Source organism: Mycobacterium sp. NGS16 (assembly GCF_059813225.1).
In genome coordinates, this window is record NZ_JCALEE010000011.1 from 57,672 (window position 1) to 140,358 (window position 82,687).

At 67.3% G+C, this 82,687-nt stretch carries 81 protein-coding genes, 1 tRNA gene and 1 pseudogene (1 of these 83 running past the window's edge); 34 read left to right on the forward strand and 49 right to left on the reverse strand.

The window, feature by feature from the left end; all coding sequences use genetic code 11:
• On the reverse strand, positions 1-2,725 hold the 5' portion of the coding sequence (gene polA, locus AC5Y4Q_RS19420) for a DNA polymerase I (RefSeq protein ID WP_499960030.1). It extends 2 nt beyond the left edge of the window; 2,725 of the gene's 2,727 nt are visible here — the first part of the coding sequence; it begins with the start codon at positions 2,723-2,725; the stop codon is cut by the window's left edge — 1 of its three bases falls inside, at position 1.
• A gap of 96 nt (positions 2,726-2,821) precedes the next feature.
• Here polA and AC5Y4Q_RS19425 point away from each other — a divergent pair, with 96 nt between their 5' ends.
• From AC5Y4Q_RS19425 to AC5Y4Q_RS19435, 3 genes are read left to right on the forward strand one after another with little or no spacing between them, the layout of a single operon-like run.
• The gene (locus AC5Y4Q_RS19425; RefSeq protein ID WP_064920276.1) at positions 2,822-3,265 is read left to right on the forward strand and encodes a Zn-ribbon domain-containing OB-fold protein; all 444 of its coding nucleotides are present in this window, start codon (positions 2,822-2,824) and stop codon (positions 3,263-3,265) included.
• Positions 3,262-4,461, forward strand: a complete 1,200-nt coding sequence (locus AC5Y4Q_RS19430; RefSeq protein WP_499960032.1) for a lipid-transfer protein — start codon at positions 3,262-3,264, stop codon at positions 4,459-4,461. Before AC5Y4Q_RS19425 ends, AC5Y4Q_RS19430 begins: the two co-directional genes overlap by 4 nt.
• A 12-nt stretch (positions 4,462-4,473) precedes the next feature.
• Positions 4,474-4,704, forward strand: coding sequence for a DUF167 domain-containing protein (locus tag AC5Y4Q_RS19435; protein WP_064920274.1), 231 nt, complete (start codon positions 4,474-4,476; stop codon positions 4,702-4,704).
• Here AC5Y4Q_RS19435 and AC5Y4Q_RS19440 read toward each other — a convergent pair.
• The gene (locus AC5Y4Q_RS19440; RefSeq protein WP_125224975.1) at positions 4,688-7,096 is read right to left on the reverse strand and encodes a PEP/pyruvate-binding domain-containing protein; all 2,409 of its coding nucleotides are present in this window, start codon (positions 7,094-7,096) and stop codon (positions 4,688-4,690) included. The two genes, AC5Y4Q_RS19435 and AC5Y4Q_RS19440, sit on opposite strands and share 17 nt — an antisense overlap.
• A gap of 477 nt (positions 7,097-7,573) precedes the next feature.
• On the opposite strand from AC5Y4Q_RS19440, the gene gjpA reads away from it, so the two are divergent.
• Both gjpA and AC5Y4Q_RS19450 read left to right on the forward strand, forming a co-directional pair.
• On the forward strand, positions 7,574-8,656 hold the full coding sequence (gene gjpA / locus AC5Y4Q_RS19445) for an outer membrane porin GjpA (RefSeq protein ID WP_064920272.1): 1,083 nt from the start codon (positions 7,574-7,576) through the stop codon (positions 8,654-8,656).
• Positions 8,657-8,705: 49 nt separating this feature from the next.
• A complete protein-coding gene (locus AC5Y4Q_RS19450; RefSeq protein WP_499960034.1) occupies positions 8,706-10,940 on the forward strand; it encodes a PGRS repeat-containing protein in 2,235 nt (744 codons plus the stop codon).
• A gap of 90 nt (positions 10,941-11,030) precedes the next feature.
• Here AC5Y4Q_RS19450 and AC5Y4Q_RS19455 read toward each other — a convergent pair whose 3' ends face one another.
• From AC5Y4Q_RS19455 to AC5Y4Q_RS19500, 10 genes are all read right to left on the reverse strand, one after another.
• Positions 11,031-11,684, reverse strand: a complete 654-nt coding sequence (locus AC5Y4Q_RS19455; RefSeq protein WP_064920270.1) for a GntR family transcriptional regulator — start codon at positions 11,682-11,684, stop codon at positions 11,031-11,033.
• Positions 11,685-11,934: 250 nt separating this feature from the next.
• Positions 11,935-12,600, reverse strand: coding sequence for a GntR family transcriptional regulator (locus AC5Y4Q_RS19460; RefSeq protein WP_125224977.1), 666 nt, complete (start codon positions 12,598-12,600; stop codon positions 11,935-11,937).
• Between the two features lie 278 nt (positions 12,601-12,878).
• Positions 12,879-13,550: a GntR family transcriptional regulator gene (locus tag AC5Y4Q_RS19465; protein WP_064920269.1), complete on the reverse strand. Its 672-nt coding sequence runs from the start codon at positions 13,548-13,550 to the stop codon at positions 12,879-12,881.
• A gap of 8 nt (positions 13,551-13,558) precedes the next feature.
• Positions 13,559-14,305, reverse strand: coding sequence for a proteasome subunit alpha (gene prcA, locus AC5Y4Q_RS19470; protein ID WP_064920268.1), 747 nt, complete (start codon positions 14,303-14,305; stop codon positions 13,559-13,561).
• Complete coding sequence (gene prcB, locus AC5Y4Q_RS19475; protein WP_125224979.1) at positions 14,302-15,186, reverse strand: proteasome subunit beta; 885 nt, start codon at positions 15,184-15,186, stop codon at positions 14,302-14,304. Before prcB ends, prcA begins: the two co-directional genes overlap by 4 nt.
• Positions 15,183-15,377: a ubiquitin-like protein Pup gene (locus AC5Y4Q_RS19480; protein WP_013828730.1), complete on the reverse strand. Its 195-nt coding sequence runs from the start codon at positions 15,375-15,377 to the stop codon at positions 15,183-15,185. The genes prcB and AC5Y4Q_RS19480 overlap by 4 nt, the downstream gene beginning before the upstream one ends.
• An 88-nt stretch (positions 15,378-15,465) precedes the next feature.
• On the reverse strand, positions 15,466-16,974 hold the full coding sequence (gene dop, locus AC5Y4Q_RS19485; protein ID WP_064920266.1) for a depupylase/deamidase Dop: 1,509 nt from the start codon (positions 16,972-16,974) through the stop codon (positions 15,466-15,468).
• A 62-nt stretch (positions 16,975-17,036) separates the two neighbouring features.
• Positions 17,037-17,465 carry a PIN domain-containing protein gene (locus AC5Y4Q_RS19490; RefSeq protein ID WP_064920265.1) on the reverse strand — a complete coding sequence of 143 codons (429 nt, stop codon included), beginning with the start codon at positions 17,463-17,465 and terminating at the stop codon, positions 17,037-17,039.
• Positions 17,462-17,716 (reverse strand): AbrB/MazE/SpoVT family DNA-binding domain-containing protein, encoded by a 255-nt coding sequence (locus AC5Y4Q_RS19495; RefSeq protein WP_064920264.1) that lies wholly within the window; start codon positions 17,714-17,716, stop codon positions 17,462-17,464. Before AC5Y4Q_RS19495 ends, AC5Y4Q_RS19490 begins: the two co-directional genes overlap by 4 nt.
• 56 nt (positions 17,717-17,772) lie before the next feature.
• Positions 17,773-18,393: a TetR/AcrR family transcriptional regulator gene (locus AC5Y4Q_RS19500; protein WP_499960039.1), complete on the reverse strand. Its 621-nt coding sequence runs from the start codon at positions 18,391-18,393 to the stop codon at positions 17,773-17,775.
• 113 nt (positions 18,394-18,506) lie between these two features.
• Here AC5Y4Q_RS19500 and AC5Y4Q_RS19505 point away from each other — a divergent pair, with 113 nt between their 5' ends.
• Entirely contained in the window at positions 18,507-18,914 is a 408-nt protein-coding gene (locus tag AC5Y4Q_RS19505; RefSeq protein ID WP_499960041.1) for a hypothetical protein, read from the forward strand.
• Between the two features lie 9 nt (positions 18,915-18,923).
• Here the strand turns inward: AC5Y4Q_RS19505 and arc are convergent, their stop codons facing one another.
• Positions 18,924-20,747 carry a proteasome ATPase gene (gene arc / locus AC5Y4Q_RS19510; RefSeq protein ID WP_064920297.1) on the reverse strand — a complete coding sequence of 608 codons (1,824 nt, stop codon included), beginning with the start codon at positions 20,745-20,747 and terminating at the stop codon, positions 18,924-18,926.
• 156 nt (positions 20,748-20,903) lie between these two features.
• Between arc and AC5Y4Q_RS19515 the strand changes: the two genes are divergently transcribed.
• Genes AC5Y4Q_RS19515 through AC5Y4Q_RS19525 form a run of 3 tightly spaced genes read left to right on the forward strand, consistent with a single transcriptional unit; the run spans position 20,904 to position 22,244 of the window.
• Positions 20,904-21,401 (forward strand): MTB12 family secreted protein, encoded by a 498-nt coding sequence (locus AC5Y4Q_RS19515; RefSeq protein ID WP_064920262.1) that lies wholly within the window; start codon positions 20,904-20,906, stop codon positions 21,399-21,401.
• A gap of 10 nt (positions 21,402-21,411) precedes the next feature.
• Positions 21,412-21,948, forward strand: a complete 537-nt coding sequence (lppK, locus tag AC5Y4Q_RS19520; protein WP_125224980.1) for a lipoprotein LppK — start codon at positions 21,412-21,414, stop codon at positions 21,946-21,948.
• Positions 21,949-21,950: 2 nt separating this feature from the next.
• Complete coding sequence (locus AC5Y4Q_RS19525) at positions 21,951-22,244, forward strand: DUF503 domain-containing protein (protein ID WP_065018890.1); 294 nt, start codon at positions 21,951-21,953, stop codon at positions 22,242-22,244.
• A 19-nt stretch (positions 22,245-22,263) separates the two neighbouring features.
• On the opposite strand, the gene AC5Y4Q_RS19530 is transcribed toward AC5Y4Q_RS19525, so the two are convergent.
• From AC5Y4Q_RS19530 to AC5Y4Q_RS19550, 5 genes are read right to left on the reverse strand one after another with little or no spacing between them, the layout of a single operon-like run.
• Positions 22,264-23,433 (reverse strand): hypothetical protein, encoded by a 1,170-nt coding sequence (locus AC5Y4Q_RS19530; RefSeq protein ID WP_125224981.1) that lies wholly within the window; start codon positions 23,431-23,433, stop codon positions 22,264-22,266.
• A 26-nt stretch (positions 23,434-23,459) separates the two neighbouring features.
• Complete coding sequence (locus AC5Y4Q_RS19535; RefSeq protein ID WP_064920258.1) at positions 23,460-24,095, reverse strand: HEAT repeat domain-containing protein; 636 nt, start codon at positions 24,093-24,095, stop codon at positions 23,460-23,462.
• Positions 24,092-25,402, reverse strand: a complete 1,311-nt coding sequence (locus AC5Y4Q_RS19540; protein WP_125224983.1) for a putative toxin — start codon at positions 25,400-25,402, stop codon at positions 24,092-24,094. The genes AC5Y4Q_RS19535 and AC5Y4Q_RS19540 overlap by 4 nt, the downstream gene beginning before the upstream one ends.
• A 16-nt stretch (positions 25,403-25,418) precedes the next feature.
• Complete coding sequence (locus AC5Y4Q_RS19545) at positions 25,419-25,709, reverse strand: WXG100 family type VII secretion target (protein WP_064920256.1); 291 nt, start codon at positions 25,707-25,709, stop codon at positions 25,419-25,421.
• A gap of 2 nt (positions 25,710-25,711) precedes the next feature.
• The gene (locus AC5Y4Q_RS19550; protein WP_125224984.1) at positions 25,712-26,041 is read right to left on the reverse strand and encodes a WXG100 family type VII secretion target; all 330 of its coding nucleotides are present in this window, start codon (positions 26,039-26,041) and stop codon (positions 25,712-25,714) included.
• Between the two features lie 77 nt (positions 26,042-26,118).
• Between AC5Y4Q_RS19550 and AC5Y4Q_RS19555 the strand changes: the two genes are divergently transcribed.
• Entirely contained in the window at positions 26,119-26,556 is a 438-nt protein-coding gene (locus AC5Y4Q_RS19555; RefSeq protein WP_064920254.1) for a hypothetical protein, read from the forward strand.
• A gap of 3 nt (positions 26,557-26,559) precedes the next feature.
• Here AC5Y4Q_RS19555 and AC5Y4Q_RS19560 read toward each other — a convergent pair whose 3' ends face one another.
• A complete protein-coding gene (locus tag AC5Y4Q_RS19560) occupies positions 26,560-26,892 on the reverse strand; it encodes a YbaB/EbfC family nucleoid-associated protein (RefSeq protein WP_125224985.1) in 333 nt (110 codons plus the stop codon).
• A 21-nt stretch (positions 26,893-26,913) separates the two neighbouring features.
• Positions 26,914-27,747 carry a tRNA (adenine-N1)-methyltransferase gene (locus tag AC5Y4Q_RS19565; protein WP_125224986.1) on the reverse strand — a complete coding sequence of 278 codons (834 nt, stop codon included), beginning with the start codon at positions 27,745-27,747 and terminating at the stop codon, positions 26,914-26,916.
• Between the two features lie 45 nt (positions 27,748-27,792).
• Here AC5Y4Q_RS19565 and AC5Y4Q_RS19570 point away from each other — a divergent pair, with 45 nt between their 5' ends.
• Together AC5Y4Q_RS19570 and AC5Y4Q_RS19575 are read left to right on the forward strand one after the other, a co-directional pair.
• Entirely contained in the window at positions 27,793-28,617 is an 825-nt protein-coding gene (locus tag AC5Y4Q_RS19570; protein WP_064920251.1) for a RecB family exonuclease, read from the forward strand.
• The gene (locus AC5Y4Q_RS19575) at positions 28,614-29,396 is read left to right on the forward strand and encodes a thioesterase family protein (RefSeq protein ID WP_065018889.1); all 783 of its coding nucleotides are present in this window, start codon (positions 28,614-28,616) and stop codon (positions 29,394-29,396) included. Before AC5Y4Q_RS19570 ends, AC5Y4Q_RS19575 begins: the two co-directional genes overlap by 4 nt.
• 10 nt (positions 29,397-29,406) lie before the next feature.
• Here AC5Y4Q_RS19575 and AC5Y4Q_RS19580 read toward each other — a convergent pair whose 3' ends face one another.
• From AC5Y4Q_RS19580 to metH, 5 genes are read right to left on the reverse strand one after another with little or no spacing between them, the layout of a single operon-like run.
• The gene (locus AC5Y4Q_RS19580) at positions 29,407-29,886 is read right to left on the reverse strand and encodes a DUF4126 family protein (protein ID WP_064922408.1); all 480 of its coding nucleotides are present in this window, start codon (positions 29,884-29,886) and stop codon (positions 29,407-29,409) included.
• 59 nt (positions 29,887-29,945) lie between these two features.
• A complete protein-coding gene (hisG, locus tag AC5Y4Q_RS19585) occupies positions 29,946-30,806 on the reverse strand; it encodes an ATP phosphoribosyltransferase (protein ID WP_064922407.1) in 861 nt (286 codons plus the stop codon).
• A gap of 2 nt (positions 30,807-30,808) precedes the next feature.
• Positions 30,809-31,090 carry a phosphoribosyl-ATP diphosphatase gene (locus AC5Y4Q_RS19590; RefSeq protein ID WP_064922406.1) on the reverse strand — a complete coding sequence of 94 codons (282 nt, stop codon included), beginning with the start codon at positions 31,088-31,090 and terminating at the stop codon, positions 30,809-30,811.
• A gap of 6 nt (positions 31,091-31,096) precedes the next feature.
• Entirely contained in the window at positions 31,097-31,798 is a 702-nt protein-coding gene (locus AC5Y4Q_RS19595) for an HAD family hydrolase (protein ID WP_064922405.1), read from the reverse strand.
• 3 nt (positions 31,799-31,801) lie between these two features.
• On the reverse strand, positions 31,802-35,533 hold the full coding sequence (gene metH, locus AC5Y4Q_RS19600) for a methionine synthase (protein ID WP_064922404.1): 3,732 nt from the start codon (positions 35,531-35,533) through the stop codon (positions 31,802-31,804).
• 203 nt (positions 35,534-35,736) lie between these two features.
• Here metH and AC5Y4Q_RS19605 point away from each other — a divergent pair, with 203 nt between their 5' ends.
• A complete protein-coding gene (locus AC5Y4Q_RS19605) occupies positions 35,737-36,603 on the forward strand; it encodes a PAC2 family protein (RefSeq protein ID WP_064922403.1) in 867 nt (288 codons plus the stop codon).
• A gap of 1 nt (position 36,604) precedes the next feature.
• Here AC5Y4Q_RS19605 and AC5Y4Q_RS19610 read toward each other — a convergent pair whose 3' ends face one another.
• From AC5Y4Q_RS19610 to AC5Y4Q_RS19640, 7 genes are read right to left on the reverse strand one after another with little or no spacing between them, the layout of a single operon-like run.
• Entirely contained in the window at positions 36,605-37,480 is an 876-nt protein-coding gene (locus AC5Y4Q_RS19610) for an SDR family oxidoreductase (protein WP_499960048.1), read from the reverse strand.
• Between the two features lie 31 nt (positions 37,481-37,511).
• Positions 37,512-38,756: a cysteine--1-D-myo-inosityl 2-amino-2-deoxy-alpha-D-glucopyranoside ligase gene (gene mshC / locus AC5Y4Q_RS19615; protein WP_064922401.1), complete on the reverse strand. Its 1,245-nt coding sequence runs from the start codon at positions 38,754-38,756 to the stop codon at positions 37,512-37,514.
• Between the two features lie 24 nt (positions 38,757-38,780).
• On the reverse strand, positions 38,781-39,581 hold the full coding sequence (locus tag AC5Y4Q_RS19620) for a 3'(2'),5'-bisphosphate nucleotidase CysQ (RefSeq protein WP_125225003.1): 801 nt from the start codon (positions 39,579-39,581) through the stop codon (positions 38,781-38,783).
• Positions 39,578-40,387: an SCO1664 family protein gene (locus AC5Y4Q_RS19625; RefSeq protein ID WP_125224994.1), complete on the reverse strand. Its 810-nt coding sequence runs from the start codon at positions 40,385-40,387 to the stop codon at positions 39,578-39,580. Before AC5Y4Q_RS19625 ends, AC5Y4Q_RS19620 begins: the two co-directional genes overlap by 4 nt.
• Complete coding sequence (locus tag AC5Y4Q_RS19630; protein ID WP_064922399.1) at positions 40,371-40,964, reverse strand: DUF3090 domain-containing protein; 594 nt, start codon at positions 40,962-40,964, stop codon at positions 40,371-40,373. Before AC5Y4Q_RS19630 ends, AC5Y4Q_RS19625 begins: the two co-directional genes overlap by 17 nt.
• Before the next feature lie 50 nt (positions 40,965-41,014).
• Positions 41,015-41,701, reverse strand: a complete 687-nt coding sequence (locus tag AC5Y4Q_RS19635; protein ID WP_499960051.1) for a histidine phosphatase family protein — start codon at positions 41,699-41,701, stop codon at positions 41,015-41,017.
• The gene (locus tag AC5Y4Q_RS19640; protein WP_064922414.1) at positions 41,698-42,552 is read right to left on the reverse strand and encodes an undecaprenyl-diphosphate phosphatase; all 855 of its coding nucleotides are present in this window, start codon (positions 42,550-42,552) and stop codon (positions 41,698-41,700) included. Before AC5Y4Q_RS19640 ends, AC5Y4Q_RS19635 begins: the two co-directional genes overlap by 4 nt.
• A 176-nt stretch (positions 42,553-42,728) precedes the next feature.
• Between AC5Y4Q_RS19640 and AC5Y4Q_RS19645 the strand changes: the two genes are divergently transcribed.
• The 8 genes from AC5Y4Q_RS19645 to AC5Y4Q_RS19680 all read left to right on the forward strand — a co-directional run bounded on the left by AC5Y4Q_RS19645 (position 42,729) and on the right by AC5Y4Q_RS19680 (position 52,414).
• Complete coding sequence (locus tag AC5Y4Q_RS19645) at positions 42,729-43,904, forward strand: flavin-containing monooxygenase (RefSeq protein WP_064922397.1); 1,176 nt, start codon at positions 42,729-42,731, stop codon at positions 43,902-43,904.
• On the forward strand, positions 43,885-45,225 hold the full coding sequence (locus tag AC5Y4Q_RS19650; RefSeq protein WP_499960053.1) for an FAD-binding oxidoreductase: 1,341 nt from the start codon (positions 43,885-43,887) through the stop codon (positions 45,223-45,225). The genes AC5Y4Q_RS19645 and AC5Y4Q_RS19650 overlap by 20 nt, the downstream gene beginning before the upstream one ends.
• A gap of 142 nt (positions 45,226-45,367) precedes the next feature.
• The gene (locus AC5Y4Q_RS19655; protein ID WP_499960055.1) at positions 45,368-47,122 is read left to right on the forward strand and encodes a thiamine pyrophosphate-binding protein; all 1,755 of its coding nucleotides are present in this window, start codon (positions 45,368-45,370) and stop codon (positions 47,120-47,122) included.
• The gene (locus AC5Y4Q_RS19660) at positions 47,103-47,768 is read left to right on the forward strand and encodes a DUF8713 domain-containing protein (RefSeq protein ID WP_499960056.1); all 666 of its coding nucleotides are present in this window, start codon (positions 47,103-47,105) and stop codon (positions 47,766-47,768) included. The genes AC5Y4Q_RS19655 and AC5Y4Q_RS19660 overlap by 20 nt, the downstream gene beginning before the upstream one ends.
• A 7-nt stretch (positions 47,769-47,775) precedes the next feature.
• Positions 47,776-48,795, forward strand: coding sequence for a 3-oxoacyl-ACP synthase III family protein (locus tag AC5Y4Q_RS19665; RefSeq protein ID WP_499960058.1), 1,020 nt, complete (start codon positions 47,776-47,778; stop codon positions 48,793-48,795).
• Positions 48,795-49,862: a pyridoxal phosphate-dependent aminotransferase gene (locus AC5Y4Q_RS19670; RefSeq protein WP_499960060.1), complete on the forward strand. Its 1,068-nt coding sequence runs from the start codon at positions 48,795-48,797 to the stop codon at positions 49,860-49,862. The genes AC5Y4Q_RS19665 and AC5Y4Q_RS19670 overlap by 1 nt, the downstream gene beginning before the upstream one ends.
• Before the next feature lie 90 nt (positions 49,863-49,952).
• Positions 49,953-51,224, forward strand: coding sequence for an FAD-dependent oxidoreductase (locus tag AC5Y4Q_RS19675; protein WP_499960061.1), 1,272 nt, complete (start codon positions 49,953-49,955; stop codon positions 51,222-51,224).
• Entirely contained in the window at positions 51,221-52,414 is a 1,194-nt protein-coding gene (locus AC5Y4Q_RS19680; protein WP_499960062.1) for a methyltransferase, read from the forward strand. Before AC5Y4Q_RS19675 ends, AC5Y4Q_RS19680 begins: the two co-directional genes overlap by 4 nt.
• Here the strand turns inward: AC5Y4Q_RS19680 and AC5Y4Q_RS19685 are convergent.
• Complete coding sequence (locus AC5Y4Q_RS19685) at positions 52,404-52,697, reverse strand: hypothetical protein (RefSeq protein ID WP_064922391.1); 294 nt, start codon at positions 52,695-52,697, stop codon at positions 52,404-52,406. The two genes, AC5Y4Q_RS19680 and AC5Y4Q_RS19685, sit on opposite strands and share 11 nt — an antisense overlap.
• Positions 52,698-52,821: 124 nt before the next feature.
• Between AC5Y4Q_RS19685 and AC5Y4Q_RS19690 the strand changes: the two genes are divergently transcribed.
• Genes AC5Y4Q_RS19690 through AC5Y4Q_RS19700 form a run of 3 tightly spaced genes read left to right on the forward strand, consistent with a single transcriptional unit; the run spans position 52,822 to position 55,161 of the window.
• Positions 52,822-53,835: a YncE family protein gene (locus tag AC5Y4Q_RS19690; RefSeq protein WP_499960063.1), complete on the forward strand. Its 1,014-nt coding sequence runs from the start codon at positions 52,822-52,824 to the stop codon at positions 53,833-53,835.
• Positions 53,832-54,089: a DUF5703 family protein gene (locus AC5Y4Q_RS19695; RefSeq protein WP_064922390.1), complete on the forward strand. Its 258-nt coding sequence runs from the start codon at positions 53,832-53,834 to the stop codon at positions 54,087-54,089. The genes AC5Y4Q_RS19690 and AC5Y4Q_RS19695 overlap by 4 nt, the downstream gene beginning before the upstream one ends.
• Before the next feature lie 4 nt (positions 54,090-54,093).
• Positions 54,094-55,161, forward strand: coding sequence for a quinone-dependent dihydroorotate dehydrogenase (locus tag AC5Y4Q_RS19700; protein ID WP_499960064.1), 1,068 nt, complete (start codon positions 54,094-54,096; stop codon positions 55,159-55,161).
• A 70-nt stretch (positions 55,162-55,231) separates the two neighbouring features.
• On the opposite strand, the gene AC5Y4Q_RS19705 is transcribed toward AC5Y4Q_RS19700, so the two are convergent.
• Positions 55,232-55,762, reverse strand: a complete 531-nt coding sequence (locus AC5Y4Q_RS19705) for a YbhB/YbcL family Raf kinase inhibitor-like protein (protein WP_499960065.1) — start codon at positions 55,760-55,762, stop codon at positions 55,232-55,234.
• Between the two features lie 24 nt (positions 55,763-55,786).
• A complete protein-coding gene (locus AC5Y4Q_RS19710; RefSeq protein WP_064922387.1) occupies positions 55,787-57,121 on the reverse strand; it encodes a M20/M25/M40 family metallo-hydrolase in 1,335 nt (444 codons plus the stop codon).
• A gap of 114 nt (positions 57,122-57,235) precedes the next feature.
• Between AC5Y4Q_RS19710 and AC5Y4Q_RS19715 the strand changes: the two genes are divergently transcribed.
• A tRNA-Leu gene (locus AC5Y4Q_RS19715) sits at positions 57,236-57,321 on the forward strand.
• On the opposite strand, the gene AC5Y4Q_RS19720 is transcribed toward AC5Y4Q_RS19715, so the two are convergent.
• From AC5Y4Q_RS19720 to AC5Y4Q_RS19735, 4 genes are all read right to left on the reverse strand, one after another.
• Positions 57,303-58,943 (reverse strand): recombinase family protein, encoded by a 1,641-nt coding sequence (locus tag AC5Y4Q_RS19720; protein WP_499960066.1) that lies wholly within the window; start codon positions 58,941-58,943, stop codon positions 57,303-57,305. The genes AC5Y4Q_RS19715 and AC5Y4Q_RS19720 overlap by 19 nt on opposite strands.
• A 186-nt stretch (positions 58,944-59,129) precedes the next feature.
• The gene (locus tag AC5Y4Q_RS19725; protein WP_499960086.1) at positions 59,130-60,614 is read right to left on the reverse strand and encodes a replication initiator; all 1,485 of its coding nucleotides are present in this window, start codon (positions 60,612-60,614) and stop codon (positions 59,130-59,132) included.
• 86 nt (positions 60,615-60,700) lie between these two features.
• A complete protein-coding gene (locus tag AC5Y4Q_RS19730; protein ID WP_499960067.1) occupies positions 60,701-62,101 on the reverse strand; it encodes an FtsK/SpoIIIE domain-containing protein in 1,401 nt (466 codons plus the stop codon).
• Between the two features lie 96 nt (positions 62,102-62,197).
• A complete protein-coding gene (locus tag AC5Y4Q_RS19735; protein WP_499960068.1) occupies positions 62,198-62,539 on the reverse strand; it encodes an SCO3933 family regulatory protein in 342 nt (113 codons plus the stop codon).
• Between the two features lie 173 nt (positions 62,540-62,712).
• Between AC5Y4Q_RS19735 and AC5Y4Q_RS19740 the strand changes: the two genes are divergently transcribed.
• The 4 genes and pseudogenes from AC5Y4Q_RS19740 to AC5Y4Q_RS19755 all read left to right on the forward strand — a co-directional run bounded on the left by AC5Y4Q_RS19740 (position 62,713) and on the right by AC5Y4Q_RS19755 (position 67,078).
• Entirely contained in the window at positions 62,713-63,915 is a 1,203-nt protein-coding gene (locus AC5Y4Q_RS19740) for a hypothetical protein (protein ID WP_499960069.1), read from the forward strand.
• Entirely contained in the window at positions 63,912-64,631 is a 720-nt protein-coding gene (locus AC5Y4Q_RS19745; protein WP_499960070.1) for a creatininase family protein, read from the forward strand. The genes AC5Y4Q_RS19740 and AC5Y4Q_RS19745 overlap by 4 nt, the downstream gene beginning before the upstream one ends.
• 305 nt (positions 64,632-64,936) lie before the next feature.
• A pseudogene (locus AC5Y4Q_RS19750) lies at positions 64,937-65,188 on the forward strand (ATP-binding protein); the annotation flags it as partial.
• A gap of 444 nt (positions 65,189-65,632) precedes the next feature.
• A complete protein-coding gene (locus AC5Y4Q_RS19755; protein ID WP_499960071.1) occupies positions 65,633-67,078 on the forward strand; it encodes an IS110 family RNA-guided transposase in 1,446 nt (481 codons plus the stop codon).
• A gap of 195 nt (positions 67,079-67,273) precedes the next feature.
• Here AC5Y4Q_RS19755 and ltrA read toward each other — a convergent pair whose 3' ends face one another.
• Both ltrA and AC5Y4Q_RS19765 read right to left on the reverse strand, forming a co-directional pair.
• Entirely contained in the window at positions 67,274-68,647 is a 1,374-nt protein-coding gene (gene ltrA / locus AC5Y4Q_RS19760; protein ID WP_499960087.1) for a group II intron reverse transcriptase/maturase, read from the reverse strand.
• Between the two features lie 312 nt (positions 68,648-68,959).
• Complete coding sequence (locus AC5Y4Q_RS19765; protein ID WP_499960072.1) at positions 68,960-70,129, reverse strand: IS30 family transposase; 1,170 nt, start codon at positions 70,127-70,129, stop codon at positions 68,960-68,962.
• Between the two features lie 412 nt (positions 70,130-70,541).
• Here AC5Y4Q_RS19765 and AC5Y4Q_RS19770 point away from each other — a divergent pair, with 412 nt between their 5' ends.
• Positions 70,542-71,381 (forward strand): alpha/beta hydrolase fold domain-containing protein, encoded by an 840-nt coding sequence (locus AC5Y4Q_RS19770; protein ID WP_499960073.1) that lies wholly within the window; start codon positions 70,542-70,544, stop codon positions 71,379-71,381.
• A 73-nt stretch (positions 71,382-71,454) separates the two neighbouring features.
• Here the strand turns inward: AC5Y4Q_RS19770 and AC5Y4Q_RS19775 are convergent, their stop codons facing one another.
• Together AC5Y4Q_RS19775 and AC5Y4Q_RS19780 are read right to left on the reverse strand one after the other, a co-directional pair.
• A complete protein-coding gene (locus AC5Y4Q_RS19775; RefSeq protein WP_499960074.1) occupies positions 71,455-72,324 on the reverse strand; it encodes an SGNH/GDSL hydrolase family protein in 870 nt (289 codons plus the stop codon).
• Positions 72,321-73,064, reverse strand: coding sequence for an SDR family oxidoreductase (locus tag AC5Y4Q_RS19780; protein WP_499960075.1), 744 nt, complete (start codon positions 73,062-73,064; stop codon positions 72,321-72,323). Before AC5Y4Q_RS19780 ends, AC5Y4Q_RS19775 begins: the two co-directional genes overlap by 4 nt.
• 518 nt (positions 73,065-73,582) lie before the next feature.
• Between AC5Y4Q_RS19780 and AC5Y4Q_RS19785 the strand changes: the two genes are divergently transcribed.
• The 4 genes from AC5Y4Q_RS19785 (at position 73,583) to AC5Y4Q_RS19800 (ending at position 77,937) form a co-directional block, all read left to right on the forward strand.
• Positions 73,583-74,170 carry a TetR family transcriptional regulator gene (locus AC5Y4Q_RS19785; RefSeq protein ID WP_499960076.1) on the forward strand — a complete coding sequence of 196 codons (588 nt, stop codon included), beginning with the start codon at positions 73,583-73,585 and terminating at the stop codon, positions 74,168-74,170.
• A 167-nt stretch (positions 74,171-74,337) separates the two neighbouring features.
• Entirely contained in the window at positions 74,338-75,387 is a 1,050-nt protein-coding gene (locus tag AC5Y4Q_RS19790; RefSeq protein WP_499960077.1) for a zinc-binding alcohol dehydrogenase family protein, read from the forward strand.
• Between the two features lie 69 nt (positions 75,388-75,456).
• Positions 75,457-77,094, forward strand: coding sequence for a CocE/NonD family hydrolase (locus AC5Y4Q_RS19795; protein WP_499960078.1), 1,638 nt, complete (start codon positions 75,457-75,459; stop codon positions 77,092-77,094).
• A 117-nt stretch (positions 77,095-77,211) separates the two neighbouring features.
• On the forward strand, positions 77,212-77,937 hold the full coding sequence (locus AC5Y4Q_RS19800) for an AMP-binding protein (protein WP_499960079.1): 726 nt from the start codon (positions 77,212-77,214) through the stop codon (positions 77,935-77,937).
• Here AC5Y4Q_RS19800 and AC5Y4Q_RS19805 read toward each other — a convergent pair.
• The 6 genes from AC5Y4Q_RS19805 to AC5Y4Q_RS19830 form a co-directional block, all read right to left on the reverse strand.
• Complete coding sequence (locus tag AC5Y4Q_RS19805; protein WP_499960080.1) at positions 77,841-78,314, reverse strand: patatin-like phospholipase family protein; 474 nt, start codon at positions 78,312-78,314, stop codon at positions 77,841-77,843. The two genes, AC5Y4Q_RS19800 and AC5Y4Q_RS19805, sit on opposite strands and share 97 nt — an antisense overlap.
• 196 nt (positions 78,315-78,510) lie before the next feature.
• Entirely contained in the window at positions 78,511-79,254 is a 744-nt protein-coding gene (locus tag AC5Y4Q_RS19810; protein WP_499960081.1) for a hypothetical protein, read from the reverse strand.
• Complete coding sequence (locus AC5Y4Q_RS19815; protein ID WP_499960088.1) at positions 79,251-80,162, reverse strand: hypothetical protein; 912 nt, start codon at positions 80,160-80,162, stop codon at positions 79,251-79,253. The genes AC5Y4Q_RS19810 and AC5Y4Q_RS19815 overlap by 4 nt, the downstream gene beginning before the upstream one ends.
• 294 nt (positions 80,163-80,456) lie before the next feature.
• On the reverse strand, positions 80,457-81,026 hold the full coding sequence (locus AC5Y4Q_RS19820) for a hypothetical protein (RefSeq protein ID WP_499960082.1): 570 nt from the start codon (positions 81,024-81,026) through the stop codon (positions 80,457-80,459).
• Entirely contained in the window at positions 81,023-81,901 is an 879-nt protein-coding gene (locus AC5Y4Q_RS19825) for a hypothetical protein (RefSeq protein WP_499960083.1), read from the reverse strand. The genes AC5Y4Q_RS19820 and AC5Y4Q_RS19825 overlap by 4 nt, the downstream gene beginning before the upstream one ends.
• Before the next feature lie 39 nt (positions 81,902-81,940).
• Entirely contained in the window at positions 81,941-82,462 is a 522-nt protein-coding gene (locus tag AC5Y4Q_RS19830; RefSeq protein WP_499960084.1) for a hypothetical protein, read from the reverse strand.
• Positions 82,463-82,687: the final 225 nt, after the last annotated feature.

The following is an 82,687-nucleotide window of genomic DNA, read 5'->3' on the forward strand; positions in this document are numbered from 1 at the left end:
AGTGCGCGGCGGCGTCCCAACTGCGCCCATAGCCGACCGCCACCTCCAGCGGCACGCTGAGCTCATAGGCGCCGCCCATTTGCGCGCGCACCAGCTTTTCCAGCGGCTCACGTTCGCCGTCGGCCACCTCGAACAGCAGCTCGTCGTGCACCTGCAGCAGCATCCGCGACCGCAGATCGGAGGCCTTCAACGCCTTATCGACGTTGATCATCGCCACCTTGATGATGTCGGCGGCGCTGCCCTGGATCGGGGCGTTGAGCGCGGCCCGCTCGGCGGACTCGCGGACCTGACGGTTGCTGCTGTCCAGCTCCGGCAGGTAGCGCCGCCGGCCCAGCACCGTCGAGGTGTAGCCGTCCTTGCGGGCCTGCTCGACGACCCGGTGCAGGTAGTCGCGCACCCCGCCGAACCGGTCGAAGTAGGCGTCCATCTGCTCTTTGGCCTCTTCGGTGGAGATCTTGAGCTGCTGGGCCAGCCCGTAGGCGCTCAGCCCGTAGGCCAGGCCGTAGGACATCGCCTTGACCCGCCGCCGCATATCCGGCGTCACGTCGTCGATCGGCACGCCGAACGCCCGCGACCCGACGAACGAGTGCAAGTCCTCGCCGGTGTTGAACGCCTCGATCAGGCCCGCATCGCCGGACAGGTGCGCCATGATGCGCATCTCGATCTGGCTGTAGTCGACTGTCATCAGCTCGCTGTAGCCGGCGCCGACCACGAACGCGTCGCGGATCTGCCGGCCCGCGTCGGTGCGGATCGGGATGTTCTGCAGGTTGGGTTCGGTGGACGACAGCCGGCCGGTCGCTGCGATGGTCTGATTCAGCGTGGTGTGGATACGGCCATCGGAGGCAACCGATTTCAGCAAGCCGTCGACGGTCACCTTGAGCCGGGTGACGTCGCGGTGGGTCAGCAGGTGCTCCAGGAACGGATGGCCCGTTTTGTCGAACAGCGACTGCAGCGCGTCGGCGTCGGTGGTGTAGCCGGTCTTGGTCTTCTTGGTCTTGGGCATGCCCAGCTCGTCGAAGAGCACCACCTGCAGCTGCTTGGGCGAGCCGAGGTTGATCTGCTTGCCGATCACCGCGTACGCGGCCTCGGCGGCATCGCGGATCTCGTCGCCGAACCGGCTCTGCAGCTCGCTGAGCCGGTCCAAGTCGACGGCGATGCCGGCGGTCTCGAGTTCGGCCAGCACCCGCTGTAGTGGCAACTCGATGTCGGCGAGCAGGCCGCCGGAGTCGATGCGGGCCAGCTCGGCATCCAGGGCGTCGGCCAGGTCGGTGACCGCCCGGGCCCGCAGCAGCGCGGTCGCGACCGCCTGGTCGTCGATGCCATCGGTGTCGTCGAGCAGCGAGAGTTGTTGCTGCTCATCGGATTCGGCCCGCAGCTCGCGGCGCAGGTAGCGCACCGACAGATCATCAAGGCTGAAGCTGCGCTGCCCAGGCCGCACCAGGTAGGCGGCCAGCGCGGTGTCGGAGGTGACACCGTCGAGGGTCCAGCCGCGCCCGGCCAGATCGTGCATGGCCAGCTTCGCCTCGTGCAGCGCCTTGGGCTTGGCCGGGTCGGCCAGCCAGGCGCCCAGCGCAGCTTCGTCCTCGGCGGTCAGCATCGCGGTGTCTAAGTAGCCGCCCTCGCCGTCGGCGGCGGCCAGCGCCAGCGCGGTGGCATCGCTGTCGAAACTGCGGTGGCTGCCGATGACGGCCAACCCGGCACGCCGCCCGTCGCCGGCATGTTCGGCCAGCCAGGCGCCGACGGTTCCCGGCTCCAGGGCACCGCCGCGCACGTCGAAGCCCTCGTCGACCTCGGGCTCGGCGGTGGCGAGTGTCTCGAAGAGCCGGTCGCGCAGCACCCGGAACTCCAGGTCGTCGAAGAGCTGGTGGATCTGTTCGCGATCCCACGGCAGCAACCGCAGCGTGTCCGGTGTCTGCGCCAACGGCACGTTGCGCACCAGATCGGTGAGCTCCCGGTTGAGGATCACAGCAGAAAGATTGGCGCGCAAGGCATCTCCGACCTTGCCCTTGACGGTGTCAACCTGGTCGACCAGCCCCTGCAGGGAGCCGTACTCGACGATCCACTTCGAGGCGGTCTTCTCCCCCACCCCGGGGATGCCGGGCAGGTTGTCGCTGGGGTCGCCGCGCAGCGCCGCGAAGTCCGGGTACTGCGCCGGGGTCAGGCCGTACTTCTCCACCACCGCCTCGGGGGTGAACCGGGTCAGATCGCTGACGCCCTTGCGCGGGTAGAGCACGGTCACGTTGTCGTTGACCAGCTGCAGCGCGTCGCGGTCGCCGGTGACCACCAGCACCCGGTAGCCCTCGGCGTCGGCCTGGGTGGCCAGGGTGGCGATCAGGTCGTCGGCCTCATAGCCCGGCTCGGACAGCGTGGTGATGCCCAGGGCGGTCAGGACTTCCTTGGTGATGTCGATCTGGCCGCGGAACTCATCGGGGGTGGACGAGCGGGTGGCCTTGTACTCCGGGAAGCGCTCGGTGCGGAAGGTCTGCCGTGACACGTCGAACGCGGCGGCCACATGGGTGGGGGCTTCGTCGCGCAGCAGGTTGATCAGCATGGCGGTGAACCCGTAGACGGCGTTGGTGGTCAGCCCGCTGCGGGTCTTGAAGTTCTCCGCGGGCAGGGCGTAGAACGCCCGGTACGCCAGCGAGTTTCCGTCCAGCAGCAGCAGCGTGGGTTTGGTCGGGGTGTCGTGCGCAGCGTCGGTCGGGGCGGTCTGGGCTGGGCTCACGGACCCAACTCTATGCACCCGCCACCGACACCCGTCAGCGCCGGTGGAATTGCAACACGTTTCAGTTCTGCCGCCGGCGTTGGGTACGCTGAACCGGTGCCAGACGTAGCCTCGCAGCCCGCGATCGACGGGTGGTTCACCACCGACGACGCCGGCCTCCCCCACCTGATCGGCGCCAAGTGTCCGCAGTGCGGCACCTATGTGTTCCCGCCGCGGGAGAACAACTGCCCCAACCCCGCCTGTGACAGCGATGCGCTGGAACCGGTCGCCCTGTCGCGGCGTGGCACGATCTGGAGCTACACCGAGAACCGGTACCTGCCGCCGGCGCCCTACCCGCCGTCCGACCCGTTCGAGCCGTTTGCGATCGCCGCGGTGGAGCTGGCCGCCGAGGGCCTGATCGTGCTGGGCAAGGTGGTCGAGGGCACCCTGGCCGCAGACCTCAAGGTCGGCATGGAGATGGAGCTGACGACCATGCCGCTCTACACCGACGACGACGGCGTGGCACGCACCGTCTACGCGTGGAAGAAGGTGGACGCATGAGTCCCGAACCGCTGTACATCCTGGGTGCGGGCATGCACCCGTGGGGCAAGTGGGGCCGCGACTTCACCGAGTACGGGGTGATCGCCGCCCGTGCCGCGCTGGCCGACGCCGGCCTGGACTCCCGGCAGATCCAGTTCATCGCCGGGGCGGACACCATCCGCAACGGCTACCCGGGCTTCATCGCCGGTTCGACGTTCGCCCAGAAGCTGGGCTGGAACGGGGTGCCGGTGTCGTCGTCGTATGCCGCCTGCGCGTCCGGTTCGCAAGCCCTGCAGAGCGCCCGCGCCCAGATTCTGGCCGGGTTCTGCGACGTGGCGCTGGTGATCGGCGCCGACACCACCCCGAAAGGCGCGTTCGCCCCAGTCGGCGGTGAGCGCAGAGGTGACCCCGACTGGCAGCGCTTCCACCTGATCGGGGCGATGAACCCGGTGTACTTCGCGCTGCTGGCCCGCCGACGCATGGACCTCTACGGCGCCACCTCCGAGGACTTCGCCCAAGTGAAGGTGAAGAACTCCCGGCACGGGCTGAACAACCCGAATGCCCGCTACCGCAAGGAATCCGCGGTCGAGGACGTGCTGGCCAGCCCGGTGGTCTCCGACCCGCTGCGCCAGCTCGACATCTGTGCCACCTCCGATGGTGCGGCCGCGCTGATCGTGGCCAGCGCGGAGTTCGCCCGCAAACACCTGGGTTCGCTCGAGGGCGTGCCCTCGGTGCGCGCGGTGGCCACCGTCACCCCGCAATACCCGCAGCACCTGCCCGAATTGCCGGACATCGCAACGGATTCCACCGCGGTGGTGCCGGGTTCGGATCGGGTGTTCAAGGACCAGATTCTGGACGCCGCCTACGCCGAGGCCGGCATCGGCCCGGAGGACGTGAGTCTGGCCGAGGTCTACGACCTGTCGACCGCGCTGGAGATCGACTGGTACGAGCACCTGGGCCTGTGCGCCAAGGGTGAAGGTGAGCAGCTGCTGCGCAGCGGCGCCACCACCATCGGCGGGAAGGTGCCGGTGAACCCCTCCGGCGGGCTGGCCTGCTTCGGTGAGGCGATCCCGGCGCAGGCGATCGCCCAGGTGTGTGAGCTGACCTGGCAGCTGCGCGGTCAGGCCACCGGCCGCCAGGTCGAGGGCGCTCGCGTTGGTGTCACCGCCAACCAAGGCCTGTTCGGGCACGGCTCGTCGGTGATCGTCGCGCGGTAGTTCGCCGCTGCGATGAGCGAAACCCTCGTCGTCAAGGTCAAACCGGGCAGCAGCAAAGGGCCGCTGGTGCAGACCGACGCCGACGGTCAGTTGACGGTCTACGTCCGCGAGCCGGCTGTGGACGGCAGGGCCAACGCGGCCGTGATCCGGGTGCTCGCGGAGCACTTCGGCGTGCCGCGCCGCAGTGTCGAGCTGGCGTCCGGCGCCGGCGCGCGGGTCAAGCGGTTCAAGATCGCCCGGTAGTCGGCCCGTCGAGAATCCGCACGATCCCCTGCGAGCCATCGATCTCGACCAGCGCGCCATCGGGGATGACCTGGGTTCCATTGCCTGTCCCGATGACGCAGGGGATTCCCAGCTCCCGTGCGATGATCGCGGCGTGCGACATGGTGGCGCCCACGTCGAGCGCCATGCCGGCCACCATCATGAACGTCGTCACCCAGGACGGGTCCGTGGTGCGGGCGATGAGCACATCATCGGCGCCGAGGATGGCTGCCGCGGACGGATTTGTCACCACACGTGCCCGTCCGCGCGCACGGCCCGGACTCGCCGCAACACCCGAGATGGTCGACTGCGGCGGCCCCTCGTCCGTACCGGCTACCCGCTTTCCGCCGTCCTCGACGAACGACAGTGGCGGCTCCATCGCCGCGAACTGCGAGCGGATCCGTTGGCGTGCAACCAGGCCAGCCGCAGTGAGATGCTCCTTCGCCTGAAGCTCGTTGAGCGTGTGCCAGGCTGCGTCCTCACCCAAGAAGGACATCGCATGGCGAACAACATCCAGGTCCTGCAGGAATGCCACTTTGCCGATCTCGCGCCCGACGACCGCACGGCGTGCCATGGCGATCAGCTGCGCGACGACCCTCCGACACGGACGCGGCAAGGAGGCACTCAGCCGCATTTCCGCCTCGCGTCGTTCCGCACTCCGGTTGTCCAGTGCCACACGGGGATCACGCGATTCGCCACGCTTCAGCGCATGCGCTACCTGCAACACCGGCTCGGGACTCTGCCGCCACGATGTCGCAGTGAGTTCTCCCTCATCGGGTCCGTGGAATCCGTACCGGCGAAGGAAGTGCTCCAGCGAGATCTGACTATGGGCCAGCAGCCACAGATCGGTGGCCAGGTGCGCTTCCGGAAGATCACCATCAGCTGAGACAAGGTCTATCACGCGGTCGCCGGCAATGCGCTCGACGGCCCGGTAAAGGGTCTGGCACACGTTGGTCTGCATCGAGTGCACGACCATCGTCTGGCCGAACCGCTTCGCACCCTCGACCAGCAACGCCATCGGATCAGCGACAGGCCGCCAGGCGTCGCGCTCCCACGACTGCCGCGATGCCGCACTCGCCGCGCGTAGACGCCGTTGCAGCAGAGCAAGATTGACCGGCGCCCGGCGTGCCATCCGCAGCGCGGTCGCGGCGCGCACCCGGACCGGCGCCGACTCCACGTCTTCTGCCTCCCCGAAGAACTGCTCACTGAAGGCACCCGCATCCATCCCAGGCATCTGGGCGATCTGATTCACCAGCACGTCGACCGAGAGCGCCGGCCACCCCTGAGCCAGGCTGACCACCTGCGCGTGCCGGTCGTCACGTTTGGCCACCACACCGAGTTGGATCTGGGATTGCCGGTGGCCATAGTTGAGTCCGGCGCTCCACACCGACCAGGTGAGCGGCGTCGGCACGCCAGGAACCGCCTCGGCGATGTTCGCTCGGGTCCACCGGCTTCCGGTCGGGCGCGGCGGGTCGTAGAACTCGACAGCGGTTACTCGGGCGGCAAGTGCGCCGAAGGCGGCGATCGGGCGGCTTTGCAGAATCCAGGCTCGCCCGTCGGGATCGAATGCCCACTCGATGTCCTGAGGAGCGCCGTACCGTTGCTCGATCCGCACTGCGTGGCGGGCTATCTCGCGAGACTGATGCTCGGACAACGCCGGACTGGAAATCTCATCCGAAGTCAGAGTTCGTCTCACGACTCCCGTTGCGGCCGTATCGATCTCAAGCACCGAGTCTTGACTCCCGCGTTCCATCGCGACGATGTCGAGCGAGGCCTTGTCCATGATGACGCGGTCCGGTGTCAGCAGACCGGCGACAACGGATTCGCCCAGTCCCCGTGCCGATTCAAGAACCAACCGGTCCGCGCGACCGGTCATGGGATCCGCAGTGAACACGACGCCCGCACTGACCGACGCGACCTGGCGCTGGACCACCACGGCGATCCCGGAGTCCCGCCATTCCAATCCCCACGCGCCGGTGTATCGACCGGCAACTACCGAAGTCGCCGACATCCAGCACCGCCGAACCGCGTCGAGCAGATCCGCGACACCTCTGACGTTGAGAACCGTTTCGTAGATACCGGCGTGGGACGCCGTGACACCGTCCTCGGCCGGCGCCGAGGACCGAACCGCCACGGCAACGTCGTGGCCCATCGCCCGATAGTTCGCGACGATGGCATCGCGCACCGCGTCGGGCACGGTCGCGGACGGCCCCCCGGACATGGCGGCCAGATAGGCCGGAACACCGATCACGAACGCCTCTGGCACCGGAAGCCCCGCAGCGACCAGCTCACCGAGATTGGCGCCCTTGCCCCCGCTGAACGCCGCGTCCGTCGCCCGAACATCAGCCAACGGCCGGACAAACGACGTACTCATGCACCTGGCTTGACGATGCGACCCGCCCTTGACATCGCCTTAATCTTTGCAAGCCGTTCGCGATCACGCCAGCGCTTACTTTCGTGAAACCGCCCCGAGCCGGCCGTGCGACGGGTTTATCGACACCCGTCAAGTTCCTGAGAGTCCCGCCTTGGCGGCGTGGTGCCGCAGGCTCCTGAGCCCGGGTAATTACAAATTACATTCATAACTATTCACCCGAGAGGGCACTGCGTCTCCACCCGTCCTGCCGAACGGTCCACCCCAGGTCAATCGCGGTGACCACTCACTATGCGGTACACGCGCTGCGCCGACCGCATGGCGACCGGGGCTATCTGCAAGCTCTACGAGACGCGCGTCCGACCAGCCTGAAACAGGTTCTATTTTTTTGTATGCAAACTAGCCATCTCTCAGCTACTCTCACTTTTGTCCGTCACTGTGCTGTGCATCTCATAACCCGAAGGAGTTCCCTTGCACGCCATGCTTCGCCCCTACGCCACCGCCGGTGTGGTGATCGCCGGCGCCGGCCTGATCACGGCCACGCCGGTGGCCGCGCCGCTGCCGGCCATTCCCGGGGTCCAGTCCCACGCCGTGGCTTTGACCGGGGCGTACCAAGACGTCATCAATGCCGCCTCGGCCAACCTCACCACCATGCTCAACAACTGGTACTTGGCACCCGGGGTGGGCATGCAGCAGTTCTGGGCCAACCAGATGGACTACGCCGACCAGTTGGCCAACGACCCCGCCGGCTCCACCAACGCGATCAACGAACAGATCCAGCTGCACCTGAACGCCGTGATCTCCGGCTGGGCTCTGCAGGACGCCACCGCGGAGACCCGCGCCACGATCCTCAACCACACCATGGACGGCACCCACCAGCTGATGTTCGGCCAAGTCGCCGGGTACCTGCCCGCCGATGTGGATCCCAACCAGATCCTGCCGATCATCGACATGCTCGGTTCCCCGGCCAGCGCGGTCCTGATGGGCATGATCGGCCCGGCCATCAGCCCATGGATCGCCTTGATGAACAGCATCACCGACGGCGACAACCTCGGCGACACCCTGACCAACATGTGGGGCGCGTTCTTCAACGGAGCCACGCTGAATCTCGATGCCCTGTTGCCGATGATCAACGAGGCCGGCTTCTTCCCCGCCGGCATGAACATGGACCACCTGGACTTCGCCTTCGGTGGCCTGCTGTCTACGGGAGCGGCCGCGGTGAGCTACCAGGTACTCGGCCCCGGCGGTGAGGTCGCAGCCGAGGTGCCGGCGGTCGGCGGCTCCATCTTCCAAAGTGTCGGCTTGGAATTCAGCGGCGTCCCGGTCCTGGGCACCCTGGATCTGAATAGTGCCGGCATTGGTCCGATCGCCGCGTGGCAGGCCTGGGGCCAAACCGTCGGTGCCCTGCTCGGTTCTGGCTGGGACGGCAAGGGCCCCGTTGTGGTCACGCCGCCACTGGCCGGCGCTGATCTGCCGCTGCTGCCCACCGACGTCGTCGATGACGGAGGCACCGGCGCGGCATCCGATGCGTTCGGTTGGCTGGGCGACCTGCTCGGCCTGTGATCGCCCAAAGCCCTTATCCCCCACTCTTTTCAGAAAGGTTTTCTTCACGATGAGTCGTCATCACACCAGCGCGCGCCGCCACTCCCGGGCGGTCAGCGCTGCCAGCGCTGCAGGCGCATTTCTGGCCTTCGGGATAGCCCCTGCCATTGTCGCGCCCCCGGCGCAGGCCGACGAGTTCGATTGGATCGCTGAACTTTTCGATACTTCGGCGTGGCTGGATCCCGGGCCGGCTGAGGTTGGCGCCTTCGACTGGAGCACCACGATCGATCAGTGGTTCTACGACCCGCTCCATGACAGTCTGCAGGCCTGGATCACCAGCGACTTCGGTGAGATGGTCAACGGCTGGATCAACACCGCCGCCGGGCAGTTCCTGATCGGCAACGGCGTCGACGGCACCGCCGAGAACCCCGACGGCGGCAACGGCGGCCTGTGGTTCGGCGATGGCGGCGACGGCTGGGACAGCACGGATGCCGGCGTGGCCGGCGGCGACGGCGGTAACGCGCCGGGCTGGCTCGGTGACGGCGGTGACGGCGGCAACGGCGGAGCGGGCGCCGACGGCGGCGCGGGCGGAGCCGGCGGAATCTGGATGGGCAACGGCGGCAACGGCGGCAACGGCGGCGCCTCCCTCGACCCGACCATCGCAGGCGGCAACGCCGGTGCCGGCGGCAACGCGTCTGGATGGTTCTTCGGCAACGGTGGCAACGGCGGCAACGGCGGTACCGGCGCCAACGGTGCCGCCGGCACGTGGGCCAACGGCGGCGACGGCAACGGCGGACGCCCCAGTGCCGGGGGCAACGGCGGAGCCGGCGGCCGCAGCAGCTTCATGTTCGGCAACGGCGGCAATGGTGGCGATGGTGGCCGCGGCGGCAACGGCGGGGACGGCGCCAACGGCACCGCCGAGCACGTCAACGGCGGCAACGGTGCAAATGCCCAGGTCGACCTTAGAGCCGGCACGGGTGGTGCGGCCGGGACCCGCGGCTCCACCATCTACAGCGACCCGTCCTTCGGACGCGCCGGGCAGTACGGTGCCAACGCAGTCGGCGGCAATGGCGGCAACGGCGGCAACGCCTACCAGGACGCCAACGGCATCTACCTCGGCAACGGCGGCGCCGGCGGCAACGGAGCCAACGCCGGTGGCTACTCGTTCGGGACCGGCATCGGCGCCGACGGCGGCAATGGCGGCAATGGTGGCGCCGGGATCAACGGCGGCAACGGCGGTAGCGGTGGGTCCGCTGGCCTGTCGTCGGCTGGAGCCAGGGACAGCGGCGCAGTGACCGGCGGCAAAGGCGGCGACGGCGGCGACGGCGGCTTCGCCGGCGCCGGCAAAGGCGGCAACGGCGGCAACGGTGGCTCGGGCCGCGGCGAAGGCGGGGGGCTTGGCGGCGATGGTGGCAACGCCGCCACCGATGACCCCACCGTCCAGACCATCGGTGGCAATGGCGGCACCGGGGGTTCCGGCTTTACCGGTGGCCCTGGCGGCGACGGCGGCAAGGGCGGCACCGGTACCTATGCCGGCGGCAACGGCGGCAACGGCGGTGGCGGCGGCAGTGGCGGTGGCCATGCCGGCGGTAAGGGTGGTGACGGTGGTACCAGCACCGGCTGGCAGCACGACGGCACCACTTACAGCATCGGCGGCAACGGCGGCAACGGCGGCAGTGGCGGCGGCGGCGCCGGCACTGTCGCCGCGGGGACTGGTGGGGCGGGTGGTGCCGGCGGCAACGGCGCCACCGGACCCGGTGTGGTCAGCGTCGGCGGCAACGGCGGCACCGGCGGCAACGGCGGGGCCAACGCGGGCAGCGTCCTGTCGGGTGGTGGCGCCGGCGGCGACGGTGGGGCCGGCGGGGCCGGCGGCTCCGGCACTGCGTCCGGCGGCAACGGCGGCACCGGCGGCAACGGCGGGGCCGGAGCAACAACAGCCGGCAACGGCGGCAACGGCGGCACCGGGGGTACTAGTGGCGGCGTCGAAACGCCGGCCAACGACCTGGGTATCGGGCCCAGCCACGCCGGCAACGGCGGCAACGGGGGCGCCGGCGGGGCCGGCGGTGGTTACGTCGACGGCGGTTCCCCCTCCACCGATCCGGTCGGCGGCAACGGCGGAACCGGTGGCAACGGCGGCAACGGCGCTGGCGCCGTCAACGGCGGGACCGGCGGCAGCGGCGGTACCGGCGGTGCGGTCGGCGAAACCCCTGGCGGGCCCGGGCAGCCCGGCACGGCGCCCACCGGGACGACCGGTGGCATCGGCGGCACCGGCGGCACCGGCGCTCACCCGGCACCCGCCGGGTAGCCGACGGACAAGAAGGCCCGGCACGCACCCGCGTGCCGGGCCTTCTCATCGGCCGGCGCTGGCAGCCGCCGTGTCGCCGCGGCGTGACGCTCAGCCGCTCAGCACGCCTCGCCTGGTCAACTCGGCGACCACGATCTCCGCCCGCATCTCCGCGCGCGTCATGTTCGCGGCTCGGGCGGCGTCAGGATCACGCCGGCGAATGGCTGCGGCCTCCGCTTCGTACGTGGGTAAGAACTCCTCGTGTCCCCTGGGATAGCTGCCCCAGAACCCCCGCGGAGCGAACACGCGTGCGGCGACGATCGCCGCCTGCAGCGGCGGGCCCGCGTACTCCTCAATGATGACGCTGCGGAACGCATATGCCGCCTCTTGAAACGCCGCTTGCCCGGGGCACGCTCGGATGTTCCGCAGTGCCGCGTCAAGTTCGGCCAGCACCCGCGGAGTCGGGTTGGTCGCCGCCCGCGCCGACGCGATGCAGTTCAATGCCCCATGCAACTCGTGCTGTTCACGGACGACGGCCTCATCGAACCGGCTGACAAACACCCCGCGGTGGTAACGGCTGGCCAACATCCCCTGCTGTTCAAGCTGGTCGATGCCCTGCTGAACCGGCAGCCGGCTGACGCCCAGGGCCGTTGCGATCGCGTCGCGGTTGAGCCGGTCACCGGTGCGCAGCTCGCCGGCCAAGACCAGGTCGACGATATGATTGACGACCAGGTCCTTTTCTTTGACTCCGTATTTCTTCGGCATCGGCGGGCCTAGCCAGGAGCCACTTCTGACGCCTCCTCGGACGAACCGAGCTGTGGCGGAAACGATTCCAACAACCTCGACGGTGCCCGGGTGAAGTCTTCGCCGGCGGGCTCGCTACATGAGCCCATGGCCAGCTCAGGCGAAATGAAATTCCCGAAACTCATTTCTCGCCCCTAAAGCATGCGCCGTTCGATCGTCTCACCGTAGCTGGGGCCTACGACGGCAAAGCGACCAGGCCCGATAATGCTCGTCAATCCGACAGGAGCCCGTCGAGCACGCCTCGCATGGACAGCTCGGCGAAAACGACCTGGGCCTGCAGCTTCGCTCGGTTCATGCACGCCGTCGTTGCGGCCTCCGGGTCGCGCTGCTGGATCGCAGCAGTTTCAGCTTCATAACTGGGCAGGAACTCCTCGTGGGCGTTGACGTAGCTCCCCCAGAATCCGCGCGGCACGAAGACTCGGGCCGTGCTGATCGCCGCTTGCAGCGCCGGGCCGGCATATTCCTCGACGATGATTCGGCGGAAAGCGTAGGCCGCGTCTTGGAACTCGGCCGGTTTCTTGTTGGCGCGCAGGTCCCGCAGCGCCGCGCGCAATTCGGCCAAAACACGCGGAGTCGGGTTGGTTGCCGCCCGCGCCGACGCGATGGCGTTCAACGTTCCGTGCAACTCGTGCTGTTCGCGAACGACGGCTTCGTCGAACCGGCTGACAAACACGCCACGGTGATAACGGCTGACCAGCATCCCCTGTTGCTCGAGTTGGTCAATCGCCTGCTGAACGGGCAGCCGACTGACCCCCAGAGCCCCCGCAATCGCATCGCGGTTGATGCGGTCGCCAGAGCGCAGCTGCCCCGCCAGCACCAGGTCGACGATGTGATTGACGACCAAGTCCTTCTCTTTGACTCCGTACTTCTTGGGCATGGAGTGACTCACCTGGAACTTCCGCGAAACTCATTACGACACAGGATCGGACGAAAGTATCTGTGGCACCCGAGATCCCGAGGTATTCACCCGATACCACATATTCGGACGAGACGACACTTTCTAGGTGAACAGTAGCGCAGCGAAATTCTCGAGGTGGAAGTGTTGGCCGGCGACGCGGATGTTGTGGCACGTCCATTCGGCGGTCGTTCTGCTCCGAAACCCCGGTGTCACGGCTGTGCACCGCGATTCTGGGCCGAGCAGTCCAGACACCATGGTCACGGGGTCCAGCCGGCGGCTCGGTCATTAAACACCCCCCGCGCCGCCAGCTCGGCGAGCACCACATCGACATGCCACGCCACCCGGTTCACGCAGGCTCCCCGGGCCGCCTCGGGGTCCCGGCTGCGGATCGCCGCCGTCTCGGCTTCATAGCTGGCCACGATCTCCGCCGTGTAGTCGTGGTAACCCGTCCAGAACCGAGTCGGCAGCAGGTCTCGCGCCGCGCTGATCTCCGCCCGCAGCCGAGGGCCGGCGTACTCGTCGACGATGATCGTGCGGTACTGCCCGGCCGCCTCCCCGAACGCCGGACCCTGCGCGAGGCGCATGGCCTGCATCGCCGCGGCCAGGTCGGCGAGGACCCGGGGAGTAGGGTCGGCCGCCGCCCGGGCCGACGCCATGCCGATCAACATGCCGTACAACTCATGGTGTTCGCGCACCACGGCCTCGTCGAAGCGCTCGACGAACGCGCCGCGGCCATAGTGGGTGAGCACGAACCCGTCGTGTTCGAGTTGGGCCACCGCCTCGTGAACCGGCAGCCTGCTCACCCCCAACTCCGCGGCGATCGCGTTGCGGTCGATGCGATCACCGCCGCGCAGCTTCCCGGTCAGCACCAGGTCGATGATGTGCGCGACGACCAGGTCCTTCTCTTTGACCCCGTACTTCTTCGGCATCGCAACACCTAGCCGGATGCGTCGTCTGACGTCTCCCCCGACGAATCTGATTGCGGCAAAAGCTCTTCCAGGGCCGACCGGGCGATCCGGCGAAAGGCCCGCTTGGGCCGGTTGGCGTCCAGGATGGCCACCTCGAGGGTGCCCGGACCGAGCTCGCGCTGCTCGGCACCGTTACCGGTGTCGGTCTGCTTGAGCGCGTTGACGGCGATGCGCAGGGCGTCTGCCAGGGCCGCGTTCTCGGTGTAGGACTCCTTGAGCGCGGCGATCACCGGTTCGGTGGTGCCCCCCATCACCACGAAATGCGGTTCGTCGGTGATCGACCCGTCATAGGTGATCCGGTACAGCTCAGGCGCTTTGGCCTGCCCCTGGTAGGCCACCCCGGCCACGCACAGCTCGACCTCGTAGGGCTTGGCCTGCTCGGTGAAGATCGTGCCGAGGGTCTGGGCGTAGACGTTAGCCAGCTGGCGGGCGGTCACGTCGCGACGGTCATAGGCATAGCCGCGGGTGTCGGCGAACTGGATGCCGCCGCGGCGCAGGTTCTCGAACTCGTTGATCCGGCCGGCGGCGGCGAACCCGACCCGGTCGTAGAGCTCACTGATCTTCTGCAGTGAGCGCGAAGGGTTTTCGGCGACGAACAGCACCCCGTCGGCATAGGCCAGCGCCACCACGCTGCGGCCGCGGGCGATGCCTTTGCGCGCCAGCTCGCCGCGCTCCCGCATGGCCTGCTCGGGCGAGATGAAGTACGGGAAGCTCATTTCTTACCCCGCTTGGTCTTCGTCCCCGGTTCCCCTCCGCGAGTTCGGCTCTCGATGATCTCGCGAGCCAGCTCGGCGATGCGCTCCTCGGGAACGTCGACGGCACCATCGGCGCCGATCGTCACCGCCGTCGGGTAGATGCCGCGCACCAAATCCGGCCCGCCGGTGGCGGAGTCGTCGTCGGCGGCATCATACAGCGCCTCGATGGCCACCCGCAGCGCCGAGTCCGCGTCGGTCACCTGCGCGTAGAGCTTCTTCATCGACGACTTGGCGAACAGCGATCCGGAGCCCACCGCCTGGTAGCCCTCCTCCTCGACGTTCCAGCCACCGGCGGCGTCGAACGACACGATGCGCCCGGCGTGCTCGGCGTCGGCCTCGTCGATGTCATAGGCCACCAGCAGCGGCAGCGCCAGCAACCCCTGCATCGCCGCACCCAGGTTGCCGCGCACCATGATCGCCAGCCGGTTGACCTTTCCGGCGAACGTCAGCGGCACCCCTTCGAGCTTCTCGTAGTGCTCCAGTTCGACCGCGTAGAGCCGGGCGAACTCGACGGCGATCGCCGCGGTGCCGGCGATGCCGGTGGCGGTGTAGTCGTCGGTGATGTAGACCTTCTGCACATCGCGTCCGGCGATCATGTTGCCCTGCGTGGAGCGCCGGTCCCCGGCCATCACCACACCGCCGGGATACTTCAGCGCGACGATGGTGGTGCCGTGCGGCAGCTCAGCGGCCGCGCCCGCGGGCAGGCCCGCGCTGCCCGTCGGCAACAGGTCCGGGGCCTGACGGCGCAGGAAATCGGAGAACGACGACAGGTCTACCGGGCTGGACGGCATTCCCGGAAGCGCGGAATTGGCAGGTAGGCGGTCATGGAAGGGCCAGCTCACTGGCCGCCCTTTTGGACGTATGCGCGCACGAAGTCCTCCGCGTTCTCTTCCAGCACGTCGTCGATCTCGTCGAGCAGGTCGTCGGTCTCGCCGGTCAGCTTCTCGCGACGCTCCTGGCCTGCGGCCGCGGGACCGGTGGGGTCGTCCTCGTCGCCCCCGCCACCGCCACGCTTGGTCTGCTCCTGAGCCATCGCTGCCTCCTGCATCTCCATCGGCTTGCGCATCACGCGCACGTCGGTTTCTCCACCCTACCGGTCGATGCCGGTGTTGCTGGCGGGCTTAGGTGGTGAGTTGTTCGACCAGCTCAGCGGCGCTGTCCACCGAGTCCAGCAGCGCCCCGACGTGGGCCTTGCTGCCGCGCAGCGGCTCCAGGGTAGGGATCCGCACCAGCGACTCCCCGCCCAGGTCGAAGATCACCGAGTCCCAGCTGGCCGCGGCGATATCGGCGCCGAACCGGCGCAGGCACTCGCCGCGGAAGTAGGCGCGGGTGTCGGTCGGGGGGTTGTCCACCGCGTCGAGCACCTGCTGCTCGGTGATCAGCCGCTGCATGGAGCCGCGGGCGACCAGCCGGTTGTAGAGGCCCTTGTCGAGGCGGACGTCGGAGTACTGCAGATCGATCAGGTGCAGCCGCGGCGCCGACCAGCTGAGGTTCTCCCGCTGCCGGAAGCCTTCCAGCAGGCGCAGCTTGGCCGGCCAGTCCAGCAGGTCGGCGCACTCCATCGGGTCGCGTTCGAGCTGGTCGAGCACCCGCGCCCAGGTCTCCATGATGTGGTTGGCGCGCGGATCCGGATCGCGGGCGTCGACCAGCTTGGCCACCCGGTCGAGGTAGATCCGTTGCAGCGCAAGGCCGGTCATCTCGCGGCCGTCGGCCAGCGCCACGGTGGCCCGCAGCGTCGGGTCGCGGCTGATCACGTGCACGGCGCGCACCGGGCGGGCCAGGGTCAGATCACTCAGGTCGATGCCGTGCTCGGGCCCCTCCTCGACGAGGTCGAGCACCAGCGCGGTGGTACCAAGCTTGAGATACGTCGATGTCTCGGCCAGGTTGGCGTCGCCGATGATGACGTGCAGCCGGCGGTACTTGTCGGCGTCGGCGTGCGGCTCATCGCGGGTGTTGATGATGCCGCGTTTGAGCGTGGTCTCCAGGCCGACCTCGACCTCGATGTAGTCGGCGCGCTGGGAGAGCTGAAAGCCCGGCTCGTCGCCGGCCGGTCCCAGTCCGACCCGGCCGGACCCGCAGATCACCTGGCGGGACACGAAGAACGGGGTCAGCCCGGCGATGATCGCCGAGAACGGGGTCTGCCGGCTCATCAGGTAGTTCTCGTGGGTGCCGTAGGAGGCGCCCTTGTTGTCGATGTTGTTCTTGTACAGCTGCAGTTTGGCCGCGCCCGGCACGCTGGCCACATGGCGGGCGGCGGCCTCCATCACCCGCTCGCCGGCCTTGTCCCAGATCACCGCGTCCATCGGGTCGGTGACCTCGGGCGCGGAGTACTCCGGGTGGGCATGGTCGACGTAGAGCCGCGCCCCGTTGGTCAAGATCATGTTGGCGGCACCGACCTCGTCGGCGTCGATGATCGGCGGTGGCCCGGATGAGCGGCTCAGGTCGAAGCCGCGGGCATCGCGCAGCGGGGACTCCACCTCGTAGTCCCACCGGGTGCGCTTGGCGCGCGGGATGCCGGCCGCCGCGGCATAGGCCAGCACCGCCTGCGTGGAGGTCAGGATCGGGTTGGCGGTCGGATCCGACGGTGAAGCGATGCCGTACTCGACTTCCGTCCCGATGATCCGTTGCATGAGTTAGAGCCTAGGCGAGGCGGTCAGTCGCAACGCGGGCGCTGGTCCCGGTCGACAGGGAGTCACGGCAGTTGCCCCCGGGAGTCGGGCAGTGCGCGAACCTCGCCGCCCTCGGCGCGGACGAGTTGCGCCAGCGGTGGATCGGCGGTTGCCAGCGGCCGGTTGGCCGATAACGCGGCTGCCGCAGCCACACAGTCGGCGAGACTGACCGGCATCCGCACGCGGTGGTAGTGGCGCGCCCGCAGGCGTCCCGCCAGCATTCCGATCTCTGCTGACACCGCGTCGAGCTGCATCCCGGTGTGGGCCAACAACGCCAGATCGGCGTGCACATCGTCGGCGTCGCGCCCGTAGACCCGCACCAGCTGATCGAGCACCTCGGCGGCGTTGACTGCGCTCAGCAGCGTCGGTCCCGCCAGGAGTTCGGCCACGGCGCCGGCGGCGGGCTCGTCGCGTAGGTAGGCCAGCACCGCGTAGGCGTCCAGCACGATCATCGGTCGGCGGCGCCCCGGTTTTCGTGCTCGGCCTCGCTGGCACGTTCGGCGGCCCGCGCCTGTTCGAGGCTCGGCCCGGGCCCGGCATGCGCACCGCGCAACTGCTGCAGCGGTTCGGCCGGGATCGGGCGCACGATCGCGTAGTCGCCCCGATCGATCACCAGGACTGAGCCGCTTGCCCAGCGATGCCGCAGCTCCGCGGGGAGCGACATCTGTCCGTTGCGAGTCAGTTTCGCTTGAACGGCGTCCATACAGTCATCATACGAAATGCCCCCAACATAGTATGTTCAGCGTCGCTCACCATGCATCAGGCCCGGGCGGTACGTAGGGTCCGGTGGGCCATCTCCTGGGCCGCGGCGATGATGGCGTCGGCATCCGGTTCGGTATCGCCCAGGTACGCAGCGTTCAGCAGACCGTCGACGGCGTAGTACAACAGTGCGGCCGTGGTGGGCGGGTCGGCCACGGTGACGGCCCCGGCGTCCACCGCGGCTGCGATGGCGTCGGCCAGCAGCGTGATGACGTTCGAATCGGCCAGCCGCAGCTGGCGCAATCCGTCGCCGGAGGCTTGGGAGAACACCGCGCGGTGCAGGGCCGCGTTGGCGATGTCGTAGCGAATCATCTGCTCGATCAACGCATCCAGCGCTGCCGGCCAATCAGGTGCGGCGGGCGTCGCGGTGGCGAGCTGCTCTTGCACGGTGGCCAGGAAGGCATCGAGGTAGTCGGCCCACAGCTTGGCCAGCAGGTGATCTTTGGAATCGAAATACAGGTAGAACGTGCCCTTGGCGACCTGCGCGGCGGCGGTGACTTTATCCACCGTCAACTCGGTCGGCCCGTCGGCCAACAACAGTGCCCGGGTTACGTCCAGTAGCTGGCGTTCGCGTTGCGCCGCGGGCAGCGTCGTGCGCCGCCGCCCAGATCCGCGCTGCACCAAGGCACCTCCCTCCCGAGTCGATCGCGTTGACAGCCGCGTAAGCCCACAGCTACGGTAGCATGACTGACGGTCAGTCAGTTGCGCGAAGCGGTAGGCAAAGGAGGTTCGCAGTGGCAACAACGACGGCAGCGACCGGTCAGGACGTCACCGAGAGTCGCACCAGCGCCCTGAGCCTGATGGCACTCGGCCGGGTGATCCTCGCCGGCATCTCACTGGTCGCACCGCGGGGGTTCGCCCGCATGCTCGGCGTCGCGCCCTCCCCCGAACTCACCTACATGACCCGGATCTATGCCGCGCGAGCATTCGCGATGGGCCTGGGTTACCTCACCAGCGGCACCGCGGAACGGCATCGCTGGAAGCGGCTCGCCCTGGTGGTCGACACCACCGACACCGTCAACGGCGTCGGCCACCTGGTGCGCCGCGACCTGCCGCTGCGCGCGGCACTGAGCATGGTCGCGCTGACCGGGACCTATGCGGCGATCGGCGCGACCAAAGTCGCAACCGAACAGCTCCGGTAGATCCCGCGATTACAGGTACTGGCCCAGGTTCGACTCGGTGTCAATCGCCCGGCTGGCGCTGGAGCTCTTGCCGGTGACCAGGGTGCGGATGTAGACGATCCGTTCGCCCTTCTTACCCGAGATCCGTGCCCAGTCATCGGGATTGGTGGTGTTGGGCAGATCCTCGTTCTCAGCGAACTCGTCGACGATCGAGTCCAGCAGGTGCTGGATGCGCAGCCCCGGCTGGCCGGTCTCCAGCACCGACTTGATCGCGTTCTTCTTCGCCCGGTCGACGACGTTCTGGATCATCGCCCCGGAGTTGAAGTCCTTGAAGTACATGACCTCTTTGTCACCGTTGGCGTAGGTGACCTCTAGGAACCGGTTGTCGTCGATCTCGGCGTACATCCGGTCGACGACCTTCTCGATCATCGCCTTGATGCAGGCCGCGCGGTCCCCGCCGAACTCGGCCAGATCGTCGGCGTGCACCGGCAGGCTCTCGGTGAGGTACTTGGAGAAGATGTCCTGGGCGGCTTCGGCGTCCGGGCGCTCGATCTTGATCTTGACGTCGAGACGGCCGGGCCGCAGGATCGCCGGGTCGATCATGTCCTCCCGGTTGGAGGCGCCGATCACGATGACGTTCTCCAGCCCCTCCACGCCGTCGATCTCACTGAGCAGCTGGGGAACCACCGTCGTCTCCACGTCCGAGGAGACACCGGTGCCGCGGGTGCGGAAGATCGAGTCCATCTCGTCGAAGAACACGATCACCGGCGTGCCTTCGGAGGCCTTCTCCCGGGCCCGCTGGAAGATCAGCCGGATGTGACGTTCGGTCTCGCCGACGAACTTGTTCAGCAGCTCGGGGCCCTTGATGTTGAGGAAGTACGACTTGGCCTCGTGGGCGTCGTCGCCGCGCACCTCGGCCATCTTCTTGGCCAGCGAGTTGGCGACCGCCTTGGCGATCAGCGTCTTACCGCAGCCGGGCGGCCCGTAGAGCAGCACACCTTTGGGCGGGCGCAGCGCGTACTCCCGGTACAGCTCCTTGTGCAGGAAGGGCAGTTCCACGGCGTCGCGGATCTGCTCGATCTGGCGGCCCAGGCCCCCGATGTCGCCGTAGCTGACGTCGGGCACCTCCTCGAGCACCAGGTCTTCGACCTCGGCCTTCGGGATGCGCTCGAAGGCGTAGCCGGCCTTGGTGTCGACCAGCAGGGAGTCGCCGGGGCGCAGCTTGCGGGGGCGCCGGTCATCCGACATGGCGTCCGGGTCGCGCTCGGGCAGGTCCTCGGCGACCAGGGGCTCGGCCAGCCACACGATGCGCTCCTCGTCGGCGTGGCCCACCACCAGGGCCCGGTGGCCGTCGGCGAGCACCTCGCGCAGCGTTGAAATCTCGCCGACCGCTTCGAAGGCGGTGGCCTCGACCACGGTCAGGGCCTCGTTGAGCCGCACCGTCTGGCCCTTTTTCAGCACCGAGACGTCAATGTTCGGCGAGATGTTCAGCCGCATCCGGCGCCCGGAGGTGAACACGTCGACGGTCTCGTCGTCGTGGCTGCCCAGCAGTACCCCGTAGCCACTGGGCGGCTGCCCCAGCCGGTCCACCTCTTCACGCAGGGCCAGCAGCTGCTGCCGTGCGTCTTTGAGGGTGTCCATCAGCTTGGAATTGCGCGCGGTCAGCGAGTCGATGTGCGCTTCGAGCTGCCGCACGTCGCGCCCGACCCGCGCGCTGTCCTGCGGTGTGTTGTCCAGCTGCTCGCGCAGCACTGCAGCCTCGCGGCGCAGCTCCTCCAGCTCGGCCAGGTCATCGTCGGGCATGCCCGGCCCCCTGGACGCGTCGAAGGCCTCTGAACGCCCTGGCTCTCCCATGTTGTCCATGTTGCGCTCCTTTCCCGAACTGGAAGTTGAAGCGACCGATACCTCAACGCTACCGGCCATTGTGCATTCGCGCGCACAGTGGCAATCCGACACACCGAGAAACGCTGTTAGCCTGGTTTCCGGAATCGGGTGATCGAAAGGACTTCAGTGAGCGTGAAATCCCTAGCCACAGGTGTTGCAGCGGCCGCACTGATCGGCGCCGCGGGCACGGCTGTGAGCTGCCTGGCAACCGTTGCTCCCGCTGCCGCCCAGGCTCCGGTGACGGTGTTCTTCGCGCCCCTGCCGCTGGACCCGGCAGTTGACGTGCCCGCCCCGGAACAGTTGACCGACGTGCTCAACACCCTCGCCGACCCCGGTATCCCCGCCGCCGGCAAGTCCCACCTCATCGAGGGTGGCCTCGGCCCCGTCGAGAGCAGCCTGATGGACCGCAAGATGGCCAAGGCCGCCGCGAACGGCAAGTTCCCGCTGGCGATCAGTGTGGCCAACATCGCCCCGGCCGGCCCCGGTGCCGCCACGGCCGATGTCACCGCCTCCGGGCCGAGGATGGAGCCGCGCTCGGTCAACCTGATGTTCGTGGACCAGGGCGGCTGGAAGCTGTCCAAGACGTCGCTGATGACGCTGTCGCAGATGACCTCGTCGAACTGATCACGTCTGGATGTCCCGGCAGCGCCTCGCGTTGAGCACCGCCCTGGCGGCGGTGCTGGCGTTGTCGGGATGCGCCGACCACCGGCAGGCGGCCGAGCCGGCTGCTGAGGTGCCGTCGCCGCCGTCGACGACGACGGTGCTTGCGCCGGTTTCGGCGATGCCGGCGCCGGAAGCCCTGACCGACGTGCTCTACCGGCTGGCCGACCCGGACGTTCCCGGCGCAGACAAGGTGACCCTGATCGAGGGCGCCAAACCCAGCGACAGCGCAACCATCGACAAGTTCGCCACCGCGCTGCGAGACGGCGGATACCTACCGCTGAATTTCGACGCCGCCGGACTGACCTGGTCGGATCGCCACCCGGGCAATGTGACCGCCGACGTCACCGCCAACACCGCCAATCCCGACACCGGCGCGTTCACCTTCCCGATGGAGTTCACGCCGCACGACGGGGCCTGGCAGTTGTCCCAGGAGACCGCCAAGACGCTGCTGGCGTTCGGCAAGGCGCACGCCGGCTCCCCAGCGCCCGCCGCACCTCCGGCGCCCTAGCCATGTGGATCGGCTGGTTGGAGTTCGACCTGCTGCTCGGGGACGTGCATTCGCTCAAGCAGAAGCGGTCGGTGGTGCGCCCGATCGTCGCGGAGTTGCGACGCAAGTTCAATGTCTCAGCGGCGGAGACGGATTCGGCCGATCTGCATCGGCGCGCCGGTATCGGGGTTTCCGTCGTATCCGGCGAGCGCGGTCATCTGGTGGAGGTGCTCGACGCCGCCGAGCGGCTGGTGGCCGCCCGACCGGAGATCGAGCTGCTGTCGGTGCGCCGCAGGTTGAGCCGCAGCGACGACTGAGGGTGTGCCGCTGGCCGATTCAGTCCCCGGTCTGATCGGCCGGGACCTCGCATTCATCGCCCTGCAACCGGATCGGCGCCGGGTCGTTCTTCGGCGTGTTGGCCGGGCCGTACGGCGAGGGAATGGCGGTGACCCGCAGTTGGGCGGGGATGGGGTCGGGCAGTGCGGCGAGTTGACCCCGGTCGGTGGGTTCGTCGGTTGGGGCGTACAGGGCGCCCTCGGGGTAGTAGGTGGTGTGTTCCGGCGGTAGGTGAGCGCCGACCAGTGGCAGGTAGTCGTTGCCCAGCCAGGTCAGCCAGACCGGATTGGCCGGCAGGCCCAGAATGCCGTCGGCCGCGCGCAGGGAGCCGTGCTGGTCGCGGCCGGGGTCGGGTGGACCACTCAACCTGTGGTTACGCAGCACTTCGGCGACCGCGAGGACGCTGCCGCGGCGGCGCGCATAGGTGACGAAGAAACGCCGGACGGTGTTGCGCCACCGCGGATCGTCGAGCGGCGCGGCCAGCATTTGCAGACGGTCGAGGAGGTAGCCGCCCCACGGCGGGGCGAACAGGCCACCCGAGCGGCACGGGCTGCTGGCGAGGAACGTCTGCGATTCGTACCGCTCGCCGAAGCGGCCGAACTCGGTGATGAACGGGCCTTCGCCGTCGCGATCCAGCCGGTAGGGATAGGGCTCATATCCACCGTAGCGTCGCGGCAGAGCTTCGGGGAAGAGCTTTTTGGCCAGTTCCAGCCAGAGCGCCGGGGCCGGGGGCGCCGACGCCGGCGAGTACCACTCCAGTTCGAGCAGTCGGACGAATTCCGTGGTGGGACGGGGTATTTGACGCGATTTCTTGGCGCCCAGGACATCCTCGGTTTGCTCGTCGACCGCCACCCCGCGCGCGGCTTGTGCGAGGGCCTTGGCGAAGCGGCACGCCGGCGCGATCTCGGTGGGAGTGCTGCCCTCGACGATGACCTGCCAGCTGGTCGTCGGATCGAGAACGAGCGGAACGACGTCGTCGGGCAGATCTTCGGGTTCGATGCGGTGGGGCCCGAACACGGTGAACGAGTAGTTCCGCCGTTTGCCGCGCAGCACGCTGATCTCACCGCCACCGCCATCACCGACCGACAGGCCCGGGATGGATTCGACCAGGGCGTTCAGTCCGTCGGCGCCGATGTGGTCGGCGGCATACACCGTGAAGTCGTAGGACATTGCGATCGACGCTAACCTCGCGGCAACTAGCCGTCGGGCAGCTTGGCCAGGGTTTTGGCGGCCAGTTTGCGCCATACCTCGTGCTCGTCATCGAGATATACCGCGACGGCCTCACGCACGCCCGTAGCCCGCTGACGAACCAGCGCTGCCATCGCATCAGTCCGGGTAGCCGGATCGGCCAACTGGCTGACCACAATCCGCTTGGCCTCCTCGGTTTTGAACTGACCCAGCCACCGCACCAGCACTCCTTTTGTGGAAAAAACCTTGTCGGACAGGATCAACTCGGCCACGCGCTCGAAATCGGAACGGTCGCAGGCTTCCGCCAATGCAAAGCCGGCGACCTCCAGTTCCAAATTGCTCAGCGCCGGCTCGATATCGAACTGGTGAAAAAGAATTTCCACAGCATCGCGATTCCCCTTGGCGTGCTTGGTGATCAGATTACGCATGAGTCCTAACCGCATCGCCTTGCGCGGTTCGCCCGGCGGGACACGTTCGTCGAGATGTTGCAGCCAGTCCACCATGATCGCCACCGCTTGCGGATAGTCGGTCGGCGAGTTCACCAACTCCCACACGGTGTCCTCTGGAATACCCGCCGCGTCGAGCTCGTCCTTCATCGCCCGGCGGTACTCGGGCCACGTTTCCGGGTCGGGTCCGTACTTCATGACAGGTTTATGCTCTCGTCGATCACCACATCCAATCCTGGATATTTCTCTTCCAGGGTCCGTTCTACATTGCCGACGTCGGTTCGTCCCTTGTCGACGACGATCACCATCTTGTATCCGTTCTCCTGCGCCCACTGAGCCATGTCCCGGAGCTGCTGGGTAGCGCTCAACTTCTTGACGTTCTTGACCTCGCGCATCACATGGTTTTCGTCATCGATTTCGTCGGGGATGCGAGTTCGGACTTGGCCGGTCTCTGGAACCGTGACCCGGATCGGCCGCTTTTTCTTGGGGTCGATCCCCGCCCGTTGTTCGGCCCGAGAGCCCTTGCGCCGGTTGTCGTTGACCCGCTCGGCCGGCGTCGGGTCTACCCGGCGCGGCACCAGATCCAGCAGCGTCTTCGCCGCCGGCAGCGCCGTGCTCATCGACAGAGACACCGCGCCCAGATCAAGCATCGTCGTCGCGGCGGTGGTCCGCAGCGCGGTGTTGAGGTTGTTGATGGTGGTGACCGCCATATTGGTGGCTACCTTCATGACCGAGCTGCGGAAGGGCCACAAATACGGCTCATCGAGGGTTTGCTTGAGTGCATACAGTTCTGCCACCAGCAGCTTCATACCGAACTTGGTGGTTTCCATCTTGTCGCCGTAGCCTTTGGACGCCCGCGCCAGGTCGCCGCAGGCGCCGGCCACGTCGGTGTTGAGGACTCTGGCTTCGTTCATCCGGGCCGTCACCACACCGATCTCGGCGGCGTCCACCCCGGTGATCAGCGCAAGTTCCTGCGGGCTGGCCTGATCATCGACCGCCACCAGGTCATGTCCGAAAGTGGTCCACCCCGACGAAGCCGCCCACAGCCGATCCGGATGACCGTTGGGCCAGCCGTCGGTGATCCGGTCGCGCACCAGATCCCAGTGCGGCGGCTCGGGGTCGTCGCCACCTTTGACGGTGCCCAGATCCACCGCCGCACCCAAGAACGTGCCGGCGGTCTCCCCGGCCGGAGAGATCGGATCACCGAACTCGTTCTGCCGGTTCAGCGTTGATGCTTCCTCGGTCTGGTCGTGGTTGATTCCGTTCTGGCGCAATAGGTTGCCCAGGTTGTGAAACACGTTGACCAGCCGATACGCCACTTCCCCGGCACCGTCGGCCGCGGAATCGTACGCCGTCGCCCACTGCGGCCCGACCCCGTTGCTGCCGGCCGCGTTGGAAGTATCCACCCCGCCAAGCTTTCCCAGGGCCGCGGCGGCGGTGTCACTGTCCTGTTTATAGACCACGGCAGCGTCGTAGAACAGTTCGGGATCGACATCAGTGCTCACGCCACGGCTCCGTTGGCTAACCGCCCCACATGGCGGTGTTGACCTGCGCGTTGTGGGTGTAGTTGTGATGGGCGATCTGGGCGTTGCGCTGCATGGCGGACACCAGCTCGTTCATATCGTCGGCCCAGCGCTGCCAGCCGTGCACCGTGTCGAGGAAGGCGTCGAAGGCGATGCCCGCCCAGTCGTGCTGCAAGCCGTTGAGCCCCTCCGCCACCGCGTCGAGCCGGTGCTTCATGACCCCGCAGAACTGCCGCATCGCGTCGGCCGCATCGAGCAGCTCCTCTTCGCTGACGGTGCGCCGTACCATGATCAGAGCCCGCTGTTGCCGGGGACCGAGCGGCTCACCTCGTTGAACGCCTGCACCGCGGCTTGCTCCATCTGGCCGTAAGCCGAGGCTGCGGCCGCCAGTGACTTCCCGATCCAGCCCAGATCCTCGATCATACTGCGGCACTCTTCGCTGATTTCCGCCCAGACGTCCAGATACGCCGGGGCCGCCGTGCCGCCGGTCCAGGTGCTCGCCAGGCTGTCCATCCGGGTGCGCAGCCCGGCCAGCCGCTGCCCGATCTCCTCGGCAGCGTTAGTGGCGTTCTTGGACTGGACAGCCAGTGCTTCGACCTGTACCCGGATGATGTCTGCCATACCTACCCGCCGCCCTCAACCGATGCCGTGCTGACAGGTTACCGTTGAGGTCGATCTGACAAGGAGGCAATCAGCCGATGCCGAGCTGGCGCGACACCGTGACCGAACAGGCGCAGGCGGACCTTGACGGACTCGCCGACGCCGCGGTCGATTTCGCCCTGGAAAGCATTGCGGCCAGCGGTGAGTTCCTGCCGTTCGCGCTGGCGGTATCGGTTGACGGCGACCGCGAGGTGATCGCGCCCAACTACCCGACGTCGGCCGAGTTGACGGTCGTCGAACAACTGGCGGCGCACTGGCGAGCGGTAACCGAGGTCAAGGACAGCTTGCGGGCCGCCGCGGTCGCCTTGAACGTCACGTTGACCGAGCGTCGCTGCGACGGGATCGAGATCAGCGTCGAACACCGTGAGGGCGCGGCGATCGGACTGATCTTTCCGTACACGATCGGCGCCGACGGCGCCGCGGAGCTGGAATCACCCTCGGCGCACGCGATGAGCCCACGCATTTGGGGCGCGTGAGCTTCACGTCTCGTCGGATTCGGTGAGGGCCGCAGCGATCTGCTGCTCCAGCTCGGACAGATCCTCGTCCGCCGACACCGCCGCGAAATCGCTTGCCGCCCACATCGCCTCGTTGATCCGTTCGGTGACGTCGTGGGCTCCGAGGTTCATAATCCGATCATCGAGGATGCGCAGGTCAACGAGGCGACGCTGGGCGTTGACGCTCGCCTCGACGGTGCCCGCAGAATCGGTCGCGACGAACAGGTACTTGCCCGACTGCTCGCTGGCGCGTTCCAGCAGAGACCGCACAGCGCGCAACTGCGCGACTACGCGGGCGACCTCGGGATCAGGCAGCACAGTGCCAACCTAACCCGCCGCTCACACCGGGCGTTTGCGTCCCCGCCGGGTCGGGGCCACCGTGCCGGGTGCCAGCCGGCGGGCGGTGATCAGAAAGGCGGTGTGGCCGCGCATCGCATGCTGCGGGCGCACCGCCAGGCCGACGACGTTCCAGCCGCGCTGCAGCGTCTCCCACGCCCGCGGCTCGGTCCAGCACTGCTGCTCGCGCAGCGCCTCGACCACCTGCGAGAGCTGGGTGACGGTGGCGACATAGATCACCAGCACCCCACCGGGAATCAGCACCCGCGACACGGTGTCGAGCACGTCCCACGGCGCCAGCATGTCCAGCACCACCCGGTCGATCGACCCGGCATCCATATCGCAGCCGGCGACATCGCCCATCACCAATTGCCAATTGTCCGGCAGGGACCCGAGGAAGGACTCGACGTTGCGGCGGGCATGCTCGGCGTGGTCGTCGCGCAGCTCGTAGGAGATCACCCGGCCCTCCGGCCCGACGGCCCGCAGCAACGACAGCGTCAGCGCGCCGGAGCCGGCGCCGGCCTCCAGCACCCGGGCCCCGGGGAAGATGTCGCCCTCGTGGATGATCTGCGCGGAGTCCTTGGGGTAGATCACCTGCGCTCCGCGCGGCATCGACATCACGTAGTCGACCAGCAGCGGGCGCAGGACCAGGAACGGTTCACCGTTGGCGGACTTGACCACGCTGCCGTCCGGCAGCCCGATCACCTCGTCGTGCGGGATCGCGCCGCGATGGGTGTGGAAGTCACCGCCGGGGGCCAGCACCGTGGTGTAGCGGCGGCCCTTGGCGTCGGTGAACTGAGCCCGATCGCCCGCTTGAAAGATCCCGGATTCCGACACAGCCGTTAACCCTACGCAAGGCTGTGCTGCGCGGGCTGTCGGCGCATGCCCGTAAGGTTCCCGGGTATGAGCAAGCCGGCGTTGTCCCCCTCACGCGCGGCCGACTTCAAGCAGTGCCCGCTGCTGTACCGCTTCCGGGCGATCGACCGGCTGCCCGAGCCGCCGTCGGCGGCACAGTTGCGCGGCTCGGTGGTGCACGCTGCGCTGGAGCGGCTCTTCGCGCTGCCGGCGCCGCAGCGCGGCCCCGAGGCGGCCCAGGATCTGATCGCCCCGTCCTGGGACGAGCTGATCGGCGCCGAGCCGGGCCTGGGTGAGGGTCTGGACACCGGCAAGCTGCTCGCCGAGGCCCGCAAGCTCCTGTCCGGCTACTACCGGCTGGAGGATCCGCGCCGCTTCGATCCGCAGAGCTGCGAGCAGCGCGTCGAGGTCGAGCTGGCCGACGGGACCCTGCTGCGCGGTTTCGTCGACCGCATCGACGTCGCCGGCTCCGGGACGCTGCGGGTGGTCGACTACAAGACCGGCCGAGCGCCGTCGAAGGCCCGCGTGTCGGCGGAAGCCAAGGCGCTGTTCCAGATGAAGTTCTACGCGGTGGCGCTGCTGCGATCTCGCGGGGTGGTGCCCGCGCAGCTGCGGCTGATCTATTTGGCCGACGGGCAGCTGCTGGACTACTCCCCCGGCCATGACGAGTTGCTGCGGTTCGAGAAGACCCTGATCGCGATCTGGCGCGCGATCCAGACCGCCGGCGCCACAGGAGACTTCCGCGCCAAACCGTCGCGGTTGTGCGACTGGTGCGCCCACCGTGCGCTGTGCCCGGCGTTCGGCGGCACCCCGCCCGCCTATCCCGGCTGGCCGGCGGAGAGCGCAGCATGAACGCCAGCTACTACCGGCGGGCGCAGGGCTCCGGCCCGGGGGTCTACGACTCCACCGATCTCACCCGCAGCAACTGGGGAGCGCACCTGCAGCACGGTTCACCGCCGCTGGCGTTGCTCACGCGCGAGATCGAGCGGCTGCTCGCCGGATCGGGTCAGCGGATCGCCCGGCTGAGCCTGGACATCCTGGGGGCGATACCGGTGGCCCCGGTGCGGGTAGCGGCCCGGGTGCAGCGGCCCGGACGGCGGATCTGCCTGCTGGAAGCCGAAATGCACGCCACCGACGATGACCGGCCGGTGGCGCGGCTGAGCGCCTGGGCGCTGGCGACCGCGGACACCGCCGCGGTGGCCGCCGACCGGCATCCGAGCCTGAGCGAGGGGCCGGCGCTGCCACCGCCGGACTGGTTCACCCGGGCCAGCGGCTACGCCCAGTCGGTGGATTGGCGCATGCAGCCGGACTCCCCCGACGGCGCCGCGGTGTCCTGGCTGAGTCCGCAGGTACATCTCGTCGACACCGAACCGACCACCGCGCTGCAGCGGCTGGCGATGGTGGTCGACTCGGCGAACGGCGTCGGCGCCGCCTTGGACACCGACGAGTACATGTTCATGAACACCGACACCGTCGTCCATCTGCACCGGTTGCCCACCGGGCAGGACTTCGGCCTGCGGGCTCGCGCTTCGATCGGACCGGACGGCGTCGGGGTCACCACCGCAGAGCTGTTCGACCGCAGCGGATTCATCGGGACCTCAGCGCAAGCACTGCTGGTGCAGCGGCGCTGAATGCCTCAGTTCACACCACCGCGGTGAAAGCGGCGATCGCGACACCGCCCAGCACCGCGACACTGTCCTCCAGCAGTGCAATCGGCAGGTCGTGGCCATGGGACGCCGCCAGGCGGGTGCGCGCTGCGTAGCCGCCCAGGGTGCCCAGGACCGCACCGATCAGGCCCGCGCCGAGCGCCGACCAGGTGAACGCCCACGCCGTGCCGATAACGGCGCCGGCGAAGGCGCCCAAGACAAGTCGGGCGGCGAACGACGGCGCTGCGGTGCGGGCCGGCGTCTTGGGAAGCTTGTCGGTGATGAGTTCGCCGACCGCCAGCACCGTCAAGATGGTGACGGTCACCGGGTGGCTCAGCCACTGGACCCAGGTGCCGTCCAGGTTGATCCAGTGCAGCGCGGCCGCCCACGCCACGACTGCCGGCGCGGTCAGCGCACGCAGGCCGGCGACGGTACCGATCAGCAGGGCAAGGAGCAGCACGAGGAAATGCGTCACGAGAGCCTCCTAGGGTCTCCCGGACGCTAACACGTCGACAGCGCGCCTACCTGCACTGATCAAAATCGGCAGAATCGGATGTCCGAGGCCAGGATGGCCTTGGCTCCGATGGCGGCCAGTTCGTCCATGATCGCGTTGACCTCCCGACGCGGCACCAGCGCGCGGACCGCCACCCAGTCGGGGTCGGCGAGCGGGGCGATGGTCGGCGACTCCAGGCCGGGGGTGATCGCGGCAGCCCGGTCGAGCACCGCACGCGGACAGTCGTAGTCCAGCATCAGATACTGCTGGCCGAACACCACGCCCTGCACCCGGGCGGCCAATTGGTCACGGGCGGCGGCAGTCTGCGCGCTGCGACCGTTGGACTCGGCGCCCTCGATCAGCACCGCTTCGGAATCACACAGCGACGCACCGAAAGCCACCAGGCCGTGCTGACGCAGGGTGCGCCCCGAGCCCACCACATCGGCGATCGCATCGGCCACCCCGAGCTGGATCGAGATCTCCACCGCTCCGTCGAGCCGGATGACGGTGGCTTCAATTCCCTTGCCGGCCAGGTCTTTGCGAACCAGGTTGGGGTAGGCGGTGGCAATCCGCTTGCCGGCCAGGTCCGCGGCGGTCCAGTCCCGGCCCGCTGGTGCGGCGTAACGGAACTTCGACGACCCGAAGCCCAGCGCCAGCCGCTCGGCCACCGGCGCCCCGGATTCAGCGGCCAGATCCCGGCCGGTGATGCCGAAGTCGAGCTGACCCGACCCGACATAGATGGCGATGTCCTTGGGCCGCAGGAAGAAGAACTCGACCTTGTTCACCGGGTCGATGACGGTCAGGTCCTTGGCATCGGAGCGGCTGCGGTAGCCGGCCTCCGACAGCATCGCCGCCGCGGATTCACTGAGCGCCCCCTTGTTGGGGACGGCGACACGCAACATGCTCACAGCTTCCGGTAGACGTCGGACAGTGTCAGCCCGCGCGAGATCATCAGCACCTGGGTCCAATACAGCAGCTGACTGATCTCACCGGCCAACGCGTCGTCGGACTCGTGCTCGGCGGCCATCCATACCTCGCCGGCCTCCTCCAGAATCTTCTTGCCGACGGTGTGTACCCCGGCGTCCAGCGCGGCCACGGTGGCGCTGCCGGCCGGTCGGGTGGCGGCGCGCTCACCGAGCTCGGCGAACAGCTCCTCGAAGGTCTTCACGAGCAGGGATTGTTTCATGCGCCGTCAGGTGCGGTCACGTCGGTTTCCGGCGACGGCCCGCTGCGGTCCGGCCAGATCGGCGTGAATTTCGGCCAGGTCCGCCGGCTGCAGACCGGCCAGGGTGGCCACCTGCTGGCGCCGCGGCCCGGGCGGCACCGGGATCGCATTGGGCGTCACCAGCACCGCGCAGCCGGCCGCCTCGGCCGCGGCCGCGCCGGTCGGTGAGTCCTCCACGGCCAGGCACCGCAGCGGATCCAGCTCCAGCAGCGCGGCCGCCCGCAGGTAGGGATCCGGCGCCGGCTTGCCGTGGGGAACCTCGTCGCCGCAGACCACCGCCGAGAAATAGTGGCGCCCGATGGTGTTCAGCGCCCGCTCGGCCAGCGGCCGCGGGGTGTTGGTCACCAGCGCCATGGGCACGGCGGCGGCGGCCAGCGCATCGAGCAGCTCCCGGGCCCCGTCGCACCAGGGCAGGCCGGTGTCGAACAGTCCGGCGGTGTAGTCGTGCAGCCAGTTCGCCGAGTCCGCCATCGCCGCCGGGTCGAGCGGCAGGCCCAGGTCGTCGTAGACGATGCGCATGGTGTTCTCTGCGGCGCCGCCGACGGTGGCCGCCCGCACCTCCGGAGTCAGCACCCCGCCGAGCCGGTCGTAGAGCGCCTCCATCGCGACATCCCAGAGCTTCTCGGAGTCGACCAGGGTGCCGTCCATGTCCCAGAGCACCGCGCGCAGGGCTCAGTCCTCCGGGTTGTAGGCGAGGTTGGAGGACAGCCAGCGCTCACCTTCGCGCAGGGTCCAGCCCTTGCGCTTGGAGTAGTCGGCGACCTGGTCCTGGGCCATCCGGCCGACCACGAAGTACTGCGACTGCGGGTGCGAGAAATACCAGCCGCTGACGGCGGCGCCGGGCCACATCGCCATCGACTCGGTCAGCTCGATGCCGGTCCGCTCGTGGACGTCCAGCAACTTCCACAGCGTCGCCTTCTCGGTGTGCTCCGGGCAGGCCGGGTAGCCCGGAGCGGGGCGGATGCCCTGGTACTTCTCGGCGATGAGTGCGTCGTTGTCCAAGGCCTCGTCGGGCTGGAATCCCCAGAACTCCTTGCGAACCCGCTGGTGCATCCGTTCGGCGAACGCCTCGGCCAGCCGGTCGGCAACCGACTCCAGCAGGATCGCGCTGTAGTCGTCGAGGGCCGCCTTGAACTCCGCGATCTTCTCGCCGCTGCCCAGCCCCGCGGTGACGGCGAAACCGCCGATGTAGTCGGCCAGACCGGTGTCCTTAGGCGCTATGTAGTCGCCCAGCGACCGGTTCGGGATGCCGGCGCGGTGCTCGCCCTGCTGGCGCAGGTGGTGCAACGTGGTCAGCACCTCGGTGCGGCTCTCATCGGTGTAGACCTCGATGTCCTCGCCGCCGGGGATGGCGTTGGCCGGGAAGAACCCGATCACCGCGTTGGCCCGCAGCCACTTCTCCCTGATCAGGGTGTCGAGCATCTGCTGGGCGTCGTCGTACAGCTTGCGGGCGGCCTCGCCCGACGCCGGATTGTTGAGGATGTCCGGGAAGCGGCCCTTCATCTCCCAGGCGTTGAAGAACGGCTGCCAGTCGATGAACTCGCGCAACTCGGCAAGGTCGTAGTCCTGAAAATCCCGGACGCCCAGCCCCTGGGCGGGCACCGGCGGCGTGTAGCCGTCCCACTCGATCGGCGTCCGGTTGGCGCGGGCCTTCTCCAGCGGCACCATCGGCCGCTCGTTCTTCTGAGCGTGCCGTTCCCGCAGGGCCGCATAGTCTTTCTCGGTCGCCTCCAGCAGCGCCGGCCGCTGCTTGTCGTCGAGCAGCGCGGCAGCGACGGGCACCGAACGCGAGGCATCTTTGACCCAGACCACCGGACCGCTGCGCCGCGGCGAGATCTTCACGGCCGTGTGGGCGCGCGAGGTGGTCGCGCCGCCGATCAGCAGCGGGATCTGGAGGCCTTCGCGTTCCATCTCGGCGGCGAAGTTGGACATCTCGTCCAGCGACGGGGTGATCAGGCCGGAGAGGCCGACCATGTCGGCGTCGTACTCCTTGGCCGCGGCCAGAATCTTGTCGGCGGGCACCATCACCCCGAGGTCGACGACGGTGTAGTTGTTGCACTGCAGCACGACCCCGACGATGTTCTTGCCGATGTCGTGGACGTCGCCCTTCACGGTTGCCATCACGATGGTGCCGTTGGTGTGCTCGGCGTCCCCGGGCTGCTTCTCCGCCTCGATGTAGGGCAGCAGGTAGGCCACCGCCTTCTTCATCACCCGCGCCGACTTCACCACCTGGGGCAGGAACATCTTGCCCGCGCCGAACAGGTCGCCGACGACGTTCATGCCGTCCATCAGCGGGCCCTCGATCACCTCGATCGGCCGACCGCCCGCGGCGGCGATCTCGGCCCGCAGCTCCTCGGTGTCGTCGTCGACATGGGCATCGATGCCCTTGACCAGGGCGTGGGTGATCCGTTCGCGGACCGGGAGGCTGCGCCATTCGGCCGCCGCGGGATCTTCGGACTTCTCGGAGGAGTTGAACCGTTCGGCGATCTCCAGCAGCCGCTCGGCAGCGTCCGCGCGCCGGTTCAGCACGACGTCCTCAATGCGCTCCCGCAGCTCCGGGTCGATCGAGTCATAGGGCACCAGCGCGCCGGCGTTGACGATGCCCATGTCCAGGCCGGCCTTGATGGCGTGGTACAGGAACACCGCGTGGATCGCCTCGCGCACCGGGTTGTTGCCCCGGAACGAGAACGACACGTTCGAGATACCGCCGGAGATGTGCACCCCGGGCAGGTTCTCCTTGATCCAGGCGCAGGCCTCGATGAAGTCGATCCCGTAGGTGGCGTGCTCCTCGATGCCGGTGGCCAGCGCGAAGCAGTTCGGGTCGAAGATGATGTCCTCGGCGGGGAAGCCGACCTGTTCGGTCAGGATCCGGTAGGCCCGCCCGCAGATCTCCTTGCGGCGCTCCAGGTTATCGGCCTGGCCCTGCTCGTCGAAGGCCATCACGACCACGGCGGCGCCGTACTTGCGGCACAGCCGTGCCTCGCGGATGAACTTCTCCTCGCCCTCCTTCAGGGAGATCGAGTTGACGATCGGCTTGCCCTGCACGTTCTTCAGGCCCGCCTCGATGACCTCCCACTTGGAGGAGTCGATCATCACCGGGACGCGGCTGATGTCCGGCTCGGCCGCGACCAGTTTGGTGAACCGGTCCATCGCGGCGACGCCGTCGATCATGCCTTCGTCCATGTTGATGTCGATGACCTGCGCACCGACCTCGACCTGCTGCAGCGCGACCGACAGTGCGGTGTCGTAGTCCTCGGCCTTGATCAGGTTGCGGAACCGGGCGGAGCCGGTGATGTTGGTGCGCTCACCGATGTTCACGAACAGCGAGTCGTCGGTGATGTTGAGCGGCTCCAGGCCCGAAAGCCGGGTGGCCACCTCGATGTTGGGCAGCTCGCGCGGCGGCTTGCCTTCGACGACCTTGGCGATCTCGGCGATGTGCGGCGGCGCCGTTCCGCAGCAACCCCCGACGATGTTGACCAGGCCGGCGTCGGCGAAGTCGGCGATGTAGCCGGCCTGCCGCTCCGGGGTCTCGTCGTACTCGCCGAACGCATTGGGCAGGCCGGCGTTCGGGTAGCAGGAGATGAAGGTGTCGGCGATCCGCGCCATCTCGGCGATGTAGGGGCGCATCTCCGGCGCGCCCAGGGCGCAGTTGAGGCCCACCGCGATCGGCTTGGCGTGCCGGATCGAGTTCCAGAACGCCTCGGTGACCTGACCGGACAACGTGCGCCCGGACGCATCGGTGATGGTGCCGGAGATGATGACCGGCCAGCGGCGTCCGCGGTCCTCGAACAGCGTCTCGACGGCGAACACTGCGGCCTTGGCGTTCAGCGAATCGAAGATCGTCTCGATCAGAATGATGTCGGCACCACCATCGACCAGGCCGTTGGCGGCTTCGAGGTAGGCGGCGACCAGCTGGTCGTAGGAGACGTTGCGGGCACCGGGGTCGTTGACGTCCGGGGAGATCGACGCGGTCCGCGTCGTCGGCCCGATGGTGCCCGCCACGTAGCGGGGCTTTTCCGGGGTGCTGAACTCGTCGGCTGCCTTGCGGGCCAGGGCGGCACCCGCATAGTTCAGCTCATAGCTGAAGTCCGCCATGTCGTAGTCGGAGAGCGAGATCGCGTTCGCGTTGAACGTGTTGGTCTCCAGGATGTCGGCGCCCGCCTCGAGGTATTCGTGGTGGATGCCCTCGATGATCTGCGGCTGCGTCAGGGTGAGCAGATCGTTATTGCCCTGCAGTGCGGTCGGCCACTCGGTGAACCGATCGCCGCGATAGCCCGCCTCGTCGGGACGGTCCCGCTGAATCGCGGTGCCCATCGCGCCGTCGATCACCATGATCCGCCGCCGCAGGGCAGCCGTCAGCTCGTCGGTGCAGTCGGGCCGGATGTTGGGCTCAAAGGTATTCACGCGGCTCCTTCCGTGGCGGAAGGCGTCCTTAACTCTGTCGAGCGTGGCGGCTACCGGAAGAGACCGGCGAACCGTTGCAACGCCTCTCGACGGTGGAAAGTCTACGTTGTCACCCCGCGTCGGGACGAACGCCCCTACCGGCGCGCCGACTCAGCCGGTCGGAGTAGAGCCCGTGATCTGTGCGCACGCCGTACGCTGACTTTGTGACCCGACCGGATGACGGCACCGCGCTGCCCGACCTGCACGACACCATCGTGGTGGCCGCATTCGAGGGCTGGAACGACGCCGGCGACGCCGCCAGTGATGCGGTGGCTCACCTCAACAGCATCTGGGAGGCCCGGCTGATCGTCGAGATCGACGACGAGAGCTACTACGACTACCAGGTGAACCGGCCGGTGATCCGCCAGCTCGACGGCGTCACCCGGGAACTGGTGTGGCCGTCGATGCGCATCTCGCACTGCCGGCCGCCGGGCAGCGACCGCGACATCGTGCTGATGCACGGCGTGGAACCGAACATGCGGTGGCGGTCGTTCTGCGCGCAGCTGCTGGCCGTCATCGAGCAGCTCGACGTCGACACCGTGGTGATCCTGGGGGCGTTGCTGGCCGACACCCCCCACACTCGCCCGGTGCCGGTGTCCGGGGCGGCGTACTCGGCGGAGTCGGCGGCCCGCTTCGGGTTGACCGAGACCCGCTACGAGGGCCCGACCGGGATCACCGGGGTGTTCCAGGACGCCTGCGTGGCGGCCGGGATTCCAGCGGTGACGTTCTGGGCGGCGGTGCCGCACTACGTCTCGCAGCCGCCCAATCCCAAGGCGACGGTGGCGCTGCTGCGCCGCGTGGAGGACGCCCTCGACATCGAGGTGCCGCTGGGTGACCTGCCGGCGCAGGCCGAGGACTGGGAGGCCGCGGTCACCGAGATGGCCAGCGAGGACGACGAGATCGCCGACTACGTGACTTCGCTGGAAGAACGCGGGGACGCCGAGGTCGACATGACCGAGGCGCTGAACAAGATCGACGGCGATGCGCTGGCCGCCGAGTTCGAGCGGTATCTGCGGCGCCGGCGGCGCTGACCTATTTTTCGAGCGCCTCGTTGTGGGCGCTGGTGGAGCGGCCCAGCGCGGCGACTTCGGCGTCCATCTGCGGCACGATGGTGGCGGCCCCTTTGATGAACGGGGCTTCCACCGCCCGCAACGTCAGCACCGGCTTGAGCCAGCGGAACAGCGCTACCCAGCGCGGGCAGTAGACGCGGCGGCGGCGGCCCTCGATGCCCTCGATGAAGGCGTCGACGCACTCGTCGACCGAGGTGGTCTTGTTCAGCGGCCACGGCAGCTTGGCCAGCATGGCCCCGAAGGCCCCGAGATCGGCCTTGACATCGCGAACCATGGGGGTGTCGATCCAGCCCATGTGCGCCGATCCGACCTCCACACCCTGGTAGGCGACCTCCTGGCGCAGCGCACTGGCGAAGTGCTCGACCGCGGCCTTGGCCGCATCGTAGGACGCCATCCCGGCCAGCGGGGTGAACGCCGCCAGCGAGGACACGATCAGCACGTAGCCGCGACGCTCGATGACCGCCGGCAGAGCGGCGCGCACGGTATTGAACACCCCGACCACGTCGACGTCGATAACCCGCTTGAACGTCTCAGGATCCACATTCAGCACCGAGCCGTAGCTGGCGATACCGGCGTTGGCCACCACGGTGTCGATGCGGCCGAAGCGCTCGACAGCCTGTTTGGCGGCGGCCTGCATGGCGCCCAGGTCGCGTACGTCGGCGGCAACGGCCAGCACCCGGTCACCGCCGAGTTCGTCGGCCAGGGCGGTGAGCTGCGCCTGGTCCAGGTCGGTCAGCACCAGCTTGGCGCCCTTGGCGTGCAGCTTGCGAGCCGCCGCGGCGCCGATGCCGTGCGCGCCGCCGGTGATGAAGATGACTTGGGAGTGAATCGCAACCATGCGGCCAAACTACCCTCGGCCCGGGCCGGGGCTACAGCGGCTGGAGCGATACACCCAGCAGTGCGTCGACCGCGGTGGCCACCAGAGCCGGCGCGGCGGTGTCGTGACCGCCGTACTCCAATGCGTCGGTAGCCCAACCATCCAGGGCGGCAAGCGCTTTGACGGTATCCAGGTCATCGGCGAGGTAGCGGCGCACCCGCGCGACGACGTCGCCGGCGTCGGGCCCGGCAGGCAGCGCGGTGGCGGCGCGCCAGTGGCGCAGCCGGGCTTCGGCGGCCTGCAGGGTGGCGGAGTCCCAGAACCGGTCGCTGCGGTAGTGCCCGGCCAGCAGACCCAGCCGGATCGCCGCCGGCTCGGTCCCCTGGGCGCGCAGCTTGGAGACCAGCACCAGGTTGCCGCGGCTCTTGGACATCTTGTGCCCGTCCCAGCCGATCATTCCGGTGTGCACGTAGTGCCGGGCGAATCGGCGCTCCCCGGTGAGGGATTCGGCGTGGGCGGCGGAGAATTCGTGGTGCGGGAAGATCAGGTCCGATCCGCCGCCCTGGATGTCGAGGCCGGTGCCGATGCGGCTCAGGGCGATCGCGGCGCACTCGACGTGCCAGCCGGGCCGTCCAGCGCCGAACGGCGCGGGCCAACTGGGTTCGCCCGGCCGGGCGGCGCGCCACAGCAGGGCGTCCAGCGGATCGGTCTTGCCGTCGCGGTCCGGATCTCCGCCGCGCTCGCCGAACAACTCCAGCATGCCGGCCCGGTCCAGGCCGGACTCGTAGCCGAACTGATCGGTGGCGTCGGCGCGGAAGTAGATGTCGGGGTGCTCACCGTCGACGATGTAGGCCGATCCGGCGGCCAGCATCTTTTCGACCACTTCCACAACTTCGTCTACGGCCTCGGTGGCCGCCACGTAGTGCTGCGGTGGCAGCACCCGCAGCGCGGTCATGTCCGCGCCGAACAGCTCGACCTGATCGGCTGCCAGGTGCTGCCAGTCGACCCCGTCGCGGTCGGCGCGTTCCAGCAGCGGGTCGTCGACGTCGGTGATGTTCTGCACGTAGTTCACCTGGTGGCCCGCATCCAGCCACAGCCGGTGAATCAGGTCGAACACCAGGTAGGTGGCGGCGTGGCCGAGGTGGGTGGCGTCATAGGGGGTGATGCCGCAGACGTACATGGTGGCCGTCGGGCCCGGCGACACCGGGCGGACCTGCCGGTCGGCGGTGTCATACAGGCGCAGCGCCGGGCCGCGCCCGGGCAGGGCCGGAACAGCCGGCGCGGACCACGATTGCATGCCCTCGACTGTAAGGCCCCTCCCCTACAGCACCGTCCGGCGCATCGCGTCCAGCAGTGCCGGCGCCACCTCGGGGCGGCACATCAGCAGGTCGGGCAGGTATGGGTCGGGGCGGTTGTAGCGCAGCGGGGAGCCGTCGAGCCGAGACGCGTGCAGGCCGGCTGCCAGCACCACGCCGGCCGGGGCGGCGGAGTCCCACTCCCACTGCCCGCCGGCGTGCAGGTAGGCGTCCACGTCTCCGCGCACCACGGCCATCGCCTTAGCGCCCGCCGACCCCATCAGCACCGGCTGCAGCGGCAGCACCGCCCGGATGAGGCGCACCACCGCCGGCATCCGGGAGGCGCTGACCGCGACCCGAATGGGGTTCGGGGTCTCGGCCGGCTCGGCACCGGAGGTGACCGTGTCGGTGCGGAAGACGACGTTGCCGCGCGCGGGAAGGGACACCGCGGCGTCGGTGATGGCACCGGGCCCGGCGCCGTCGCGCTGCCATAGCGCGATGTGCACCGCCCAGTCGTCGCGTCCGGGGGTGGTGAACTCGCGGGTGCCGTCCAGCGGGTCGATGATCCAGACCCGGTCGGAGTGCAGCCGGGACAGGTCGTCGGGGGATTCCTCGCTGAGCACCGCGTCGTCGGGGCGGGCCTCGCGCAACCGGTCCAGGATCAACCGATTGGCGCGCGCATCCCCGGCATCGCCCAGGCGCCACGGATGACCGAAACCCACCTCGTCGCGGACCTGCAGCAACAGCTTTCCGGCCTCGACGGCGAGTTCGGCGGCCAGCGCCGCGTCGGTCAGCGTCACCTTGGCAGTATCCCCCGAGCCGGTCAGAACGCCGGCCACGGTATCGGGCGGTGGGTGTTCGGGGCGGGCATCACCGGATGCTCGAGCAGGTCGGCTACGCGCCATCGCAGGGCGTCCAGCTCGGCGGAGGTCAGGTGCGGTTCCAGGCACGCCACCAGCGGGCCGTCCAACGCCGCTGCCAGCCCGGAGACAGCCTGCAGCGTCTCGTCGTCGACCGGTTTGCCCGCCCACCCCCACAGCACGGTGCGCAGCTTGTCCTGGGTGTGCAGGCACACCCCGTGGTCCACCCCGTAGACCGCGCCGTCGGTGCCGCACAGAATGTGCCCGCCCTTGCGGTCGGCGTTGTTGATCACCACGTCGAAGACCGCGATGCGTCGCAGCCTGGTGTCATCGGCGTGCACCAGGACGACCGGGTCGCCGGCATAGTCGTAGGCCCGCAGCACCGCCAGGTAGCCGGCCGGGATCTTGCCGACCGGCACCAGGTCCACCAGATCCGGCCCCGGGGGCACGTCGTCGCCGTCGCCGGGCTGCTCCACCCACCGCTGCACCATTCCGGGGCCCGCCGGGCCATCCCGAATAATGGTGTCGGGCACCAGGTTCCAGCCCAGCTCGACCGAGATCAGGTGCGCGGCCAGTTCACGGCCGGCCAGGGTGCCGTCGGGGAAGTCCCAGAGCGGCTGCTCACCGGCGACCGGCTTGTACACGCAGTGGATGCGGTGCTGCCCGAGGGTGGCCTCGCACAGGAAGGTAGCGTTGCTCGCCGAGCGGATGCGGCCCAGGACCTCCAGCTCCCCGGAGCGCAACGCCTCGGCATCGTCAGAGGTCGGCGTCATCGGGCTCATCGTCGGGCCCGAAGGCGCCCCGCCGATAGCCGTTGGTGCGCACACAGATGTGACCGGCCGGGTCCAGCGGCTCGTCACACAGCGGGCAGGGCGGGCGGCCCGCCGAGATGACCCGGTTGGACCGGGTGGCGAATTGCCGCGCCGACTCCGGCGTCAGGAACACCCGCACCGCGTCCGGGCCCTCCTCGGTGTCGTCGAGCACCACCGACGCATCGAACTCGGTGTCGCTGACGGCGAGCAATTCGACCACCACCGTCTGCGCCTCGGAGTCCCAGCCCAGGCCCATGGTTCCGACCCGGAACTCGGCGTCTACCGGCGTCACCAGCGGGTTGAGGTCGTCGATCTCGGTGGGTTCCGGCGGTACCGGCGTACCGAATCGGCGGTTGACCTCCAGCAACAGCGCACCGATCCGCTCGGCGAGCACCGCGACCTGTTGCTTTTCCAGCACCACCGAGACGACCCGCTCGTCGTGCACCGCCTGCAGGTAGAAGGTGCGATTTCCGGGCTGGCCGACGGTCCCGGCCACGAAGCGGTCGGGGGTGCGGAAGACGTGGATTGCTCGGGACATGGCATCTCCAAAATACCGGCAGTTGGCAACCACGCCGGTAGCTGCGTCGGCTAGGTGGTGGACCCGCCGACCACGGCATCGCTCGACGAGCTGTCTGCCGGCGGGGAAATTTTGACCGACGCCGCCAGCGAGGCCCCGGTGTGGTTGAGGTGGATGACGAACGGGCGCAACGGCGTGTAACGGATCACGCTCGCCGAGGCCGGGTCGGCGGTGATGCGCTGAAAACCGTCGAGGTGGACACCGAGGGCATCGGCGAGGACGGCCTTGATGACATCACCGTGCGTGCACGCCAGCCACAGCACGTCGCCGCCGTGCTGCTCGGCCAGCCGCCGGTCGTGGTCGCGGACCGCGGCGACCGCCCGGGCCTGCACTTGCGCCAGTCCTTCGCCGTCGGGGAACACCGCTGCGCTGGGCTGCGCCTGCACCACCCGCCACAACGGTTCACCGGTCAGCTCGGTCATCTTGCGCCCGGTCCAGGCCCCGTAGTCGACTTCGGCGAGCCGGTCGTCGACCACCGGTTCCAGCTTGAGCTCGGCGGCCAGCGGTTCGAGGGTGCTGCGGCAGCGCAGCAGCGGCGAGCGCACCAGCGCTTTGATCGGCAGACCGGCCAGCCGGTCGACAAGCTGCGCGGCCTGCTCGCGGCCGGTGTCGTCGAGCTCGACGCCGTCGGCACGCCCGGCCAGCACGCCGGCGGTGTTGGCGGTGGACCGGCCGTGCCGCAGCAGGATGACCGTCATGGCTGGGCCGCCAGCACGCCGGTGGCCAGCAGGATCAGGATCGTCGTCCCGGCCAGGACCCGGTACCCGACGAACCAGTACATGCTGTGGGCGACCAGGAACCGCAGGAACCAGGCCACCGCCGCCCAGCCCACCACGAAGGCGATGACGGTAGCCACCAACAGTTGCGGCCCGCTGGCGCTCATCCCGGCACCGGCGGGGTGGAACGCGTCGGGCAGGGAGAACAACCCGGAGGCGAACACCGCTGGGATGGCCAGCAGGAACCCGAACCGGGCGGCCAGCTCGCGGTCCAGGCCGGCGAACAGGCCGGCGCTGATGGTCGCACCGGAGCGCGACACTCCGGGGACCAGCGCCAGCGTTTGCGCTGAACCCACCAGCACGGCGTCACGCCAGGTCAACTGCTTGGCATGGCGGGTCTGGCGGCCGAGGTGTTCGGCGGCGGCGATCACCGCCGAGAACACCACCAGCGCAGTGGCCACCACCCACAGGTTGCGGACCCCGGAACGGATCTGGTCGGTGAACACCAGGCCCAGCACGCAGATCGGGATGGTGCCGATGATGACGTACCAGCCCATCCGGTAGTCCGTTTCGCGGTCGGCGGCCAGCGGGGTCTTGGCCAGGGCCGACGCCACCCCGGACAGCCAGGCGGTGGCGATCCGCGCAATGTCCTTGGCGAAATAGACCAGCACGGCCACCTCGGTACCGAGTTGGGTCACCGCGGTGAACGAGGCTCCGGCATCACCGGCGAAGAACAACCGGGAGACCAACGCCAGGTGCCCCGAGGACGAGACCGGCAGGAATTCGGTGAGCCCCTGGACGATCGCCAGGACGACGACCTGTGGCCATGACATCGCAGCACCCTGGAGTTCCGACACGACCTCAGACACGTCAAAGACCGTACCGTGCGGGTGTCGCGCCGGGAGGGTGCCGCGGGGCGAACGGATTGACCTGGGGCCCGCCCCCCGGCGGCTGAACTGCACGCGCTGCTGGTCCGTATCACCGGTGAGACGCTTGTTAGGAGTCGCCGATGAGCCCGCTGGCGCAGCATCGCCCCGACACCGTCGTCATCGGGGCCGGACCGGCCGGTCTCGCTGTCGCACGTCAGCTCGAGCACCGGCACGGCGTCAAGGCGCTCGTCGTCGAAAAAGCTGCAGCGCCGGCGATTTCGTGGCGCACACGCTATGACAACTTCCGGCTCAACACCACCGGATTCCTGTCGCATCTGCCCGGACAACGGATTCCGATGACGGCCGGTCGGTGGCCGACCCGGGAGGACATGGTCCGCTACTTCGACTGTTATGTGCGACAACAGCACATCACGCTGCAGCTCGGATGCGAGGTCACCCGCATCGACCGCACCGAAGGTGGCTGGCGAGTCGCCACGTCGTCGGGACACATCCGGGCACCGGCAATCGTCCTCGCCACCGGCAACTACCGCACACCGGCCATCCCGGCCTGGCCCGGCCTCAGCCGATTCAACGGCGAACTGGTTCACTCCGGCGCCTTCTGCAACGCGTGGCCGTTTCGTGGCCGCGATGTCCTGGTCGTCGGCGCCGGCAATTCGGCCGCCGACATCGCCGTCCAGCTCGCGAACGACGGTGCGCGCCAGGTCTGGCTGGCGGTGCGCACCCCGCCGCACCTGGTGCGCCGGTCTTTGGGGCCGTTTCCCGCGGACCTCTTCCTCGAGCTGTTCGCCCGGGTACCCGCGAGCAAGGTCGATCCTGTGATCGAGCGCGTCAACCGGCTGTTGTGGGGTGACCTGTCGGTCTATGGCTTCGGCCGGCCGCCGTTGGGCCTCAAGGCGACGGTCGAACAACGCGGTCGCATTCCTACCCTGGCCGATGAGCTCGTCGCCGCGGTGCGGGCCGGACGGATCGACGTCGTCGCCGCTGTCGAGGCGGTCGAATCCGACCGGGTGCTCCTGGCCGACGGCACCGCGGTGGCGGCGGAGGTGATCGTGGCCGCCACCGGGTTCAGCGTCGATCTAGACGGCGTGGTGGGGCATCTGGGAGTCCTCGACGAACACGGCAATCCGCGTGGCGGCTTCGCCTCCCACGTCGGCGACGGATTGTTCGCGATCGGCTACGGCATTCCGCCCAGCGGCCCGCTTCGCGCGATCCGCCGCAGCGCCACGCCTCTGGCCGGTCAGATCGCGGCCTATCTGAACGACCACGAGGATGTCGATGAGCTTGTTCACCGCTGAAAAGACCTTCTCCCGCGGCGCAGCCGGATACGAAGCGGCCCGTCGGGAAACAGTATGGAACGGCCTGGTGCCACAACGGTTTCCCGATGTGATTGTGCAGGCGCACAACGCCGACGACGTGGTCGCGGCGATCCACTACGCGCGCGCCAACGGCCATCGGGTCGGCATCTGTTCGGGCGGGCGCAGCTGGTCGGCCAGCCACCTGCGCGACGGCGGCATGCTGCTCGACGTCAGCCGCCTCGATCACTGCACCGTCGACACCGATCGGATGACCGCACGCGTCGGCCCGGGCAAGGCCGCCAGCGCCTTCGCGATCGACCTGGATTCCCGCGGGCTGTTCTTCCCCGCGGGCCATTGCGACGGCATCCGCCTCGGCGGCTATCTCCTCCAAGGCGGATACGGCTGGAACGGCCCGGCGGTCGGACCGGCGTGCGAGAGCGTGCTTGGACTGGAGGTGGTCACCGCCGACGGCGAACACCGCTACTGCGACGCCGAGAACGACCCGGATCTGTATTGGGCCGCCCGGGGTTCGGGACCGGGATTCTTCGGGGTGGTCACCTCGTTCACATTGCTGTTGCGCCCGCGACCGCCGGTCTGGGGCACCTGCTTGTACGTGTACCCGATCGACGTCGCCGACGAGGTTTTCACCTGGGGACGCGCGATCAGTCCCGACGTCGACGACCGCGTCGAACTGCAGATAGCCACCTGCCGCAGCTTTCCGGGGGCGGGACTCGACCACCCCGCCATCGCCGTCGCCGCGCCGGTCTTCGCCGATTCCGACGAGGAGGCGACGAAAGCCCTTGCCGTCCTAGGCACCTGCCCGGTTGCCGACCGGGCGATCATCAGCCTTCCCTATGCGCCGACAACCTTGGCCAACTGGTATGCCGCGGTGATGACCAACTACCCGCCGGGCCACCGCTACATCGCGGACGGCATGTTCACATCGGCGTCCGCCGAGGAACTCCTACCCGGCATCCGCAAGATCATCGAGACGATGCCACCGCACCCCTCCCAGTTCCTGTTCACAGGCTGGAAGACGTCGGAGGACCGCGCCGACATGGTGTACGGCCTCGAGGACGAGATCTACCTGGCGCTCTACACCGCCTGGAAGGATCCGGCCGACGACGAGCGGTACGGCGACTGGGCTCAGTCCAACATGGCCGCGATGTCGCACCTGGCCACCGGTATCGCCCTGGCCGACGAGAACCTCGGCCGGCGGCCGGCGAGATTCATCACCGACCCGAATCTGGCGCGGCTGGAAAAGGTGCGCGCGGCCTACGACCCGGAGGCGCGATTCCACAGCTGGATGGGCCACGGCTGAACCGGACGGGCGCCGCACTGCACGTGGTTTCCGCCCACGACGACGGAGTGTTGCTGCAGCGTTCACCATGAATTCCGCGCGAACGTGAACTGACGCCACGTGGGAGTCGTGTTACTGGCATCTTCACGAGTTAGGTAAGCAGATGGCCAGGCAGCACCGGGTGGTCGACCGCATTGTCGAACAACTCGCCGGCACCGGAGTCGACTACATCTTCGGTGTCGACGGTGCCAACATCGAAGACCTTTACGATGCAGCACATTTCCAGTCGGGTATCACCGCGATTCTGGCCAAGCACGAGTTCTCCGCGGCCACCATGGCCGACGGATACAGCCGCAGCGGTGCCGGACTGGGCGTGGTGGCGGCTACGTCGGGCGGCGGCGCACTGAACCTCGTTGCAGGTTTGGGGGAATCACTGGCCAGCCGGGTGCCGGTGTTGGCGTTGGTGGGACAAGCGGCGACCAGCATGGACGGCCGGGGCAGCTTTCAAGACACCAGTGGCCGCAACGGTGCGTTGAATGCCGAAGCGCTGTTCGCTGCGGTGTCGGTCTTCTGCCGGCGGGTATTGACGCCGGCCGACATCGTTTCGGCATTACCGGACGCCATCGCGGCGGCACGTGCCGGTGGCCCAGCAGTACTGTTGTTGCCCAAGGACGTTCAGCAAGGACTCGTTCGGGTCGACGGTTACATCCGGCATCTCGGCCGCGAGATCGATCCGGCCGGTCCCCTGCTCGGCGACCCGCATCCGATCCTGCAGGCATTGCGCCGGGCCACCGGCCCGGTCACGATCATCGCCGGCGAACAGGTCGCACGCGATGACGCCCGCGAGGAACTCGAAGCGCTGCGTTTCCTGCTGCGCGCTCGCATAGCATGCGTCCCCGATGCCAAAGATGTAGCCGGAACACCAGGTTTCGGCTCATCGTCAGCGCTCGGTGTGACCGGTGTCATCGGCCATCCGGGTGTGGGCGAGGCGGTGGCGGCCAGCTCCCTGTGCCTCGTGGTCGGCACCCGACTCGGCGTGATGGCCCGTGCCGGGCTCGAGGATGCGCTCGCGATGGCGCCCACGATCTCGATCGGCTCTGCGCCGCCCTACCTACCATGCACACACGTGCACACCGACAACCTGCGGGTGTCACTTTCCACTCTGACGCGCGCGCTGTCCGGAAAGGGGCGCCCCAGGGGTCTGCGTGTGCCCGACATGGTGTCGAGCACCGAGCTGCGGCCGCCGGCCTTCACCGGCCCGGGCGTACGCTATCGCGACGCCATGATCGCGCTCGACCGGGCGTTGCCCGCCGGCGTGGATATCGTCGTCGACGCCGGCAATACCGGCGCGGCCGCGGTTCATCACCTCCGGGTCAGGCGTGGCGGCCGGTTCGCCGTCGCACTCGGCATGGGCGGCATGGGTTACAGCTTCGGCGCGGGCATCGGCATGGCGTTCGGCCGGGTCCGGAGCGCCCGCGCGAAGCGCACCGTGGTGATCGCCGGCGACGGCGCGTTCTTCATGCACGGCATGGAGATCCACACCGCGGTGCACTATCGGCTGCCGATCACGTTCGTCTTGTTCAACAACAACGCCCACGCCATGTGCGTGACCCGCGAACAGCTCTTCTACGACGACCTGTACAGCTACAACCGGTTCGCCCCGAGTTTTCTCGGGGCCGGGTGCGCGGCCATGTTCCCCGGGCTGTCGTCGGTCGACGTCACCGACCCCGAGGAACTGCCCGCGGCGCTGGCACGGGCGATGGCGGTCGAGGGCCCGTCGGTGGTCAGCGTCGTGTGCGCAGCCGACGAAATACCTCCGTTCGCACCGTTTCTCACACAACGGCCCACCAAACACGGGCTCGATGACGAGATTTCAACACCGAAGGAGAACCCCACCGATGTCCCTGCCCGCGCTTGACGATATCCACATTCACAGCGGCACCGCCGAACCCATCGAGGGTTTGGTGCGCATCGAGACCGCACCTCTGGAAGAGACCGCTGCGTTCTTCCTGACGAAGCTGCGGTCGGTGTACCCGCACGACGACGTTTTCGGCCAGTACTGCGCGGTCAACGACTACATCGACTGCCCGCCCGACGAGCTGTTCGACTACCTGTCCGACACCCGCAGCCTCGAGGAGTGGACCTACACCCTGCGCGACTTCACGCCGACAGATGAGCCCGAACTGTGGCTCGCCTATGACCGGTTGCTTCCGCAGACCAAGATTTACACCCGCACTCATGCCAACGCCGAGGCGCGCACCGTCGACTACCATTGCGCCTGGGATCAGGGCAAGCATCTGTGGATGATCTACCTGATGCGGGTCCTCGACGCGCAGCTGGTGCTGGACCGGCCCGGTTCTGTTGTGCTGTGGACCAATTGCCGCCATCCGTTTTATGACCACAACCCCTACCCGGAGGCGGCGCCGCCGGAGCGCACGGGCTGGGTCGGCGACTTCTGGGACATGTTCGGCGCCGGTCACGGGGTGGAGCTGAACAACCTCAAGACGATCGCCGAATACCGGCACCGCAACGGTCTGCCGATCACACCGAGCTGGATGAGATGAGACGGCCATGAACCAACCCGTGGTCAGCCTGACCGATGTTGCCTGCTACCTGCCGGGAAAACCTATCGGCGCTGACTATTACGCGCAGTTCGCCGAATCGGATGACTTGGCTGACAACCTGATGTTCCGCGCGCCCAAGTTCCGTCATCACGTCGCACCCGCCGAGACCGCCATCGACATGGTCGAGCAAGCTGCTGCCGGGCTGGTGCAGCGGCACGGCCACGACGTCATCTCCAACGTCGATGTGCTGATCACCCACACCCAACTGCCGGACATGCCGTTCTACGGTTCGGGCGGCGGCATTGCCCACCGCCTTGGCATGCGACCGAGCTGGGTGCTCGACTTGCACAACGGCGGGTGCGCGGCATTCGTGTTGGCGCTCAAAGTGGCCCGTCAGCTGCTGGCCGCGGGCGAAGGGCGTACCGCGTTGATCGCCATCGCGCAGAACGCGGCGGGGCAGGTCTTCGACCAGCCCGGGGTGCGGCGCAAGGCGCAGGCATCGGTGCCAGGCGACGGCGCCGCGGTGGGATTGGTGACACTGTCCGACGAATCGCCGATCCTGGCCGTGGAATGCCGCACCTACGGCGAATACGCCAATGACATGACCTACACCACGGAACCGCCCCGCAAATGGTGGCAGCCCGGGCCCGGCGAGGGGTGTATCGGTTTCACAGAAACCAAGATCACCAAGGTGCTGGCCCGCGGCAACCGTGAGGTTCCCGAGGTGGCGCTGGCGGTGTGTGATCGAATCGGCATGTCGCCCAGGGACGTCGGGCTGCTTGTGACGAACCAGCCGAACCGGGTGTTCCTGCGCAACTGGCGCGAAGCGCTCGAAGTCCCCGATTCAGCGCATCGCGATACCTTCGATGAGTGCGGCAACCTGTTCGGTGCCGGAATCCCGATCAACCTGGATCGTGCGATATCCGACGGCCAGACCAAGGCCGGCGACATCGTGCTGATGGCGGCCTTCGCGCACGCCGGTGACTTCGCCGGCGCGGCGGCCCTCCGCTGGGGCGGACGCGGCTGATGCCGTCGCTGGCGCAGGCGAGCCGCGCCGCCGTGGACGCTCTCGGGGCGCTGCCGAACGCGATTGACCCGTTCGCGTTGTCGCTCAACGAGAACCCGTTTCCGCCGTTGCCGGCGGTGCGCGCCGCCTTGATCCACGCGGTGGACGCGGCCAACCGCTATCCGGAGTTCCTGCCCGAATCGATGCGCACGATGATCGCGCGACACATCGGGGTTCGCGCCGAACAGGTCGTCCTTGGGGCGGGCGCGACGGGGGTGGTGATGCAGGTCCTGCAGGCGGTGACCGAGCCCGGTGACCGGATCGTGCTGGCCTCACCGACCTTCGACGGCTACCCGATCTTCGCCCGGATTGCCCGCCTGGCCCCGGTCAGCGTCCCGCTCGACGAGCGCGGCCACCACGACTTCGCGGCGATGGCGCAGGCCGCGGCGGGCGCACGGGTGGTCGTCGTGTGCCGGCCGCACAATCCAACCGGAACGCTGGAGTCGATCGCCGACGTCGAGCGGTTCATGACTCGGATCCCGGCCGACACCATAGTGCTGCTCGACGAGGCCTACATCGAGTTCGTCGCACCCGACTACCGCATCGACTGCCCTGATCTGGTGCGGCACTTTCCGAATGTCGTGGTGCTGCGGACATTCTCGAAGGCCTACGGGCTCGCCGGACTGCGTATCGGATATGGCTTCGGGTCGCCGCAGCTGACCGAGACCCTGTGGTCCATGCAGTTGCCGTTCGGAATGGACATCACCAGTGCGGTCGCGGTGGCGGCTTCGTACAACGCCGAAGAACAGCTGCAGCAACGTATTTCCCGAATCGTCAGCGAACGCGATTACCTGCGCCGGCGCCTGTCGACGATGGGTGTCTACAGCACCGACTCCCACGCGAATTTCGTGTACCTGCCACCGGCGAGCCGGCCGTGGCGGGAGGTCTTCACCGGGCTCCTGGTCCGCCACTACGCCGACGGCGGCGTGCGGATCACCGTCGGCGGCCGCGTGGCCACCCAGGCGGTGCTGCACGCGGTGAACGACTCGTCGGCTTGTTGCGTGTCAGGAATAGGAGGTGTGAGATGAATCCAGTATTGATGGCCCTGCTGTCGATAGGCATGCCGATAGCCGGCGCCGGCCTGGTGAATCTACAAGCACGACTTGAGCGTTGGGCCTATGAGCAGCACGCCGAGGACTAGGGCCCGGCATCTGACGCTGGTAGCGGCCGCGTCGTCACGTCTTCGAGTCCTGGTGGTCGGAGCCGGCGTAGGCGGGATCTCGATCGCCCGCGGACTGTTGCGCGACGGCCATGATGTCACCGTCTTCGAGCAGCGGCCGGATATCACCGCAGGAGGCGGCGCCGTGACCATCTGGTCCAACGGCGCGGCAGTTCTGGGTCAGTTGGGCGTCGACATGTACGGGGCTGGACAACTGCTGTCCACTGTGCGGGTCATGACGGCCACGGGCCGCCGGGTCGCCACCATCGACCTGACCGCGGTGGTGGACCGGCTGGGCGCACCGGTGCGGATGGTCCCACGCACAGTCCTGCTGCAACGACTGCTGGACGGCTTTCCGGCCGACCGCATCCGGTGCAGCACCCGAGTTGTCGGCGCGGTCGCCACGCCCGACGGAGTGCGGGTCGAGTTCGCAGACGGCAGCTTCGCCGAAGGTGATCTACTGATCGGGGCCGATGGTCTGCACTCGATCGTTCGCGAGATCGTCGGCGCGCCACCGGCGAAGCCGACCGGCTGGTGCAGCTGGCAGGGACTGGTCACCATGGCGGGCCTGGCCGACCAGCACACTGCGCTGATGATGATCGGCGAGCGCGGAAACCTTGGCTTGTGGCCGGCCGGAGGCTCGGATCTGCAGTGGTGGTTCGATTTGCCCTGGTCTTCCGACTTTGTCAGGCCGATACGCCCGCTCGAGATGATCCGGTCCGAATTCACCGGGTGGTCCGAGGCGGTCGACCGGGTCCTGGCGACGTTGACCGACGCGGATCTGGCCCGCTCGCCTTTCCCACATTTTCGGCATCCGATCCCCCGCCCGGGCCGGGGCGCGCTCACGTTGCTCGGCGACGCCGCACATACGATGCCGCCCACCCTTGCGCAGGGGACCAATCAGGCGCTACTCGACACGATGGTGTTGCGCAAGGCGATCTCGGATCTCCGGAACGCAAGCAACGGCGTCGACCGTGACCTGGCGAGCGCGCTGCGCTGGTACGAGAACACCCGGCGACACAAGGTCCAGGCGGTGTCGTGGGTGACCACGCAGCAGGTGTCGCGCAGTGAGTCCATGCTGAAGCCGGCGGGGTTGATCTCGGACCGGTTGCAGACCCGGGCCCTGACGATGTTCCTGCGCGCGGTGAGCCACCACCGGATGTCCGCGCAGATCAGCTCCGAGTTCGCCATCTCGGCGAGCGCCGCCGCCTTGCCGGCGATGCGACGATGACCGTCAAAGTGCCACCGGCCACGCTGGCCCGCGTCGTCGAGCGGATGCGCCACCACCTCTACCGCTTCCATCAACGGCTGATGCCGGCGCCGGCCGCCGTGTTGGAGATGATCATGGCCGCCTGGACGTCGCAGGCGATCACCGCGGTCGCCGAACTCGGTGTCGCCGATGCGCTGGCCGACAGACCGCTGGCGATCGACGAATTGGCGGACCGGGTCGGCGCCGATGCCGATGCGCTGGGCCGGCTGCTGCGGGCGTTGGTCGGCCGGGGCGTCTTCGGTCGTCGCCGCGACGGCCGCTTCCAGCTCAACCACCTGGCCGACACGCTGCGTTCGGACGCGCCGGTGTCGATGGCTGCCGCGGCCCGCTTCTACGGTTCGCGGGAGCAGCGCGAACGCTGGACCCTGCTGGTAGATTCGGTACGAACCGGGCATACCGTGGTCCCGGGGTTGCGCGGCGTCGCGAGCTTCGACTACTTCGCCGATCAGCCCGAGCTCGCCGACCTCTTCAACCAGACGATGACGAGCATCTCGCAATTGACGACGGCGCCGGTGGTGGCCGGCTACGACTTCAGCGCCTATCCCACGATCGTCGACGTCGGTGGCGGGCACGGCCCACTGCTTGCTGCGATCCTGGCGGCAGCGCCGGCGTCGCGGGGCGTCCTGTATGACCTGCCGCGAGTGGTCGCGGGCGCCCCGAATCTGTTGCGCGAGCGCCGCGTCGCCGACCGGGTGCGGATCGCGGAGGGATCGTTTTTCGACAGCGTCCCGGACGGTGGTGACGCCTATGTCCTCAAGAACATCCTGCACGACTGGACCGACGAGAAGGCGGTGCAGATCCTGCGTAACGTTCGGGCGGCGGCCGGCCCCTCGGCCACGGTGTTGGTGATCGAATTGGTCATTCCCCAGCACGACCGCGACTTCCCGGGAAAATGGGCGGACCTGGAGATGCTGCTGAACCTGGGTTCGCGCGAACGCACCGCGGCCGAATACCGCGGCCTGCTCGGCCAAGCCGGATTTCAGATGATGCGTGTGGTGCAGACCGCCTCACCGCTGAGTGTGGTGGAGGCCCGTGCCGCGGGCCCGCATCCACCAACGGTTCGCCTTCAGCAGGGACAGCAGCCGGCCGACCACCCGCCCGGGAGCTCACCGCGCCCCCGTCGCCGGGCGGCTAGCTCTGCTAGCGAGTGAGCTCGGCCACCAGGTCACGGACGGCGGCGGTCAGGCTGCGCTCGTCGACGAGGTCAATGTCGAACAGGCTCCGGCTCGCCGTGGCGACCACGTCCTCCTCGTGCGGCACCGGGCACTCCAGCTGGGGCCGGTAGATGTCGACCACCAGCTGCTGCTGCTCGACGCGGAAGGAGAAGCTGCGGCCGTCACCGACCTCGCCGAACCCGCTCGCGAACGCGCCGGTCCAGATCTCCTCGAGGAAAAATTCCGAACATGCCAGTTGCCAGTCTTCGGCCACAGTCATGGCCGCGACATTACACCTAAGCGAACTTATTGTTACCGGGACATGCCGATTCGGTGCCGGCGGCGTCCTTAGAATCGGGGTTCGCCCCGTATTCACCGATCGCGAAGAGCCGGAAGAGCCGCCTGTGCCCAAGCACCCCGCCCTGCTGTTATCGCTGCTGCTGCTCACGGCATGCTCGTCCAACCCCGTCACCGCGCCGCCGCCGACGATTCCGGCGGCTCAGCCCGCCGTCTCCCCCGCGGTATCGGCGCGCCCGGCCGGCGTGGTGCAGCCGTTGAGCGGCCGGGGCAGCGGCGCGGTGTTCGACGCCGCGACCGGACTGCTGGTGGTGCTGTGTCCCGGCGCCGACGCGCAGGCCCCCGCCACCGTCGAACTGGTCGGCGCGCCCGGGAAGGCTCCCACCGCCCTGACGCTGCCGGGCCCGGCGACCGCGGTGACCGGTGACGGCGCCGGCGTGGCCTACCTGGCCGGCCGCGGCGGCTACTTCACCGTCGACCTGGCCACCCGGCGCATCGACCGAATCACCGTCGACGATGCCGCCGAGGCCGACTTCACCGCGATCGCACGGCGCAGCGACGGCACCATGGTGTTGGGCACCGCCGACGGCGCCGTCCACACTCTCGCCGCCGACGGCACCCGGACAGCCGAACGCGCGAAGATCTTCGCCCGCGTCGACGGGCTCGTCGCTCAGGGCAACACCTCCGTGGTGCTGGACCGCGGCCAGACATCGGTGACCACCATCGGTCCCGACGGCAAGCCGCAGTACGCGCTACGCGCCGGGCAAGGCGCGACGACGCTGGCGGCCGCGCCGCACGGGCCGGTGCTCGCCGCGGACACCCGCGGCGGCCAATTGCTGGTCTACGGCACCGACCCGCTGATACTGCGGCAGGCCTACCCGGTGCCGCAGGCCCCCTACGGGGTGGCCGGCTCCGGGGGGTTCGCCTGGGTGTCGCAGACCGCGACAAACACCGTGGTCGGTTACGATCTGACCACCGGAATCCCCGTGGAGAAGGTTCGATACCCGACCGTGCAGCAACCCGACACCCTGGCCTTCGACGATGCGTCGGACACCTTGTACGTGGTGTCGGGCGCCGGAGCCGGGGTCCAGGTCATCGAGCACGCGGCGAGGCAACGTTGACGGGCGTGCGGCGGGGCCGGTTGCCGGCGGGCTGGGACGCCGACTTGTCCGACGAATACGAGTGGATCCCGCTGCGACTGCCCCCGGAGGTCACCCGGATCGGGGCGTCGACCCGGCTGTCGATCGAGGCCGAATACCGCGGCTGGGAGCTGACCCGGGTGCGCTTGTACACCGACGGAAGCAGGCGGGTGTTGTTGCGCCGCAGGAAATCCCAATTGAACGCTGTCGGCGCAGTCGATCAGCCGGGGTTGTAGGCCGATGGGTCTCTACGGCGCGCTGCGCCGGGTGTTCTTCATGGTGCCGGCCGAACGCATTCACACCGTGGTGTTCGCGGGGCTTCGCGGCGCCACCGCACCGCCGCCGGTACGCCGGGTGCTTGCGCGCCGGCTGGCGCCGCATGACCCGGTGCTGGCCAGCACCGTGTTCGGGGTGCACTTCCCCGGCCCGCTCGGACTGGCTGCCGGCTTCGACAAGGACGGCGTCGGGCTGAAGACCTGGGGCGCGTTGGGTTTCGGGTACGCCGAGGTGGGCACCGTGACCGCCGCCCCGCAGCCGGGCAACCCTGCGCCGCGGCTGTTCCGGCTCCCCGAAGACCGCGCGGTGCTGAACCGGATGGGGTTCAACAACCACGGCGCCGGGGCGCTGGCCGCCCGGCTGGCCCGCGATCACGCCGACGTGCCGATCGGGGTCAACATCGGCAAGACCAAGACCACCCCGGCCGAGGAGGCGGTCGCCGACTACCGCGCCAGCGCCCGCCTGCTCGCGCCGCTGGCCGCCTATCTGGTGGTCAACGTCAGCTCACCCAACACCCCGGGGCTGCGTGATCTGCAGGCCGTCGAAGCGCTGCGGCCCATCCTGGCCGCGGTGCGCGCCGAGAGCACCTGCCCGGTGCTGGTGAAGATCGCGCCGGATCTGGCCGACGACGACCTGGACGCCGTCGCCGACCTCTGCGTGGAGCTGGGCCTGGCCGGCATCGTGGCCACCAACACCACCGTGTCCCGCGACGGGCTGGCCACCCCGGGGGTGGCCGAGATGGGACCGGGCGGGATCTCCGGTCCACCGGTGGCCCGCCGGTCCGTTGAGGTGCTGCGCCGGTTGTACGCCCGGGTCGGTGACCGGCTGGTGCTGATCAGCGTAGGTGGCATCGAGACCGCCGACGACGCCTGGGAGCGCATCACCGCCGGCGCCTCGCTGCTGCAGGGCTACACCGGGTTCATCTACGGCGGGGGCCTGTGGGCCCGCGACATCCACGACGGCCTGGCCCGGCGGTTGCACGAGGGCGGGTTCGCGTCACTCTCCGAAGCCGTCGGGAGCGCCGCCCGCTAGCACCCGAGGCGGAATCCCACGACGCCCCTCCGGCGTGTCGCGTCGTGAGATTCCGAGTCGCGGGGGTCGGCTACTTCTGCTCGTAGGTGCCGACGATCACCGCACGCGCGATGGCCTGCATGAACAGGTTGAACCCCAGATAGGCCGGGCTGGCGTCCTCGGCCAGGTCCAGCTTCTCGACCTTCACCGCGTGCACCGCGATGTAGTAGCGGTGCGGGCCGTGCCCGGCCGGCGGCGCGGCACCCACGTAGCGGCGCAACCCCGCGTCGTTGACCAGGGTCAGCGCATCACCGGGCAGCAGGCTGCCGTCGCCGACGCCCTCGGGCAGCTCGGTGCAGGTGGCCGGCAGATTGGCCACCGCCCAGTGCCAGAACCCGGATGCGGTGGGCGCATCGGGGTCGTAGACGGTGACCGCGAAGCTGCGGGTCTCCTCCGGGAAGCCCGACCAGCTCAGCTGCGGGCTGGCGTCCTCTCCCCCGGCGCCCATGATGCCGCTGACCTGCGCGGTGGCCAGCGGTTGACCATCGGTGACCGACGAGGAGGTCAGCGTGAACGTCGGCAGCTTGGGCAGGGCGGCGTAGGGATCGGGGGCGGCACTCATGGGTGTGGTCCTCTCGTCGGGGTGTTAACAGTGTGTCAGGAAGTGTTCGAGTACCCGGGTACCGAACGTCAGGGCGTCGACCGGAACCCGTTCGTCGACCCCGTGGAACAGCGCGGAGAAGTCCAGATCCGGCGGCAGGCGTAGCGGAGCGAACCCGAAGCATCGAATACCCAACTGCGCGAAGGCTTTTGCGTCCGTTCCCCCGGACAGCATGTAGGGCACGGTGCGTGCGTCGGGATCGCAGGCCAGCAGCGCGGCGTTCATCGCCTCCACCAGGTCACCGTCGAAGGTGGTCTCGACCGGCGGCAGGTTGGTGACCCATTCCCGGGTCACGTCCGGGCCGATCAGTGTGTCGACCTCGGCTTCGAAGGCCGCCTGGCGCCCCGGCAGCACCCGGCAGTCCAGCACCGCCTCCGCCGTCGCCGGGATGACGTTGGCCTTGTAGCCGGCCTGCAGCATGGTCGGGGTGGCGGTGTCACGCAGGGTGGCGTTGACGATCCGGGCGATCGGTCCGAGCTTTTCGATCATGCCTTCCAGGTCCGGCGAGTCGACGTCGATGGCGTGTCCGGTCTCCTCGCTGACCGCGGCCAGGAACTGCGTCACCGCGTCGGTGAGCACCAGCGGGAACCGGTGCCGGCCCAGTCGTGCCACCGCCTCGGCCACGGTGGTGACGGCGTTGTCGTCGTTGACCATCGAGCCGTGCCCGGCGCGGCCGGTGGCCCGCAGCCGCATCCAGCACAGCCCCTTCTCCGCGGTCTCGATCAGATACAGCCGGCGCTCGCCACCGTCGCGGCGCGGGACGGTCAGCGAGAAACCACCGACCTCACCGATCGCTTCGGTGACGCCGGAGAACAGGTCCGGCCGGTTCTGCACCAGCCAGTGCGCCCCGTACTTGCCGCCGGCCTCCTCGTCGGCCAGGAACGCGAACACCAGATCGCGCGGAGGCACGATTCCCGCGCGGGCCAACTTCCTGGCCACCGCGATCATCATGCCGACCATGTCCTTCATGTCGACCGCGCCGCGGCCCCACACGTAGCCATCGGTGACCGCCCCGGAGAACGGGTGCACGCTCCACTCGCTGGCCTCGGCGGGCACCACGTCGAGGTGGCCGTGGATCAGCAGGGCCCCGCGGGCCGGGTCGCTGCCTGGAAGGCGGGCGAAGACGTTGCCGCGGCCCGGTGCGCCGGACTCGACGTACTCGGTCTGATAGCCGGCCTCCTGCAGCTGGGCGGCCACCCAGCGGGCGCACTCGGCTTCGCCCTTGGTGGTGGCCGGCTCACCGGTGTTGGAGGTGTCGAACCGGATGAGCGTGCTGACGAGATCAACGACTTCGTCGGCAGGATCGGGGCAAACCGTCACAGTTACCTTTCCTACCACTTCGCCGCGGCCCGCCTTGGGATGGCGCCACGTGGGCTGGGTTGGGTCTGGCGAGCGGCATCCGTTAGCCTTAGCTGCCCGGGCTGAACCGGGTTGGTCCGAGTGGCGGAATGGCAGACGCGCTAGCTTGAGGTGCTAGTGCCCTATTAATGGGCGTGGGGGTTCAAGTCCCCCCTCGGACACATCCGGCGACACGACTTAAGTCGGCCGTCGCCTTGACCTGACGCAGGTAGGGATCGTAGTCAAGACGCAAGCCCAGGCTCGCGTATACCTGAGCGCGTTCGGTCCCGGTTGCTTCACCTAGCACCGCTGCCAGCCCGCCCAATTCCTGCACCAACTCGGTGACCTGTGCGGCAGACATGGCGCGGGGTCGCTCGACTCGTTCCAGGCGGGCCTTCAGTTCGTCCCGCTCGGCGGTACGGCGACGCAACGCATCGGTGAGATCTTCGACGGCCACACCGGACTCCACCGCGGCTATCAAAGCGGCGACCTTGCTGTTCGCTTCGCTGAGCTGGCGCAGCAAGGCGACGTTGCCGGCTTCCGGGGCCACTTCCTGACCGCGGGCCAGGTCTTCTGGATCGGCCAGGCTGGCGATCCATTCGTCGAGTCGAGGTGTCACCGCGTCCTCACGCAGGTAGACCGTGCGCGGGTGATCCGTCAGGTCTACAGGTACAGAACGCGACTTACCCAGCTCACACCGGTACAGGATGCGTGTTGCTTGCTTCCCGCAGCGAGCGGCGCCCTGCATCCGCCGTCCACAGACGGCGCAGAACAGGATTCCGCGAAGTGCGTACGGCACCGTCGATTCTCTGCTGCACACCAGACCGGGACCCCGCCGAGTCTGGGTGCGAAGACGAACAACCTGCGCCAGTTCGTCAGAGATCAGCGCTTCGTGCGTGCGACGGTCCGGTACAACCCAGGTCGCCTGATCGCGCCACCGCATCCGCGTCTCATACCCCGCCGCGACATCGTCGGGCTTGACCAGTACTTCGTATTTCTCCTGCTTGCCCCACACGCGCACACCGAGATATGTCGGGTTGTCAAGGATGGCCCGTATCGCCGAATGCGACCACCCTCGCGGGTCACGATGACGATTGCGTTCCGGGTCGTACTGGCTCGGTGACGGCACACCATCGTCGGTGAGCCGTTGGGCGATGTAGCGCAGGCCCGCTCCGTCGGCGTACATGCGGTAGATCCGCTCGACGACCGACGATGTCGCGGGGTCCGGTTCGAGACGGTGAAGCCGCTGCCCAAGACTTGCCTTGGCAGGGTTCGGGTGCGGGCCGGCGTCGACGAGCCGGTAACCGTACGGCGGTCGGCCACCGAGATATCTGGTGGTGTCCTGCGCCAGTGCCGACATCGCGGTGCGGACGCGCATCTGGATTCGAGCGCGCTCGCCTTTGCTCATGCCGCCGAACAGCGTCATCACTAGGTCGTGTGCCTCGGAGCCGGGATCGACCGCGCCACCGACTTCTGGCACCCACAGGCCGACTCCGTAGTGCGTGAGCACCGGGAAAGTCAGCGCGAACTGCGGACCGTAGAACGCGCGGGCGGGTTCCCCGATCACGACCGCATCGAAACTACGGTCACGAGCGGCAACATCGACAAGCAGCCGTGATGCCTCTGGCCTACGCTTCCACGGCAGCGAGCGGCTCTGTCCTACATCGAAGTAGTCAGTGACAAGGACTCCGCCGTGCGGGGAGATCAAATCCAGGGCACGGCGCTTCTGCCAGCCGCGACTCGCCTCCGGATCTTGAGCATCCTCCGTGCTCACTCGGCCGTAGAAGGCGAACCTCAGGCTCACGCGACTCCCCTGTCTGATCCGAGCATCCGGTCCCGCACCGCCATTATGACGCGTACCAGCGCGCGGTTGGCCTCATGCGGGAGGCGATAGCTCTCTGGTACGACAATTTCAACACCTCCCTCTGACATCGTCGGCGCATCGCTGCGACCGCCGCACTCGGAGCGAGGCTGTGCTGTTTGGGAACCGTCAGCCATCATGTCCCCCTGGCGGATCTCCATGCTGGTCGCGGACTTGACGACGGGCTTCCACCAGTCCGATGCGCCGGGTGTGGATACGTTGGAGGGCCGCGGAGTAGACGAGGGTGCGCTCCCCCGCGCTGGTGTGTCCGGCGTGGTCGAACTTCCAGAGCACCTCGTCAGCATCGACGTCGGCTGGCACCTCGGTTACCGGTGCATTCCGCCCGTTTGGTCGCGTATCTCTCTGGTGTTCAACGTGTTTGGCGTACTGTTTTCGCGTCCAGGTCGCACGCGCGGCGCGCAGAGCTCCCATTGTGGTCGAGTAATGCCGCGATTTAGTGGTGATATGTCCGCGATAGCCCAGCGTGTGCAGCCATCGCCCGATTCCGGTCATCGGCTCAACACGTTCGGCGAGTTCGGCGATGGTGGTCAAGATCGCCCGGACGTGTTCGGTGACGTCGAGGGTGGCGATCGCTTCCGTCGAGAGTCGCCGGGCGGTGATGCCGAAGTCCTGCAGGGATTTGGTGACGTATTTGGCGAGGTATGCCGCGACGCGGCGCGGCGACAAGCGAGCTGTCGGCCCGGTACCGACCGGTTCTCCCATTGCTTCGCCCCTGAGCGGTTGGGCGTCGATCTGCGTGCCGAACCGCAGTTCGCGTACGTCGCCATCGAGGGCGAGAACGTCAACGCGGACCTGGCGCGCAGCACTTTGAATCAGCGCGGCCAGCTCGCCGGCGGTGATCGGCGGTACCCAGCCGCGGTACCTAGCATCCGGACGGGACTCCCCACCGCCACAGGTGGCGGCGGGGCCGTAATGGTTCTGGTCACTCTGGGTGGTGAGTGCTGACGGCGGGTCGAGGCGGATCAGGGCGTGGATGTGCGGGACGGCGCGGGCTTGCAGTTCGACGACCTTGACGAAACTCACCCGTACCGAACCCCGGTCCATCCCACGTGCTCGCAACTGTGCTGCTACGGCGCGCCGCAATGCGATGGTGAAACGCCGCCACAGCTCGGGCAGATGCCAGGTGAACAGAACATGCCCGAAGTAGTCGTAGCACTGGCCGCATAAGGGCTGTCCCACTATTGGATTGCCGACGGAATGGGTTATGGTGCACTGCAACGGATTCCCATGACTACAGCGTCGGCCTGGACTCGTCGATGTGGGATAGCAACGCGCGCCGGTGGCGTTGTGCACCGTGCCGTAGCTGGGTGCGGTCAAGGTGGCGAACACCTGTGGGCGAGCAGCGACCTCGGCGGGCATGTTGTGGTGGCCGCCGGCGGCACCGGCGTGCACCAACTGCCAGGTGTCACGGGCGTACAGGTCCGAGCATGACGGGCAGACCATTGCGCGGCGATTGTTGCAGCGCGTCCACACCACCTGCCGGCGCCCAATAGAGCCAGCGCCGACCAGCTGGATCGGGTGAGCACAGAATCCCACCGATTCCACCCGCCGCCACCACGTCTCGAAACCTGGAGAGGATGCGCGCCGAACCATCTGGGTGATCACCGCATCCGCATCGACGGTGGCCGGCACGCCCGGTAGTGCGAACGCCCGCTGCGCGCCAGTGACGCCGAGGGTGTTCACCGGTTGCCCTGGTCGCCGGGGCGCGGTGCCCGAAAGGTGCGGGCCAACGCGGTGATGTCGCGGTCGGTGACGTGGAAGGCCCGGACCCGTACCGGTTCGGTGGTGCCGTCGATCATCACGTAGCCGATCCCGGGGGTGGCATCAGGGATGAGGTCGCATTCGGCGCCGGCATCGCGGGCGCCTTGGCCGAGCACCATCGTGGTCTGGGTGGCTTCGGTCATGCGCAACCCGATGCGCACGGTGAACAACTGCCGCACCGGCAGGGTGTCTTTGGCCGGGTCTTGCACCGCGGCCACCACCGAAATCCCGACCGCCCGTCCTTGGGATAACAGCAGGCCGAGCAGTTGTTCGATCTCGGCACGCAGTTTCCGGTCGATGACATAGGCGGTCAGTGCGGCGATCTCGTCGATGATCACCACATACAGGGGCTCCGCGACGGTGGGAGTGTGCAGGCGGGTGTGTCCGCGCAGCCGGGTGGCGCGTGCCTGCATGACCTCCACCAGCTCGCGCAGCAACTCCACGGTGGGTGCACCGGTGTCGTAGCAGAACCGGGTGAACAGCGCTGCCCCGGCGCCGAGTTCCATGCCGCCTTTGGGGTCGATCACCCACAGCCGCACCCGCCCGGTTTTCACCTGGGGTGCCAGCCCGGCGATCAGCGACCACAGCACCGAGCCCTTGCCGGCTCCGGTGGCCCCGGCGACCAGAATGTGCTGGCCCAACACCGGCAGCGTCCACCAGCGCCGTGATTCGGTGACCCCGACCCGCACCGCGCCCAGATCAACCGCCGACCCTGGGGTTGGCATGGGTACCGCGATCGGCTGGCCGAGCACATCGCCGCGGCCGATGATGATCCGCAGCTGCCCCGGCGCCGTGGCGCGGATCGTCAACCGCTCCGCTTGCCATGTGGCCGCCAATGCCGGAGCGCGTTTCTGCCAGTCTGCAATCGACTGTCCGGTCACCACCTTCACGATCAGCACGTCGGCGTGGCGGCCGATCCGCACTGACTCCACGGCAGGCACCAACGTGCGCTCACCCAGTTTCGCGGTCAGTCCGTGCAGGGCACACACCGATTCCCAGTTGCGGTGATAGCGCCACCACGCCCAGAAGCGCTGCCGCACCGGGTTGGTCACCCACCGGCTAAACGATGACGGCTCCAGGACCGACCAGCCGATATATGCCGCGATCTCCACGGCGGCGGTCAACACGCCGGCGCGGGCGCCGTGGCTGACGGCGACCCACAGCGCCACCGTGGCCGGGACGCTCAGGACGGGAAACAGGGCCGCCCACCACAGCAACTGCCCAGCGGCTTTGACTGCCGCCACGATCAGCTCACCGATCCAGTCATCATCGGATGATTGATCGTTGTTGTGACTCTTACGGTTTGGGGGGCTCGACATGACGGTCTTCCTTCACTGACAGTGGAAAGAGGGGTGGGGGTGCCAGCCCGGCAGCCCCTACACGGTCGTCTGCGCGGCTGCCGGGCTGGCCTCCGGTTAGCGGGCCTGCTGGCCCGTCTTGACGGCCGCCGCGGCGGCGTCGGTGGCGGTGATAGATTCGGCGCGATACGCGATACCCGAGCGGCCGTCTTGCGACCACGGCAACGCCACCAGACCCGCTACCGCCACCGGCTGGCCGACGATCACTTTCGGCTCACCGACCACGGTGACCGCCAGCACTTCGCCGCCGGTGGCGTCCAGGGCGATCAACTGCACCTGCCACAACGCCTGCCCGGTGGCCTTGTCCACGCGCGGTGCCCCGGTGTCGAAATTGGTGCGCTGCTCCGGAACCCGAGTGCACAAGAACGTCACCCCGGTCGTGTCGATACGTAACTTCATGGATTGCTGTCCTTCCTTGCCTTCCTTGCGGTGTTGGCGCGGTCTGTTCGGCCGCGACTCAAGGACAGCGCGATCGCGGATGCGCCAGGAAGTGACAGGCAGTGATACCGGTGATGAGCGCAAACGCGCACACGTAGCTGACCTGCGCTGATGTTTGCGGCATGATCGAAGTCATGGCCGCCGCCGACCCGATCCGCGCACTGAATGCGCAGCGGCTCAGCCAGGCCCGCAAACGCTACGGCTACAGCCTGCGTGAGTTGGCGATCGAGGTCGAAAACGTCCGCAAGCTACGCGGCGATGCCGACCTGCCCACCCAGGAGTCCCTGCGACAGAAAATCGCCCAGATCGAGCGGACCGGAATGCTCGGCCCGCTATGGCGCGAAGACCTCGCCGCGGTGTTCGGCGTCGAACCCGACGAGATGTTCAGCGTGCCCATCGCCACCGAACTGCCCCACCCGCTGCTGCTGCAATTACCCGTCGACCGCGACGTACTGTCTGTCATCGCCGCCCAGCAACACGCCCACATCCAAGCTGAGCACACCTTCGGCCCTCAGCACGCCCGCCCGCTGGTCGAATCCGATCTGGTCACCATCGAATCCCTGATCGTCCACGCGCCCTCGCACGTCAAGGCAGAAATGCGGCGTGCCGCCGGGGCCATTGCCGAGGTCGCCGGATGGATCGCCCAAGATGTCGGAGACCACGCCGCCGCAGAAAAGCTCACCCACACCGCCGCCTTGCACCTGCGTACGGCCGGCCCGGCATTCAACGCCATGATCCTGATGCGCCAATCCAACATTCTCACCCGCAGCAACCCCGACCTGGCCGCCGCCTTGGCCGCCGATGCCGCCGAACTCATCGACGGCCACGACGTGGGGCGTCTGGCCGCCAGCATCGCCCGTCAACAGGCCCTCGCGGAGCTGGCCAATCACAACCAGCGGGCCTTTCACCGCCACGCCGCCGCAGCACTCGACCTCGGTGACCTGCAACCCCACCCACATGATCATGCGATCTACGCCCACGGTGCCTACGTCGCCAGCGAGATCGCCTCCGGCTACCTGCGCATCGGCGACCCCGACAAAGCAGTAGCGCTGCTCGCCGGGCACCATCACGCCTGGACATCACAACAGCACCGCGATCAGACCGTGGCCGACATGCGACTCCTACACGCCTACATCGCCACCAGCGAATACCAGCAAGCACTGGCACTGACCGCCACAGCAATCCCCGGCTACCTGTCCGCCCCCTCGCAAAGGGCCAGACTCCATCTCGCGCGGGCAGGCACAATCGTGCGGGACCGCCGACGGCGCAACAAAGACCCGATCCTGCAACAACTCGCCGGTCGCATCAAAAACGCCACCCAAGGAGTCACGCCATGAGCCGTCGAGTCATCCCCGACACCACCACCACCGACCCCGCGGCCACCCACACCGTCGCGGTGCTGCCGGTCGGCTCATTCGAGCAACACGGCCCCTACCTGCCGCTGGGCACCGACACCCTCATCGCCAGCGCCATCGCAGCATCAATCAGTCAGCACCACAACATATTTCACCTACCACCGGTCACGTTCGGCTGCTCCCACGAACACACCGCCTACCCCGGCACGATCAGCATCAGCGCCACCACCCTGGCCGCGATCGTCGCTGACATCATCGAATCATTGGCACGCCAGAACATCGCCGGGCTGATCGTCGTCAACGGCCACGGCGGCAACGCCGTACTGACCAACGTCGTCCAACAAACCAACCACCCCAAGAACCCCGTCAAGGTTGGGCTCTACCCCAGCCGCGAAGACTGGACCGAGGCCCGCGCCGCCGCAGGAATCCACAGCAGCAACCACGACGACATGCACGCCGGCGAACTGGAAACCTCCATCCTGCTCGCCAGCTACCCCGACTACCTGCGCGACGGATGGCAGACCAGCGACCACACCGCCAATGACCGCCGCTACCTCACCACCGTCGGCATCCACGCCTACACCCCGACCGGCGTCATCGGCTCACCATCCCAGGCCACCGCCGCCAAAGGCAGCAATATCCTCGGCCACCTCGGCCGCAACGCCGACACCCTGATCGGGCTCCTCACCACACGCTGAGCAGAACCGACAACTCGGCGGCTACCTCCGGGCTGCGCTGCGCTCCCTTCGCTTCCGTCCGCTGGCGCTCCCGTCCGCGCCGGTCGCTCCACTGCGCCCTGCGTCTGCCGCCGAGCACCAGACCACTGCCACCAGCCAGTGAATACACCGGCAACGTACGCACCAGCTGCCACCAGGCCGACGATGCTTGCGCCTCTCACGGCCGCGGCCAGCACCTTCACCGCGATCCCGCATCGGCCCACCCGTCCGCACGTTGCCGAAAACAGCCCTCGACCTCGCACGTGAGAACTTTCTTTACTGGTATCGAGCAAGATGCCGCCAACCTGTTCTTCCAGCTGGTCTCCAGCCGCTACGAGCACGCCTCACTCATCTTGACGTCGAACTTGCCATTCTCCCGCTGGGGAGACGTCTTCGGCGATCAGGTCGTCGCGGCCGCCATGATCGACCGCATCGTCCACCACGCCGAAGTCCTGACCCTCAAAGGCAACAGCTACCGGCTCAAGGACACCGGAATCGACACCCTGCCCTCCGCCCGAGCCGACAACACGGCACAATAATCATGACCACGTGGCCTACTTTTCAACCGTCGCCACCGGCCTGGAATTGGACCGTCGTCAACAAACGTGCCGCGCCCGGGTGGTGTGTCGGCGCCATCGATAAGACCAAGGAGCCAAGACAGCATGCCAACCGCATCACATGATGCCATCGTCCGGCAACTCCATTGGTAGTCAGCTCCTTATCCCTTTGGGTGACGCCTCGTAGGCGTGAAAATGGTGTCGGGTCGCCTGTCGACGCCGTCGCTTCCTTGGGCTGTGGAGCCCGTTAGTCAGCTTGGTGCCGGGGCCCGACCTGGAAGGGTCACGTACTGTTGCTTCGAGCACGCCGGTCAGAATTTCGGTTCCCTTGACCGAGGCCCCCGGGCGGCCCACCTGATGGATTGGTTCGAATTCGTTTGGAGGGCAAGTGAAGTGAGTCATAGAGGGAAGCGGAAGCCGGTGCCGGTGGATAAGTCTGCACCGGAGGTGATTCCGGATGCCGAGCATGAGCTGGTGATCGAGCGAGTCGCCGCGGTCGATGTCGCCAAGGCGGCGGGCAAGGTGTGCGTGCGACTGCCCGGCAAGTCTGGGCGCCGGTTTAGTCGGGTGTGGGATGTGCCCGCGCGCACCGGCGCCATTACCGAGCTGGGTGAGCAGCTGGTCGAGTCGCGCATCGAGAAGGTCACCGTCGAGTCCACTTCGGATTACTGGCGGATCTGGTACTACCTGCTGGAGGCCGCGGGCCTGTCGGTGCAGCTGGTCAATGCCCGTGATGTGAAGAATGTGCCGGGCCGGCCTAAGACGGACAAACTCGACGCTGTCTGGCTGGCCAAGTTGACCGAGAAGGGCCTGCTGCGGCCGTCGTTCGTGCCTCCGGCCGAGATCCGGCGGCTGCGCGACTACACTCGGCTGCGCGAGGACCTGACCCGCGAACGCAGCCGGTACTGGCAGCGGCTGGAGAAGTTGCTCGAGGATGCGTTGATCAAGGTGTCGGTCGTAGCGTCCCGCCTCGACACGATGTCGACCCGGGACATGATCGAGGCGCTCATCGCCGGGGAACGCGATCCGTGGCGGCTGGCCGAGCTGGCGCGCGGGAAGATGAAGGCCAAGCGTACCGAACTGATCACCGCGCTGGACGGGCGCTTTGACGATCATCACACCGAGCTGGCCCGGCTGCTGCTGAACCAGATCGATGCGCTGAGCGCCCAGATCGACGCCCTTAGCCGCCGGATCGAGGAGCTGATCGCCGAGTTGCCCGAGGCCGCCGCGGTCGACCATGGTGGCGGCGACCACACCGACACCGCCGCACCCGGCGCGGGTGACGGATCCGATGCCGGGCTGCAGCCAACTCGGGGTGCAGCCGGACTCACCGGCGAGACGCCGCCTCGGGTGGATCCCACCATCGAGGCCGAGTGCGCGCGGCTGAGTGTCCTCGAACGCCTCGACGAGATCACCGGCGTCGGCAACCACAACGCGCAAGTGATCATCGCCGAGATCGGGCTGGACATGACCCGTTTCCCCACCCCCGGCCATCTGGTGGCGTGGGCCAAGCTGTGCCCGCGCACCATCCAGTCCGGGCCCGTCACCCGCGGCGGCAAGACCGGCAAGGGCAACCCGTACCTGAAGGGCGCCCTCGGCCAGGCCGCCGCCGCGGCTGCGCGCACCGACACCTTCCTCGGCCAGCGCTACCGCCGCATCGTCAAGCGCCGCGGCAAGCTCAAGGCCCTCGTTGCGGTCGCCCGCTCCATCCTCGTCATCGTCTGGCACCTCCTCGCCGACTCCCTTGCCCGCTTCCATGACCTCGGGCCCGACTACCACGCCCGCCGCATCGACGTCGAACGCCGCATGCGTAACCACATCGCCCAACTCACCGCCCTCGGCTACCGGGTCACCCTCGAACCCGCCGCCTGAACCCCCAACCACACACCGCCACAACACAGTCCGGCTCCGCAAGCTCCGCCGGAGGCTGTCGCGCGTCTGGTCACGTTGGGTCATTTACCGGTCAGGGGCGCGGTGCCCGCAGTGCGGGTCCGTTTCCCCATCCCCCTTTCAATCCGTGCGTGCGGTTTTCCCGCACACGGCTTACCGATGATCTTCTTGACATGGTTACGCAGCCTTCGGGTAACGGATGGTGCCGCGGAGTCGGTAGAGGCCGTGCCCGTTAAACCACTCCTCGGTCCACTGATCGGCCTGACCAGCACGCAGGTTGCGGCCCCGCTTCTTGACCATCAAGCGAAACAGCCGCCACCGCACGTAGCTGTCGATCTGGCGGAACTTGTTGGCGGCGTTACCGGTACGAAAGTAGTTACCCCAACCACGCAGAATCGGATTCAAATCCGCAATCACGTCGCGGATATCCAGCCCGACCCGACTGCGGCCAGTACGATCCCGAACCTTGGCCCGCAGCCGGGCCATGGCCGTCTTACTGGGCCAGCGGTGCAGGTAGTAGCGCACAATGCGGCGCTGTTCCCATAACCGCCCCGACATGCGCGTCCGGAAATGACAGCCCAGAAAATCCAGGCCCTCACGCCCCTCACGCAGGTCGACCACCTTCGTCTTATCCGGATGCAGCCGCAACCCCAACGACGCCAGAATTTCTCCCACCGCCGTCAAGGCCTGCTCGGCTTGTGCCGCATTGCGGCACAACACCACACCATCATCGGCGTAGCGCACCAACTCGCCCACCTCACGGGCAGACAACTCGGTCTCAAGCACGTGCAAGAAGATGTTGGCCAACAACGGCGAGATCACCCCGCCCTGCGGCGTGCCCGCGACCGTCCGCTCGACCACACCCTCGACCAGCACTCCTGCTTGCAGCCACTGACGCAGCAGTTTGAGCACCCGCCGATCCGAAACCCGACGACTCACCTGCGCAAGTAGCCGGTCGTGGTCGATCTCGCCGAAGAAATTGGCGATATCAAACTCGACCACGAACTGGTAACCCTCGATGAACCCGGTCCGCAAGCGTTCCTTGGCCATCGTCGCCGACCGCTTCGGCCGAAACCCATACGAGCACGACAGAAAATCCGCCTCGAAAATCGGTTCCAGCACCAGCTTGGCCGCCGCCTGGGCCACTCGGTCTCGCACCGTGGGTATCCCCAACGGCCGCCTACCACCTTGTGGTTTCGGGATCTCCACCCGGCGCGCCGGCGCCGGGCGATATACCCCTGCGCGAAGGTCACAGCGCAACTCACGCAACATGCGGTCCACGCCATAATCCTCCACCGCGACCAGGGTGATCCGATCCACCCCGGCCGCGCCCTTGTTCGTCCGCACCCGCTCCCACGCCTCCCACAAGACGTCACCCCTGTAGACACGGTCATACAGGGCGTGGAAACGCCGACCCTCAGACTGCTTGGCCGCAGCCCATAGCGCCCGTTGCAGTTGTCGCACTTTCCCCGGCGAGGCACTCAACGGCTCCTCGACGGCTACAGCAGACTGCGGTCTGCTGGGGTAGTTGGACCGGGCTGACCCGGTCATGCCCTTGCGCTTACCCGCTTCGCGCGCGTGATCAAAGCAGGGGCCCTTCCCTCCCGACGTGTCTCTCACGCCGATCAGCGGTACTACGACCCCCTCGGACTCCCGCTGCCCTCCAAGGGACTTCACCATCGGCTTATACCCCTGGTCTTTGCCCGACGCAGGCCAGGCAGACGGGCCTCTCCTGTTCCGAACCGGACTGTGTGCACGTGCCGTTCCCCGTACCCCGGTGTCAACGGCGGCCGAAAATTGACCCCTTTTCGACGGGTGAGTTCTAAGGTGAATTCGTCCGGTCCTCGCAACACACGGACAGAATCAGAGTAGTCCGCGAGTGAAGACGAGGTCGGGTGTACGCCAGTCGAGGATCTTGCGTGGGCGGCTGTTAAGGAGCTTCTCGGCGCGGGCCAGATCGTCAGGTGTGTAGATCGATAGATCTTTGCCCTTCGGAAAGAACTGCCGCAGAAGGCCGTTGGTGTTCTCGTTGGTGCCGCGCTGCCATGGGCTTCCCGGATCGGCGAAGAATACCCCATCCTCGAAATGCACAGCGAGGACATCGTGGCACGCCATCTCCGAGCCCTGGTCCCACGTCAGGGTCCGTCGCGCAGCATCGGGCAACGCGGCTAGCACGGGCCCGAACGCATCGGTGAAGGCTTCGGCGCTGTGCCCGTACGGCAGGTGGATCAGGCGCACGGCCCGGCTCGTCCGGTCGACCAGAGTGCCGATCGCTGAACGACTGTGCTTGCCGACGATCAAGTCGCCTTCCCAGTCACCGACCCGGGTGCGGGTCTCGACGATCGGCGGGCGGCAATGAATCAACATCGCCGGAGCCACAAACCGCGGAGTGCGCTCGGTGGCCTTACGGCGCCGCTTCCGCAGCGGCCGGCCGGTGCGCAGCTTGGCCGTCAACGCCCTGCTCAACCCACCCTTGCGGCCGAGATACAGCGCCTGATAGATCGTTTCGTGGCAGACGTGCCATTCCGGTCGGTCGGGATACTCGCTGCGCAGCCACGCACTGATCTGCTGCGGGCTCCAGGTGTCTTCAAGCTTGCCTTTCACCAGATCCCGCAACTCGGGATCAACGACCAGAGAGCCTGCGCGCTGGCGGCGGGCGTTGTCGCGGGCACGCGCGTGAGCGAGATCGGCGTCATAGGCACCTTTGTCGTGCGGCTTGAGGTGACGACGAAGCTCCCGCGACACCGTGGACGCCGCACGCCCGATGCGCCGGGCGATCTCCCGGACGCCGTGCCCGCGCTCGCGCAAAGTCGCGATGCGTTGGCGCTCCAACAGCGTCAGATACCGAGACGAGCGAGCCTCCTCGGCCACCCGCGCCGGCGGCAGGCCGCCCGCTTCGGCGCGCCATCGATACCCCGTCTTGCGGCCGATCCCGATTTGCCGGCAGGCCTCCACCGTCGGCACCCCGTCCAGGATCAGCTTCCAGTACTCGTCTTCTAACACCAGCCGTCGCTTGCGGCCCCGTCGCGTCATCTCCACACCCCTTCAATTACCAGGAGTGTTGCGACAAGCCTTAGAACTCACCCGTCGACACGGGGTCAGTTTTCAGGCGTCGCCGACACCCCGGAAGGACCCGCCGAGCTGACCCCGGACCAGGGCTCGACAGACATAGGCCTTCGCCGTGACATGAGCGGCTCGGCTCCTCCATTGTGAGTTTGACGAGGCTGCAGGACTCGCACCTAACGGCACTACGGCCCGCGCACTTGCTCCCTCCAAAGAGGCTTTCGACACCCCGCTTAGCCCGCCGCCTCTCAACGACGAACCGGGGCCTGCTACCCCGCGCTCCGGTGCCTACCGGGACGGGACTTCCACCCGCTAGTCCAGTCCAACTTGCAGGACGCAACAAGAAGCGAACTATAAGCAACTCTGGGCCGACGAGGCCGTGGTGCGAAGCCGGGTCGCAGCCTTGTCCAAGGATCCAGCCGATCCGAGCCCGCCGGCAAGGCTGACCACCGACGTCGCCGTCGAGTCGACGGCCCGCCGCGGGTGGCCGTGCTTCGAGCTGCTCCCGCGGAACGTAGTTCCCGCCGGGCGGGCACTGTACTTGCATGGGGGCGCCTATATTCATGAGATTCGAGACTTGCACTGGATTGCGCTCGCCGACCTCGTCGCCAGAAGCAGGTTCCATCTGACGGTACCGATTTACCCTCTCGCACCCTCCGCGACCGCCGACACTTTCGTACCAACGTGCGCGTTACTTATCGAAGACGTCGCGAGCAATGAACAACGGGGCGAGTCGATTACAGTGATTGGCGACTCTGCGGGGGGTGGCCTCGCGTTGGCCGCCGCGACGATGCTGTCCGGCCCGGCACTGCGTGCATGCGCCCAACTTGTGCTTATATCACCTTGGATCGACGTCGCTTTCAGCGACCCGCAAGCTGCAGAGATAGACAGCCGGGACCCGATCTCTGCAGTTGCCGGGCTACGCGTGGCTGGCGACCTTTACCGAGGAGATCTGGCCCGCGAGCACCCCTGGGTCAGCCCGATCAACGCTGACCTCACCGGTCTCCCACCCCTCATGGTGTTCTCGGGGACCCGGGATGTATGCAACCCCGCAGCACGCCAGCTGTGCGAAAGAGCCGCCGCGGCAGGCGTCGACGTCGACTTCCACGAAGGCCTCGATCTCGTCCATGTTTACCCGATCTTGCCGTGTGATGAAGGTGTCGACGCGCGCCAGACGATCGCAGATGCACTCATCGCCGGCTCACACGGCACCCTTTGTTAACGCACGGCGCTGTCATTGTTGTTGCGCACCTGGCAGATCGTCCGTCACATCAGCTGGGGGTGTGTCGCGTTTGCTACCGAATGTAGTCAGCCAGGGCGTTTCCTATTGCGGCCTCGCCCAATGCGTTCGGGTGCAGCGGCAGCGCCGGATGCATGACAGTGTAGCCCTCTATGTATCGGTCGTCCGGCGCCGCGCACACGTCGTGGCCGATGGTTAGGGGTCTAGTGTCGAAGTACTCGATTTTCTTGTCGGCCGCGAGTTCCCTTTGCCGGTCGCCGATCTCGTCAATCTTTGATTGAAGGTAGGCGCCGTCTTGCGGGAGAATTGGCTGCTCGGGAAAGCACCCTCCCGGGCGCATATACGTTCCGTAACCGACAATGATAATGCGCGCGTTGGGCGCCTTGGCTTTGAGGGCATCGATCATCGCCGCCCATGCTGGCACCTGGGCGTCAATTCTTGCGGAAAGCTGATCGCCTCCGCCACGGTATTGATCGGAGCACGGCGCGGCACCAGGCGAGGATGTCCTGCACTGCATCACAATCGGCCACAATCCTATATCGACAGCGCCGATGCTGACGGTGATCAGTGCGGTGTCACTGCTGACCGCATCGATCTGCGATGGCACCGGACCCGCCGGTGTCTGTTCTGCTTGGTGCATGATGTCATTCGTGGTTGCGCCGCCACAGGTTACGTCGGTGAAGTCGCTCGGCGCCAGCCGGCGGGCCAGAACCGATGGGTAGTTGTTGGTCGATTTGCCGCAGCCCAGCGGCGGGACAGGCTCTGGAACCGATGGCGCCGCCGCATAGGAGTCACCCAGGGAGACGTATTTGAGCTGCGTGGGCGCCGGTTGCGCGCTCACCGAAGACACGGCGGTCCAGGTGGATGCCAGCGCTGCGACCAGCGCTGAGCCGGTCCGCAGCAAGAATGCTGACGTCAGTTTCATAGTTGGGATGCACCGCCGTCCACTGCGAATTCGGCTCCGGTGGTGTACGTCGCTTCAAACGCGAGGAAGGCGACCGCCTTGGCGACCTCGTCGGGCTGACCGAGGCGTTTCATCGGATTATCCTGGGCCATTTGGTGTTTCGTCTGTTCCGCGTCTTCTGGGGGCATCGCTTTGGCGAGGATCGTTGTGTCGATGGGACCGGGACTTACAGCGTTGACGCGGATGCCGCGCGGCAGCAGTTCGACGGCCAAGGTGCGTGCCATCGAGCGCAGCGCCGCCTTGCTGGCCGAGTAGGCGCTGACCAGTGGCAGCCCCATTACGTTCACGACCGAGGTGGTCAGCACTACCGCACTGCCCTCGGCCATGAGCGGGACGAATCTTTGCACGGTGAAATATGGCGCCTTGGTGTTGAGGGCCAACAAGTCGTCGTAGACCGCCTCGGTCATACTCTCGAACGGCACGAAGTGGGTTGAACCGGCGTTTATGAACAGTAGGTCGACGCTTTCGAGCTCGGCCTTCGCTCGGTCGGCGAGGGCGTTGATGGCGAGCATTGAAGTGGCATCGCTTTGGATTGCGATTGCATTCGGCCCGAGAACCTCAGAGGCAGATTGCACTGCGGCCTTGGACCGCCCTGTGACCAAGACGCGAGCTCCTTTGTCGAGCAGGAGCTTTGCAGTGGCTAGCCCCATTCCGCTTGTCCCGCCGGTGATCACCACACGCCGTCCGCCATATTGCGTCATCTTCAGCCTTCCTTGAGATCGTTCGCGGAGTCAGGACTAAACCCAGCCCATCGATCGTCGATCGGGGTCACCCGTCATCGGACACCCCCGATCGGGGGCTGTTTTCGGTGGCCGCGCGCTGCGCCCCGAGCCCAGCTACGCCCGGGACACAGTTCGGTGCTCCAGCGACGAGCACGCGCACAACCAAAACCTCCCGCCGTTCGAACTGCCCTGTCCCAACAAGCTCCGATGCTATGTCAGTGTCTGACATGACGCTACCAGCGATAGCAGTAGCTGTCATCAATAAGCTCATCTACACCGGTGGTGGTATCACTACCCGACTGACGATCTCGCGACCGGCCGGCACGGCGTCGACACCATCAAGACGGACGGCGCTTCGCAGATCGACGACATCGCAGAAAGGTTGCCGCGTTGGTCTTGGAACGGTCTCATCTCTCATCAGCCGGCGGGACAAGCCTTGGGGACTGGCATGATGATGGAGTGATATCAGTTGCTGTCATCAACTAGAGTCGGCAGATATGGGCCGGTGGGAACCCAATGCGCGCGGCCGCCTCGAGCAAGCGGCCTTAGAGCTCTACAGCCACCGTGGATTCGACCAAACCACCGTGGCGGAGATTGCTCAGCGTGCAGGGTTGACGGAGCGAACATTTTATCGGTACTTCGCCGACAAGCGCGAGGTGTTGTTTTGGGGTGAGGACGCCCTGCGTGACTTGTTCGTCCAAACCGTTGCCGGTGCCCCTGACCACGCAGGACCGCTTGACGCGGTCGCTGCTGGGCTCAAGGTTATTGGCATTCTGTTCGAGGGGCGCCCGCGCGAGCAGCCCAGGCAGCGCCAAGAAGTCATTGCCGCCAACACGGCGCTTCAGGAACGCGAATTGATTAAGCTCGCAAAACTCGCCTCGGGTATCGCCGAGGCGCTCCGTCAGCGAGGCGTCGCACAACCGGCCGCGAGCCTGGCCGCAGAGACTGGGGTCTCGATCTTCAAAATCGCCTTCGACCGCTGGGTCGACGACAACAAACGCACGTTGGCACAGCTGATCGACGAATCGCTTGGCGAACTCAAAGCACTGGCCGCGTACCGATCATCGCGGCCAGGTCGGCACTGACCGCAGCGCGCAAAGGGCTTCTCCACGTTGGCGATATGCATCGACCAAGGTGATGACAGTCCCTGTCGTAATATGCTATGCTGATGACAGTTTCTGCCATCAGCGAGGCCGTGGATGAGGGTCTGAGCTGCCCAGACGGTCGACAACAAGCAAGGAGCGCCCTCGAGATGACTCCCGAGAACATGGCTCTGTGGCTGCCAAAGGCCCGAGGCCGGTTCGAGGTCGGACCCGCCCCCTACACAGCGCCTGCGGCCAATGAGGTGGTCGTGCGCGCACATGCGATTGCGGTGAATCCGATCGACGCGGCACCCGGGTTCGCCTATCGGGTGATCCTGCCGTGGCTGACGTTTCCCGCCGTCGTCGGCTCCGACGTCGCCGGCGAAGTTGTCGAGGTTGGATCCGCCGTGACGCGGCTGCGGCCAGGCGATCGCGTCGTTGGCCATGCGGCAGGGATAGAGCGCGACCGCAACCGGGCCGCAGAAGGCGCCTTCCAGCTCTACGTCGTGCTCATGCAGCACATGGTTACGCCCATTCCTGACGATCTGTCCTTCGAGCGCGCTGCTGTGCTGCCGATGTCAGTTTCGACCGCGGCATCGGGCATGTTTCAGCAAGATCAGCTCGCGCTACGGCTGCCCACCACTGATCCCAAGGACCGCGGCGAGACAGTCCTGGTGTGGGGCGGGTCCACCAGCGTAGGCAGTAACGCGATCCAGTTGGCGCGCCATGCCGGCTACCGCGTCGTTGCCACCGCCTCGCCTCACAACTTCAGCTACCTCCGCTCGCTGGGTGCCGCCGCAGCTGTCGACTACCACAGCCGAACCGCCGCCAGGGAGCTCATCGACAAGATCGGTGAAAGTCCCCTCGCGGGCACGCTCGCAATTGGCAGCGGCTCTCTGGCACCGACCCTGTCGATCGCCGCGGAAGTACCCGGTAGCCGCCGTATCGCCTCCGCGCAGCCCGCGCTGTTCACGCGGATTGAGTTGGCACGCCGACGCCGCCACGGTGTTCGGGTGAGCTCCATTTGGGGCGTAAGCCTCAAAGACAACGAAGTCGGCCCGGGCATATACGAGGACTTCCTGCCGGACGCGTTGGCGAATGGCACCTACCGGGCCGCACCCGACGCGGTGGTTGTCGGCGAGGGACTCGAGAAGATTCCCGATGCGCTTGACGAACTACGGAAAGGCGTGTCTGCCAAGAAACTTGTCGTCAAGGTATGACCGCAGCGAAGGCGATGCCGCCGAAATGCGCAGACGTCTAACTGGTTTCCCGTCATAAGGTGCAGAAGGATGGCAAAGGCAACAAAGCCCGGCCTCGGCGCGTCGTTGTTCGACCGAGCCGTCGCATCCTATTGGAAGCTGCCCAAGGCAACACATCGCTTCCGGATTGAACGCGACCTCGCCGTACCCATGAGGGATGGGATCACGCTGTTAGCCGACCACTATGTTCCCGCCGGAACGCAGGGCCGCGGAACGATCCTGATGCGCACACCCTACGGGCGGGGTCTCCCCTTCAGCATGGATGCGCGGCTGTTTGTCGGACAGGGCTATCACGTGGTGGTGCAAAGCTGCCGCGGCTCGTTTGGTTCCGGTGGCCAGTTCACGCCGATGGCCGCCGACATCGATGATGGCCAAGACACCATGGGGTGGTTGCGCGCGCAGCCGTGGTTCGACGGGCGACTAGCCACCTACGGGGCGTCTGCTGTGGGATGGACGCAGTGGGCCCTGCTGGTCGATCCGCCGCCAGAGCTGCGCACGGCGGTGATTATCGCCGGCATTCATAATGCCGTCGAGTTCGGCTTGGGCACAGGCGCTTTCCGTCTCCACGACCTACTCACGTGGTCGAGGGTGATTGTGAACCAAGAGCGGTTCGGGTTGCTCGGTGTCATGTGGGTCTTCGCCCGCGCCGCTAAGCTCAATGCCCGCACCGTCGCGGCCCTCCCCCTGGCCGAGGCCGCCGACATTGCACTCGGACATCAGGCACCGTGGTTCCGCAAGTGGCTGTGTAACCAAGACCTCAGCGACCCGTTTTGGGAGCCCTACAACGCCAGCGCCGCGCTGGAAAAGGCGTCGGTGCCAATCCGGCTGGTCGTCGGTTGGCAAGACCTTCTCCTCACCCAAACCATGCGCCAGTACGAAGTTCTGCACGAACGCGGACTCGACGTCACGCTCACCGTCGGGCCATGGATACACCAGCAGGTAGTTAGCGGCGCAAACGGGCAGCTTGGCGCCGACAACCTTGACTGGATGGCCGAGCACCTGGCCGGTGAACCCGTCGCCCGCAAGCACCAGCCCGTCCGGTTCGCCGTCACCGGCACCGACGACTGGCGTGAACACCCGCACTGGCCACCACCAAGCACCGAACAGGTCCACTATCTGGGTCCAAGCGGACAGCTCACCACGCAACAGCCCCAGACCGGCACCTCCTCGTTCACTTACGACCCCGCTCATCCCACGCCGACGGTTGCTGGGCCCCTGATCGACAACCACGCCGGAGTGCGCGACAACCGCGACCTCGAAGCCCGCCCAGACGTGCTGACCTTCACCACCCCCGCGCTGGCCGAAATGCTGGAAATCATCGGCACTCCCGTCGTGGAACTGCACCACAGCACGAGCAATCCGCACGCCGATGTGTTCGCCCGGCTCTGCGATGTCGACGCGAAAGGCCGCTCCCGTAACTTCTCTGAAACTTTCCTACGGCTCGATCCCGCCACCGGGGACCGGCTGCTGCGGCTACGTCTACACCCCTGCGCACACCGGCTAGCCCCCGGCCACCGGCTCCGACTACAAGTATCGGGCGGCTCATTCCCCCAGTACCTGCGAAACGAAGGCACCGGCGCGCCACCAGGCACCGGCACCGAACTACGCGCGTGCCGACACACCATCCACCACGGCCAATCCCGACTGATACTTCCCACTCCCGCATAGATCACCAACCCGTACAGCGCATTAGGTGATACAGGCGCAGCCCGTCGCCCTCATCACCACGTGCGGGAATCAGAACCAATTGCTGCACTGAGAATTTGACCCAAGGAGAAATGCCTGATGTACCTGACTCAGGGTCTGCACCGCGCCGTCCAGGAAACGCCGGACGACGTGATGACGATCTGCGGAACTCGCCGGCGCACCGTTCGGGACGTGGCAGGCCGAGTGGCCCGGCTGGCGGGCGCCCTGCGGACGTTAGGTGTCGAAAGCGACGACCGCGTATCGATTCTGGCCTTGAACTCCGACCGCTATCACGAGTATCTGTTTGCCGTACCGTGGGCGGACACGGTGCTCAACCCGATCAATATTCGCTGGAGCGCCGAAGAGATCGCCTACTGTCTGCGTGACTCCGCATCTCGGGTCCTGCTGATCGACGATGCGTTTATACCGATGCTGCCCAGTCTGTACGAAGCCGTGCCGACGCTGACCGAAGTGATCCACATCGGTGACGGCCCCACACCCGACGGCATGACCGCATACGAGGATCTGATTGCCGGGGCGGGGCCGATTCCCGATGTGCGCCGAGGCGGGCGCGCGCTCGCCGGACTCTTCTACACCGGGGGCACCACCGGCCGCGCCAAGGGCGTCATGCTCTCCCATGCCAACTTGCACGTGTCCTGGCTCGGCTCGGCGGCTACAGGTTACGGCTGCCAGCGTGGCTCACGAACCTTGCACGCTGCACCGATGTTTCACCTCGGTGACCTCGCAGCATGGGGTGCGACGGTGCTAGTCGGCGGTAGCCATGTGTTCCTGCCGACCTTCAGCCCGATTGGCGATCTCAGCTGACGTAGCCGACGCCATACTCGCCGCCTCGACGCTGGAAAGACCTTCTCGATCAGTTCTTCATGATGGGAGACGATCTCGTTGGGCCTGAGGCCCGCACCCAGACCCAGTGCGACGATGCCGCCCGCCGAAGTACCAGCAATGAGATCGAAGGAATCACTGATTGTGACGCCCAGATCCTGCTCCAGACGCGCAAGCACATGCGCGGTGAACAGCGCCTTCGTGCCCCCTCCGTCGAGTGCGAGGATCTGGAAGCGGTCGGCGCACGACCCGGCCGGCTCGGGTTCGGTTGCTGGATGGACCTGCGCGGCGGATTCGCCAGTTCTCCCCGGCGACGTATCCTTGCCGAGGTTGGCGGGCGTTGCCGGAACTACATCCATGTAACTAGATTACGCCGCTGGGCCGACAAGGCCCTAGCCGTTATTGACACCTGGCGTAGACCTGCGCAACACCCGGCGTATGCTTCCCTGCTCCTGCTCAGCATTCTTTTCTTGGCTCCCGTTGTCTCAGGCCATTCACAATGGCACTGGACACCGACACGACCCGAAGTGCGAAGACCTGCAGCATGCGGCTACATCATCGCGACACGATCGCGACATGGCGCCGGAGCAGCGCCCGCACTCTGGCCGGCACCCTCGTCGGCGGACTGGAGATCATCTGCGCTGCCACACGCGCAGCATCGCCGCGCTCGCCGGCCTTTGTGATCTTCGGGTCGTCCAGGCGCCACGGTGCTGCGCGGTATTCGGGTTGTGACGCCACGATCTCCAGCAATGTCTCGATGTCCTGGAGGTCACGTTCGGCGTCGCGAACGGTACGTGCCAGCATCTTCAGCACGAATGCCGCCTCGACGTCGGGAACCGGGACTTCGAACTCAATCATGTCGCCGTCGGTGAGCCGGGCTGTAACAGCGACTTTGATCGGCGGCAGGGCCAGCGCCACGCGCAGTCCTGGCGCTCCGTCGAAGGCTCGTTCGCCGATGATCTGCTTGCCCGGTTTGGCTGCGGCGGGAACCAGGAGGTCAACCGCTTGCTCACCTCGCTCGTAGCGGTTGCCGCACTCAGCGATGTACCCCAGCGCGGTGAGCCGATCGTGGAGGTCGCCCGTGGTCGCCACGTTTACGTCGATCCCGGTGTCTGCGTCGGAGGTCAGCCGCGGTATGCCTGGCACGTTGTAGACATGCCGCAGCAGCCGCACCATGTGACCGCCGATGACGCGGTACTCGATGTCGGCGGCGACAGCGGCCACGTCGCGCAGCGCACGCATTCCGTTGTCTTCGGCCACCGCGGTGCATGCCATCACGACCGATGCTGTTCCGGTCACCGGTGCACGATCCAGTCGCCGAGACGCTGCGGCGCACCGTCGCCGAGATCGGCACCGTCGCTGAGGTCCTGAAGCGCAATCACTGGATCCACGGTGATGATGTCGGAACGCTGCCTATCACTAACCCGCAGCCACCAGGACGCGGTGGTCCAGACTGTCGGATCGGCGGGAACCCGCACGGTCAAGGTCGCTTCCTCGGCGGTGGCCTCCACCAGGCCGAACTCGGAGAGGTCAACCAGTTCTTTGGCGTAGACCAGACCTCTGGTTGGTACCCGCCACGGTTGCAGGACGTCGGCGGCGACCTCGCCGCCGGCAAGGATCCGTACGGTGAGCTCCGCACCGAGTCGGGTCGCGCTGCGCACCTGCTCCAGTACCGGATCCATTCCATACCAGTACGTTTCGACGAGTCCGCTGTCTGCGGGGACTGATGCCAGTTTCATCATGAGTTCCCGGCGTGCAGCCTCGGTCATGGGCGTGTGCGGCAGCGGATCCTTCTCGGTCATCTTGGACACCGCCTGCTGGCTGACTGCGATGGCGGCAGCGATGTCGCGTTGGCGGAGGTGGTCGCGCGTGAGCACACAGATCCGTTCGGCCGCCCGCCTGCGCCAGCTGCGCTCGCTGGCTGCGCGGTGTGGCCGCCCGGGTGTGGGCGTTCGGTAGGTTCGCCCGGAGAGCACCAGTTCGCCGGTACTGCCGACGCTGAGATCCACGTCGATGTCACCCAGGAGCGCCGAACGTGCCTCGTCTGAGATGGTCTCGCAAACCACGAAGACGCGGCGGCCGGGATGGCGGCGCACATGACCGAGGACGGCGGCCGGAGATGGCACGCGTTCTGCCAGTACTAGGTCCGCTACCACGGGGCGGCCATCGATCCGGTATGTGATGCTGTGTGCATCGCCAGTCACCACCTGAACGCCGGCGTCGACCAAGCGGGCAGGAATCGAGGCAGACAGCACGCCCCTACTCTAGCAGTGAGCACTTGTCAAACAACCATTTGCTTAGAAACAGAGTTCTGGTTGTTTGACTTAAGCCGATCAGTGGCGTACAGCAATGCCGGTGATTGACACGTCACACGCAGGATGAAGCCGAACGGGGCGACCGTCGAAGACGCCGGGCAGGCTGTGGAGCTACTTTGGCGTCTTCGCGGTGGCGCCGACATTGCTGGCAACCGCTGACTCTTAATCAACTGCGAACACGCCCGGTCACCGCTTCCCGTCGTTCCGATGGCAGAGGCGGGCGACAGTGACGCGACCGTTGTAGCGGTAAACCTCCACGACGTATTCGGTGCCGTCCGGGCCGCGCATGGTCACCGTTGCGCGGTTGTGCTCGAAGTCGTTGTCAACCGAGACCACTGCGAGGTCGCCAAAGTTCACCTCGTAGCGACGGCACAGCCGCGCCCGAGCGGTGTGCACGGCATCGTCCTCACTGATAGGAGTCAGTTTCTTGCGCTCGGAAATGCGGTCTAGAAACGCCATGACCTTCGTTGCAGCGATGGTCCCGCCGGCACCGCCTGCCATGTTGATGAGCAAGTCGTACGACGCCCCTGCGGCACCCCAATGCACGACGTTGTGCTGCTCGGACAACGTGTAGTTGGGCGGTGCAAGGGCTTCCAAGAGAGCGACACGCAGGCGAGCGCGGTCCGTGGTTTCGCCGGAGTCGATGGTGACGAACCATTCTTCGGTCGGTGGCGCGAGGCGGTCGGAACCCAACACCTTCACGTGGATACGAGCCTGATCTGTGTAGCGCTCGTCTACCTCGGGACCTTCGCTCACGCGTACATCTCCGACCATTTCAGAATCGTTGGCTCAAGTAGGTCGGGGTAAAACTGCTTCCGACTTGTCGCCACCGCCTGTGCCCGAGCTTCAAACAATGCCACAGCACACTCGGCCATACCGACCGCTGCGGCCAGCCCGTCCGCGACCATGCCGAAAGTGTTCAACTCGCCCTTCACGTAGTCCGCCGCCCACTTGAGGCCGTGGACGAACCCTGAACCCAGCATGTAGAACCGCTCCACCCCTCGTTCGAAGTCGCCGAATAGGCCTGCGTCGTCGTGTAGCGGGACGTTCTCGTCAATCCACTTTCCTGCGTTGGTCACAAAACCGGAGGAGTTGGGTACTTTGGCGCGACTCAGGCCCTTCATCATGGCTCCGCGCTCGCCGAACAATCTGACGTGCTCCTCAAACTGCGCTGTGAGCGGATTGTGCTCATAGTCAGGCTCAGCTTGCAGCCGTCGCCGCTCAACTGCATGAAAGCCCCGTTGTGCGTCTAACTCCGAGTATGTGAAGCCGATACAGCGTGCGCGCCTCTCGGCGCGATCCGTGGGCGCGAGCAGCCAGATGGTCTTTGCCGCCGATTCCAACGCCGTACGACACAGCGCGCACAGCGACGTGATGTGGGCGTTCTTGGTCTGCGGCCGAAACTCGATGAGGTCAGCGGCTGCAGCCAAGTTATCGGTTGCCTGCATGATGGGGAACAGCGCGGTGACATAGACCAGGCCCCCAAGCTGAACCATGAACCCGTCGTCATCAAGCGCCAGGCTGCTGCCGGGGTCGTACGGCTGAGGATGCAGACCCCAATCCTTCAGTGCCCGGCCCCTTTTGGCCCTGGCGTAGGTGCGCTGCAGAACGGCCAGCCGAGGGTCCGTCATTACCATGTACTCCCTAACCCCGTCGCCGTTGAAGCCCGATTAGTTGACGTATTCACGCGCGTGCCCAAAGCGGTACCGCAGATACGTCCAATAGCCACCCAACCCATGGTTATCCATCTTGCCGAGCGCTCGGAGATACCTGTGGACATCGGCGTCCAAACGCGCAAACGCAATGTTCATGCAGCGCTCGTTCTCTGCCATTAAGTTGCCGTACTGCACCTTCGAAAGCTCCTGGCGAGGCAGGTCTAGGCGCGCCCTGCCGTGGATGTCACGGACAATCGAATCGAGCCGGTCGAGATGGGAACGACTGGGCGAAATGAGGCCGTCCTGATGAATCTGTTCGAGCGACTTGACACCTACTTGAGGCGCGCGGTTGATTGCCTCCCATCCTTCCCGTTGCAGGTGCAGATGACAGAGCAAGTCCATCTCGCGCAACTGCGTGCGGAGGCGGTCCCGCAGCTGGCGTTGATTTCCGCTGCGTGCGGTCCAAAAGCTGGCCCCGAAGGTAATCAATCCTGCGAGCCCCGTGGCGATGCTCAAGTAAGCCGCAGCCGTCTGCATAACACTCACCGTCCAGCCGCCATCCTCAGCAGAAATTCGGTGCGCGCGGGCTTGATGGACGACACAACCGGAACCATACGGCGGGGACCCGACACGACGTGGGCGGCGCGTCGGCTAGCTGATTGCGTCCTCTTCGATAACTCACGCCGTAAATTCACTGGTCAACGACTCAGCTCAAAGACCTCAACCCGTGTCGCAGGTGGCCAAGTCCCCCCTCGGACACCG

What these genes read in the sequence shown, in the direction of transcription:
- AC5Y4Q_RS19480 (WP_013828730.1), bottom strand. Translation starts at nt 15,377, where the DNA reads ATGGCTCAGGAGCAGACCAAGCGTGGCGGTGGCGGGGGCGACGAGGAC.
- AC5Y4Q_RS19640 (WP_064922414.1), bottom strand. Translation starts at nt 42,552, where the DNA reads ATGTCATGGCCACAGGTCGTCGTCCTGGCGATCGTCCAGGGGCTCACC.
- AC5Y4Q_RS19785 (WP_499960076.1), top strand. Translation starts at nt 73,583, where the DNA reads ATGGGCCGGTGGGAACCCAATGCGCGCGGCCGCCTCGAGCAAGCGGCC.
- AC5Y4Q_RS19495 (WP_064920264.1), bottom strand. Translation starts at nt 17,716, where the DNA reads ATGGACGCCGTTCAAGCGAAACTGACTCGCAACGGACAGATGTCGCTC.
- dop (WP_064920266.1), bottom strand. Translation starts at nt 16,974, where the DNA reads ATGCAACGGATCATCGGGACGGAAGTCGAGTACGGCATCGCTTCACCG.
- AC5Y4Q_RS19830 (WP_499960084.1), bottom strand. Translation starts at nt 82,462, where the DNA reads ATGCAGACGGCTGCGGCTTACTTGAGCATCGCCACGGGGCTCGCAGGA.
- lppK (WP_125224980.1), top strand. Translation starts at nt 21,412, where the DNA reads ATGTCCCGGCAGCGCCTCGCGTTGAGCACCGCCCTGGCGGCGGTGCTG.
- AC5Y4Q_RS19775 (WP_499960074.1), bottom strand. Translation starts at nt 72,324, where the DNA reads ATGAAACTGACGTCAGCATTCTTGCTGCGGACCGGCTCAGCGCTGGTC.
- AC5Y4Q_RS19570 (WP_064920251.1), top strand. Translation starts at nt 27,793, where the DNA reads ATGCCCGTAAGGTTCCCGGGTATGAGCAAGCCGGCGTTGTCCCCCTCA.
- AC5Y4Q_RS19790 (WP_499960077.1), top strand. Translation starts at nt 74,338, where the DNA reads ATGACTCCCGAGAACATGGCTCTGTGGCTGCCAAAGGCCCGAGGCCGG.
- AC5Y4Q_RS19625 (WP_125224994.1), bottom strand. Translation starts at nt 40,387, where the DNA reads ATGACGCCGACCTCTGACGATGCCGAGGCGTTGCGCTCCGGGGAGCTG.
- AC5Y4Q_RS19780 (WP_499960075.1), bottom strand. Translation starts at nt 73,064, where the DNA reads ATGACGCAATATGGCGGACGGCGTGTGGTGATCACCGGCGGGACAAGC.
- AC5Y4Q_RS19725 (WP_499960086.1), bottom strand. Translation starts at nt 60,614, where the DNA reads ATGGTTCGGCGCGCATCCTCTCCAGGTTTCGAGACGTGGTGGCGGCGG.
- AC5Y4Q_RS19650 (WP_499960053.1), top strand. Translation starts at nt 43,885, where the DNA reads ATGAGCTTGTTCACCGCTGAAAAGACCTTCTCCCGCGGCGCAGCCGGA.
- AC5Y4Q_RS19805 (WP_499960080.1), bottom strand. Translation starts at nt 78,314, where the DNA reads ATGGATGTAGTTCCGGCAACGCCCGCCAACCTCGGCAAGGATACGTCG.
- gjpA (WP_064920272.1), top strand. Translation starts at nt 7,574, where the DNA reads ATGCTTCGCCCCTACGCCACCGCCGGTGTGGTGATCGCCGGCGCCGGC.
- AC5Y4Q_RS19575 (WP_065018889.1), top strand. Translation starts at nt 28,614, where the DNA reads ATGAACGCCAGCTACTACCGGCGGGCGCAGGGCTCCGGCCCGGGGGTC.
- AC5Y4Q_RS19635 (WP_499960051.1), bottom strand. Translation starts at nt 41,701, where the DNA reads ATGACGGTCATCCTGCTGCGGCACGGCCGGTCCACCGCCAACACCGCC.
- AC5Y4Q_RS19430 (WP_499960032.1), top strand. Translation starts at nt 3,262, where the DNA reads ATGAGTCCCGAACCGCTGTACATCCTGGGTGCGGGCATGCACCCGTGG.
- AC5Y4Q_RS19705 (WP_499960065.1), bottom strand. Translation starts at nt 55,762, where the DNA reads ATGAGTGCCGCCCCCGATCCCTACGCCGCCCTGCCCAAGCTGCCGACG.
- prcA (WP_064920268.1), bottom strand. Translation starts at nt 14,305, where the DNA reads ATGAGCTTCCCGTACTTCATCTCGCCCGAGCAGGCCATGCGGGAGCGC.
- AC5Y4Q_RS19740 (WP_499960069.1), top strand. Translation starts at nt 62,713, where the DNA reads ATGGCCGCCGCCGACCCGATCCGCGCACTGAATGCGCAGCGGCTCAGC.
- AC5Y4Q_RS19450 (WP_499960034.1), top strand. Translation starts at nt 8,706, where the DNA reads ATGAGTCGTCATCACACCAGCGCGCGCCGCCACTCCCGGGCGGTCAGC.
- AC5Y4Q_RS19700 (WP_499960064.1), top strand. Translation starts at nt 54,094, where the DNA reads ATGGGTCTCTACGGCGCGCTGCGCCGGGTGTTCTTCATGGTGCCGGCC.
- hisG (WP_064922407.1), bottom strand. Translation starts at nt 30,806, where the DNA reads ATGTTGCGTGTCGCCGTCCCCAACAAGGGGGCGCTCAGTGAATCCGCG.
- AC5Y4Q_RS19765 (WP_499960072.1), bottom strand. Translation starts at nt 70,129, where the DNA reads ATGACGCGACGGGGCCGCAAGCGACGGCTGGTGTTAGAAGACGAGTAC.
- AC5Y4Q_RS19745 (WP_499960070.1), top strand. Translation starts at nt 63,912, where the DNA reads ATGAGCCGTCGAGTCATCCCCGACACCACCACCACCGACCCCGCGGCC.
- mshC (WP_064922401.1), bottom strand. Translation starts at nt 38,756, where the DNA reads ATGCAATCGTGGTCCGCGCCGGCTGTTCCGGCCCTGCCCGGGCGCGGC.
- AC5Y4Q_RS19655 (WP_499960055.1), top strand. Translation starts at nt 45,368, where the DNA reads ATGGCCAGGCAGCACCGGGTGGTCGACCGCATTGTCGAACAACTCGCC.
- AC5Y4Q_RS19440 (WP_125224975.1), bottom strand. Translation starts at nt 7,096, where the DNA reads ATGAGTACGTCGTTTGTCCGGCCGTTGGCTGATGTTCGGGCGACGGAC.
- AC5Y4Q_RS19490 (WP_064920265.1), bottom strand. Translation starts at nt 17,465, where the DNA reads ATGATCGTGCTGGACGCCTACGCGGTGCTGGCCTACCTACGCGACGAG.
- AC5Y4Q_RS19610 (WP_499960048.1), bottom strand. Translation starts at nt 37,480, where the DNA reads ATGGTTGCGATTCACTCCCAAGTCATCTTCATCACCGGCGGCGCGCAC.
- AC5Y4Q_RS19645 (WP_064922397.1), top strand. Translation starts at nt 42,729, where the DNA reads ATGAGCCCGCTGGCGCAGCATCGCCCCGACACCGTCGTCATCGGGGCC.
- AC5Y4Q_RS19630 (WP_064922399.1), bottom strand. Translation starts at nt 40,964, where the DNA reads ATGTCCCGAGCAATCCACGTCTTCCGCACCCCCGACCGCTTCGTGGCC.
- AC5Y4Q_RS19525 (WP_065018890.1), top strand. Translation starts at nt 21,951, where the DNA reads ATGTGGATCGGCTGGTTGGAGTTCGACCTGCTGCTCGGGGACGTGCAT.
- arc (WP_064920297.1), bottom strand. Translation starts at nt 20,747, where the DNA reads ATGGGAGAGCCAGGGCGTTCAGAGGCCTTCGACGCGTCCAGGGGGCCG.
- AC5Y4Q_RS19685 (WP_064922391.1), bottom strand. Translation starts at nt 52,697, where the DNA reads ATGACTGTGGCCGAAGACTGGCAACTGGCATGTTCGGAATTTTTCCTC.
- AC5Y4Q_RS19665 (WP_499960058.1), top strand. Translation starts at nt 47,776, where the DNA reads ATGAACCAACCCGTGGTCAGCCTGACCGATGTTGCCTGCTACCTGCCG.
- AC5Y4Q_RS19435 (WP_064920274.1), top strand. Translation starts at nt 4,474, where the DNA reads ATGAGCGAAACCCTCGTCGTCAAGGTCAAACCGGGCAGCAGCAAAGGG.
- AC5Y4Q_RS19660 (WP_499960056.1), top strand. Translation starts at nt 47,103, where the DNA reads ATGTCCCTGCCCGCGCTTGACGATATCCACATTCACAGCGGCACCGCC.
- AC5Y4Q_RS19545 (WP_064920256.1), bottom strand. Translation starts at nt 25,709, where the DNA reads ATGGTACGGCGCACCGTCAGCGAAGAGGAGCTGCTCGATGCGGCCGAC.
- AC5Y4Q_RS19680 (WP_499960062.1), top strand. Translation starts at nt 51,221, where the DNA reads ATGACCGTCAAAGTGCCACCGGCCACGCTGGCCCGCGTCGTCGAGCGG.
- AC5Y4Q_RS19670 (WP_499960060.1), top strand. Translation starts at nt 48,795, where the DNA reads ATGCCGTCGCTGGCGCAGGCGAGCCGCGCCGCCGTGGACGCTCTCGGG.
- AC5Y4Q_RS19675 (WP_499960061.1), top strand. Translation starts at nt 49,953, where the DNA reads ATGAGCAGCACGCCGAGGACTAGGGCCCGGCATCTGACGCTGGTAGCG.
- AC5Y4Q_RS19800 (WP_499960079.1), top strand. Translation starts at nt 77,212, where the DNA reads ATGTACCTGACTCAGGGTCTGCACCGCGCCGTCCAGGAAACGCCGGAC.
- AC5Y4Q_RS19730 (WP_499960067.1), bottom strand. Translation starts at nt 62,101, where the DNA reads ATGTCGAGCCCCCCAAACCGTAAGAGTCACAACAACGATCAATCATCC.
- AC5Y4Q_RS19535 (WP_064920258.1), bottom strand. Translation starts at nt 24,095, where the DNA reads ATGAAGTACGGACCCGACCCGGAAACGTGGCCCGAGTACCGCCGGGCG.
- AC5Y4Q_RS19735 (WP_499960068.1), bottom strand. Translation starts at nt 62,539, where the DNA reads ATGAAGTTACGTATCGACACGACCGGGGTGACGTTCTTGTGCACTCGG.
- AC5Y4Q_RS19550 (WP_125224984.1), bottom strand. Translation starts at nt 26,041, where the DNA reads ATGGCAGACATCATCCGGGTACAGGTCGAAGCACTGGCTGTCCAGTCC.
- AC5Y4Q_RS19825 (WP_499960083.1), bottom strand. Translation starts at nt 81,901, where the DNA reads ATGACGGACCCTCGGCTGGCCGTTCTGCAGCGCACCTACGCCAGGGCC.
- AC5Y4Q_RS19795 (WP_499960078.1), top strand. Translation starts at nt 75,457, where the DNA reads ATGGCAAAGGCAACAAAGCCCGGCCTCGGCGCGTCGTTGTTCGACCGA.
- AC5Y4Q_RS19460 (WP_125224977.1), bottom strand. Translation starts at nt 12,600, where the DNA reads ATGCCCAAGAAGTACGGAGTCAAAGAGAAGGACTTGGTCGTCAATCAC.
- AC5Y4Q_RS19530 (WP_125224981.1), bottom strand. Translation starts at nt 23,433, where the DNA reads ATGTCCTACGACTTCACGGTGTATGCCGCCGACCACATCGGCGCCGAC.
- AC5Y4Q_RS19590 (WP_064922406.1), bottom strand. Translation starts at nt 31,090, where the DNA reads ATGAAACAATCCCTGCTCGTGAAGACCTTCGAGGAGCTGTTCGCCGAG.
- AC5Y4Q_RS19455 (WP_064920270.1), bottom strand. Translation starts at nt 11,684, where the DNA reads ATGCCGAAGAAATACGGAGTCAAAGAAAAGGACCTGGTCGTCAATCAT.
- ltrA (WP_499960087.1), bottom strand. Translation starts at nt 68,647, where the DNA reads ATGACCGGGTCAGCCCGGTCCAACTACCCCAGCAGACCGCAGTCTGCT.
- AC5Y4Q_RS19465 (WP_064920269.1), bottom strand. Translation starts at nt 13,550, where the DNA reads ATGCCGAAGAAGTACGGGGTCAAAGAGAAGGACCTGGTCGTCGCGCAC.
- AC5Y4Q_RS19555 (WP_064920254.1), top strand. Translation starts at nt 26,119, where the DNA reads ATGCCGAGCTGGCGCGACACCGTGACCGAACAGGCGCAGGCGGACCTT.